The organism is Streptomyces sp. PL-29, assembly GCF_058344425.1.
The window spans coordinates 3,478,485-3,589,670 of record NZ_CP136996.1 but is presented as its reverse complement, the minus strand read 5'-3'; the positions used below and the strand labels follow the sequence as shown (position 1 = coordinate 3,589,670).

108 protein-coding genes, 1 tRNA gene and 1 pseudogene (1 of these 110 cut by a window edge) are annotated in these 111,186 nt (G+C 71.7%); 59 read left to right on the top strand and 51 right to left on the bottom strand.

Annotated elements, in window-relative coordinates; genetic code table 11:
- Positions 1–12 precede the first annotated feature (12 nt).
- Positions 13–576, top strand: a complete 564-nt coding sequence (locus tag R4Z63_RS16490) for a potassium channel family protein (RefSeq protein ID WP_384452580.1) — start codon at positions 13–15, stop codon at positions 574–576.
- 111 nt (positions 577–687) lie between these two features.
- Here R4Z63_RS16490 and R4Z63_RS16485 read toward each other — a convergent pair whose 3' ends face one another.
- The 3 genes from R4Z63_RS16485 to R4Z63_RS16475 form a co-directional block, all read right to left on the bottom strand.
- A complete protein-coding gene (locus R4Z63_RS16485; RefSeq protein WP_384452583.1) occupies positions 688–1,116 on the bottom strand; it encodes a hypothetical protein in 429 nt (142 codons plus the stop codon).
- Between the two features lie 97 nt (positions 1,117–1,213).
- The gene (locus tag R4Z63_RS16480; RefSeq protein ID WP_037921386.1) at positions 1,214–2,590 is read right to left on the bottom strand and encodes an FAD-binding oxidoreductase; all 1,377 of its coding nucleotides are present in this window, start codon (positions 2,588–2,590) and stop codon (positions 1,214–1,216) included.
- A 69-nt stretch (positions 2,591–2,659) separates the two neighbouring features.
- Positions 2,660–2,959, bottom strand: a complete 300-nt coding sequence (locus R4Z63_RS16475; RefSeq protein WP_037921385.1) for a hypothetical protein — start codon at positions 2,957–2,959, stop codon at positions 2,660–2,662.
- Positions 2,960–3,113: 154 nt separating this feature from the next.
- Here R4Z63_RS16475 and R4Z63_RS16470 point away from each other — a divergent pair, with 154 nt between their 5' ends.
- The 5 genes from R4Z63_RS16470 to pucL all read left to right on the top strand — a co-directional run bounded on the left by R4Z63_RS16470 (position 3,114) and on the right by pucL (position 7,487).
- Positions 3,114–3,854, top strand: a complete 741-nt coding sequence (locus R4Z63_RS16470; protein WP_384452587.1) for a PP2C family protein-serine/threonine phosphatase — start codon at positions 3,114–3,116, stop codon at positions 3,852–3,854.
- A gap of 280 nt (positions 3,855–4,134) precedes the next feature.
- The gene (locus tag R4Z63_RS16465) at positions 4,135–4,338 is read left to right on the top strand and encodes a cold-shock protein (protein WP_030030412.1); all 204 of its coding nucleotides are present in this window, start codon (positions 4,135–4,137) and stop codon (positions 4,336–4,338) included.
- Between the two features lie 201 nt (positions 4,339–4,539).
- Positions 4,540–4,911 carry a GvpU-like protein gene (locus tag R4Z63_RS16460; RefSeq protein ID WP_384452591.1) on the top strand — a complete coding sequence of 124 codons (372 nt, stop codon included), beginning with the start codon at positions 4,540–4,542 and terminating at the stop codon, positions 4,909–4,911.
- Positions 4,912–4,958: 47 nt separating this feature from the next.
- The gene (locus R4Z63_RS16455) at positions 4,959–6,308 is read left to right on the top strand and encodes an aspartate aminotransferase family protein (RefSeq protein ID WP_384452594.1); all 1,350 of its coding nucleotides are present in this window, start codon (positions 4,959–4,961) and stop codon (positions 6,306–6,308) included.
- A gap of 261 nt (positions 6,309–6,569) precedes the next feature.
- Positions 6,570–7,487 carry a factor-independent urate hydroxylase gene (gene pucL / locus R4Z63_RS16450; RefSeq protein ID WP_384452597.1) on the top strand — a complete coding sequence of 306 codons (918 nt, stop codon included), beginning with the start codon at positions 6,570–6,572 and terminating at the stop codon, positions 7,485–7,487.
- A 63-nt stretch (positions 7,488–7,550) separates the two neighbouring features.
- Here the strand turns inward: pucL and R4Z63_RS16445 are convergent, their stop codons facing one another.
- Complete coding sequence (locus R4Z63_RS16445) at positions 7,551–8,015, bottom strand: histidine phosphatase family protein (protein WP_384452600.1); 465 nt, start codon at positions 8,013–8,015, stop codon at positions 7,551–7,553.
- Between the two features lie 188 nt (positions 8,016–8,203).
- Between R4Z63_RS16445 and R4Z63_RS16440 the strand changes: the two genes are divergently transcribed.
- From R4Z63_RS16440 to R4Z63_RS16415, 6 genes are all read left to right on the top strand, one after another.
- The gene (locus R4Z63_RS16440; RefSeq protein WP_037920665.1) at positions 8,204–8,419 is read left to right on the top strand and encodes a CbtB domain-containing protein; all 216 of its coding nucleotides are present in this window, start codon (positions 8,204–8,206) and stop codon (positions 8,417–8,419) included.
- Between the two features lie 62 nt (positions 8,420–8,481).
- Entirely contained in the window at positions 8,482–9,231 is a 750-nt protein-coding gene (locus R4Z63_RS16435; protein WP_384452603.1) for a CbtA family protein, read from the top strand.
- A gap of 20 nt (positions 9,232–9,251) precedes the next feature.
- On the top strand, positions 9,252–9,494 hold the full coding sequence (locus R4Z63_RS16430) for a hypothetical protein (RefSeq protein WP_037920661.1): 243 nt from the start codon (positions 9,252–9,254) through the stop codon (positions 9,492–9,494).
- A 231-nt stretch (positions 9,495–9,725) separates the two neighbouring features.
- Entirely contained in the window at positions 9,726–10,325 is a 600-nt protein-coding gene (locus tag R4Z63_RS16425; protein ID WP_384452608.1) for a class F sortase, read from the top strand.
- A gap of 103 nt (positions 10,326–10,428) precedes the next feature.
- Positions 10,429–10,806: a hypothetical protein gene (locus R4Z63_RS16420; RefSeq protein ID WP_384452611.1), complete on the top strand. Its 378-nt coding sequence runs from the start codon at positions 10,429–10,431 to the stop codon at positions 10,804–10,806.
- A gap of 55 nt (positions 10,807–10,861) precedes the next feature.
- Positions 10,862–11,092 carry a hypothetical protein gene (locus R4Z63_RS16415; protein WP_037920656.1) on the top strand — a complete coding sequence of 77 codons (231 nt, stop codon included), beginning with the start codon at positions 10,862–10,864 and terminating at the stop codon, positions 11,090–11,092.
- A 41-nt stretch (positions 11,093–11,133) separates the two neighbouring features.
- Here R4Z63_RS16415 and R4Z63_RS16410 read toward each other — a convergent pair whose 3' ends face one another.
- The 3 genes from R4Z63_RS16410 to R4Z63_RS16400 form a co-directional block, all read right to left on the bottom strand.
- Positions 11,134–11,538, bottom strand: a complete 405-nt coding sequence (locus R4Z63_RS16410) for a hypothetical protein (RefSeq protein WP_384448247.1) — start codon at positions 11,536–11,538, stop codon at positions 11,134–11,136.
- Between the two features lie 66 nt (positions 11,539–11,604).
- Positions 11,605–12,003, bottom strand: coding sequence for a RidA family protein (locus R4Z63_RS16405; RefSeq protein ID WP_384448244.1), 399 nt, complete (start codon positions 12,001–12,003; stop codon positions 11,605–11,607).
- A 43-nt stretch (positions 12,004–12,046) separates the two neighbouring features.
- Positions 12,047–12,529, bottom strand: a complete 483-nt coding sequence (locus R4Z63_RS16400) for an RrF2 family transcriptional regulator (RefSeq protein ID WP_172671308.1) — start codon at positions 12,527–12,529, stop codon at positions 12,047–12,049.
- A gap of 125 nt (positions 12,530–12,654) precedes the next feature.
- Here R4Z63_RS16400 and R4Z63_RS16395 point away from each other — a divergent pair, with 125 nt between their 5' ends.
- The 4 genes from R4Z63_RS16395 to R4Z63_RS16380 all read left to right on the top strand — a co-directional run bounded on the left by R4Z63_RS16395 (position 12,655) and on the right by R4Z63_RS16380 (position 17,543).
- Positions 12,655–13,482 carry a hypothetical protein gene (locus tag R4Z63_RS16395; protein ID WP_037920647.1) on the top strand — a complete coding sequence of 276 codons (828 nt, stop codon included), beginning with the start codon at positions 12,655–12,657 and terminating at the stop codon, positions 13,480–13,482.
- Between the two features lie 80 nt (positions 13,483–13,562).
- Positions 13,563–15,557, top strand: coding sequence for an FUSC family protein (locus R4Z63_RS16390; RefSeq protein ID WP_384448240.1), 1,995 nt, complete (start codon positions 13,563–13,565; stop codon positions 15,555–15,557).
- A gap of 37 nt (positions 15,558–15,594) precedes the next feature.
- Positions 15,595–16,287, top strand: coding sequence for a hypothetical protein (locus R4Z63_RS16385; RefSeq protein ID WP_384448237.1), 693 nt, complete (start codon positions 15,595–15,597; stop codon positions 16,285–16,287).
- Positions 16,275–17,543 (top strand): sensor histidine kinase, encoded by a 1,269-nt coding sequence (locus tag R4Z63_RS16380; protein WP_037920642.1) that lies wholly within the window; start codon positions 16,275–16,277, stop codon positions 17,541–17,543. Before R4Z63_RS16385 ends, R4Z63_RS16380 begins: the two co-directional genes overlap by 13 nt.
- Positions 17,544–17,598: 55 nt before the next feature.
- Here R4Z63_RS16380 and R4Z63_RS16375 read toward each other — a convergent pair whose 3' ends face one another.
- Complete coding sequence (locus R4Z63_RS16375; RefSeq protein WP_384448234.1) at positions 17,599–19,686, bottom strand: PhoX family protein; 2,088 nt, start codon at positions 19,684–19,686, stop codon at positions 17,599–17,601.
- Between the two features lie 294 nt (positions 19,687–19,980).
- On the opposite strand from R4Z63_RS16375, the gene R4Z63_RS16370 reads away from it, so the two are divergent.
- Complete coding sequence (locus R4Z63_RS16370) at positions 19,981–21,363, top strand: VWA domain-containing protein (RefSeq protein ID WP_384448231.1); 1,383 nt, start codon at positions 19,981–19,983, stop codon at positions 21,361–21,363.
- Between the two features lie 69 nt (positions 21,364–21,432).
- On the opposite strand, the gene aspS is transcribed toward R4Z63_RS16370, so the two are convergent.
- Positions 21,433–23,250, bottom strand: coding sequence for an aspartate--tRNA ligase (gene aspS, locus R4Z63_RS16365; protein WP_037920636.1), 1,818 nt, complete (start codon positions 23,248–23,250; stop codon positions 21,433–21,435).
- A 156-nt stretch (positions 23,251–23,406) separates the two neighbouring features.
- Here aspS and R4Z63_RS16360 point away from each other — a divergent pair, with 156 nt between their 5' ends.
- Positions 23,407–25,572: an ATP-binding SpoIIE family protein phosphatase gene (locus tag R4Z63_RS16360; RefSeq protein WP_384448228.1), complete on the top strand. Its 2,166-nt coding sequence runs from the start codon at positions 23,407–23,409 to the stop codon at positions 25,570–25,572.
- Between the two features lie 129 nt (positions 25,573–25,701).
- Positions 25,702–26,787, top strand: a complete 1,086-nt coding sequence (locus R4Z63_RS16355) for an AI-2E family transporter (protein ID WP_384448225.1) — start codon at positions 25,702–25,704, stop codon at positions 26,785–26,787.
- Between the two features lie 78 nt (positions 26,788–26,865).
- Here the strand turns inward: R4Z63_RS16355 and R4Z63_RS16350 are convergent, their stop codons facing one another.
- Positions 26,866–27,861, bottom strand: a complete 996-nt coding sequence (locus R4Z63_RS16350) for a pirin family protein (protein ID WP_384448222.1) — start codon at positions 27,859–27,861, stop codon at positions 26,866–26,868.
- A 261-nt stretch (positions 27,862–28,122) separates the two neighbouring features.
- Between R4Z63_RS16350 and R4Z63_RS16345 the strand changes: the two genes are divergently transcribed.
- From R4Z63_RS16345 to R4Z63_RS16330, 4 genes are all read left to right on the top strand, one after another.
- Positions 28,123–28,581 (top strand): hypothetical protein, encoded by a 459-nt coding sequence (locus R4Z63_RS16345; RefSeq protein ID WP_384448219.1) that lies wholly within the window; start codon positions 28,123–28,125, stop codon positions 28,579–28,581.
- Between the two features lie 17 nt (positions 28,582–28,598).
- Complete coding sequence (locus R4Z63_RS16340) at positions 28,599–30,986, top strand: hypothetical protein (protein ID WP_384448216.1); 2,388 nt, start codon at positions 28,599–28,601, stop codon at positions 30,984–30,986.
- A 35-nt stretch (positions 30,987–31,021) separates the two neighbouring features.
- On the top strand, positions 31,022–32,089 hold the full coding sequence (locus tag R4Z63_RS16335) for a hypothetical protein (RefSeq protein WP_384448213.1): 1,068 nt from the start codon (positions 31,022–31,024) through the stop codon (positions 32,087–32,089).
- A 97-nt stretch (positions 32,090–32,186) separates the two neighbouring features.
- Entirely contained in the window at positions 32,187–32,570 is a 384-nt protein-coding gene (locus R4Z63_RS16330; protein ID WP_384448210.1) for a hypothetical protein, read from the top strand.
- A 41-nt stretch (positions 32,571–32,611) separates the two neighbouring features.
- On the opposite strand, the gene R4Z63_RS16325 is transcribed toward R4Z63_RS16330, so the two are convergent.
- The 4 genes from R4Z63_RS16325 to R4Z63_RS16310 form a co-directional block, all read right to left on the bottom strand.
- Entirely contained in the window at positions 32,612–33,076 is a 465-nt protein-coding gene (locus R4Z63_RS16325) for a hypothetical protein (protein ID WP_384448207.1), read from the bottom strand.
- A gap of 176 nt (positions 33,077–33,252) precedes the next feature.
- Positions 33,253–33,720 carry an SseB family protein gene (locus R4Z63_RS16320; protein ID WP_037920618.1) on the bottom strand — a complete coding sequence of 156 codons (468 nt, stop codon included), beginning with the start codon at positions 33,718–33,720 and terminating at the stop codon, positions 33,253–33,255.
- Between the two features lie 68 nt (positions 33,721–33,788).
- The gene (locus tag R4Z63_RS16315; protein WP_037920616.1) at positions 33,789–34,004 is read right to left on the bottom strand and encodes a DUF397 domain-containing protein; all 216 of its coding nucleotides are present in this window, start codon (positions 34,002–34,004) and stop codon (positions 33,789–33,791) included.
- A complete protein-coding gene (locus tag R4Z63_RS16310; protein ID WP_384448204.1) occupies positions 33,985–34,836 on the bottom strand; it encodes a helix-turn-helix domain-containing protein in 852 nt (283 codons plus the stop codon). Before R4Z63_RS16310 ends, R4Z63_RS16315 begins: the two co-directional genes overlap by 20 nt.
- A gap of 115 nt (positions 34,837–34,951) precedes the next feature.
- Between R4Z63_RS16310 and R4Z63_RS16305 the strand changes: the two genes are divergently transcribed.
- The 5 genes from R4Z63_RS16305 (at position 34,952) to R4Z63_RS16285 (ending at position 40,094) form a co-directional block, all read left to right on the top strand.
- Complete coding sequence (locus R4Z63_RS16305; protein WP_384448201.1) at positions 34,952–35,158, top strand: hypothetical protein; 207 nt, start codon at positions 34,952–34,954, stop codon at positions 35,156–35,158.
- Positions 35,155–35,562 (top strand): ATP-binding protein, encoded by a 408-nt coding sequence (locus R4Z63_RS16300; RefSeq protein WP_384448198.1) that lies wholly within the window; start codon positions 35,155–35,157, stop codon positions 35,560–35,562. Before R4Z63_RS16305 ends, R4Z63_RS16300 begins: the two co-directional genes overlap by 4 nt.
- 67 nt (positions 35,563–35,629) lie before the next feature.
- On the top strand, positions 35,630–37,456 hold the full coding sequence (locus tag R4Z63_RS16295; RefSeq protein WP_384448259.1) for an acyl-CoA dehydrogenase: 1,827 nt from the start codon (positions 35,630–35,632) through the stop codon (positions 37,454–37,456).
- A 165-nt stretch (positions 37,457–37,621) separates the two neighbouring features.
- On the top strand, positions 37,622–38,350 hold the full coding sequence (locus R4Z63_RS16290; RefSeq protein ID WP_384448195.1) for a hypothetical protein: 729 nt from the start codon (positions 37,622–37,624) through the stop codon (positions 38,348–38,350).
- A 451-nt stretch (positions 38,351–38,801) separates the two neighbouring features.
- Positions 38,802–40,094 carry a M18 family aminopeptidase gene (locus R4Z63_RS16285; RefSeq protein ID WP_037920604.1) on the top strand — a complete coding sequence of 431 codons (1,293 nt, stop codon included), beginning with the start codon at positions 38,802–38,804 and terminating at the stop codon, positions 40,092–40,094.
- A gap of 50 nt (positions 40,095–40,144) precedes the next feature.
- Here R4Z63_RS16285 and R4Z63_RS16280 read toward each other — a convergent pair whose 3' ends face one another.
- The 9 genes from R4Z63_RS16280 to R4Z63_RS16240 all read right to left on the bottom strand — a co-directional run bounded on the left by R4Z63_RS16280 (position 40,145) and on the right by R4Z63_RS16240 (position 48,079).
- Entirely contained in the window at positions 40,145–41,989 is a 1,845-nt protein-coding gene (locus R4Z63_RS16280) for an NHL domain-containing thioredoxin family protein (RefSeq protein ID WP_384448192.1), read from the bottom strand.
- A gap of 66 nt (positions 41,990–42,055) precedes the next feature.
- Positions 42,056–42,490 carry a DUF7848 domain-containing protein gene (locus R4Z63_RS16275; RefSeq protein WP_384448188.1) on the bottom strand — a complete coding sequence of 145 codons (435 nt, stop codon included), beginning with the start codon at positions 42,488–42,490 and terminating at the stop codon, positions 42,056–42,058.
- A gap of 87 nt (positions 42,491–42,577) precedes the next feature.
- A complete protein-coding gene (locus R4Z63_RS16270; protein WP_384448185.1) occupies positions 42,578–43,426 on the bottom strand; it encodes a helix-turn-helix domain-containing protein in 849 nt (282 codons plus the stop codon).
- Between the two features lie 12 nt (positions 43,427–43,438).
- Positions 43,439–43,957, bottom strand: coding sequence for a DUF6879 family protein (locus R4Z63_RS16265; RefSeq protein WP_384448182.1), 519 nt, complete (start codon positions 43,955–43,957; stop codon positions 43,439–43,441).
- Between the two features lie 10 nt (positions 43,958–43,967).
- On the bottom strand, positions 43,968–44,210 hold the full coding sequence (locus tag R4Z63_RS16260; RefSeq protein ID WP_223766064.1) for a hypothetical protein: 243 nt from the start codon (positions 44,208–44,210) through the stop codon (positions 43,968–43,970).
- 467 nt (positions 44,211–44,677) lie between these two features.
- On the bottom strand, positions 44,678–46,243 hold the full coding sequence (locus R4Z63_RS16255; RefSeq protein WP_384448179.1) for a recombinase family protein: 1,566 nt from the start codon (positions 46,241–46,243) through the stop codon (positions 44,678–44,680).
- A 34-nt stretch (positions 46,244–46,277) separates the two neighbouring features.
- Positions 46,278–46,445, bottom strand: a complete 168-nt coding sequence (locus R4Z63_RS16250) for a thioredoxin domain-containing protein (protein WP_384448262.1) — start codon at positions 46,443–46,445, stop codon at positions 46,278–46,280.
- 246 nt (positions 46,446–46,691) lie between these two features.
- Positions 46,692–47,249 carry a DUF4240 domain-containing protein gene (locus R4Z63_RS16245; RefSeq protein ID WP_037920592.1) on the bottom strand — a complete coding sequence of 186 codons (558 nt, stop codon included), beginning with the start codon at positions 47,247–47,249 and terminating at the stop codon, positions 46,692–46,694.
- A gap of 29 nt (positions 47,250–47,278) precedes the next feature.
- The gene (locus R4Z63_RS16240) at positions 47,279–48,079 is read right to left on the bottom strand and encodes an ATP-grasp domain-containing protein (RefSeq protein ID WP_037920590.1); all 801 of its coding nucleotides are present in this window, start codon (positions 48,077–48,079) and stop codon (positions 47,279–47,281) included.
- A gap of 32 nt (positions 48,080–48,111) precedes the next feature.
- Between R4Z63_RS16240 and R4Z63_RS16235 the strand changes: the two genes are divergently transcribed.
- Together R4Z63_RS16235 and R4Z63_RS16230 are read left to right on the top strand one after the other, a co-directional pair.
- The gene (locus R4Z63_RS16235) at positions 48,112–48,615 is read left to right on the top strand and encodes an LURP-one-related/scramblase family protein (protein ID WP_384448174.1); all 504 of its coding nucleotides are present in this window, start codon (positions 48,112–48,114) and stop codon (positions 48,613–48,615) included.
- A gap of 114 nt (positions 48,616–48,729) precedes the next feature.
- Positions 48,730–49,104, top strand: coding sequence for a hypothetical protein (locus R4Z63_RS16230; RefSeq protein ID WP_384448171.1), 375 nt, complete (start codon positions 48,730–48,732; stop codon positions 49,102–49,104).
- Positions 49,105–49,120: 16 nt separating this feature from the next.
- Here R4Z63_RS16230 and R4Z63_RS16225 read toward each other — a convergent pair whose 3' ends face one another.
- Positions 49,121–49,900, bottom strand: coding sequence for a carbon-nitrogen family hydrolase (locus tag R4Z63_RS16225; protein WP_037920586.1), 780 nt, complete (start codon positions 49,898–49,900; stop codon positions 49,121–49,123).
- 162 nt (positions 49,901–50,062) lie between these two features.
- On the opposite strand from R4Z63_RS16225, the gene R4Z63_RS16220 reads away from it, so the two are divergent.
- Complete coding sequence (locus R4Z63_RS16220) at positions 50,063–50,893, top strand: maleylpyruvate isomerase family mycothiol-dependent enzyme (protein ID WP_384448168.1); 831 nt, start codon at positions 50,063–50,065, stop codon at positions 50,891–50,893.
- An 85-nt stretch (positions 50,894–50,978) separates the two neighbouring features.
- On the opposite strand, the gene R4Z63_RS16215 is transcribed toward R4Z63_RS16220, so the two are convergent.
- Positions 50,979–52,400 (bottom strand): MFS transporter, encoded by a 1,422-nt coding sequence (locus R4Z63_RS16215; protein ID WP_384448165.1) that lies wholly within the window; start codon positions 52,398–52,400, stop codon positions 50,979–50,981.
- Positions 52,397–53,047, bottom strand: coding sequence for a GntR family transcriptional regulator (locus tag R4Z63_RS16210; protein ID WP_384448163.1), 651 nt, complete (start codon positions 53,045–53,047; stop codon positions 52,397–52,399). The genes R4Z63_RS16215 and R4Z63_RS16210 overlap by 4 nt, the downstream gene beginning before the upstream one ends.
- A 211-nt stretch (positions 53,048–53,258) precedes the next feature.
- Between R4Z63_RS16210 and R4Z63_RS16205 the strand changes: the two genes are divergently transcribed.
- Complete coding sequence (locus R4Z63_RS16205; RefSeq protein ID WP_384448160.1) at positions 53,259–54,449, top strand: DUF418 domain-containing protein; 1,191 nt, start codon at positions 53,259–53,261, stop codon at positions 54,447–54,449.
- Here the strand turns inward: R4Z63_RS16205 and R4Z63_RS16200 are convergent.
- The 3 genes from R4Z63_RS16200 to R4Z63_RS16190 form a co-directional block, all read right to left on the bottom strand.
- Positions 54,421–54,744 carry a hypothetical protein gene (locus tag R4Z63_RS16200; RefSeq protein ID WP_384448158.1) on the bottom strand — a complete coding sequence of 108 codons (324 nt, stop codon included), beginning with the start codon at positions 54,742–54,744 and terminating at the stop codon, positions 54,421–54,423. The two genes, R4Z63_RS16205 and R4Z63_RS16200, sit on opposite strands and share 29 nt — an antisense overlap.
- A 15-nt stretch (positions 54,745–54,759) precedes the next feature.
- Complete coding sequence (locus R4Z63_RS16195; protein ID WP_236647596.1) at positions 54,760–56,637, bottom strand: C1 family peptidase; 1,878 nt, start codon at positions 56,635–56,637, stop codon at positions 54,760–54,762.
- 158 nt (positions 56,638–56,795) lie between these two features.
- Positions 56,796–57,068, bottom strand: coding sequence for a glutaredoxin domain-containing protein (locus R4Z63_RS16190; protein ID WP_052030360.1), 273 nt, complete (start codon positions 57,066–57,068; stop codon positions 56,796–56,798).
- A 104-nt stretch (positions 57,069–57,172) separates the two neighbouring features.
- Between R4Z63_RS16190 and R4Z63_RS16185 the strand changes: the two genes are divergently transcribed.
- Both R4Z63_RS16185 and R4Z63_RS16180 read left to right on the top strand, forming a co-directional pair.
- Positions 57,173–58,378 (top strand): DUF1266 domain-containing protein, encoded by a 1,206-nt coding sequence (locus R4Z63_RS16185; RefSeq protein WP_037920574.1) that lies wholly within the window; start codon positions 57,173–57,175, stop codon positions 58,376–58,378.
- Between the two features lie 73 nt (positions 58,379–58,451).
- The gene (locus R4Z63_RS16180) at positions 58,452–58,868 is read left to right on the top strand and encodes a PPOX class F420-dependent oxidoreductase (protein ID WP_384448153.1); all 417 of its coding nucleotides are present in this window, start codon (positions 58,452–58,454) and stop codon (positions 58,866–58,868) included.
- A gap of 59 nt (positions 58,869–58,927) precedes the next feature.
- On the opposite strand, the gene R4Z63_RS16175 is transcribed toward R4Z63_RS16180, so the two are convergent.
- The 5 genes from R4Z63_RS16175 to pdhA (R4Z63_RS16155) form a co-directional block, all read right to left on the bottom strand.
- On the bottom strand, positions 58,928–59,692 hold the full coding sequence (locus tag R4Z63_RS16175) for a hypothetical protein (RefSeq protein ID WP_384448150.1): 765 nt from the start codon (positions 59,690–59,692) through the stop codon (positions 58,928–58,930).
- Positions 59,693–59,783: 91 nt separating this feature from the next.
- Entirely contained in the window at positions 59,784–60,719 is a 936-nt protein-coding gene (locus tag R4Z63_RS16170; protein ID WP_384448147.1) for a GNAT family N-acetyltransferase, read from the bottom strand.
- A gap of 125 nt (positions 60,720–60,844) precedes the next feature.
- Positions 60,845–62,290 (bottom strand): dihydrolipoamide acetyltransferase family protein, encoded by a 1,446-nt coding sequence (locus tag R4Z63_RS16165; protein ID WP_384448144.1) that lies wholly within the window; start codon positions 62,288–62,290, stop codon positions 60,845–60,847.
- A gap of 13 nt (positions 62,291–62,303) precedes the next feature.
- Positions 62,304–63,284 carry an alpha-ketoacid dehydrogenase subunit beta gene (locus R4Z63_RS16160; protein WP_037920564.1) on the bottom strand — a complete coding sequence of 327 codons (981 nt, stop codon included), beginning with the start codon at positions 63,282–63,284 and terminating at the stop codon, positions 62,304–62,306.
- Positions 63,284–64,492, bottom strand: a complete 1,209-nt coding sequence (pdhA, locus tag R4Z63_RS16155; RefSeq protein ID WP_037920562.1) for a pyruvate dehydrogenase (acetyl-transferring) E1 component subunit alpha — start codon at positions 64,490–64,492, stop codon at positions 63,284–63,286. Before pdhA (R4Z63_RS16155) ends, R4Z63_RS16160 begins: the two co-directional genes overlap by 1 nt.
- A 326-nt stretch (positions 64,493–64,818) precedes the next feature.
- Between pdhA (R4Z63_RS16155) and R4Z63_RS16150 the strand changes: the two genes are divergently transcribed.
- A complete protein-coding gene (locus R4Z63_RS16150) occupies positions 64,819–65,478 on the top strand; it encodes a response regulator (RefSeq protein WP_037920560.1) in 660 nt (219 codons plus the stop codon).
- 245 nt (positions 65,479–65,723) lie between these two features.
- On the opposite strand, the gene R4Z63_RS16145 is transcribed toward R4Z63_RS16150, so the two are convergent.
- Complete coding sequence (locus R4Z63_RS16145) at positions 65,724–67,322, bottom strand: protein kinase domain-containing protein (RefSeq protein WP_384448140.1); 1,599 nt, start codon at positions 67,320–67,322, stop codon at positions 65,724–65,726.
- 231 nt (positions 67,323–67,553) lie between these two features.
- Here R4Z63_RS16145 and R4Z63_RS16140 point away from each other — a divergent pair, with 231 nt between their 5' ends.
- The 10 genes from R4Z63_RS16140 (at position 67,554) to R4Z63_RS16095 (ending at position 79,455) form a co-directional block, all read left to right on the top strand.
- A complete protein-coding gene (locus R4Z63_RS16140) occupies positions 67,554–69,293 on the top strand; it encodes a Stk1 family PASTA domain-containing Ser/Thr kinase (protein ID WP_491522556.1) in 1,740 nt (579 codons plus the stop codon).
- A 174-nt stretch (positions 69,294–69,467) separates the two neighbouring features.
- Positions 69,468–70,028, top strand: a complete 561-nt coding sequence (locus tag R4Z63_RS16135) for a hypothetical protein (protein WP_384448134.1) — start codon at positions 69,468–69,470, stop codon at positions 70,026–70,028.
- 85 nt (positions 70,029–70,113) lie between these two features.
- Complete coding sequence (locus R4Z63_RS16130; protein WP_384448131.1) at positions 70,114–70,761, top strand: PadR family transcriptional regulator; 648 nt, start codon at positions 70,114–70,116, stop codon at positions 70,759–70,761.
- 25 nt (positions 70,762–70,786) lie between these two features.
- The gene (locus tag R4Z63_RS16125; RefSeq protein WP_384448128.1) at positions 70,787–71,533 is read left to right on the top strand and encodes an ABC transporter ATP-binding protein; all 747 of its coding nucleotides are present in this window, start codon (positions 70,787–70,789) and stop codon (positions 71,531–71,533) included.
- A gap of 101 nt (positions 71,534–71,634) precedes the next feature.
- Entirely contained in the window at positions 71,635–74,391 is a 2,757-nt protein-coding gene (locus tag R4Z63_RS16120; RefSeq protein ID WP_384448256.1) for an ABC transporter permease, read from the top strand.
- A 103-nt stretch (positions 74,392–74,494) separates the two neighbouring features.
- Complete coding sequence (locus tag R4Z63_RS16115) at positions 74,495–75,034, top strand: bacterial proteasome activator family protein (protein ID WP_037920550.1); 540 nt, start codon at positions 74,495–74,497, stop codon at positions 75,032–75,034.
- Between the two features lie 158 nt (positions 75,035–75,192).
- Complete coding sequence (locus tag R4Z63_RS16110; protein WP_037921366.1) at positions 75,193–76,071, top strand: NTP transferase domain-containing protein; 879 nt, start codon at positions 75,193–75,195, stop codon at positions 76,069–76,071.
- Positions 76,068–77,363 (top strand): molybdopterin molybdotransferase MoeA, encoded by a 1,296-nt coding sequence (locus R4Z63_RS16105; protein WP_078556293.1) that lies wholly within the window; start codon positions 76,068–76,070, stop codon positions 77,361–77,363. The genes R4Z63_RS16110 and R4Z63_RS16105 overlap by 4 nt, the downstream gene beginning before the upstream one ends.
- Positions 77,351–78,451 carry a potassium channel family protein gene (locus R4Z63_RS16100; RefSeq protein ID WP_037921362.1) on the top strand — a complete coding sequence of 367 codons (1,101 nt, stop codon included), beginning with the start codon at positions 77,351–77,353 and terminating at the stop codon, positions 78,449–78,451. Before R4Z63_RS16105 ends, R4Z63_RS16100 begins: the two co-directional genes overlap by 13 nt.
- A gap of 26 nt (positions 78,452–78,477) precedes the next feature.
- Positions 78,478–79,455 (top strand): NAD(P)H-quinone oxidoreductase, encoded by a 978-nt coding sequence (locus R4Z63_RS16095; RefSeq protein ID WP_384448123.1) that lies wholly within the window; start codon positions 78,478–78,480, stop codon positions 79,453–79,455.
- Between the two features lie 139 nt (positions 79,456–79,594).
- On the opposite strand, the gene R4Z63_RS16090 is transcribed toward R4Z63_RS16095, so the two are convergent.
- From R4Z63_RS16090 to pdhA (R4Z63_RS16080), 3 genes are read right to left on the bottom strand one after another with little or no spacing between them, the layout of a single operon-like run.
- Positions 79,595–80,971 (bottom strand): dihydrolipoamide acetyltransferase family protein, encoded by a 1,377-nt coding sequence (locus tag R4Z63_RS16090; protein WP_384448120.1) that lies wholly within the window; start codon positions 80,969–80,971, stop codon positions 79,595–79,597.
- Entirely contained in the window at positions 80,971–81,939 is a 969-nt protein-coding gene (locus R4Z63_RS16085; RefSeq protein WP_172671323.1) for an alpha-ketoacid dehydrogenase subunit beta, read from the bottom strand. Before R4Z63_RS16085 ends, R4Z63_RS16090 begins: the two co-directional genes overlap by 1 nt.
- Positions 81,940–81,986: 47 nt before the next feature.
- A complete protein-coding gene (gene pdhA, locus R4Z63_RS16080) occupies positions 81,987–83,123 on the bottom strand; it encodes a pyruvate dehydrogenase (acetyl-transferring) E1 component subunit alpha (RefSeq protein ID WP_037921358.1) in 1,137 nt (378 codons plus the stop codon).
- A gap of 178 nt (positions 83,124–83,301) precedes the next feature.
- Here pdhA (R4Z63_RS16080) and R4Z63_RS16075 point away from each other — a divergent pair, with 178 nt between their 5' ends.
- The gene (locus R4Z63_RS16075) at positions 83,302–83,871 is read left to right on the top strand and encodes an Lrp/AsnC family transcriptional regulator (RefSeq protein WP_370466495.1); all 570 of its coding nucleotides are present in this window, start codon (positions 83,302–83,304) and stop codon (positions 83,869–83,871) included.
- 110 nt (positions 83,872–83,981) lie between these two features.
- Here R4Z63_RS16075 and R4Z63_RS16070 read toward each other — a convergent pair whose 3' ends face one another.
- Together R4Z63_RS16070 and R4Z63_RS16065 are read right to left on the bottom strand one after the other, a co-directional pair.
- Entirely contained in the window at positions 83,982–84,569 is a 588-nt protein-coding gene (locus R4Z63_RS16070) for a TetR/AcrR family transcriptional regulator (protein WP_037920540.1), read from the bottom strand.
- Positions 84,566–86,077, bottom strand: coding sequence for a 3-hydroxyacyl-CoA dehydrogenase (locus R4Z63_RS16065; protein WP_384448116.1), 1,512 nt, complete (start codon positions 86,075–86,077; stop codon positions 84,566–84,568). The genes R4Z63_RS16070 and R4Z63_RS16065 overlap by 4 nt, the downstream gene beginning before the upstream one ends.
- Before the next feature lie 124 nt (positions 86,078–86,201).
- Between R4Z63_RS16065 and paaN the strand changes: the two genes are divergently transcribed.
- Positions 86,202–87,884, top strand: a complete 1,683-nt coding sequence (paaN, locus tag R4Z63_RS16060) for a phenylacetic acid degradation protein PaaN (RefSeq protein ID WP_384448113.1) — start codon at positions 86,202–86,204, stop codon at positions 87,882–87,884.
- 108 nt (positions 87,885–87,992) lie between these two features.
- Here paaN and R4Z63_RS16055 read toward each other — a convergent pair whose 3' ends face one another.
- The 3 genes from R4Z63_RS16055 to R4Z63_RS16045 form a co-directional block, all read right to left on the bottom strand.
- The gene (locus tag R4Z63_RS16055; protein WP_384448110.1) at positions 87,993–88,778 is read right to left on the bottom strand and encodes a TrmH family RNA methyltransferase; all 786 of its coding nucleotides are present in this window, start codon (positions 88,776–88,778) and stop codon (positions 87,993–87,995) included.
- Between the two features lie 93 nt (positions 88,779–88,871).
- Entirely contained in the window at positions 88,872–90,080 is a 1,209-nt protein-coding gene (locus tag R4Z63_RS16050) for an HTTM domain-containing protein (protein ID WP_384448107.1), read from the bottom strand.
- Positions 90,077–90,739 carry a DUF5819 family protein gene (locus tag R4Z63_RS16045; RefSeq protein ID WP_384448104.1) on the bottom strand — a complete coding sequence of 221 codons (663 nt, stop codon included), beginning with the start codon at positions 90,737–90,739 and terminating at the stop codon, positions 90,077–90,079. Before R4Z63_RS16045 ends, R4Z63_RS16050 begins: the two co-directional genes overlap by 4 nt.
- Before the next feature lie 205 nt (positions 90,740–90,944).
- Between R4Z63_RS16045 and paaA the strand changes: the two genes are divergently transcribed.
- The 6 genes from paaA to R4Z63_RS16015 all read left to right on the top strand — a co-directional run bounded on the left by paaA (position 90,945) and on the right by R4Z63_RS16015 (position 95,815).
- Entirely contained in the window at positions 90,945–91,925 is a 981-nt protein-coding gene (gene paaA / locus R4Z63_RS16040; RefSeq protein ID WP_384448102.1) for a 1,2-phenylacetyl-CoA epoxidase subunit PaaA, read from the top strand.
- Complete coding sequence (paaB, locus tag R4Z63_RS16035) at positions 91,922–92,206, top strand: 1,2-phenylacetyl-CoA epoxidase subunit PaaB (protein ID WP_030026914.1); 285 nt, start codon at positions 91,922–91,924, stop codon at positions 92,204–92,206. Before paaA ends, paaB begins: the two co-directional genes overlap by 4 nt.
- Positions 92,203–92,934 carry a 1,2-phenylacetyl-CoA epoxidase subunit PaaC gene (paaC, locus tag R4Z63_RS16030; protein ID WP_384448099.1) on the top strand — a complete coding sequence of 244 codons (732 nt, stop codon included), beginning with the start codon at positions 92,203–92,205 and terminating at the stop codon, positions 92,932–92,934. The genes paaB and paaC overlap by 4 nt, the downstream gene beginning before the upstream one ends.
- The gene (gene paaD, locus R4Z63_RS16025; RefSeq protein ID WP_037920531.1) at positions 92,928–93,434 is read left to right on the top strand and encodes a 1,2-phenylacetyl-CoA epoxidase subunit PaaD; all 507 of its coding nucleotides are present in this window, start codon (positions 92,928–92,930) and stop codon (positions 93,432–93,434) included. Before paaC ends, paaD begins: the two co-directional genes overlap by 7 nt.
- Positions 93,435–94,541 (top strand): 2Fe-2S iron-sulfur cluster-binding protein, encoded by a 1,107-nt coding sequence (locus R4Z63_RS16020; RefSeq protein ID WP_384448096.1) that lies wholly within the window; start codon positions 93,435–93,437, stop codon positions 94,539–94,541. It abuts the gene before it with no gap.
- A 131-nt stretch (positions 94,542–94,672) separates the two neighbouring features.
- Entirely contained in the window at positions 94,673–95,815 is a 1,143-nt protein-coding gene (locus tag R4Z63_RS16015) for an acyl-CoA dehydrogenase family protein (protein WP_384448093.1), read from the top strand.
- A 40-nt stretch (positions 95,816–95,855) separates the two neighbouring features.
- Here R4Z63_RS16015 and R4Z63_RS16010 read toward each other — a convergent pair whose 3' ends face one another.
- The 6 genes from R4Z63_RS16010 to R4Z63_RS15985 all read right to left on the bottom strand — a co-directional run bounded on the left by R4Z63_RS16010 (position 95,856) and on the right by R4Z63_RS15985 (position 101,483).
- Positions 95,856–96,200, bottom strand: coding sequence for a rhodanese-like domain-containing protein (locus R4Z63_RS16010; protein ID WP_037920524.1), 345 nt, complete (start codon positions 96,198–96,200; stop codon positions 95,856–95,858).
- A gap of 84 nt (positions 96,201–96,284) precedes the next feature.
- A complete protein-coding gene (locus R4Z63_RS16005) occupies positions 96,285–97,148 on the bottom strand; it encodes a hypothetical protein (RefSeq protein WP_384448090.1) in 864 nt (287 codons plus the stop codon).
- A 76-nt stretch (positions 97,149–97,224) separates the two neighbouring features.
- Positions 97,225–98,652 (bottom strand): DUF2252 domain-containing protein, encoded by a 1,428-nt coding sequence (locus R4Z63_RS16000; RefSeq protein WP_384448087.1) that lies wholly within the window; start codon positions 98,650–98,652, stop codon positions 97,225–97,227.
- 57 nt (positions 98,653–98,709) lie between these two features.
- Positions 98,710–99,369 (bottom strand): response regulator, encoded by a 660-nt coding sequence (locus tag R4Z63_RS15995; protein ID WP_384448084.1) that lies wholly within the window; start codon positions 99,367–99,369, stop codon positions 98,710–98,712.
- Between the two features lie 9 nt (positions 99,370–99,378).
- Positions 99,379–101,076: a sensor histidine kinase gene (locus tag R4Z63_RS15990; protein WP_384448081.1), complete on the bottom strand. Its 1,698-nt coding sequence runs from the start codon at positions 101,074–101,076 to the stop codon at positions 99,379–99,381.
- Positions 101,077–101,400: 324 nt separating this feature from the next.
- Positions 101,401–101,483 (bottom strand) — tRNA-Leu (locus R4Z63_RS15985).
- Between the two features lie 292 nt (positions 101,484–101,775).
- Between R4Z63_RS15985 and R4Z63_RS15980 the strand changes: the two genes are divergently transcribed.
- The 6 genes from R4Z63_RS15980 to pknB all read left to right on the top strand — a co-directional run bounded on the left by R4Z63_RS15980 (position 101,776) and on the right by pknB (position 109,848).
- Positions 101,776–102,594, top strand: a complete 819-nt coding sequence (locus tag R4Z63_RS15980) for an FHA domain-containing protein (protein WP_384448079.1) — start codon at positions 101,776–101,778, stop codon at positions 102,592–102,594.
- Positions 102,595–102,604: 10 nt separating this feature from the next.
- Complete coding sequence (locus tag R4Z63_RS15975; RefSeq protein ID WP_030647603.1) at positions 102,605–103,105, top strand: FHA domain-containing protein FhaB/FipA; 501 nt, start codon at positions 102,605–102,607, stop codon at positions 103,103–103,105.
- Positions 103,106–103,252: 147 nt separating this feature from the next.
- On the top strand, positions 103,253–104,707 hold the full coding sequence (locus tag R4Z63_RS15970; protein ID WP_384448076.1) for a PP2C family protein-serine/threonine phosphatase: 1,455 nt from the start codon (positions 103,253–103,255) through the stop codon (positions 104,705–104,707).
- A gap of 28 nt (positions 104,708–104,735) precedes the next feature.
- Entirely contained in the window at positions 104,736–106,160 is a 1,425-nt protein-coding gene (locus tag R4Z63_RS15965; protein ID WP_037920508.1) for an FtsW/RodA/SpoVE family cell cycle protein, read from the top strand.
- Positions 106,157–107,623, top strand: coding sequence for a peptidoglycan D,D-transpeptidase FtsI family protein (locus R4Z63_RS15960; protein ID WP_037920506.1), 1,467 nt, complete (start codon positions 106,157–106,159; stop codon positions 107,621–107,623). Before R4Z63_RS15965 ends, R4Z63_RS15960 begins: the two co-directional genes overlap by 4 nt.
- Positions 107,624–107,817: 194 nt before the next feature.
- Positions 107,818–109,848 (top strand): Stk1 family PASTA domain-containing Ser/Thr kinase, encoded by a 2,031-nt coding sequence (gene pknB / locus R4Z63_RS15955; RefSeq protein ID WP_037920504.1) that lies wholly within the window; start codon positions 107,818–107,820, stop codon positions 109,846–109,848.
- A 223-nt stretch (positions 109,849–110,071) separates the two neighbouring features.
- On the opposite strand, the gene R4Z63_RS15950 is transcribed toward pknB, so the two are convergent.
- Both R4Z63_RS15950 and R4Z63_RS15945 read right to left on the bottom strand, forming a co-directional pair.
- The gene (locus R4Z63_RS15950; RefSeq protein WP_384448071.1) at positions 110,072–110,797 is read right to left on the bottom strand and encodes a class E sortase; all 726 of its coding nucleotides are present in this window, start codon (positions 110,795–110,797) and stop codon (positions 110,072–110,074) included.
- 14 nt (positions 110,798–110,811) lie between these two features.
- Positions 110,812–111,186: pseudogene (locus tag R4Z63_RS15945) on the bottom strand (class E sortase) (its annotated part continues 504 nt past the right edge of the window); the annotation flags it as partial.

Below are 111,186 nucleotides of genomic sequence, written 5' to 3'. Positions count from 1 at the left end.
TCTCCTGAAGGCATGGAACGCAATGCAGCCCGCCGCCGGCGGCGCGCCCTGCTGGGCCACTGCCTGCGCGGGACCGGCTCGGTGGTCGTGCTCACCGGGCTGTACTACCTGGCGCCGATGGAGGGCGGGTTCGGCGCCCTGACCGTCCTCACCCTCGTGCTGGGCCTGCTCGCCTTCACCCTGCTGACGGTCTGGCAGGTCAATGCCATCACCCGGTCGGAGTATCCGAGGCTGAGCGCTCTTGAGGCCATGGCGACCGCCGTACCGCTCTTCCTGATGATCTTCTCAGCGACGTATTTCATGCTGTCCGAGAACGTCCCGGCGAGCTTCACCGAGCCCCTGGACCGGACGGACGCCCTCTACTTCACGGTCACGGTGTTCGCGACCGTGGGCTTCGGCGACATCGTCGCCACGACCGGGACCGGGCGGGTGCTGGTCACCGTGCAGATGATCGCCGACCTGATCGTGGTGGGCGTGATCGCCAAGGCCCTCTTCGGTGCGATGAAGATCGGAATGCGCAGGCGGGCCGGCGGGGATCACGGGGAACCGCCGGGCACGGACGACGAGGAGCTCTGAGCCACCGCCCTGGGTCCGCGCGCCCGCGCCGTACGCAGAAAGGACCCCGCCCGGGAACCGGACGGGGTCCTTTCCGCACAGAGGGAGGGGATCCGGGCGGTCACCCGGCCGTCAGCACTTCAGACCGGAGGCGGCGGCCGTCGTGGCCTGCTCCAGCGACTGGATCTGCGGCTGCAGTTGGGTGAGCGCGGCCTGGCCGGTCGTGTCGCCCGGCAGGTCCTGATAGCCCTTCTTGAGGTTCTCGGCGGCGGACTGCACCGCCTCGCGCTCCGCGTCCTTCAGCTTGTTCGCGTTCTCCTTGACGTTCTCCCAGTCCTGCTGGACGGCGTCGTAGGCGTCCTTGACCTGGTCCTTGGTGGCGACGGCCGGATCCAGGGCCTTCAGCTTGGCGTTGTCGGCCTTGAGGGCGTTCAGGTCCGTGCACAGGGCGGCCGCGGCCTCGGTGGCCTCCTCGGCGGGGGAGGGACTGTCGTCGGAACACGCGCTGAGGCCGAACACCGCGCTCAGGCAGAGCACACCGACCACCGGGAAACGCTTCATGGAGGGGCCTTCCTCGATCAGGCAAACCAGGCGTACGGGATCTTCCGGTACTACGACAAACTATGCATAACCGGACACGCTCCGCATCCGCACGCCCTCAGGCGGCGGGCTGGATGTTCTGGTTCAGGTGGAAGAGGTTGCCCGGGTCGTAGGTCCGCTTGACCTCGGCCAGACGGTCGTAGTTCCCCTTGTAGTTGGCCCTGATGCGGCTCTGGTCGTCCTCGGCCATGAAGTTGATGTAGCCGCCCTCCTCCGAGTGCGGTGCGGTGGCCTCGTAGTAGTCGCGGACCCAGGCGGTGTTCGCCTCGTTGTCCGCGGGGTCCGGCCACATCCCGGCGATGACGGTGGCGAAGTTGGCGTCGCGGTAGGCGAAGGCCGTCTCGTCCGGTCCGACGCGGTGGCAGGCGCCGTTGATCGGGTAGATGTGCACCGTCGAGTTCACGACGGGCACCTTCGGGCCGTGCACCAGGTGCGCCTCGATCGCGGAGTCGGTCAGCTCCGTCACGAAGTTGGCCTTCCAGTAGTGCTGGAGACCGGGCGGAACGAGCGCGTCGAACGCGCTGTTGAGGGCCGGGTACGGCATGGGGCCGACGTGCTCCGCGACCACCGGCGCGATGTCGCGGAAGGGCCGCAGGGCCCGCTCACCCTCGTCCAGCGGCCCGGTCCAGCACGCCACGATCAGGGCGAAGGGGTCGCCGTGCCGGTCTTCCGGGATGAACGGCAGCGGAGGGGCCAGTTGGAAGGCCGGGAAGCCGCCGAGCTGCTCCGGGGCGTCGGCGATGTAGTCGGCGAAGGAGCGCAGCACCGTGGCGGCGTCGTCCAACTCGAAGAGCATCGGTCCGCCGTAGATGTCCTTGACCGGGCTCAGCCGGTACTCGAACGAGGTCACCGCGCCGAAGTTCCCGCTGCCGCCGCGCAGCGCCCAGAAGAGGTCCGGATTCTCCTCCTCGCTCGCGACCACGACGCGGCCGTCCGCCGTCACCACATCGGCCGAGATCAGGTTGTCGCAGCTCAGGCCCAGTCCGCGGGACAGGTAGCCGATGCCGCCGCCGAGGGTGAGTCCGCCGATGCCGGTGGTCGAGATGATCCCTCCGGTGGTGGCCAGCCCGTAGGCGTAGGTCGCCGCGTTGAAGTCGCCCCAGGTCGCGCCGCCCTCCGCACGGGCCGTGCGGCGCGCGGCGTCGACGCGCACCCCGCGCATGCCGGACAGGTCGGCGACCACGCCGTCGTCACAGGTGCCGAAGCCGGGCACGCTGTGGCCGCCGCCGCGCACCGCGAGGTCCAGCCCGTTCTCCCGCGCGAAGTCCACCACCGCCATGACGTCCCCGGTGTTGGCGCACCGCACGACGGCGGCCGGCCTCCGGTCGATCATGGCGTTGTGGACGGCCCGCGCCTCCTCGTAGGCGTCGTCGCCGGGTGTGACGACCGCTCCGCGTACGCGTTCCCGCAGCTGGTCGATCGAGAGCTTGCCCATGACCATCGCTCCTCGTCCTTCGTACGTCGCTCTCACGCCGCGCCGAGACGCGTGCGCCGGGTGCTGCCGCTACGGCCCCAGATGGCTGAAGCCCACCTCGAAGTGCTCGACCCTGACGACCTGCTGCCCCTCCCGTCGGGCGGTCTCCTCGCGGATCCGGTCGGCGAGTTCCTCGCTGTCCCGCATGCTCCGCTCGTCCTCCCACAGGGTCAGCGACCTGGCCTGACCGGTGGCCCGGTCGACCAGGTAGTAGACGCCCCGGAAGCCGGGCGCGTCCCGCACCTGCCGGACGATCTCCTCCGAATGCGCTTCCAGGTCTCCCTCCGCGGGGACGGGGGAACCCTGGTAGGTGCTCAGCCTCGCGAACATCTGCGGCAGTCCTTCCTGGCCCGGCCGCCGTCGGGAGACAGGCAGCTCCAGGACCAGCGTCCTCCGGCAGACCGCGCCCCGCATGCCGGAGCGGCGCGACAATGGTGGCGAAGGACGCGTCTTCCGGTGCCGTTGCGGAGAGGCGGGACGTCGAGTGGCGTACATAGCTGTGACCGCCCTGAGCCATGTCGGGCTGGTCCGCGAGCACAACGAGGACAGCCTCGTGATCGGGCCGTGGACCCTGTGCGGGACCGTGACCCAGAACCCCCAGACGCTGGTGTTCCCGTTCGGCAGACCGCTGGTCGTCGCGGTCGCCGACGGGCTCGGCGGGCAGCCGGCGGGGGAGGTGGCCAGCGAGCTCGTGGTCCGCCAGCTCTCCTCGCTCGGCCCCGCACTGAACTGCGCCGAGGCCGTCGGTGACGCGCTGGACCTGTGCAACGACGCCGTGTACTCGGCCGCCGACGGCCGGCCCGACCTGACCGCGATGGGGACCACCGTCGCGGGTGCGCTCGTGCTGACCGAGTCGCTGCTGTCCTTCAACGTCGGCGACAGCAAGGTGTTCCACGCGGCCCGCGACGGACTGCACCAGGTGAGCGTGGACGACAGCCCGCCCCCGGCGCCCGGCCACCGCACCACCTCGGCCGTCACGCAGGTGCTCGGGGGAAGCCGCGGCCGCCGTGCGATCACCCCGCACATCGAGACCTTCGCGCTGGCGGAGGGCGACCGCTACCTGGTGTGCAGCGACGGGCTGACCGACCCGGTGCCGGACGACACGATCGAGGAACTGCTGCGGGTGCACGACGATGGCAGAGCGGCCTTCGAACTGTGGAAGGCCGCGATCGACGCGGGAGGCCCGGACAACATCACCCTCGCACTGCTGCGCATCGGGGCCTGACCATATGACCGTACGACCTTTCATTGGATTTCAGGACCGTATATCGGGAGGCGCGGCGCCGAATATCCAAACGGAAAGGCTTTCCCGGCTCTCCGGTAATCACTGTGCTACGGTGACGCCAGTTGCGGTTGTGGTCCCCAAAAAACTTACAAGTGCTCTCACCCTATCTTCCGGTGGGCGCACTTTTCATTTCCGGTTCACATGTCCGGTCGGGGCAATCATCTCGGCGACGCCGGGTCCGCACAGTGCGGCCCGGGCAAGGCCCCAAAGGAGAATTCGCATGGCATCCGGCACCGTGAAGTGGTTCAACGCGGAAAAGGGTTTCGGTTTCATCGAGCAGGAGGGCGGCGGGGCGGACGTCTTCGCCCACTACTCGAACATCGCCACTTCCGGCTTCCGTGAGCTCCAGGAGGGCCAGAAGGTCACCTTCGACGTCACGCAGGGCCAGAAGGGACCGCAGGCCGAGAACATCGTTCCCGCCTGACGCCGAAGCGGAGACCGAAGCCGAGGCCGACGGCGAGACCGAAGCCGACGTCCGGGCGGACGGGCCCGCGGCCCGCACCTCTGCGTGCGGGCCGCGGCCATGCCCGCCCCGCGCCCGCCCGCCCCGCGCCCGCCGGGAATCGGCCGCCGTCGCGGCGGAAGCGCCGGCCGCGGCCGGCGCCGCTTGCTAGAGTCCCTGCCCATGTCGATCCCTGACGACCTGCTCCGCGACATCGCCGCCATGGTCGAGTCGGAGCAGACCAATCAGATGTCCCTGACGGTCGTCGTGAACGGCGCCGTCATCACCGGCCGCCTCGCCCCCGAGCACGTCTGGCGCCAGCGCGTGGCCGAGGTCCTGCGGGACTCCGACCAGCTGGGCCCGTTCGCCGAGATCTTCAGCTCGCCCGGAACCCCGGCCAGACGTCCCGCCGGACCGCCCTCCCACCTGCACTTCCACGTGGCCCGCATCCTCCAGGGCCCGGTGGGCATCCCCGAGACGGGCGGCATGTACCGGATCGCCGTGGCCGACGTCAGTGCCTGGACCGTCGGAGATTTCAGCTACTCCGACAAGTGACCGGCGACCCACCCCGTGTCCACATCCTGGACGACTACTCTCGTTTTATGAACGCAGAAGCCGACGCCCTCACGACCGTGAAAGACGCTGACCGGAAGCACGTCTTCCACTCCTGGTCGGCGCAGGAGCTCATCGACCCGCTCGCCGTCGCCGGCGCGGAGGGCTCGTACTTCTGGGACTACCAGGGCAACCGCTACCTCGACTTCTCCAGCGCCCTGGTCTACACGAACATCGGCTACCAGCACCCCAAGGTCACCGCGGCCATCCAGGAGCAGGCGGCCAGGCTGTGCACCGTCGCACCCGGCTTCGCCGTCGACGTGCGCTCCGAGGCGGCCCGGCTGATCGCCGAGCGCACCCCGGGCGACCTCGACAAGGTCTTCTTCACCAACGCCGGGGCCGAGGCAGTGGAGAACGCCGTCCGCATGGCCCGGCTGCACACCGGGCGCCCGAAGGTGCTGTCGGCCTACCGGTCGTACCACGGCGCCACCTCCACCGCGATCAACCTGACCGGTGACGCCCGCCGCTTCGGCAACGACTCCGCGACCGCCGGCGTCGTGCACTTCTGGGGCCCCTTCGCCTACCGCTCGCCCTTCTACGCGACGACGGAGGCCGAGGAGTGCGAGCGGGCCCTGCGCCACCTTGAGGACACCATCGTCTTCGAGGGTCCCCAGTCCATCGCCGCGATCATCCTGGAGACCGTCGGCGGCGCCCCCGGCGTGCTCGTGCACCCCGACGGCTACCTTCCCGGAGTGCGGGCGCTCTGCGACCGCTACGGCATCGTCTTCATCCTCGACGAGATCATGGTCGGCTTCGGGCGCACGGGGAAGTGGTTCGCCTCCGAGCACGGGGACGTCACCCCCGACCTGCTCTGCTTCGCCAAGGGCGTGACCAGCGGCTACGTGCCGCTCGGCGGGGTCGCCATCTCGGCGGCGATCGCCGAGACCTTCGCCCGCCGGCCCTACCCGGGCGGGCTGACCTACTCCGGGCACGTGCTGGCCTGCGCGGCCGCCGTGGCCACGATCGGCGTGATGGAGGAGGAGGGCATCGTCGAGCAGTCCGCGCGCACCGGCGCCGAGCTCCTCGGACCCGGCCTGCGCGCGCTCGCCGAGCGCCACCCCTCGGTCGGGGAGGTTCGGGGCCTCGGCACGTTCTGGGCCCTCGAACTCGTCCGCAGCAAGCGGACGCGCGAGCCGCTGGTCCCGTACAACGCCGCCGGGGCGGACAACGCGCCGATGGCGGAGCTCGCGGCCGCGTGCAAGAAAGGCGGGCTCTGGCCGCTCGTCGCGGGCAACCGGATCCACATCGCACCGGCCTGCAACATTGCGCCCCAGGACGTGGAGAAGGGGCTGCGCATTCTCGACGAGGCGCTGACGGTGGCCGACGCACACACCGTCTGACCTGTGCGTCTGTGGGGTCGCCCAATCCTGCGGTGCCGGTGTTCGGAGGATCCGTACGGTGGTCAACCCGCCGCACACGTGCTGCAATCCGTGCAGGCCGCGAACGCAAAACAGGCCAAGCACCTACGGACCGGGATGCACGTCAGTCCCGGGGCGGCCCCTCGGGGCCGAACGGCGGGGAGCGGGAAGACCGCTGGACGCCGGGCGTACGGGTCCCAGTAGTACGGACTCCGTGTTCCCGAGTACCCGAAGGAAGACAGCATGAGCAAGCACGTCCTGGCGCAGAACCAGTACGGCAAGGCCGAGAACCGCATCGTGAAGGTCACCCGCAAGGGCAATGACGGTTCCTGGCACGAGATCCGCGACCTCAACGTCTCGGTCGCGCTCCGCGGTGAGTTCCGCGACGTCCACCTCACCGGCGACAACGCCAACTGCCTGCCGACCGACACCACCAAGAACACGGTGTACGCCTTCGGCAAGGAGCACGGCATCGAGTCCCCGGAGGCCTTCGGCATCCTGCTCGCCAAGCACTTCGTGTCCTCGCAGGCGCCGATCCGCGAGGCCCAGATCCGCATCGAGGAATTCGCCTGGGAGCGCATCCCGGTCCCGACGCGGAAGGAGCAGCACTCCTTCGCGCTCAAGGGCCAGGAGGTGCGCACCGCGCAGATCACCTACAGCGAGACCACGGGTCTCCAGGTCATCTCGGGCCTGAAGGACCTCACGGTGATGAATTCGACGAACTCCGAGTTCCACGGGTACATCAAGGACAAGTACACGACGCTCAAGGAGGCGTACGACCGGATCCTGGCGACCAAGGTCACCGCGCGCTGGGCGCACTCGGCGCTGGCCGCCGACGACCCCGGCCACGACTGGGACCAGGCGTACAAGAAGGTCCGCAAGAACATGCTGGAGGCCTTCGCAGAGACCTACTCGTACTCCCTGCAGCAGACCCTGAACCAGATGGCCGAGCGGGTGCTCGACAACTGCCCCAGGGTCAACGAGGTGCGGCTCAACCTCCCCAACAAGCACCACTTCCTGGTCGACCTGGAGCCCTTCGGCCTCAAGAACGACAACGAGGTCTACTTCGCGGCGGACCGCATGTACGGCCTGATCGAGGGCACCGTCCACCGTGACGGGGTGCAGCCGGTGATCGCGACGTCCGACTGGATCGTGGCGTAGCCGGCCCGCACGGCCCGTGAGCCGGGCCCGGACCGCGTCGCGGGGTCCGGGCCCGGTCTTCCGCTACGTGTGCGGCAGTTCGTCCTCGGGCCGGCCGACGAGGAGGTTCCAGCGACCGGCGCGCCCGGTCAGGGTGGTCACCCACTGCGGCCGTACGTCGAGCCGCCAGAAGGCCGCCGTCGGGAGCTCCAGGGCGTACACCACGGCCGCCCGTACGACCGCCTGCTCGACCTCGGCCCGGTGTGTGCCCGGGGCCAGGCCGGCCAGCTCGGCGCCGACACGGGCGATCAGCGCGTCCACGGACTCGCCGCCCGGGGGTGCGTACCCGGGGTCCGTCAGCCAGGCGTGCAGGTCCTCCGGAGTCTCGGCCGCGACCTCCTCCAGGGTGCGTCCGGCCCACTGACCGACGTCCGGCCCGCGCAGTCCCTCGTAGCCGGGACATGGCCGCGCGTGACCGAAACGGCCCTGACGGGCCGCAGTGTCCAAAGGGGGGCGCGCGAGGTGAACACGCACCAACTGACTCTTCATAAGGGGAGCGTAAGCGCGGTACCGTCACGAACGAGACAAGTCCATGACGACGGTACGACGGAAGCACCGGTGAGAATCCGGCACGGTCGCGCCACTGTGAAACCTCCCCGCGGGGAGGCAAGTCAGACCCGCCACCGTCGTCGAGCGCACCACTGACCGGGACGCGTGTTCCCTCTGGAGGTTCTGCAATGGCCAACTCCGCCGTGCCCACGACGAACGCCCCCGCCATCGCCCCCATCTCGCTCTCCGCGCTCGCCCCCTGGGCGGTGTTCGTCGGCGTCCTGATGCTGGTCCTGCTCTACTTCGTCGGCGCCGAGCAGGGTGCCACCGCCCTCTTCGAGGGCGAAACCATCCACGAGTGGCTGCACGACGGCCGCCACCTGCTGGGATTCCCCTGCCACTGACCCGTTTCCCCTGCCACCGACCACCCCTCGGCAAGGGATCCGTCTCAGCAAGGGAATCGAACATGAACTCCGCATCACCCCGCACCCTGCTCGTCCGCGGCATGCTCGCCGGCCTGCTGGCCGGCACGGCCGCCTTCCTCGTCGCGTACCTCCTGGGTGAGTCCGCGGTGGACGCGGCCATCGCCGTCGAAGAGGCCGCGGCCGGACACGACCACGGCGGGGAGGCTCCCGTCAGCCGGGCCCTCCAGGCCACAGCCGGTCTCGGTACCGGCGTCGTGCTCTACGGCGTCGCGCTCGGCGGTCTCGCCGCGCTCGTGTACTGCTTCGCGCTCGGCCGCATCGGCCGCTTCGGCCCGCGGGCCACGGCGGCCCTGGTCACCGCGGCTCTGTTCGTCGTCGTAACCCTGGTCCCCTTCTTCAAGTACCCCGCCAACCCCCCGGCCGTCGGAGACCCCGCCACCGCTGCCCGGCGGACCGCCCTCTACCTCCTGATGATCGTCCTGAGCGCGTTGCTGGCGGCGGCAGCGGTCATCCTCGGGCGCCGGCTCGCGCCCGGGCTCGGGAACGGGAACGCGTCGGTCGCCGCCGGTGCGGCCTTCGCCCTGCTCATCGGCATCTCGTACGCCGTCCTGCCCGGCGTGAGCGAGGTCCCGGCCGGGTTCCCCGCCGCACTGCTCTGGGAGTTCCGCCTCGCGTCCCTGGCCGTCCAGAGCACGTTGTGGACGACTTTCGGCCTGGCCTTCGGTTTTCTAGCCGACCGAGCCCTTGTGCCCGCTTCCGCACCCAAGGAGGCTGTGCAGCCGACGAATTGACGATGAAAGGCCGATAGTCCATGGCGACGGCGATCAGGGAGTGGCGGGGCTGGACGGGTGCCGCACCCTTCTGGCTGAACTCCTTCCTGCTGCTCCTGGCCCCCTGCTGCGCCGTCACCCTGTTCGGCCAGATCGGCATCATCGCCGCCCTGGCCGCGCTCGGCGGCCTGGCTCGCCACCTCTGGTACGGCGACTACGGCCATCCGGCCGTGCACCTGGCCGCCGCGTTCATGGGGGCGGGCACGGCGGCCGTCGTCATGTGACACCCCGGGCGTCACCTCCGGCCACCTCGCCCCTCACCCGTTGGGACGAATCCGCGCCACCCCCGGCCGACGGTGGACCGAACCGGCGCGAGCTGCGCAAACTCCCCGTTCGCGCGACGACACGCCCGTGACTCCGCGTCAGTCCCTCGTGTTTCACGGTGTGCCGATGGGCAGAGGAAGTGTCCACTGCTCACATGACCCGGCCGCACGAGCCGGACAGGAGGGAATGCCATGCCCCGCGCCAAGTGGGTCGTCGCGTCTCTGACGGTGGCTCTGCTGTGTACCACCGTGGTGGTGTTGCAGCGGACCGAGGGCGCCGCGCCCGCGGCCGCGGTCACCGACGACGCACTGCCCTCGCGGGCGCTGGGACTGTCCGGCCACCGCCGCCTGGTGCGGGAGCTGGAACAGTCCGGCGAGAGCAACCGCGCGAGGGCGCCCCGACCGCAAGGGGCCGCGGCTGGGCCGCTGAGGACGGTCTCCGGCCCGCTGCGCGCGGCCCGCCCCCTGCGGCTGCGCATCCCGAGTCTGGGCGTCGACGTGCCGTTGGGCGACGACGGCGAGGAGGCGTCCTGGGACTCCTCCGGTCCGGCGCCGGGTGCCGCCGGGACCGCCGTGGTCACCGGAGCCGGTCTGCGGCTGGGGGAGTTGCGCCGGGGCCGGACGATCGAGATCCCGCGCGCGGACCGCCGTACGGCCGTGTTCACCGTCGTACGGATCTCACCCGGCAGGGCGTCCGGGCCGCCGGAGACTCCCGACCGTGCCCAACTGCGGCTGATCGGCGGGGAGACCGCCGTACTGGCCCGGCTGACCGGTCACCGCAGCAGCAGCTGAGGTCTGGCGGACTGTCAGCCGAGGGAGGTGTCTTCGTCCTCCGGTCGGGCGCTTATCGGGGTCCGTCCGGGAGTCTTCCGGCGCGGCGGGGCACACCCCTCGCATGACCTGGAGGCGACACGCACACACGGGGCTGACGAGGGCGCTCACCGCGGCCTGCGTCGTGCTGCTGTGCGTGTTCGGTGCGGGTCCGGCCGGCGCGGACCCGGCGGAACACCGCTCCGCGTCATCGGCCCCCGTGGAACCAGCGGCTCCCGGCGAGCCCGGCGAACCCGTGGAGGGTCCGTCCGATCCCGCAGCGGATCCGGAGGTACGCGCCGCCGTACGGTCGGCAGCGCGCGGGGCCGCCTGCGCCCAGCGGATCCCGCTCGCGGTGTTTCACGTGAAACAGGGCGGCCTCCCGGGGCGCGGCCCCCGCACGGGGGTGGCCGAACCGGACCTGTCCCTGCGGACCGTGCGGAGTGTGGTGCTGCGCTGCTGAGCGGGCCGAGCCCCCAGCGCGTCCCCCCACCCTCCGAGCACCGCGAGGTTCCGCCATGCCCATCGACCCGTACGCCGCACTGAACGCCATGCTCCGCGCCGAGGTCTCGCGCTTCGCGCCCGTCCGCCAGCCCGAGACGACCGCTCCGCCGAAGACCCCGGCCCCGTCCGTCGAGGACGAGGGCGATCCGCAGCGGGGCACCGCCGCGCAGGCGGCCGTCACCCCGCGGACCGTCACCCCGCGGTCGGCGGGCATCAGGACGGCGGCCGGCGACTCGGCCGCGTAGCGGCCGCGCCCGGACGTGCAGGGGCGGCGGTGCGGGCGCGCTCAGTCCTCGTGCGTGTAGTAGCGGTAGAAGGCGGTGGCGCCGACGCCCACGGCGACCGCCAGGCCTATCACCACGGAGCTGAGGATGGACTCGTTGGTGAGGCTGTGCAGGTAGCCCACCGCGATGCCGCCGAAGGCTCCGTAGGCGGCGGCGTGGAGCTCGCGCATCATCCGCGGGCCGACCCTGGCCAGGACGAACATGATGCCCGCGAAGATCAGGCCGCAGAGGATGCCGTAGAGGACGTTGGCCGCGGTGACCGGGCCCTGGTGACGGTCGATGAACGCGCACCAGACCCCGTAGACCGTTCCGAGGAGCAGCGGCCTCACGTAGGCGCCCTTGCTCAGGTGGGTCATGTCCGCCATCTGCCGGTGCTGCCGGGGGGCAGCGGGTGCCGCATGTGCCATGACGGGCTCCTCTCTCCCATCATCCAGGGCACACCCGCCGTCTCCGACCGGCAAGTGGATCAGTGGTCAGGGCGTGCGCACCGCCACGGCGTCGATCTCGAAGAGCATGCCGGGCAGGGCCAGGGCGGCGACCCCGATGAGGGTCTGCGCGGGAAGCTCGGTGCCCCAGGTCGCGTGCAGGTGCTTCAGGAGCACCTCCAGCTTCCGCTGGTCGTGGTCGACGACGTAGGTGCCGATGCGGACCACGTCGGCAGGACCGAGGCCGACCGCGGCGAGGGCGGTGCGGAGGTGGGCGAAGGCCCGTTCCACCTGCTCGGCGAAGTCGTCGGAGACGACGTGGCCGCTCTCGTCGGAGCCGTACTGGCCGGCTATGAAGACCTGCTCGCCGGGGGCGGAGACGATGTGGCTGTAGCCGAAGCCGGTCGGGGTGTGAAGTCCCGCCGGGTTGATGATGCTGCGCGTCATGCCGAGCTCCCTGCTTCCGTGTCCGTACGTGCTGCGCCTGCTGTCACTGCGCGGCGAGCCAGGCGCGGAGCCGCTGAGGGGCCTCGGGGGCCTGCCGCTCGGCCTGCTGCCGGATCTCGTCGAGGTTCTGGGCCGCGAGGGCCTTGCGCCAGGCCAGTTCGGCCCGGGTCATGGCGTGCGCGATGGCGCAGTCGGCGGCGGCCGCGCCCTCCGGCGCCGGTTCGCCCGCGCCGGGTCCCTGCCTACGGATCTCCGCGCACCGGAAGGCCTCCTCGGGCCCCTCGACTGCGGCGACCACGTCCATGAGCGAGACGGCGGCCAGCGGGCGGGCCAATTGGAAGCCGCCGCGCGGACCGGGGCTGGAGGTGAGGATGCCCGCCCGGACCAGCGCCTGCAGCTGCTTGTTGAGGTAGGCCGTGGGCAGGTCGTGCCAGGCGGCGAGGCGCGCCGCCGAGACCGCGCGGTCCGGTCCGCTCCAGGCCAGGTTGACGCAGCTGTGCAGCGCCCACTCGACGCCCTCGCTCATCCTCATATTCTGGATACTAGATATCCAGAATAGTGAAGGCAAGGGTCCCGCGCCGTCCGGTGGCCCACCACCCGCCCGCAGCAACACCACTCGCGCCGCCGCCCGTCCCCGTTTTCCCTGGTGACGTGCGCACCATCCTGTCGGCGGTCCTCATCGTGCTCGTGGCACTCCTCGTGCCCGCGAGCGCCGTGGCGTACTGGGCCGACCGTGAGCTGGGCGACGCGGACCGCTACACCGCGGCCATGTCCCCCCTCGCGGAGAATCCGGCCGTACAGGAGGTCGTCGTCACGCACACCGCCCGTGCCCTCACCGGGCAGATCGACGCCGGCCCCTTCCAGGCCGGCGTCGATGCCCTGCTCGACGAAGCCCTGCACTCCTTCGCCGACACCCCCGCCTACCGGACGGCCTGGGACGCGGCCAACCGCGCCGCACACGCCGCCTTCCTCCACGCCCTCACCACGGGCCGCGGCAACGCCGTCACCATCGACCTCGCGCCGGTCGTCGAGCGGATCAAGAGCGAGCTCGTGGCCGACCAGGTGCCCTTCGCGGACCGCATCCCGGTGACGCGGCTGTCCGTGGAAGTCATGGAGTACGACAACCTCGGCGCACTCCGGAAGGGGTTCCGCATGCTCCAGATCGCCGGCGTCTGGCTCCCGGCACTGACCCTGGTCCTGGCCGTGTCGGCCGTGGCGGTCGCCGTCCGGCGGCGGCGCGCCGTCATCGCCACCGGACTGGGCCTGGCCGTCGGGGCCGGCCTGCTGTGGCTCACGGTGGACGTGTGCCGCCGCCTCACCCTCGACGATCTGCCCGCCGACATCGACCGCGCCGCGGCCGGCGCGGTGTACGACGCCCTCACCGCGTTCCTGCGGACCACCGCCTGGGTCGTGCTGCTGATCGGACTGGCGGCGGCGCTGTCCGCCTGGGTGACGGGCCGACTGCGCCGCACCCCATAAGCTCGGAAGGTACAACACGCGCAGAACACCTCAGAAGAACACAGAAGAACCGATTCGCGAGCGGCGGCACGGAAACGGGAATGAGCACCGAACCCACCGAACACATAGCGCCGCGGCGGGCCCGGCACCATCCGCTGGCGCCACCCGACTGGCTGCTCCAGGGGCTGAAGCCGACCACCGCACCCGTCCCCTGGCCCGCCACCGTACGAGCGGCGGTGGCCCTGTCCGTCCCGCTCGCCGTCGGCTTCGCGCTGAACGAGCCCGAATACGGCGCGCTCGCCTCCATGGGCGCCCTCTCCGGAGTGATCGGCGACACCGCCGACGCCTACCGGATGCGCGTCCTGAACATCGCCGTCCCACAGGTCTTCGGCGCCGTCGGCGTGGCCCTGGGCACCCTCGTCTACGGCCACGGCTGGGTGGCCGTCGGCGCACTCACCCTCATCGCCCTGCTCTCCGGGATGATCTCCTCCATCGGCACGGTCGCCTCCGTGTCCGGTCTGCTGCTCCTGCTCAACGCCGTGGTCGGGGCCGGTCTCCCGATGCCACGGCCCTGGTGGATCGCCCCGCTGCTGCTGAGCGCGGGCGGGCTCTTCGTCCTCGTCCTGACCCTGCTGGGCTGGCCGCTGCACGGCCGCCGACCGGAACGGACCGCGGTCGCCGCCACCTACCGGGCCCTGGCGGACACTCTGGAAGCCGCCGGCGGCCCCGGCGACATCTACGACGAGCGGCGCCGCCGGGTCACCCGGGAACTCAACCAGGCCTATGACCTGATCCTGGGCCGCCGGGCCCGCGTGCACGGGCGCAGCCCGTCGCTCGTCCGCATGCTCGCGCAGCTCAACGTGGTGATCCCGCTGGTGGAGGCCGCGCCCGCCGCCCACCTGCGCGGGCGGCCGCTGCCTGCCGAGATCCCCGCGGCCGTACGGGAGCTCGCGGCGGCCGTCGAGGAGGGCCGCACCACAGCACCCGCGCTCGACCTGCCCGAAGCCCGTACTCCCGCCGAACGGGCCGTGGACGCCGCACTGCGGCACGCCGCGTCGGTCGTCCACCTCGCCGAACCGGACCCGCACAACGTGGACGACCGCCTCGGCCGCCCCGCCGCGCTGACCGTGCGCACCCGGCGGGCGGTGCGCGACATGATGCTGTCCGAGGCTTCCTGGCGCTACGGGCTGCGGCTCGCACTGTGCATCGGCCTCGCGCAGTCCCTCGTGTCGGTGGTCGAGCTCGAACGGTCCTACTGGATCGCGCTGACCGTCACCTTCGTCCTCAAACCGGACTTCGGCTCGGTGTTCTCCCGGGCCCTGCTGCGCGCCCTCGGCACCGCGATCGGGCTGGTCGTCGCCGCCGCCGTGCTCGCCGAAGTACCGCGCGGCTGGTGGGACGTACCGGTCATGATGGTGCTCGGCGCGCTGATCCCGGTCTTCTCCGCCAAGGGCTACGCCTTCCAGACCGCCGCGATCACCCCGGTGATCCTGCTGCTCTCGGACCTGCTCAACCACCAGGGCTTCGACCTGATCCGCCCCCGGCTGCTGGACAGCCTGATCGGCTGCGCCATCACCCTGACCGCCGGATACCTGCTGTGGCCGGAGAGCTGGCACACCCGCATCGGGGACCGGCTCGCCGACACCGTGGACGACGCCGCCCGTTACGTGGAACGGGCCTTCGCACCGGCCGCGGACGACGCGGCCCTCGCGGCGGCCAGGACCACCCGCCTCCAGGCCCGGCGGCGGCTGTACCGCGACCTGTCAGGCGTACGCAGCGAGTTCCAGCGGGCGCTGACCGAGCCCCCGCCGACCGGCACCCGGGCCGCCGCCTGGTGGCCGCTGGTGGTCGCCGTCGAGCGGATCGTGGACGCGTCCACCGCCGCCCGGGTCCGCGTCAACCACGGCGCCCCGCCGCCCGCGGCCGAGGAGGTGGCGGCCGTCGCGCGACAGCTGCGGGAACTGGCCGGCCGGGTGCGCAGCAGCACCGTCCCGGTCCGGGTCGAGGGCGAACCGGAGGGCGACCAGTCGGGCGTCCTGGCCCCCGTCCACCAAGAGCTCGCGGCCGCCCGCGCCATCACCCGGCCGGAGCGCTGACCGGGCCGGGGGAAGGCGGACGGGGGAGCATCGGACCATGTACCGCGCCCCGGCCGTCCTGGCCCTCGCTCTGGCCCTGGCGGGGTGCGCCGACGTGGAGGGGCTGCACAGCGAGGGCGACCTGGGCACGGTGCACGCCCCGCAGAGCCTGTGGAAGGACATCCGCCCCGACCCGCCCCCGAAGCCGGGCACGTCCTCCGTGGTCCCGGGCCTGCCCGTGGTGCCGGGCCTCAGCATGCGCGCGGTGAACCCGGTGGGCGTCGTACGCGCCGACGTCACCTCCGCCACCGAGGAGGACGGCGGCACGGGCCGGCTGGTCGACCAGCGGGCCGCCCAGCGGCTCGCGCTCTGCACACAGGCTGTGGACGGCGGCCCCGACTGCCCGGTGCGCCCCGCGGTCTTCCACGATCTGACGGGCAACGGCCGGGAGGAGCTGATCACCGCCCTGGACATCGACGGCCGGCTCAGCGAGCTGCGCGTCTACACCGTCCGGGACGACGGGAGGATCGCCCGGATCCTGTCCCGGCGAGCGGTGCTGGAGGGGGTGGAGGTGGCCGCCGGACACCTGGCCGTCCGCGAGCCGACCTCGAACCCCGCCTACGTCGCCGTCGCCGACTACGTCTGGGACCCGAAGGGCGGGCTCATGAACCTCAGCCAGCTCACCCTCGACGACTGCCCCGCCCCCACCGGCGTGCCGCTCGGCACGGACGAGCAGCGATGCACGCGCTGAGCAGCCTCCGCTGGAAGATCGCCCTGACCACCACGGCGGTGTGCTGCGCGGTCGCCGCCGTGCTCGGGGTGCTGGTGCACAACGTGGTCGCGGCGCAGATCGTCGGCGAGGTCCGCAAGGACGCGGACACGGCCCTGGAGCACGCCCTCAGCCACTACGAGTACGGCACCACGCACGGCGACGTGAACATCGTCCTCGACCCGCCCCAGCTCCCCCGCCCGCTGCGCGAGCTGGTCGCCGGCGGCGACACCGGCAGCATGGTCGGCGCGTACGGGGGCAAGCCCGTCATGTGGGCCGCCGCGCCCGCCGACCAGCAGGCCCTCGCCGTGTGGATCCCCTTCGGGGACACCCGCGAACGGTTGCGGGACATCGACGCCGCGATCCTCGCCTCGGCCGCACTAGCCGCCGGAGTGGTGGCACTGGCCGGCCTCTTCCTCGCCGACCGGATCAGCCGGCGGCTCTCGAAGACCGCCGCCGTGGCCCGCCGGATCAGCGCCGGGGACCTGGACGCCCGGGTGGGGTTCCCCACCCGCGCGGACGACCGGCGGCCGGGCCGCCGCTCCCGGGACCGGGACGAGGTACGGGACGTGGCGCAGGCACTGGACCTGATGGCCGGGTCGCTCCAAGAACGGCTGGAGGCCGAGAAGCGCTTCACGGCGGACGTGGCGCACGAGCTGAGGACCCCGCTCACCGGCTCGCTGGCCGCGGCGGCCCTGCTGCCGGAGGGCCGCCCCAAGGAGATGATCAACGACCGACTGAAAGCGCTGCACCTGCTGACCGAGGACCTGCTGGAGATCTCCCGGCTCGAATCGGGCGTGGAACGGGCCGACCTCGCGCGGGTGGAACTCGGCAGGGCGGTGGGACGGGCCGTGGCGGGAGCCGGACCCGCCGTCTCGGTACGGGTGATCCGCGACGCGGCGGTGCTCACCGACCGGCGGCGCCTCGATCGGATCCTGGCCAACCTGCTGGCCAACGCCCACAAGCACGGCAGGCCGCCGATCGAGGTGACCGTGGACGGCCCGGTGGTCACGGTCCGCGACCACGGGCCCGGCTACCCGCCGGAGCTGATCGAGCAGGGCCCCCAGCGCTTCCGCACGGGAGACCCGGGGCGCGGGCGCGGCCACGGTCTGGGGCTGACGATCGTGGCGGGGCAGGCGGCGGTCCTGGAGATCACGCTGAGCTTCGCCAACGCCCCGGACGGGGGCGCGTTGACGACGCTCAGGTTCCCCGTCGGACGCCTGCCGGGCGGGGATTGATCGCGCGGGCCCGGTGTTTCACGTGAAACACCGGGCCCCACACGGGCGATGCCGATCAGACGCCGATGTTCTTGCCGTCCTTGCGCCAGACCGAGACGACGGCCGGGCGGACGATCTTGCCGGGACCGTCGGGCCACACCGACTGCGGCTTCTCGACGGACGCGCCGTCGATCTCGCCCGGGTGCTGGACGGCCACCAGGACGCGCTTGTCCTGGATCAGCGGGCCGCAGGTCTCGGCACCGCGCGGCACGGTCAGGAACTGCTTCAGCTCGCCGCGGCGTTCACCGCTGGTGGCGACGCCGAACAGGCCGTCGTGGGAGCCGAGCTGGTTGCCGTCGGTGGAGATCCACAGGTTGCCGTGCGGGTCGAAGGCCACGTTGTCGGGGCAGGAAATCGGGCTGACCTTGTCCTTCGGGAAGCCGGCGAAGTAGGTCGCCGGATCGTTCGGGTCGCCGGCGACCAGGAAGAGCCGCCAGGCGAAGCCGTCGCCGGCCGGGTCGTCGAAGTTCTCGGCGAGCTCCAGGATCTGGCCGTGCTTGTTCAGGTTGCGCGGGTTGGCCTCGGTGGCGCCTTCCTTGCCGGGCTTGCCGCGGTCGGTGTTGTTGGTGAGCGCGATGTAGACGCGGCCGGTGCGCGGCGAGGGCTCGACGTCCTCGGGGCGGTCCATCTTGGTGGCGCCCACCTTGTCGGCGGCCTGGCGCGTGAAGACGTACACCTCCTCGGCGGTCATGCCCTCGACGTGCGAGACGTTGCCGGTGGCCAGCTTGATCCAGACGCCGGAGCCGTCGAACTCGCCGTCGGAGGGGATCGTGCCGGTGCCGTCGATCTCAGCGGCCGGGCTGTCACCGGTGAGCTTGGCGACGTAGAGCGTGCCCTCGTCGAGCAGCGTGAGGTTGTGCTCCTTCGCCGCGCGCGAATTGCCCTTCTTCATCTGCTTCGACGAAACGAACTTGTAGAAGTAGTCGAAGCGCTCGTCGTCGCCCATGTAGACGACCGGGCGGCCGTCCTCGGTCAAACGCGGCTGCGCGGCCTCGTGCTTGAAGCGGCCCAGCGCGGTGCGCTTGCGCGGGACGGAGTTCGGGTCGTACGGGTCCAGCTCGACGACCCAGCCGAAGCGGTGCGACTCGTGGGGCTCCTGGGCCACGTCGAAGCGCTTGTCGAAGCGCTCCCACTTGCGCTCGGTGGCGCCGGAGGTCACGCCGTAGCGCTTCAGGCGGGCGGCGGCAGCAGGGTCGGTGACCTGGCCGGCGTTGCCGAAGTACTGGTTGAAGTTCTCCTCACCGTGGAGCGTGGTGCCCCACGGGGTGGTGCCGCCGGCGCAGTTGTTGAGGGTGCCGAGCACCTTGGTGCCGGTCGGGTCGACGGAGGTCTTGAGCAGGGCGCTGCCCGCGGCCGGACCGGTCATCCGGAACTCGCTGGTGGCCGTCAGGCGGCGGTTCAGCTGGTGGCGGGAGACGGCGGTCAGCTTGCCGCTGCGGTGGTCCTCCTGGACGACGACCACCGACAGGCCGTGCGCGGCCCAGGCGATCTCGACCTGCTCGCGGGTCGGGTTGGCCGGGTCGTACGCCTTGAACATCAGGACTTCGTCCGTGTACTCGTGGTTGGCCACGAGCAGCTGCTGGCGCTCGTAGCCCCCGCCGAGCGGCAGAAGGCTCAGGAAGTCATTGTTGTAACCGAACTGGCCGGCCTGTGCGGCGGCGGTCTGCTTGTCGGCGTTGAAGCCCGGAGCGCCCTTGATGATCGGGTCGCCCCAGCGGATGACCACGTTCTGCTCATGGCCCTCGGGGACGGTGACCTTGTCGTCGGTGTTCGGCGCGACGGACGTGAAGCGCAGGCCGCGGGCGGCCTCGCCGCGCCGGCCCGCACGGGCGGCCGCGGCGTCGGCGACGGGAGCCGCGCTGGCGGTCTGGCCCGACGCACTGAGCGCGACGGCGGAACCGGCCGCGGTGGCGACCGTCACGACGGCGGCGGAGCGGAGCATCGCGCGGCGGGAGTAGGCGCGGGCTATCACATCGCCCGCGTACTCGTTGTCGCTCGTGTTCGGCACCTCGTGGAAGCAGGCGTCACCACAGCGGTAACGACAGGTGAGAGCGGAACGGCCGCTCCCATGCGGGTTGCCGATGAACGGCAGGAGCTTGCGCACGAGTGTCCTCCGAGTGGCTGCGTGGGCGCCGACAACGTGTCGGAACAATCCAGCCGCGACGGTAGGCCCGGGTTGCGCCGAAGCGGCGGCGTGGGGATGAACGATGGGTGAACCCGGCACGTCGGAGCGGCAGTTCAGGAGCGGCATGATCACCTCAGGGAGCCGGGCGCCACGAAGGGCGCCCCTGCCGAAGATCCAGCCGGGCGGCCGATAACCTTACGTGTCCACTCTGGGCAGGGATCAACCGCGCAGCACGGACAAATGACGCACGCACTCATGCGAAAGGCCTGGCCCATGGGTATTCGGAGCTTGTTGCGCAAGGTGTTCGGACGGTCTGCGGAACCGGTTCCGGAAACCACCGACGCCACCTCGGCCGCTGTCCCGAACCAGGCGGAACGCACCCCTCTGGATGCGGCCGCCGACCTCGTGGCGGCGTCCTTCGACAATCCGACGGTTCCCCCGCAGTCCTCGCCGCGGGACCCGGAGCCCGGTACGGTCCTGACGGTCCCCGCCACGGCAGCGGACCCCACGGTCCCGGAGGCCCGCCGCCCGTCTTCCTCCTCGAAGCCCGACCAGGAACCCCCCGCCCCGGCGGAGCCGGCGACCGCCGAAGCCGATGGCGATGCCGCCGCCGCGCAGGCACAGGCCCCCGCCACGGCAGAACCCCAGGACGAGCAGCCCGAGGCGCCCGAGCCGCAGGCGGAACCCGCCGAGGCGCAGGCCGCAACAGAGGCGCCCGCGCCGCAGGCCGAAGCCGAAGCCGAAGCCGAAGCCGAAGCTCACAACGAGCAGCCCGCAGCCGAAGCCCCGGCCCCCCTCACCGAACAACCCGACACCACCGCCCCCGCGGAGCCGGCGACCGCCGAAGCCGATGGCGATGCCGCCGCCACGCAGGCGCAGGCCCCCGCCACGGCAGAACCCCAGGACGAGCAGCCCGAGGCCCCCGCGCCGCAGGCGGAACCCGCCGAGGCACAGGCCGCAACAGAGGTGCCCGCGCCGCAGGCCGAACCGCAGGCGGGGCCCGCGTATGCGGCGGCCGTCGTGCGGAAGCGGGCGCCCGGGGTGTCCGCCGCCTACAAGGCCGCCGGAACGGTGCTCCGCGGCAAGGGGAAGGCCGGCGCCCGCGCCACGGTCTACCTCGTCCTCGACCGCTCCGGTTCGATGCGCGGCTTCTACAAGGACGGCAGCGCCCAGCACCTCGCCGACCACGCCCTCGCCCTCGCCGCGCACCTCGACGACGAGGCGACCGTGCACACCGTGTTCTTCTCCACGGAGGTGGACGGCACCGCCGACCTGACCCTCGACAGCCACTACGGCTCCTGGGTCGAGGGCCGCCACGCCGAGCTCGGCCGGATGGGCCGCACCAGCTACCACGTGGCCGTGGAGGCCGTCGTGGAGCACTACCTCAAGGGCGGCGGCGAGGGCCCGGCCCTGGTCGTCTTCCAGACGGACGGCGCCCCCGACAACCGCCAGCCCGCCCGGCAGGCGCTGGCCGAGGCCGCCACCCGGGCTCCCGGCATCCACTGGCAGTTCGTGGCCTTCGGCGACCACGACTCCAAGGCCTTCGACTTCCTGCGCAAGCTGGACGCCGAGAACGCCGGCTTCTTCCACGCCGGTCCCGCCCCCGCCGAACTGACCTCCTCGGCCCTCCTCAAGGGCGTCCTGGAAAAGTTCTGAGCACAACGGAAGGGCCCGGGGGCTGACCCCGGGCCCTTCCGCACAGCTACACCGCTACCCGGCTACCGCTCAGCGCGCGGCGTCGGGGTGCACCGACTCCGCGATCGGCTTGGCGTCGGACGCCTTCGTCTCGACCGGCTTGCGCAGCGCGATGTTCAGCTCGCGCAGACGGGCCTCCTCCAGGACCGTCGGCGCGCCCATCATCAGGTCCTGCGCGTTGCCGTTGAGCGGGAAGGCGATGGTCTCGCGGATGTTCGGCTCGTCGGCCAGCAGCATCACGATGCGGTCCACGCCCGGGGCGATGCCGCCGTGCGGCGGGGCGCCGAGGCGGAAGGCGCGCAGCATGCCCGCGAACTCGCGCTCGACGGTCTCGGCCTCGTAGCCCGCGATCTCGAAGGCCTTCAGCATGACCTCGGGCTCGTGGTTGCGGATGGCGCCGGAGGACAGCTCGATGCCGTTGCAGACGATGTCGTACTGCCACGCCAGGATGTCGAGCGGGTCCTTCTCCTCCAGGTCCTTCATGCCACCCTGCGGCATGGAGAACGGGTTGTGGGAGAAGTCGATCTTGCCGGTCTCCTCGTCCTTCTCGTACATCGGGAAGTCGACGATCCAGCAGAAGCGGAAGACGTTGTCCTCGAAGTGGCCGGCGCGCTTGGCCGCCTCGACCCGGACCGGCCCCATGATCTTGGAGACCTCGTCGAACTCGCCGGCGCCGAAGAACACGGCGTGGCCGGGGACCAGGCCCAGGCGCTCGGTGAGGACCTTGACGTTCTCCTCGGTGAGGAACTTGGCGATCGGGCCGGACAGCGAACCGTCCTCGCCCACGCGCACCCAGGCCAGGCCCTTCGCGCCCAGCGAGACCGCGTAGTCGCCGAGGCCGTCGAAGAACTTGCGCGGCTGGGCGGCGGTGTCCGGGACGGCCAGGGCACGCACGTGCTTGCCGGCGAACGCCTTGAACTCCGAGCCCTCGAACACGTCGGTGATGTCGACGAGCTCCAGCTTGGCGCGCAGGTCGGGCTTGTCGTTGCCGTACTTCAGCATCGACTCGCGGAACGGGATCCGCGGGAACGGCGAGGTGACCTCGCGGCCGCCGCCGAACTCGGTGAAGAGCTCGGTCATCAGGCGCTCGATCGGCTGGAAGACGTCCTCCTGCTCGACGAACGACATCTCGACGTCGAGCTGGTAGAACTCGCCCGGCGAGCGGTCGGCGCGGGCGTCCTCGTCGCGGAAGCAGGGTGCGATCTGGAAGTACCGGTCGAAGCCGGAGATCATCAGCAGCTGCTTGAACTGCTGCGGGGCCTGCGGCAGGGCGTAGAACTTGCCCGGGTTCAGGCGGGACGGCACCACGAAGTCACGGGCGCCCTCGGGGGAGGTCGCGGTGAGGATCGGGGTCGCCATCTCGTTGAAGCCGAGGGCCACCATCTTCGACCGGATCGAGGCGATGACCGCCGAGCGCAGCATGATGTTGCGGTGCATGCGCTCGCGGCGCAGGTCGAGGAAGCGGTACTCCAGACGCCGCTCCTCGTTCACGCCGTCGTCGGTGTTGATGGTGAACGGCAGCGGGGCGGCGGCGCCGAGCACCTCGACCTCGGCGACCTCGATCTCGATCTCGCCGGTCGGCAGGTCCGGGTTCACGTTGTCCGCGCCGCGGGAGACGACCTTGCCGTCGATGCGGACCACGGTCTCCTTGGACACGCTGCTGAGGGCCTCGTTCGCCGCGGTGCCAGGGCGGGCGACCAGCTGCGTGATGCCGTAGTGGTCACGCAGATCGATGAAGAGGATGCCGCCCAGGTCTCGACGGTTGTGCAGCCAGCCGCTCAGTCGGACGTCGGCGGCGACGTCAGAGGCGCGGAGCTCGCCGCAGGTGTGGGACCTGTACCGATGCATCAGTCATCCAGTTCTACGCGATACCAGGGTGGATTCAACCGTCCCAAGGTTACCGTCCGGGGCGACGGCGGGGCTGGCAGTATCGCTCGCCTGCGCAAATGCGCGCGACAGGCACCGAAGAGGCACGTAACGGATATGACCTGTCAAGATGACCGAGTGCGTACCGAGGATGTCCTGGCCGCCGTCGCGACGGGTCTGTGGCGATGGGACAACGCCTCCGGGACGGTCTCCCTGGACGGGGAGGCCGCCCGGCTGCTCGGGCTGCCCGCCGAACCGGTGGAGCTGCCGGAGGCCGCCGTACGGTCCCGCTTCCACCCCGTGGACTGGAACGAGGTCAACGGGATCGTGAACCTGGCCGTCGCCGAAGGCACCCTCGCCGAGGCTCGGCTGCGGATCATGGACGTGGACGGACGGGTCATGCGGACCGTGCGCAGCCGCTCCAAACCGCTGGAGAGGTGGTCGGCCGACGGCAGCCTGGACTACGAGCTGATCGGCACCATCCAGGAGGTCGCCGAGCCGCAGCCGGGCACCACCGCCGTGCACACGCCCATCACCGGCGACTGGCGGCGTTCCCGCGAGGCCTTCCTGCTGGACGCCGGCCGGGCGCTGGCGGAGGCCCGGTCCACGGCGGAGGTGCTGCGGGTCGCGGCCTCGCTGTCCATGCCGGGCTTCAACCCCGACGGGCTGGCCGTCTTCGGCGTGGCCGGGGACCGGCTGTCGGTCATCGGGCACCACGGGCACGACGCCGGGGACGAGGGGCCCTTCACGGACATGGCGCTGGAGACGGACTACCCGGCCGCGGAGGTCGTCCGTACGGGCCGGGCGATCTACCTGCCGACCCCGGAGGACTACAAACGGCGCTTCCCGGCCACCTGGCCGCTCGCGCAGCGCTTCGACCGGGTGTCCTGGGCCTTCCTGCCGCTGATCGTGGCCGGGCGGACCATGGGCGCGTGGATGGCCGCCTTCAGGCAGCCCGCCTCCTTCTCGCCCGACGAGCGGTCCGTCCTGACGACCGTCGCCCGGATGCTCGCCCAGGCCCTCCAGCGGGCCGGGGTGGCCGAATCCGAGCGGGAACTCACCACCGGCCTGCAACGGTCGATGATGCCCCAGCTCGGCCCGGAGATCCCCGGCATGCGGATCGCCGCCCGCTACGTCCCCACAGGCGGCGGTCTCCAGGTCGGCGGCGACTGGTACGACATGATCCCGCTGCCGTCGGGCCGCTTCGCGCTGGTCATCGGTGACGTCCAGGGCCACGACGTCCGGGCGGCCGGGCTGATGGGCCAGCTGCGGATCGCCGTACGGGCGTACGCGTCCGAGGGACACCGGCCGGACGCGGTGCTCTCGCGCGCCTCCCGCTTCCTCGCCGGGCTGTGCGCCTCGCAGGACCCCCACACCGGGGACGGCGCCGACGCCCGGAGCCCGCGGTTCGCGACCTGCCTCTACGTGGAGTGCGACCCTCGGACCGGAACGCTGGAGGTGGCCCGCGCCGGCCATCCCGACCCCGCGGTCCGGATGACCGACGGCACCGTCCTGACGCGGCCCACCGCCGGCGGGCTGCCCCTCGGGATCGTCCCCGACACCGACTACCCGACCACCCGATTCACCCTGGAGCCCGGCGAGACGATGATGCTCTGCACCGACGGGCTCATCGAAACCGGCGGCCACGACCTGGACACCGGCTGGGCCCGGCTGCGCGCCGTCCTGGAGGCCGACACGCACGAGGCCGGGGGCCATGAGGGCGGGCATCTCGAAGTGCTCGCCGACCTGCTGGTCCGGGCCGTGCACGGACCGTCCTCGCACCACACCACCGGCCCGCTGGCCGACCGCCGCGAGGACGACATAGCCGTGGTGCTGCTGTGCCGCGAGGGCGGCGGCTGCGGCTGCGGCACTCCGGTGGCACACCCGGCCCGCCCCGTCCGCCGCACGATGCTGACCGTGGCCCAGGCGGAACCGGAACGCATCGCCGGCGCCCGCCGGCAGGTCCGGGAGCTACTGCACGACTGGGCCGACGAGGAGCAGCTCGACGCGGTGGTGCTGATGGTCTCCGAGATGGTGACCAACGTCCTGGTGCACACCGACGGCGACGCCCTGCTGGTGGCGGAGGCCGCCGGCGAGCTGGGCGAGCGCCGGCTGCGCGTGGAGGTCACCGACTCCAGCGACGAGCTCCCGCACAAGCGGCACCCCGGCGAGATGGCCTCCAGCGGGCGCGGCGTGCTGCTGATGGAGATGCTGGCCGACGCGTGGGGCGTGGACCCGCGCGGCGAGGGCAAGTCGATCTGGTTCGAGCTGTACGAACAGTCGAAGCAGCCGGACACCCCCTAGAGCTGACCCCCGAGCCGGACACCGCCTGGAGCCGCGGCCGGAGCCGGAGCCGGGACACCCCTTGGTGCCGGACGGCTCCGGGCCGACGCGGCCGGGGGGCTCCTCAGGGCCCCGTGGTTGGATGACGGCGTGCCGAACTCCCTGCTCCCCGAACCGGTGCGGCGGCTCGCCGCCTGGTGCGCCGTCGCCCTGCTGGCCGCTGCCGTCCTCGCCGTCGGCGTATGGCTGTGCACCGTCCTCCAGACCGTCGTCACGCCCGTCCTGCTGGCCGTGCTGGGCACGGCCCTGCTCGGGCCGATGCACCGGCGCCTGGTGGGCATGGGGGCGAACCGCTCACTGGCCGCGGCGCTGACCTGCCTCGCCGTGGTCGCCGTCGTCGGCGGAGCCTCCTACATCGTGGTCCTCGCGCTCATCGAGACCGGCGACCAGATCGTCGACTCGCTGCGGCGGGCCGGCCGGATGCTCGCCGAGCACTTCGGGGCGGTGGGCACCTCGCTGGAGGACATCACCGCGAACTCCAAGGACCTGCTGGCGAAGTTCGGCGGCACAGCCGCGTCCGGCGTGGTCGCCGGGCTCAGCGTGGTGGGTTCGATGCTGGCGATGGTCCTGCTCGCGATGGTGCTGATCTTCTTCTTCCTGCGCGACTCCGACCGGGCCGTCGACACGCTGCGCTCGATCGTGCCGAGCCGTTCCGGCGACCTGATGGAGGCGATGGGGCGGCGCGCCTTCGAGGCCGTGGAGGGCTTCATGCGCGGCACCACCTTCGTGGCCCTGATCGACGGCGTGCTGATCGGCGCGGGTCTGCTGATCCTCGACGTGCCAGGGGCACTGGGCCTGGCCGCCCTGGTCTTCGTGACCGCCTACATCCCCTACCTCGGCGCGATCCTCTCGGGCGCCGTCGCGGTCCTGGTCGCCTTCGCCGACCGCGGGTGGGTGATCGGCCTGTGGGCGCTCGGCCTGGTGCTGCTGGTCCAGATGATCGAGGGGTACGTGCTGCAGCCCGTGGTGCAGAGCCGCACGGTGCAGATGCACCCGGCCGTGGTCATGCTGGCCATCACCGCCGGGGCCAGCGTCGCCGGGATCCTCGGCATGCTCCTCGCGGTGCCGCTGACCGCGGCGGTCTTCGGCGTCGCGTCGGAGCTCCGCGCCCGCTATGCCGCGGCGGAGCCGGAGCCCGAGCCGGAGGCACAGCCGCAGCCCGCGGGCCCCGCCTGACCGGACTCCGGTACGACGACCGCGGGCCGCGCCCCCTTCCCGGGGCGCGGCCCGCAGTCGTGTCGCTGCCTCACGCCGTCAGTCCTCCTCCGCCCGTCCCGCCCCGCGGTGGCCGAGACCGGTGCGGGCGGTGGTGGGGATACGGCCCAGCCGGCCCGCCTGGAAGTCGTCGAAGGCCTGCTGGAGCTCGTGCTTGCTGTTCATGACGAACGGCCCGTAGTGCGCCATCGGCTCCCGGATCGGACGCCCGCCGAGGAGGACGATCTCCAGGTCGGGTGCGTGGGAGTCCTGCGACTCGTCCGCCCGCACCGTGAGCGATCCGCCCTCGCCGAAGACCGCCGTCTGCCCGGTGTGGACGGGCCTGCGGTCCTCACCGACCGACCCGCGGCCGGCCATCACGTACGCCAGGGCGTTGAAGTCCTCGCGCCACGGCAGGGTGATCTGCCCACCCGGCGCGACGGTCGCGTGGATCATCGTGATGGGCGTGTGGGTGATCCCCGGGCCCTCGTGGCCGTCCAGCTCACCGGCGATCACCCGGAGCAGGGAGCCGCCGTCCGGGGTGGACAGCAGGGTGACCTTGCCGCCGCCGATGTCCTGGTAGCGCGGGGGCATCATCTTGTCCGAGGCCGGCAGGTTCACCCACAGCTGGAGGCCGTGGAAGAGCCCGCCGCTGACGACGAGCGACTCCGGCGGGGCCTCGATGTGCAGCAGGCCCGAGCCGGCGGTCATCCACTGGGTGTCGCCGCCGTTGATGACTCCGCCGCCGCCGTTGCTGTCCTGGTGGACGAAGGTGCCGTCGATCAGGTACGTGACGGTCTCGAAGCCGCGGTGCGGGTGCCACGGGGTGCCCTTCGGCTCGCCCGGCGCGTACTCCACCTCGCCCATCTGGTCCATCATGATGAACGGGTCCAGGTACTGGTAGTTGATCCCGGCGAACGCGCGGCGCACCGGGAATCCCTCACCCTCGAACCCACTCGGTGCGGTGACGACGGCCAGCACCTTGCGCGGGACGGCGGCCTGGGGCTGGGCCACGCGCGGAAGCGTCAACGGGTTCTCAACAGTCACTGCGGGCATGGTCAGGACCTCCTTCTGATCCGAGTTTAGTTGAAACTCGAACTTTCTGCCACCGGTCAGAACGCGGACCCCCCGTCCTCCATTCCCGGAGCGGCAACCCGCCCCGGCGACACACGGTCCGTGACACGCAACCGACACAGGGTGGCTTGAAGATCACGATCCACTTCCGGCACCCGATGCCTCGCCCTTCACACCCGCACACCTTGATAGAACTGACGTCCACGGCGACACGACGATCTCGAAGACACCACGGGGGAGACGATGGGTTTCGACGAGGAATGGGCCCAACTGCGCGCGGAGGCGACGGAGCGTCAGAACCCCGCCATGCGCCTGAACCAGCTCGCCGCACCGGACGGCGGCGGCGGAGGCGGAGGCGGCGGCTCGGCCGACTTCGGCAGCGACGAGTCGAAGAAGAAGATCGCATCCGGAAAGCTCGGCGGCGAGGTCAGGACGCAGACGGAGACCGCCGCCAAGAAGGCCGACGAGGAGACGGCGTCCGCCATCACCGCCTTCTCGGGCTGGGACACGGCGGCGGGCCTGAAGACGGTCGAGACGACCTGGGACAACCAGGTCAAGAACCTGCTGAGCCGCCTGGCCACGGAGTCCCACAACCTGGCCGTCACACGGCGGATGTTCCTGGGTCAGGACAACGAGATCTACAACGGCTTCCGCCCGCTGCTGAAGCCCGCGCCCGAGCCGGGCGTCGAGGCATACCGCTGAGAGGGGAGCAGTAGACCATGGGACTCACCTACAAGAAGGTCATGTCGACCCAGTACGACAAGCTCACCGCCGCGGCGAAGGCCTGGGACGACATGGCGAGCGACTTCAAGAAGGCGGAATCGGCCTACGCGGCGGCCACCCAGGGGCTGGCGCAGGGCAACACCACCTGGCAGGGCATAGCCCAGGGTGCCGCCTACACGAACTTCGCGGGCACGCAGTACGAGTACGGGGCCGCGCAGACGCAGGCGAAGGCCGTCGCAAACCTGCTGCGGGACGCGCACGGGCAGTTCACGGAGCTGAAGCAGCGACTGGAGTCGGTGGTCGCGGACGCCCGCAAGGCGAAGATGGCCGTCGACGACGAGGGCAACGTCCGCCCCGACCTGACCGCCCAGGAACGCTACGCGTACGTCCACGACCCCGACGGCCAGAAGCTGCTCGGGGAGTGGAACAAGGCGGCCAACGACTGGGCCGACCAGATCAAGAAGTACGTCAAGGCCTTCGAGGACGCCGACGCCGGCGTGAAGCTGGCCCTCGCGGGCGCCGTGAAGGACAGCAACAAGGACGCCATCACGGGCAAGGACGCCACGCGGAACGGCTTCAACGCGGACGCCAAGAGCGACATCGAGGAATACGAGCTGGAGTACGTCAAGGACGTCGCCACCCGGCTCAACAGCGGCGCGCCCGTACCGAACGCCGAGGTCGAGGCGTTCAACCGCATCATGCGCGACAACAGCAACCCGGCTTTCAAGCATCACACGGAGTTCGGCCGGGACTTCGTGGGCGTGCTGGGCGCCGAAGGCACGATCAAGCTGGCCAACACGCTCAACAACGTCGCGCACTCGGGTGATTCCGGCCGCAAGGGCCTCTACGGCGACACCAACAAGTCACTGGCCAACACCCTCGCCAACGCCACACAGATGGTCTTCGTCGCAGGGCAGAAGAACCCTGCCTACGGCACCAAGGAGTACCAGCAGGCGTTCGAGAAGTGGTCGAAGACCCCGGACGCGAAGTTCTACAACGACTTCATGGCCGACCTGAAGAAGGCGGGCCTCGACAGGTTCGACCTGGACGTAGCGGCCGACAAGGCCCCCATGACCCGCGGCCAGGGCCAGGAGATCCGCGGCTACCAGGGCCTGGTCACCCTCATGCAGCAGGGCGACGGCTACTCGCCCCAGTTCCTCGGCGACCTCACGGACCAGATGATCGACGCCGAGAAGAAGGACAAGGACGTCTGGGACCTGCACGGCAAGTTCGAGGGCAGCAAGGACGGCTGGTTCAAGAACGATCCGGTCGACGCAACGCTGGGAATCATGAGCCGCGACCCCGCGACGGCGACCGGATACCTCGACCCGAACGCCGACGGCGACAAGAACCGCCTGGAACACCTGCTGACGGAGCGCGACTGGAACATCGTCAACACCGTCGACTGGCGCGGCAACACCGAGATTTCCGGCTCCGACACCTTCGACAAGGACGTCCGGGCCGGCCTGGGCCTCGCCCTCGAAGCCGCCACCACCGGACGCCCGCCGGGATCGCCGGGCGAGGAACTCGGCCGCCACAGCGAGGCCGAGGCCCGCATCATGCACGACACGATCAACCTGCTCGACTACGGCGACGCGGAGGGCAAGGAGGGCAAGTCGGACCGCACCGGCAAAGCGGACGAGCTGCTCAAGAAGGAGGAGTTCGCCAACATGCGGGATCCCTTGGCACGGGCGTTGGTCACCTACACGCAGGACACCGGGGACATCCTCGCGGGCGACGGTACCGGTGGCCGAGTCGGAAAGAACGACGAATATGCGCACGGGGACGAGTCGCAGATCCAGAACAGCCGAACCAGCGTTCTGCGTTTCATGCGAGGAGTTTCCGACGTCCCCGAGGGCGAGGAGCCCAAGAACTTCAACATGCTGTATCAGGCTCAACTCGGCTACATGGCAGAGCAGCTCGCGTCCGAGACGTATCCCAACGGCGACGCGATCACGCCTCGCGCGCAGAAGATCGGCGAGGTCTACGGCAGCATGACCGCGCTGGGCGGAGACCTCCGCATCGGGCAGCTCGAAGCTCAGGTCTCAGATGCCAGCAACAAGCGATTCTACGGCTACCACGTCGGAGGCGGTCTGATCACCGGGATCCCCGTCATCGGCGATATGGCACAGCGCACGGTCGATATCGGACTCAACGAATGGCTTTCCGCAGTCACAGCGGAGAAGGGATTGGTGGCCAGGGAGGACCGGGCTACGCGGAACGACGCCGCCCAGGACGCACTCGACACCTTCTTCGAGAACTGGCACACGCAGCAGCCCGGCGGTGCTTCCGAAGGTGTGACCAACGTGGCGAAGGGTGAGGCTCAGCAGAGCTACAACGCCGGTCGCAGCAACACCATCGATGCTCTCAAGGCACGCGTCTAAAGCAGACAGAACCAGCCCGGAAGCAGGATCAAGGCATGAAGAACAAGAAGGCGATCGCCGCCGTCGCGAGCTGCACGGGTCTGTCAGTCCTCGCCGGGCTGTTCCTGTGGTGGGACACGAATGTGTTCGCCACCGCTGAACTGTGCGCGGGGAAGGTGGACGGCGGGCAGGCCGAGTCGGTCCTCGACACGCGCGGCCGTATCGCGGACGACGGGAAGAAACGCTCCGGAGAGAACACACGGTTCTCCTGCACAGTGAGCCGTACCAGCGGGATCACGGGGGCCGAGGAGCTGGAGATGGTGGTGAGCACCGACGTGGACACATCGGATTTCCAGTTCAATACGCACGTCTGGAAGAACGCTTCCAGCATGTCCTTCCTGTCGGGAGAATTCACCGGGGCGGTCTCCGGGACCCGGGGCTGGGTACTGCTGCCCGAGCAGTGCCGGAAGGAGGTCGCGGCCGTCGTGTGGGGCATACCCGAGGATTCCGACCAGGTTCCCTTTGTCCAGGCAGAACTCAAACAGGGAACAGTGGATCCCCAGAAGCTCGCGAGCATGCTTGCGGACACCGCGCGGAGGGTCGCATCCACTGCCGGATGCACCACCGACGCACCGGAGCAGATCCCGGAAGTGCAGCGGCCGACCGGCCCGGAGGCGATCACAGCCGATTCGGTTTGCCGAATCCCCGACTTCCGGCTGCCCGACAGTGCCGTGGCCAAGGACGCCGCACAGCTCGAACAGCAACGCACCAGCGGAGCGCATAAAGGCTCCTGGGCCTGCAACCTGTACCTGCCCGGTGAGGCCGCAGCCCAGCTGTCATTCGCTTCCAGCCTCGACCCGGGCATCGTCAGCGAGGGTTTGAAGGCAGGCCGCGAGTTCACCGCGCTGCCTGACGGCACGGGTGTGGCTGACGGGTCGCGTCGGGCCATCCTGAAGTGCGGAACCAAGGACGTTTACTTCGGCGTGCGCTGGGACTACGTCTACGCCAAGACGCTCAAGGACACGTATCGGTCGGGCCAGGCCGCCCAGGACGTCTTCCAGGCCTTCGTCGACGCCGCCGGAAAGCAGCACGGCTGCCCTGCCGTGAAGTTCCCGCGCGGCTGACCGGCCCCGCAGGACCCACCGACGACGGTTCGGCACGGGTCCCGCCCGTGCGGTGCGATGATCTTCCGTCCTTTCAATGCCAGCCAGAAGGAGAGACATGACCACCGACGCAGCGGACCGGCCAACGCCCGATCCCGCGGCCGCCTCACCGGCGCGCTCCGAGGAGCCGCGGCGGGCAGGACGCATCGAGGGGTGGTCGATCGTTTGGATGCTCCTGGCCATGGCCGTCTGGGGATGGTTCCTCTTCCTGATGCTCGCCGACTACGGCCCCGAGTACGGCAGCAGACCCGAGTGCCGGGGCCCGCTGGTCGGCCCGCTGTCCGAGGACCGCTCGTGCCGCGACGCGCTGCGCGAGTGGCCCGCGCTGCTGGGGATCCTCGCGCTGGCCTCCATAGCGACCGTCGTCGCGGCGGCGACCACGGTGTACGCCAAGGTCCTCGACCGCCTCGAAGGCCGCGACTGGACCATCGGACGGCCGTAGGACTGGGACCCGCAGCACTATGCGGTGCTCCGTCGCCGCAGTCAGCGGCGGCGGCGCGCCGCCGGCCAGGAGCCAGCCCGGATCGGCGGGGGCCGCAGGGTCCGCAGGGCGACCGTGCCCAGCGCGACCAGACTCGCGGTCACGGCCAGGAGCAGGACCGCGTCGAGCGCGTCCTCCTTCTGGTGGACGCCCAGCACGGTCGTCCGTACGTGCTTCGTCGCACCCTCCGTGCCGCGCGGCCAGTCGACGCTCACCGCCTCGGGGAGCACGTGCCGGTCGTCCGGGACGAACGTGCTGTAGCAGCTCGTGGTCACTCCCTTGCCCGTGGCCCGCTCGTGACAGCTCACGGCGGTCAGCAGGCCGGGGGTCCCCGTCCAGCCCAGGGCGGCGGTGGCCAGTACGCCGGTGAGGGGCGCCGTCAAGAAGGACACCAGGGCGCAGACGACGCACAGTACGCGCCCCTGCCACGGCCACTCCGCTGCCGTACGGCTGCCCAATCCGGCCATCGCCCACCTCCGCCGATCCCGCCCGCAGCCGGATCCTCGCAGGGCGGCGGGTACGGAGGCGCTGCCGGGTACCGGCAGTCTTCGGCGTCCGTGGCGGCCACGCGGGCCTACGTGCGGGTGCGGACCGGGCGGCCGGCCGGACGGACGGCTCCCGGCCGTCGGCGCAGCCAGGGCGTCTAGCCGTACATGCGGCGCATCGCGAAGTCGACCATCTGCTCGACCGCCTTCGCGTCGAAGACCATCCGGTGGTCGCCCTCCATGTCGAGGACGAAGCCGTACCCGGTCGGCAGCAGGTCGATCACCTCGGCGCCGGTGATCACGAAGTACTTGGACTCCTTGCCGGCGTACCGGCGCAGCTCCTTCAGCGTGGAGAACATGGGGATGACTGGGTGCTGCGTGTTGTGCAACGCCAGGAAGCCCGGGGTTTCACCGCGCGGGCAGTAGACCTTCGACGTCGCGAAGATCTGCTGGAAGTCCTCGGCGGCGAGCTGACCGGTGGTGAAGGCACGTACGGCGTCCGTGAGTGACGGCGGGGACGGCTCCGGGTACAGCGGCGGCGTCTGCTGCGCGTAGCCCTGCTGCGGCGGAGGCTGCTGCGCGTAGCCCTGCTGCTGGGCGCCCGGGTTCTGGTCGTAGCCGTACATGCGGCCCACCCTACCGAGCGGCCGAAGCCGTACCGGCCGGTACCGGCCACGGCTTCCCGGCGGGGGCCTCAGCCGGGCAGGTCCCCCGCCTTCAGCGCCCGTACAAACGGGGCCCAGGCCGATGCCGCGACGGTGACGACCGCGCCGTCGCGCCGCTTCGAGTCACGCACGGGGACGACCCCGGCGAGACCGTCGGCCACTTCGACGCAGTCGCCGCCGGTGCCGTTGCTGTAGCTGCTCTTGCGCCAGGTCGCGGCGCTCAGGTCAGTTCCGCTGCTTGCCATGTCGGTAATCCTCTGCCGCGGCGTCGAGGAGGGCCAGGGACGCCTCCGGCGGCAAAGCGGCGGCCCTCAACAGATCGTAGGACCTGCGGTACTCCTTCACGAGGGCCGGAAAGTCGATGAGTTGGCCGCTGTGCAGGCTCTCCACGTAGACCACGGGCGGCGCGTCCGGGAAGGTCATCAGCTTCGCCATCCCCATCATGAGGGCGTGGGCGGCGGTCGTTTCCGGGACGACTTGCAGAATGGACCTGGTACGGCGGACCACGGCCGCGATGTGCTCCAGCAACTCCGCCATCTGCGCGGATGGCAGGGCCGGGCGGCGGATCACCGACTCGTCCAGCACGGCCCAGAAGTCGGGCGGGCACTCTCCGCCGAAGAGCTTCGCCCGCCCCATCCGGGCGGCCACCAGCTTCTCGATCGTCTCGTCGGCCGCCCGGGGCATGGCGGCACGGCTGATCGCCCGTGCGTAGGCGGGGGTCTGGAGCAGCCCCGGTACGAGCATCGGGGCCCACTCCTCGATGGTCTCGGCGAACGGCTCCATCTCCGCCACGTCCGCGAAGTACTCGGCGTGGCCCGACTGCCTCGCGCGGCGCGCGTCCTCACAGCGGCGCTCGAAGAACCCGTCCGTCCCCAGCCGCGCGTCCACGTGCCGGGCCAGGTCCAGCGGCATCCGCCGCTCCCCGCGCTCGATCTGGCTCAGGAACGGCACACCCCGGAAGCTGCCCTCGGCCAGCTGTTCGAGGGTGAGCCCGGCCGCTTCCCGCTTGTAGCGGAGCTCCGCGCCGTAGAACGACGGCACGTTCGCCGACGCATCGGGGTCCTTGCGAGCCGGCACAACCCACCACCGCCATTTGCCACTTGTCCAGCGCAACCGGAATCCCTTCCCACCGTACCCAGCGGCACGCCAGCCTGTGAGCGTTTCGTCACACTCCGCACAGGAACGGCACCCCATGAGCGACCACCCCCACGACCGCGAGGCCTTCGTGGCCCTCGACGCACTGCGCGGCGCGCTCGCCGCGCACGCGATCACCCTGCCCTCCCTCGACCTGCACCTGCCCTCCTACGCCGGGACCTACGACACCCCACCCCTGATCACCCTCGGCAACTGCAACGCCGCCACGGCTCAGCGACTGGCCGCGGCGCTGGCGAAGCCGTGAGCGGCCTCACCGTCCGGCTGCTCGCCACCCCCCAAGCGGCCCCGGCGCTGCGGCACGCCGTGCGCGCGCACCTCGGGCCCGACGGCCACCCCGACGCCGAGCTGTGCGTCACCGAGCTGCTGGCCAACGTCGTCCGCCACCTCGGCGAGGGCACGCCCGTCACCCTGCGGATCAGCGGAAGGGCAACCCGTACGCGGGTCGAGCTCACCGATCCCGCGCCGGGGGTCCGGCCCGTACGACGGGAGGCTGCCGGGGACGAGGAGTCCGGGCGCGGGCTCGCCCTGCTCGACGCCCTGGCCGCGCGATGGGGGGTCACACAGGGGCACGGCACCAAGACGGTGTGGTGCGAGCTTGACCCTGGTCACAGTCGGCACGGAAGGGTTGCCGTTATTACCGACGGGTAGCATCATGTTGTTACCGATTGGTATGTACGAGGAACCTGTCTCCCCGAGCCTTAACGGAGCCGTCGCCATGGGGCACTACAAGTCGAATCTCCGCGACATCGAGTTCAACCTCTTCGAGGTGCTCGGCCGCGACCAGCACTACGGCACCGGTCCGTTCGAGGAGATGGACACCGAGACCGCCAAGAGCGTCCTGTCCGAGATAGCCCGCCTCGCCGAGAACGAGCTGGCCGAGTCCTTCGCGGACGCCGACCGCAACCCGCCCGTCTTCGACCCGGAGACCAACACGGCGCCGGTCCCGGCCTCCTTCAAGAAGAGCTACAAGGCCTTCATGGACTCCGAGTACTGGCGTCTGGGCATCCCGGAGGAGATCGGCGGCACCGTCTCCCCGCGCTCCCTCGTCTGGGCCTACGCGGAGCTCCTGCTCGGCTCGAACCCGGCCGTGTGGATGTACTCCTCCGGCCCGGCCTTCGCCGGCGTCCTCCACGAGGAGGGCAACGAGGCGCAGAAGAAGATCGCCCAGATAGCCGTCGAGAAGCGCTGGGGCTCCACCATGGTCCTCACCGAGCCGGACGCCGGTTCGGACGTGGGCGCCGGCCGCACCAAGGCCATCCAGCAGGAGGACGGCTCCTGGCACATCGAGGGCGTGAAGCGCTTCATCACCTCCGGTGAGCACGACATGGAGGAGAACATCCTCCACTACGTCCTCGCCCGCCCCGAGGGCCACGGCCCGGGCACCAAGGGCCTGTCCCTCTTCCTCGTCCCGAAGTTCCACTTCGACTGGGAGACCGGCGAGCTGGGCGAGCGCAACGGCGTCTACGCCACGAACGTCGAGCACAAGATGGGCCTCAAGGCCTCCAACACGTGCGAGATGACCTTCGGCGACCAGCACCCCGCCAAGGGCTGGCTGATCGGCGACAAGCACGACGGCATCCGCCAGATGTTCATGATCATCGAGTTCGCCCGCATGATGGTCGGCACGAAGGCCATCGCGACGCTCTCGACGGGCTACCTGAACGCGCTGGAGTACGCCAAGGAGCGCGTGCAGGGCCCGGACCTGGCGAACTTCATGGACAAGACCGCGCCCAAGGTCACCATCACCCACCACCCCGACGTGCGCCGCTCGCTGATGACGCAGAAGGCGTACGCCGAGGGCATGCGCGCCCTCGTCCTCTACACCGCGACCGTCCAGGACGAGATCCAGGTCAAGCAGGCCGCGGGCGAGGACGCCTCCTCCCTCGTCGGCCTGAACGACCTGCTCCTGCCGATCGTCAAGGGCTACGGCTCGGAGAAGTCCTACGAGCAGCTCGCGCAGTCCCTGCAGACCTTCGGCGGCTCCGGCTACCTGCAGGAGTACCCGATCGAGCAGTACATCCGCGACGCCAAGATCGACACCCTGTACGAGGGCACCACGGCCATCCAGGGCCAGGACTTCTTCTTCCGGAAGATCGTCCGCGACCAGGGCGCCTCGCTGAACATCCTCTCCGAGACGATCAAGAAGTTCCTGGCCGAGGCCGTCGGGGGCGAGGAGCTGGCCGGCGCCCGCGACGCGCTCGCCAAGGCCGCCGTGGACCTGGAGGCCATCGTCGGCCAGATGATCGTCGACCTCACCGCCACCGGCGAGGACGTCAAGAACATCTACAAGGTCGGCCAGAACACCACCCGCCTGCTGATGGCCTCCGGCGATGTGGTCGTCGGATACCTCCTGCTCAAGGGCGCCGCCGTGGCCGCCGAGAAGCTCGCGACGGCCTCCGCCAAGGACGTCCCCTTCTACACCGGCAAGATCGCCGCCGCGAAGTTCTTCGCCGCCGAGGTCCTCCCGGGCGTCTCCGTCCAGCGCCAGCTGGCCGAGGCCGTCGACAACTCCCTCATGGAGCTCGACGAGGCCGCCTTCTAAGGCACCCCGCCCCGCCCGCAGCACCGCAGCACCACTGCGCCGCACCCGCACAGCGGCCGGGTCCCCGCACGGGGACCCGGCCGCTGCCGCGTGCACGGGCACCACCACAGGGGCCCTGTACTGCGGCTTTCCCCGATGTCAGTCGTTCATGGGACGCTCGTAGGCATGAGTCCACAGGATCAGCACGGCAGCAGGGGGTACTCCGTCCCCACCGGGCGGCCGTACGCCCTCAAGGAGCTGCAGGCGAGCCTGGGCAGCCTCGGCGACCACCTGCGCGAGCTCTACGACGGCGCCCACCCCGCCGAGTACGACACCATCGCCGACGCGCTGTACGTGGCCTTCCAGACGGCCGCCGGACTCGCCCCCGCCAAGAGCTACACCGGCTGCCCCGAACACCCCAACGGCGCCCTCGACCCCGAGGCCCCCGAGGGTTGGGGCCGCTGCCTCATCTGCAACGACCGCCGGCGCCTCGGACAGCGCCACCGCGGCGGACCCGGCGCCGCCCCCGCCGCCGAGCAGCGCCGCCTGGGCTACCCCGTACCGGACGGCCCGTACACGCTGCACGCCCTGCGCACCCACCTGCGCACCGTCGAGGACCAGCGGTTCCACCTGGGCCTGTCCTCACCCGCCGAGGACTTCGTCCGCATCGCCGACGACCTCCACCGCGCTTTCATCGTCGCCCGCGAGCTGTCCCGCCCCCGCAACGCCTCCGGCTGCTCCGAACACCCCGGCGCACCGATCGACCCCGACGCACCTCCCGGCGAAGCCTGTATCTTCTGCGCCGGACGCCGAAGGCGCGCGCAGCGCTCCCCGCAGACCCCGGAGATGCTCCCGCGCATCCGCCGGGGCGAGCGCAGGCAGCTGCAGCGCAGATTCGACCGTCCGCCGGGCTGAGCACGCACGGGAACGCGGACCCCCGCGGACACGGAACCGTTCCCCCGGCGACCCGCCCGGTCCGGCCATGACGAACAGGAACCCGACCCTCGTTAAGGTGAACCACCTGGTTTCCTCCCCTCCCCGGCGGGAGGGGCTGCCCACACTCACGCGTGGGCCTGTTTCGCCACGGACCGCCCCGACCGAGAGGAGGACCTCCCGTGGACCGTTCGCACACACCCGGACGCCCAGGACCGCTCCCCGGCCTGCGCGTCCGTCGGATAGAAACGGTAGGTGAACGACCGCTTCGCGGAAGGGAACCCCGCACCGCGGAGGGCGCGGTCGGTCATGATCCGAACACAAGCACAGGTCACAGCCTGACGCTGCGGCGCTCCGCCGCAACGAGGCTCCGAGCCGGAACTGCGTTTCCTCACCCGGCTGAAGCCGGGGGCTTCCACACAAGGGAAATACGATGAGCTCTCCCGCCCGCTTCGACCGCGGCCACACCGACGATCTGATGACCTTCCTGACGGCCAGTCCGACGCCGTACCACGCCGTGGCCAACGCGGCCGAGCGGCTGGAGAAGGCCGGCTTCAGGCAGCTGTCGGAGACGGACGCATGGGACTCGGGCAGCGGAGGCAGGTTCGTGCTCCGCGGCGGCGCGCTCATCGCCTGGTACGTCCCCGAAGGCGCCTCGGCACACACCCCGTTCCGCATCGTCGGCGCCCACACCGACTCACCGAACCTGCGGGTCAAGCCCCTCCCCGACATGGGCTCGCAGGGCTGGCGGCAGATCGCGGTCGAGATCTACGGCGGCACCCTGCTCAACACCTGGCTGGACCGGGACCTGGGCCTGGCCGGACGGCTGACACTGCACGACGGCACCGAGCGACTCGTGAACATCGACCGGGCGCTGCTGCGCGTGCCCCAACTGGCCGTGCACCTGGACCGATCGGTGAACAGCGACGGCCTCAAGCTCGACAAGCAGCGGCACATGCAGCCGATCTGGGGTCTGGGCGATCCGCACGAGGGCGACCTCATCGCCTTCCTGGAGGAGGAAGAGGGCCTGGAACACGGCTCGGTGGCCGGCTGGGACCTGATGGTCCACTCGATCGAGCCGCCCGCCTACCTGGGCCGGGACCGCGAACTCGTGGCCGGCCCCCGGATGGACAACCTGCTGTCCGTGCACGCCGGGGTCGCCGCGCTCGCCGCCGTCTCCGGTGCGCAGAAGCTCGACCACATCCCCGTGCTGGCCGCCTTCGACCACGAGGAGAACGGCTCGCAGTCGGACACCGGCGCGGACGGCCCGCTGCTGGGGAACGTGCTGGAACGTTCAGTCTTCGCCCGCGGGGGTACCTACGAGGACCGCGCCCGAGCCTTCGCCGGCACCATCTGCCTGTCCTCCGACACCGGGCACGCCGTGCACCCCAACTACGGTGAGCGACACGACCCGACGCACCACCCGCGTGCCAATGCCGGCCCGATCCTGAAGGTCAACGTCAACCAGCGGTACGCCACCGACGGCAGCGGGCGCGCGGTGTTCGCCGCCGCGTGCCAGCGCGCCGGCGTCCCGTGGCAGACCTTCGTCTCCAACAACGCGATGCCGTGCGGCACGACGATCGGCCCGATCACGGCCGCCCGCCACGGCATCCAGACCGTGGACATCGGCGTCGCGATCCTCTCGATGCACAGCGCGCGCGAACTGTGCGGCGCGGACGACCCCTACCTCCTGGCCAACGCCCTGGTCGCCTTCCTGGAGAGCTGAGCCCGCGGGCCGGGCCCGAAGGCCGCCCCCAAGGAAGGCGGGGAGCGGCCTCAGCCCTCCTCGTCCATCCCGGCCAGGACGAGGGGGAGCCGGGCGGCGCCGTCGGCCGTGACCCGGACGGGCACGCCCCAGTCCTGCTGGTGGACGTGGCAGGCCGGGTACTCGTTGGCCGGGTCGTCGTCGCAGGACGCCGCCATCGCCGAGACGTGCAGCACGCCCTCGGTGAGGTCGGGGTTCAGCTCCAGTTCCCGAAACAGGTCGGTCCCCGCGCCCTCCCCCGACGTCAGCAGCTCGGGCGGGGTCGAGGAGACCAGCAGGCGGGTGGAGGGCCCGTAGCGGGTATCGAGCTTCTGCCCGCTCGGGGCCCGGAAGACCACATCGAGGCGCAGCGTGCCGGGCGCCACCTCGGTGGCGGCCCGCTGGGTGCGGTGGGCGACCGCGTCCACCCGTACCGCCTCCTCCGGGAGCCGCAGCCGGGTCAGGCGGTGCCGCGCGGACTCGACGACCACGATGTCCTCTCCGACCAGGACGGCATCGCTGGGCTCGCGCAGGTCGGTCGCCAGGGTCGAGACCTGCCCGGTAGCCGGGTCGTAGCGGCGCAGCGCGTGGTTGTAGGTGTCGCACACCGCGACCGAGCCGTCCGGCAGGGCCGTCACCCCGAGCGGGTGCTGGAGCAGGGCCTGGGCCGCGTCCCCGTCCCGGTGCCCGAAGTCGAACAGGCCGGTGCCGACGGCGGACGTGACGGCGTAGCCGGAGTCGGTGGCGTGCACATAGCGCAGGGCGCTGGTCTCGGAGTCGGCGATCCACAGCCGGTCCCCGGCGGCGGCGAGCCCGGACGGCTGGGCGAACCAGGCCTCCGCGGCCGACCCGTCGTGCAGCCCCTCGTTGGTGGTGCCGGCGGCCACCTCGACGGTCCCCTCCGCCGGGTCCCAGGTCCACAACTGGTGGACACCGGCCATGGCGATCCACACCTTGCCCTGCCACCAGGCCACGTCCCACGGCGAGGACAGGTCCACCTCAAGGGCCGGGCCGGAGGTCGGCAAGCCCTGCCACCACTGCCGTCCGGTGCCGGCGACCGTCTCGACCGCCCCGGTCTCCAGGTCGAGGACGCGCAGCGCGTGGTTGACGGTGTCGGCGACGACCACCCGCCGCCCGTCGGGCAGCAGCGCCAGCCCCTGCGGCTCGCTGAAGCTGTCCCCGGTGAAGCCGCGCTCGCCGCTGCCGATGCGGCGTACGACGCTCTCCCCGTCGGCGGCCAACTCGACCAGCTGGTGCCGCGTCGAGTCCGAGACCAGCAGGTTCCCGCTGGGCAGGAGCAGCGCCTTCCCGGGGAAGCGCAGGTCGCTCGCGACGGGCTCGGGCGCCACGTACGGCCCGTCCCCGCGCCGCAGGGTGCCCTTGGCCTCGTGCTCGGCCTCCAGCTCCTCGACCAGCTTCGCGATGGCGTGCGCATGCCCCTCGCCGGCGTGCTGGGCGACGATGTACCCCTCGGGGTCGATCACGACGAGCGTGGGCCACGCACGCACGGCGTACTGCTTCCAGGTGGCGAGCTCGGGGTCGTCCAGGACGGGGTGGTGCACCTCGTAGCGCTCGACGGCGTCGACGACGGCCGCGTGGTCGGCCTCGTGCACGAACTTCGGCGAGTGCACGCCGACGATCACGACGGTGTCGCGGTGCTTCTCCTCCAGCTCGCGCAGCTCGTCGAGGACGTGCAGGCAGTTGATGCAGCAGAAGGTCCAAAAATCCAAGATCAATGTGCGACCTCGAAAGTCGGCGAGCTTCAGGTCCTTCCCGCCGGTGTTGATCCATCCGCCCTTGCCGATCAGCTCGGGAGCACGGACACGGGCACGGCGGGGCGCGGGCGCGGGGGTGGGCGCCGGGGCAGCATCGTTCATGTTTCAAGCTTGCCATTGGCCCATGAACACCGGATCACGGACGTACGACGCCGTTGCCCTGCGCAGCTACGGGATCCGCTCCACCACAGCGACCTCCGAGAATTCTCGGAGGTAGGTCATATGCCCGGTCCGGCCAGTGTGCTGTATGCACATGTCGGTGCACACGTCCGCGTTCCCGGTCGGTTCGGAGATCCACCGGCAGTCCGGGTTCAGGCACCGCGCGGTTGCCGTGGTCTCGGCCGACGGATGGCGGCGCATGACGTAGCTCACGTACCGCAGCACGGCTTTCACGCTCACGCCGACATCCCCCCCCCCGGTGTGCGGGTGGTTCCGGAGCTCCACGTTGCAGTCGCTGACCGTGGAGCCATCGCCTTCAAAGCGGGCCTCCCGGCGCTGTGCGGCCAGGGCGGCGCAGACTCCGCAGCCGGCTGCCGGTACGGGCTCCGGATCTGTTCGCAGCGGCAGCTCTACCGGGGGCTGCGCATAGGTGATCGGCTTCACGGCCCGATCTCGTGTCGTCCGCATGGTGACCACGCTAGGAACGCCGAGGTCGCACTTCCCATGAGATTGCATGAGGTTGCACGGCTATCACCGCAGGGTCTGAATGACCCTCGTGATCAGCGCTCGGGCCTTCGCCCCGTAGAGCGCCATGTCGGCCAGCTCCCTGAACGTGTCCGCGTACGCGGCAACCTCACTGGGCTGGGTCAGCGTGAGGTAGCCCGAGACCAACTCGACGTTGACCTGCGCTGTATCGAAGATCCAGAAGCCCTCCACCGGCATCCGCGATCGCTCGGTACGGGTGGGGACCACGCCCAGGCTGACGCTGGGCAGCGAGCCGACCGTGAGGAGGTGGCGGAGCTGTTCCTCCTGCACCTCCGCCCCTCCGAGCCCGTTCCGCAAGACCGATTCCTCAACCAGGAACGCGAACCGCCGATCACCCTTGTAGAGCACGCGCTGACGCTCCATGCGGACGGCGACCGCATCGGCAACGTCGTCCACTTCGACCCGTCTGCGCTGGACCGCGCGCAAGACGGCTTCCGTGTAGCCGTAGGTCTGGATCAGGCCCGGAACGAACCACGAGGAGTACGCGCGAAACCGACGGGTTCGTTCGAAGAGCGGGAGACGGGCCTCTTGGGCCTGCTTGAGCCCGGCGCGCTCCATTCGCCGCCACCCGACCCACATGCCTTCGGCGGTACGCAGCGAGGCCAACAGGTCTTCCGTCTGATCTTCCGAGCCACATGCCCGGCACCACGCCCGGATGTCATCAGCGGACGGAGGCGTACGGGCGTTCATGATCCGTGACGACTTGGACGGATGCCAGGAGCACAAACGGGCGATGTCCCGTCCGGTGAGGCCGGCATCCCGGCACAGCTCAGCGAGTCGATTCGCCAGAGCCTGCCGGGCCTGCTGTGCGCTTGATGAGGGTGAGACGGCCATGGTGGTGACAGCTCAGCGCGGTCGGTACTCCTCGTGCGGAACGGCCCGTTGCCAGGCTGCTTCGAAGGCGACGGCGCACAGCTTCACCCGCTCGGGCTCCTCCGTGTACTCCCGCCCGTCCTGGTCGAGCTGCCCGTTCCCGGTGAAGTGGTGGAACAGCGCCTGCGCGCTGTCGAACAGCCAGAAATCGGTACCCGGCAAGGCCAAGTCCGTGGTCTGCCGCCGGGGCAGCCACCGGACCAGCTCACCCGCCGCGATGTTCGTGAAGGTGCAGTCGTACTCGTACCGCACGTAATCGCTGATCGGCTCCGACACGATCCGGACCCGACGGACCACGACCCCGCGGGTCGTCGCCTCCTTCACCGCGTCGTGCCAGCCGCCCCACCACGAAGACCGATCAGCGGGGTCGAGGCGCTTCCCCCGCTGCCACGCGATGAACTCGGGGTCATCGAGCATGTAGCTGTCACGCAACTCAAGGTGCACCGCCGAGTGCTGTGCTCGTGCCAGTGCATGACGGGCAGGTGGCTGCACTTGCTGCCTCTCAGTTGTCGTCCGGGCGGGGGATGTACTTCAGCATCACTGCGGGCAGCCGGATGATCGTCTCGTGGTCCGGCACGTCCGTGGAGTGACCCGGGATCGAACCGATCTCCTGGCACGCCCTCACTTCGTCCTCGGTCGCCTTGTACGACTGGATCAGAAGGTCGCCGGTCTCCTCGTGGAGCCAGATCGTCGGGGACTCGTCAGTCGGCGTGTTGGGGATGATGCCGAGGAACTTTAGGGTCATGGTCGCTCCCGCCGTCGAGTGGGTTGCACCGGCGTGCACGAGCCTCACCCTTGCGGCTGAGTCGCGCAAGAGGGCCTTTGCACAGGGCGGTTGGGCTGCCATCGAACGAACCAAAGCCCCCGCACCCACCGCACCCATCGGGGCCGACGAGCACGGGGGCTCATGGTGTTCCACGGCCCACCGGGCGGCTCCGTGGGGCCTTCGGCGGGCTTCGCAGGGCGTTAACTGTGCCGCTCTCGCGCCTTCGGCGGTCGATATGCGCTGGTCAGAGCCACGATAGGCCCGAAAAACGGAGTCACACCCAGCGTGCGCCTTCCGAGCTGGGGCCGGGGCCGGGATGGTGACCACAGCGCAACTTCGCGCCGACCCTCGGGCCGCCCCAGTGACGAAGTGACGGAATGACGTTTAGTTCTATTCCATCCATAGAGACTCAGAACATCTCTTAAGGAGGTAATGGACTCCGACCGTCATTCCGTCACTTCGTCACCCGCTGACTCCTCCCCAGCACCGCTTCTCGTCGCCCAGACGATCCGGCAGCGCTCGTCGCCATCGAACCTCACGCCCACCCTGCCTCGCCGGACTTCCACGCGATCGATTGCGAGGCCAAGACGTTCACGCCTTCCGGCCGCATCGTCGGCTTCCCAAGCCTCACGTAGCAGGCCCGCATCCAGGAGAGGAGAGATGTCCACGGAAGGGGTCGGCATCCGCAGTAGATCCGCGCGCAGCCCCTCGATCCGGGTACTGAGTCGTCCGGCGAGCCGGTTGTACCGGTCGATCGCGTCTGCGCCGGTGAATTCTCCACGGACGTACCTGGCCTCCTCCAGGTCAGCCAGACGGGCCCCCTCGTCCGCGATCTCCGCCTCGATCGCGTCCCGCTTCGCGAAAACCTCTGGGTCCTCCCTCTGTACCCAGCGATCGGCGATCACGGCGAGCAGCGGGTCCTGGGGCTCCAGGGACGGCAGGCGTGTGAGAAACGCCCGGGTCACGTAGTCGTCGATGCTCTCCACCCGAGCCGATACGCCCGAGCATCCTCGCCCCATCCGGTGGCTGGAGCACTGGTACGACGTGCCGGCCTTGCTCATCCGAGCTCCACAGAGCCCACAACGCGCTATGCCAGTGAGCAGTGACTTGCCCTGCTTGTGGCCGTGCCGCTTCCCCGCCAGAGGAAACGTGCGCGCTTCGAGCTGGCGGAGGATGAGCTCACGCTCCCCGACCGTGATGATCCCCTCACCGATGCTCACGGTCTCCAGCGTCTCCGGGTCTCGGTAGGGAGAGACCCGGTTCATGTACTTGCGTGTCCCGTCCGGCTGCTCCTCGTACTCGGTCTGCGGCATGAGACCGGCGAAGGCCGGTGAACGAAGGAGTTGCATGACGCTGGACGAGTTCCACTCGCCTCCACGGGCGGACTCCACCCCGTGCTCGTTCAGCAGCCGGGCGATGTGGACGAGCGCCTTCCCGGACAGCGCTTCGTCGGCGATCAGGCGGGCGTAGACGGCGGTCTCGGGGTCGTGGACGAGCTTCTTCGCCTCCGGGTCCACCAGCAGCCCGTAAGGCGGCTGTCCCCCGATCCACTGGCCCCGCTGGCGTAGGTACCGCTTGGCGTTGCCGACGCGCATCCCAAGGTTGCGGGACTCGTTGCGCGCCAGTTCCGCCAGCATCGCGATGGTGACGCGGGCGCTGTCGTTCTTCGTGTCGAGGCCGTCCATGACGGAGACCAGCCGTCCGCCGACCCGGCCTATGTCGTCCAGCGCCTTGCCGACCTCGCCGATGCCCTTGCGGGACAGGCGGTCGAGCTTCCAGACGATCAGAACGCCCACGACGCCGGCCGTGGCTGCTGTGATCGCTGCATCGAACCCCTTGCGGCTGACGTTCTTGTAACCGGAACGTCCACGGTCGATGTGGACCTTGCGGACGGTCAGTCCGTTGCGCTCCGCCCATGCGCGGCAGTCGGCTTCCTGGCGGTCGATCGCCGTCTTGCCCTCCCGGTCCAGAGACAGGCGCAAGTACAGGTCAGCAGTGGTGTGTTGGTGCACCTTCCCAACGCTAGCGAGAAGTGCTCACATTGGTTCAGGAAATCCAGAAATCCACAACAACGCACTTACCTCGCAGGTCGGCGAGGGTGAGCTCTTTGCCTCCGGTATTGAGCCAGCCGCCCTTGCCGATCAGCTCGGGAGCGCGGACACGGGCACGGCGGGGCGCGGGCGCAGGGGTGGGCGCCGGGGCAGCATCGTTCATCCTCACAGCTTGCCATCCGCCCGTGGACGACCCATCACGCCCGTACGAAGCGCCTGCTCAGGGCATGCGCTCCAGCACGGCGACTTCCGAAAACTCCCGGAGGAAGGTCATGTGACCGGTCCGGCCGGTGTGCGGGATGCACAGGGCGGTGCACGCGTCCGCGTTCCCGGTCGGGACCGGTCCCGACGCCGACGGGCTCCGGCCGCCCGCTGCGAAGGCCGGGGAACGCGAGGCGCCGCCGTATGGCTACGCCGGCCCGAACAGGGCGCTCAGGCGCGGCAGCCTGGTTGCCAGTTCGGCATCGTCGTCGAAGTCGAAGTCCCAGGCGGGATCCAGAGGCGGGTAGCCGATCGTGAAGGACTCCGCCGGGAGCTCGCGGCCCGTGGCGCTCTCGTACGCGGTCCACGCGATGGAGAGGGCCTCCTCGTCCCACAGCTCCAGGCCCTCCGCCGCCGCCTCCCGGACCGCCGGGTGCTCCGCGAGGGAGTCCGGGTCGGCCACGGCGGCGTCGAAGACCGCCCGGCCCTGCGTGAGGAGCCAGCCGCGGAAGTAGTCGAAACCGTCGTCCGAGCAGCCGCCGTTGATCATGTAGGCCGCTGCCCAGAGCGGGCTGCGGTAGGACTCCGCGAGCAGGTCCCACAGCACCTGCTGGGCCGCGGCCACCTCCGCCTGCGGGCGCGCCGCGAGCAGCTCCGCGGCGCGCCGCGCCACCGCGCTCTCCGCTTCGCCCGTGCCCGCCGTCGGCGCCGCCGCCGCGTCCGCGCGGGCCGTCTCGATCAACTGCCAGAACGTCTGCTGGTCCATGGGGAGAAGCCTGGCACCCGGCACTGACATCAGCCCAGGAACGAGCGCAGGGATGCCGTGAGCGAGGTGACGAAGGCGTCCTGGACCTCCGCCGGGAGCAGGCCGAGGGACAGGTACGGGTTGAGGTCCTCCAGTTCGACGAGGAGCAGTTCGCCGGAGGGCGCGCGGCAGGCGTCCACGCGCTGGATGCCGTGGGAGAGGGTGTTCCACTCGACGAAGGCGCGGGCGAACGCCAGGTCCTCGCCGGTCGGTTCGTACCGGCGCAGCTCCCAGCGGCGGGCCGGGTCCGGGGCGTGGAGCGCGTACTGGAAGGTGTCGTCGACGAAGTAGAAGGAGACCTCGTACGCGAAGTCGATGCGCGGCTGGATCAGCACGGCCCCGGCCTCACCGCCCGGTGTCGCGGTGAAGGTGAGGCCGATGGAGTCGGCGCCCTGCTTCGGCTTGACCACGTACTCGGGCACCTGCGGCAGCTCGGCGAGCCGGGCCGGGTCGTCGATCGTGGGGATGACCGGGTGGCCGGCGGCCGTGAGGTCGAGGAGGTACTGCTTGCCGGCCATGTCGGCGCGGCCGGTGAGGGGGTTGTAGACGGGCGTGCCGGCGGCGAGGGCGGCGGCCCGGAAGGCGTCGTACTCCTCCTGGTAGTGCAGGACCGGGCCGCTGTTGCGGACGATCACCGCGTCGAAGCCGGGCATCAGGGTGCGGGCGTCGGCGGGATGGCACAGGGCCAGGTCGAAGTGCTCGCGCAGGCGCGAGGTGAGGAATATGTCCTCGTCGCAGTAGCGGCGGCCGCGTGCGGGGTACGCCAGGTCGGTCACGTAGAGCAGGGGCATGAGGGCAACCTATCGCGGGCACTGATGAGGGCATGAAATACCTCGTTCGGGACAAAATGCTTGCCATTGGGGACGACTACTGGATCGAGGACGAAGACGGGCGGCACGCCTTCCTCGTCGACGGGAAGGCACTGCGGTTCCGGGACACGCTGGAGCTGAAGGACCCGGACGGTCGGATCCTGATCACGCTGCGGGAAAAGCTCTTCGGGTTCCGCGACGCGATGACCCTGGAGCGGGACGAGCAGCGGCTCGCGGTGATCCGCAGGAAGCGCTTCTCGCTGCTGCGCAACCACTTCCGGGTGACGCTGGTCGAGGGCACGGAGCTCGACGTGAGCGGGCGGATCCTGGACCGGGAGTTCAAGGTCGAGTACGAGGGCGAGCTGCTCGCGCTGGTCTCCCGGCAGTGGTACCGGGTGCGGGAGACGTACGCGGTGGACGTGGTCCGGGAGGACGCGGACGCGGCGCTGCTGGTCGCGGTCGCGGTGTGCGTGATCCGGATGGCGGAGAAGGAGCGGGAGGACTCCCCGCAGGACTGAGCGGACGTGAGTACGCGACCCATCGGAGACTGAGCATCCGCGCTCATGCCGGGGCGGCAGCCGGCGGCGAGGATCGTGGGCGTCCCCCTCGGCAACCACGGAAGGAACCCCACGGTGCGCCCTGACGCCTACGCGGCCCTCTACGGGCGGTGGCAGCCCGCGCAGCAGGTCCACGTCCCCGTCGGCAGGGATCGGCCCGGCGTCGTCGCGCTCGCGGCCCTGGTGTGGGCGGTCACCGTCCTGTCGGTCGCCTGGGTGGGCGGCCTGCTGTCGGTCGCGCTGGTCTGGGGGGCGGCGGCGGGGCAGCCGATCGGCGAGCTGCTCCTGTGGTTCCTTCCCCTCCCGGCGGGCGCCCTCGGGCTCACCGCGCTGGCCCGCGCGCCCGGTGTCCGCAGGCTGACCGGGTCCGCGCGGGTGCTCCTGCTCGGTGCGCTGGCCTGCCCCGTCCCCACCGTCCTCGCGGTGTGGCTCTGGTTCCTCACCGGCTGACCCGCCGGGGCGACCGTCAGCGGCCCAGGCGGCGGTCCTTGAGCGCAGGGAACTGCGCGCGGGTGTCGGCGACCCTGGCCGGGTCCAGGTCCACCGTGAGGACCTCCTCGCCGGGGCCGGCCTCCGCCAGGACCTCGCCCCACGGGTCCACGACCAGGCTGTGTCCGGCCTGCTCGACACCCGCGTGGGTGCCGGCCAGCCCGCAGGCCAGGACGTAGGACTGGTCCTCGACGGCGCGCGCCCGGTTCAGCAGCGTCCAGTGCGAGCGCCGGCGGGCGGGCCAGCCGGCGGCGACGACCATCGTGGTGGCCCCGGCGTCGACCAGGCCGCGGAACAGTTCCGGGAAGCGCAGGTCGTAGCAGGTGGCGATGCCGAGGGTCTGTTCCGGCAGCTCCACCGTGGTCAGGGAGTCCCCGGCGGACATGAGGACCGCCTCGCCCTGGTCGAAGCCGAATCGGTGGATCTTGCGGTAGGTGGCGGCCAGCTCGCCGGCCGGGGAGAGGACCAGGGCGGTGTTGTAGAGGGAGCCGTCGCCCGCGCGCTCCACGAGCGAGCCCGCGTGCAGCCAGACCCCGGCATCGTGCGCGGCCTTGGACAGGGCCTCGAAGGTCGGCCCGTCCAGTGGTTCGGCCTCGGTCTCGAACTGCTCGTACGCGAAGGCGCCGACCGTCCACAGCTCGGGCAGCACGACGAGGTCCGACTCCTCCTGCTCCCGTACGAGATCGGCCACGCGGGCGCGTCGGGAAGACACCGACTCGCCCTCGTTCACTGCGATTTGGATCAGCGAGGCGCGCACACTACCACCGTCCTGGTGTTCAAGCCGTCAACTCGGCCTATGAATCGTCACACGAAAGCACTGCCGGGGTGCTCACGGGCAGCGTAGTTTTGGAAACTGAGTCCACCGCTTCCGAAACGCGCCACTGAACGACGCCACTGAACAGCACCGCGAGGGGTCCCGTTGACCGTCCATCCGCATCCCAGTCTTCAGCCCTATACCGACGCGTGGACGCACTCGATCGAGGCGATATCCGAGCTGGTCCTCCCCCTGGCGGAGGGCGAGTGGAACCGGGCGACCCCGTGCCCCGGATGGTCGGTCCGTGACGTCGTCTCCCACATCATCGGCATCGAGTGCGAGCAGCTCGGGGACCCCCGGCCGATCCACACCGTGGCGCGGGACCTGCGGCACGTGGTGGACGAGTTCAGCCGGTACATGGAGGTCCAGGTCGACGTACGGCGCCACCACACCGCGCCGGAGATGACCTCGGAGCTGGAGTACACGGTCATCCGCCGCGCGCGGCAACTGCGCAACGAGAAGCGGGATCCCGGCACGATGGTGCGGGGGCCGTTGGGCGACCAGGTGACGCTGGAGCAGGCTCTGCGGCTGCGGGCCTTCGACGTGTGGATCCACGAGCAGGACCTGCGCTGGGCGCTGGGTGCGCCGGGGAACTGGGACTCGCCGGGCGCGTACGTGGCGCAGGACCTCCTGCTGGCCGGGCTGCCGAAGGTGGTGGCGAAGCGTGCGGGTGCCCCGGCCGGCTCGGCCGTGGTGATCGACGTGCACGGTCAGCTGGAGTTCATGCGGACCGTTCGGGTGGACGCGGACGGCCGCGGCACGGTGGACAAGTCCCCCTCGCTCGGCCCGGCGGTGACGCTGGCCCTGGACTGGGAGACCTACGTCCGGCTCGCGGCGGGCCGGGTGCGGGCGCACGCGGTCGCCGACCGGGTGAAAGTGGAGGGCGACGCTCAGTTGGCGGAGGCCATCCTGACCCAGTTCGCCGTGACCCCGTGAGCCGGGCCCCACTGCCCCTGCGAACCCCTGCCCCCCTGATCCCCTGACTCCCCGACCCCCTGACTCCCCGACCCCCGGAAGCGGCCTACGACGTCTCGCGCGCCGTCGTCCCCGGCAGCGGACACACGGCGGACCACGGCCGCGGGTCCGCCTCCGGCCCGCTCGCCTGCGCGGGAACGGCGACGCGGCCGCGGGCCGCTTCCCGGGAGAGCGCGCGCCTGCGCAGGCTCAGGATCCGGGTGACGCCGATCGCTTCGAGCACGAAGACCGTGGAGAAGGCGATGCGGTAGTCGTCACCGGTGGCGTCCAGCAGGACGCCCACCGTCAGCAGGGTCGTCATCGAGGCGATGAAGCCGCCCATGTTGGTGATCCCGGAGGCGGTGCCCTGGCGTTCGGCCGGGTTGGCCGGGCGGGCGAAGTCGAAGCCGATCATCGATGCCGGGCCACAGCCGCCCAGCACCACGCACAGGGTGATCAGCAGCCACATCGGCGCGTGCCCGCCCGGATACGCGAGGACCGCCCCCCACATGAGGGCCGTCAGGCCCACCGTCCCCAGGGCGAGCGGTATCCGCGCGGCCTGGCGGCGGCCGATGATCTGGCCGTAGACCAGCCCGAGCGCCATGTTCGAGGCGACGACCAGGGTCAGCAGCCCGCCCGCCGTGCTCCGCGTCAGCCCCTGCGCCTCGATGAGGAAGGGCATGCCCCACAGCAGCAGGAAGACCATCGCCGGGAACTGCGTGGTGAAGTGAACCCACAGCCCGAGCCGGGTGCCCGGTTCGCTCCAGGAGGCCTTGATCTGGCGGCGCACGAAGCCCGCGCCGCCGCTGCGGGCCGCCGCCGGTGGCGGCTCGTGCCCCTCGGGGTGGTCGCGCAGGAACAGCACCAGCGGCAGCAGGACCACCAGCCCGGCCGCCGCGCTGCCGGCGAAGGCCGCGGTCCAGCCGACCCCGTGCAGCACGGGGGCGAGCACGAGGGTGGAGACGAGGTTGCCCGCCATGCCGACCAGACCCGCGAGCTGCGCCATCAACGGCGCGCGCCGGGCCGGGAACCAGCGGGTGCCGAGCCGCAGCACGGAGATGAAGGTCATCGCGTCGCCGCAGCCGAGCAGCGCCCGGGCGGCGAGGGCCGTCTCGTACGAGGGGGAGAGCGCGAAGCCGAGCTGCCCCGCGGTGAAGAGCACCGCGCCCAGCGTCAGCACCTTCTTGGTGCCGAGCCGGTCCACCATCAGGCCGACGGGGACCTGCATGCCCGCGTAGACGAGGAGTTGGAGCAGGGAGAAGGTGGCGAGGGCCGAGGCGTTGACGTGGAAGCGGTCCGCCGCCTCCAGACCGGCCACGCCCAGGCTGGTGCGGAAGATCACGGCCACGAAGTAGACGGCGACGCCGATGCCCCAGACGGCGACGGCCCTCCCGCCGCCCCGCGGGTCCCCGGGCCCGGCGCTCCGGGCCCCCGCCGCCCCGGTGGCCCCCGCCGCCCCCGACGTCGTGCTCGGCGGGCCGGCGCTCACCGGCCCGGCCCCCGCACCAGTGACTCGACGCGGCCGATGTGCCCGCGCACCGCGGCTGCGGCTGCGGCTGCGTCCCCGACCCGCAGCGCGTCCAGGATCTCGGCGTGCTCGGCCAGCGTCCGCTCCAGCCGGTCGGGGTGGGCGTGCAGCAGAGCCACGCCCATCCTCAGCTGCCGGTCGCGGAGTTGGTCGTAGAGCCGGCTCAGGATCTGGTTGCCGGCATTGCGCACGATCTCGGCGTGGAAGCCCCGGTCGGCCGCCATCACCGCGGCGAGATCGCCTGCGGCGGCGTGCCGGCGCTGTTCGCCGAGCAGCGCCTCCAGCCGGTCCAGCAGGCCGGGGGGCGCGGGCACGGCCCTGCGCACGGTGAACTCCTCGACGAGCAGGCGGGTTTCGAGGACGTCGCTGATCTCCTGCGCGGAGACCGCCAGGACCAGCGCACCCTTCTTCGGGTACAGCTTCAGCAGCCCCTCGGTCTCCAGGCGCAGCAGCGCCTCGCGGACCGGGGTCCGGGACACCCCCACCGCCTCGGCGAGTTCGCCCTCGGTGAGGAGGGTGCCTCCTTCGTAGTGCCGGTCGAGCACACCGTGCTTGACGTGCCGGTAGACGCGTTCGGCGGCGGTCGCGGTGCTGGTGACGGCAGGCATGCGCACAGCATAGATACAACAGGGGTGCAACCGGCGGACCGGTCCGGGATGTGGACCTCCCGAGGAGGGCCGCTGCGGGACATCCGCCCCGGGCAGGAGGCCGCAGCGGCCCGTCTCCGACCCCGCCCGGTACCGCCTGCACCGAAGGATGTACGGCGTCTTCCTCCGGCCGCAGGACGTACCCGGTCCGCCGCGCCGGAAGCCTGGAGTCATGGCCGACACCCTCGCCCCGGTGGTCCGCACGACCACCCGGCTCCCCCTGCTCGACATCCTGCGCGGCGCCGCCATCCTCGGCACGCTGATGACCAACGTCTGGATCTTCGCCTCCCCCGGCTCGGAGTGGAGCGTGCTCCAGGGCGGCATGAAGGCGCCCGACGCCCTCGCCGACCCCTCCGCCGCCACCCTCGCCGAGGCCGTCTTCCGCTTCCTCGCGGACGGCAAGTTCCTGGCTCTGCTCACGGTCCTGTTCGGGGTCGGCCTGGCCATCCAGTTCGATGCCGCCGCCCGGCGCGGCGAGCGGTGGCCCGGCCGCTACCCGAAGCGCGCCGCCTTCCTCTTCGTCGAGGGAACCGTCCACTTCGTCCTCGTCTTCGCCTGGGACGTGCTGATGGGGTACGCCGTGACCGCCCTGCTCGTCGCCTGGCTGCTGGCTCGCTCGGAGAAGGTCCGGCGGGCGGCCCTGTGGACGGCGGCCGGGATGCACCTGGCGCTCGTCGGCCTGCTGACCCTCGACGCGTTGAGCCGGCCGGACGGCGCGCCGAAGGCCCCGGACCCGGCGGCCGTCGATCTGTACGCCCACGGGAGCTGGCCGGCGCAGGCCGCCTTCCGCCTGGAGCACGTCGCCGCCCTGCGCATCGAGCCCGTCATCTCCTTCGGGCTGCTGGTCTTCCTCTTCCTCCTCGGTGTACGGCTCCACCGCACGGGCGCCTTCACCGCCACCGCCGAGGGCCGCCGCATCAGGATCCGGCTGGCCGGCTGGGGCCTGGGCCTCGGACTGCCGCTGAACTGCGCGACCACCCTCGGCGGCGGCGACTTCTACCTCCTGGGCCGCTACGGAGCGGCGCCGCTGCTCGCCCTCGGCTACATCGGCCTGATCGGCATCGCCCTGGACCGGCTGTGGGTCCCCGCACCCGTGACCCGCGCCCTCGGCCGCATCGGCCGCACCGCCCTGTCCTGCTACGTCGCCCAGAACCTCCTCTGCGTGCTGCTCTGCTACGGCTTCGGGCTCGGCCTGGCCGCCCGGCTCGGCGGCAGCGGCCCCTGGTGGGTGATGGGCCTGTGGGCGGGCGTGAGCCTGACGCTGGCCGCCGGGTCGTGGCTGTGGCTGCGCCGCTTCGACCGCGGCCCCCTGGAGGGCTTGCAGCACGCGGTACTCAGCCCGCCCCGCCGCTCCCCGGCGTGACCTCGACCTCCAGCAGGAATTCGTCGTACGGCGCCTCGTCCGGGTAGGGCGGCCTGACCTGGGCGAAGCGGATCCCCGCCCGGCCGCCGCCCGGGGGCAGGGCCCTGACGACGTAGCTCAGCTCCACCGCCGCCCCGGGCATCGCGGCGCCCGCGACGGTCGGCCCCGGCGCCACCGACACCGCGTCCGTGTCGCCCGTGACCTGCCAGGTCCACACGTATCCGCGCGCCCCTCGCCCGGTGAGCCGCAGCTCGTAGCGCTCACCGGGGCCCAGCACGACCCTGCGTACCTCCACGCCCGCCCGGTCCTCTCAGACGGGGCCGATCACCGGCCCTTCGTGCCAGCCCGCGCCGTCGCGCCAGTAGTGCTGCAAGCGGCGGTCGGTGCGCAGGACGACGACTTCCAGGTTGAACCCGAAGCTGCCCTGGAGCATCCCGGTGACCGCGGTGACGTCGTGGCCGAAGACCGCGCTGCGCCGCCAGGGGGAACCGCCCGCGTTGCCGCGCCACCAGTGCTCCACCTGCCCGCCGGCCACGGCCACGCACAGTTCGTAGTTCCCGGCGGTGTCCTCGTCCGCGGCTCCGTACTGCCCCTCGATCAGGCAGGGCGCGGACGTGGCCGGCGCACCGCTGCCGAAGACCTCCCCGGCCCGCCAGACGAAGCCGTTGGGGTCGTCGCGCCACCACAGCTGCATGCGGCCGTCGGTACGGGCGGCGACCAGGTCGAGGTGACGGGAGCGGGTCTGGACGAGGGCCGGGCCGTAGTGGGCGATGCCGGAGGCGAAGCGGCCGCCGTCGTTCCAGGTCCAGGGGGCGCCGTTGATCCGCCACCAGTGGTTGAGCCGGCCGTCGGCGGTGCGGACGACCACCTCGAAGTTGCCGGGCTTGCCGTAGTCGCTCTGGATGAACGCCGGGGTCGAGCCGACGGCCGCGTCCCCCGGCCCGAAGACGCCGCCGTCGCGCCACACCCCGGCCGACTGCTCGTAGTACCAGTGGCGCAGCCTGCCGCCCGTGGTCACGTGCAGGGATTCCATGTTCCGGTTGTAGGTGGTCCCGGTGAACGCCGGCTGGCCCGAGGCGTCGCCCGCGAACGTGCCCGCGCGGGCCCAGGCGAAGGGCGCGTCGCCCTCGCGCCACCAGTGCTGGAGGCGGGCGCCCGTGGTCGTCGCGAGGAGCTCGAAGTTGCGGTGGGCGCGGCCGTTGCCGCTCTCGTAGACGTTGCCGGTGTGCAGGCGGCGCTTGGTCCACGGATCGGGGTTGGTGCCGCGCAGTCCGCACTTGGCCCAGTGGTCGACGTTCACCTCGCCGTAGGCGATCCGGCCGTAGCCGCCGACGTGGTAGCCGGTGCCCCAGGAGTTCTTGAACAGCCAGCAGCCCGCCGCGTCGTCGTAGCCGACGACCAGGACGCAGTGGCCGCCCGCGAGGCGGTCGCTGGTGCGGTGGTAGACCCCGGCGCCGAGGCCGAAGAAGTCGTCGTACACGTCGAAACAGGCGGTCAGCGGGCCGACCGTGTCCAGCCACACCTTCTGCTGCTCCACGTCGCCGAGCCGGACGTAGTCGGAGATCCGGACGGTCCGGCCGGACCGGTCCCAGCTGGGCCTGTACTCGGCGCGCCAGGCGTCCCGGCGGGCGGCCGGCAGCCCGGCGGGCGGGGTGCTGTACGGCCAGCAGTCCGGGTCGGCGAGCCCGCCGTTGGCCTTGATCCAGTCGAGGGCGGTCTCCGGATTGCTGCCCTGGCCGCAGGTGAAGCGCAGGCCGTCGTGGACGTCCCCTTCGGAGCGCTCCGCCCACACGTCGTGCTCGATGCGGGTCATGGACTCCACCAGGCCGGTGGCGCCGAAGGCCCAGCAGGAACCGCACGGGTTCTGGTCCTTGACCTTGGTGATCCAGGGCAGGCCCCAGCGGTTGCGCCAGTCCACGGCGGCCGGCCTCGCCCGGCGGGCCGGTTCCCCTGCCGGGGCCCCGGCCAGCAGTCCGTGGGCGGCCCGGCGCCGGGTCAGGTGCGGGTTGCCGCTGGGGTGTTCGATGATCCCCCGCAGGTCGATCGTGCCCACGTCCTCGGCGGGCGTCAGGTTCGCCCCCGGCTCCAGACCGAGTGCCGGCCGCGGCACCGGCTCCTCGTCGGCCAGGTCCTCCAGGACCGACCAGCGCGCCCCCTGCGCGATCAGCTGCGCTCGCAGCTCCCCCACCGTCTGAACGGACTCCTGCGGCATGGCGGCCCCCCGGCTGCACCCGTGCGGATCAGAGATCCGGGGAGCTTCCCTCCGCCGCCGGGGACCGTCAAGGGGGTCCGCACGGTCGCGCGGTGGCACGAGGGGGCGTTCCCACAGAGGTCGCCCCCTACCGGTCAGTCGTCGGCGAGGGCCGCTCTGATCCGGGCCAGCGACGGGTTCACCATCGGCGGGTGGTCCGCGACGACCACCGTCGGGACGGTCTCGTTGCCGTCGGCCACGCCGCGGACGAAGGCCGCCGCGTCCGGGTCCCGCCAGATGTCGACCTTCCGGTAGGGGATCCGCGCCAGCCGGAGCTGGGTGAAGAGCTTGATGCAGAAGACGCATCCGGGCCGCCAGTACACGGTGACGGCACCACGGCCGGACCCCTTCGAAACGAACCTCTCCATGTCACAACCCCTTTGACCGACCCCCGCCCGACCCGGACGACAGTACCCGCGGGAAGGCAGAACGGGCCGGCTCGCCCGCCGGGGGGTCCGTATAGGGTCCCCGTATGGGCACCTGGATCGCGCCGAGCGTCATCGAGAGAGAGCTGTACGAGGCCAAGGGCGCCGGGGACTGGACCGCGTACTTCGAGGTGCTCGCACGCTCCCAGCTCTACCTGGTGCAGCCCCGCGTGCAGTCCGACGCGCACCCCGATGCGGTCTTCTTCCACCCCACCGCGAACCGCATGCTCGTCGTCCTCACCGCCGGGATGCTGCCCGCGCCCAGCCCGGAGACGGTCTTCGAGTCCCGCAGCCTGGGCTGGTTCTCCAAGGTGTGGGCCGCCGACGACCCCGCCTTCCTCGCCGTGAACCCGGGCTCCCCCGCCGAGGCGTACCTCACCACCACCCCCGCCGACCTGGCCCGCTGGCGCGCGCACGCGGACGCCGCACCGCACTACGGCCTGCCCGAGGGACGGGTCCACGCCCTCTTCACCGGCGGGCCGCTGCACGGCGACATCGCCCACGGGCTCGCCGTCGGCGGGCATCTCGCCGTCACGAACGGCGAGTTCTGGAACGCCCTCGCCTACCACGGCAGCGGCTACCGGCACGAGCGCCGCCGCGTCGCGAAGAGCTGGGGCATCACCGACCGGGCCGACTGGCTCGCCGTCCTGGAAGAGCTGCTGAGCACCTCGGTCGTCAGCCCCGTCTGGGAATTCGCGCTCCGGGTCCGCCGCGTCCTCGCCTCCGACTTCGCGGGGCCCGTCGACGTCGAGCACTGGCGGCACGCCGCCGAGGCGAGCCTGCGCCGCAACGCCGAACGCTCCGCCGAACCGCAGCTCACCCCGGACGGCGTCACCGTCGCCCGGCCGCGCCCGAGCGCCGAGGTCGAGGGGGAGATAGCCGGCGTCAAGCGCCTCATAGGCCGGATCGCCCGCTACGAACAGCGCTTCCGGGCCGACGGCCTCCTCCCCGAGGACGGCTGGGTCCGCTCGGTCGAGGCCTGGGACCTCGGCCGCGCCTCCCAGATGGCCCGCTGGGGCATCGGCTGCCGCTACGGCACCCTGCACGAGGCGGAGAGGGCCGTGCTCCGCGCCGGGGAGGCCGCCCGCGAGACCTATCGCTCGTGGCAGGAGTTCTCCGCGGGGTACGTCCTCGGCCGGTGCCTGCACTTCGACGAGGAGGAGTTCGGCACCTGGTACACGGGCGCCCTCGCCGCCCACGTCACGCTGACCACCGACCCCGCCAGCCCCTGGCGCAACATCCCGTGGAAGTGAGCGACCTCGGGTAGTCGGCGGCCCGGCCGACATCCGCCCGCGGACCGCACCCGGCCGAACTAGCCTCGTTCCCATGACTGTCGAGATGAACGAAACCGTGCGCGGGCTGCTCGACGCACCGCACCCCGCCGTCCTGTCGACCATCAACCCGGACGGGAGCCCGCAGAGTTCCGTGATCTGGGTGACCCGTGACGGCGGCGACCTGCTGATCTCCACCGAGCAGGGCCGCCGCAAGGAGCGCAACATCGTCCGCGACGGCCGGGTCGGGCTGACCGTCTTCGACCTGGCCAACCCCTTCCTGTACGCGGAGATCCGCGGCACCGCCACGGTCACCGAGGACGTCGGCCGCGCGGTGGCCGTCCGCATCGCCGAGGAGTACATGGGACCGGGCGCCGGCAAGGAGTACCAGGACGCCCCGCCCGAGAACGTCCGCGTGGTCGTCCGCATCACCCCGACCAGGGTCCTCGGCAACGCCGCCCGCCAGGGCTGACCGCCGGCGTACGGAAGGCCGCGCCGGCCCGCGATGCGTGCGGGCCGGGGCTGCGCCGCCTAAGGAAGCAGGGGCCTGACCCGGGTCCAGGCGTCGACCGCGGTCGCCGCGGGGGTGCCGTCCGGCAGGTGGCGGCGCAGGGACGTCAGCCACGGGATCAGCGCCTTGATACGGCGCAGGTGGCGGATGCGGTGGTGCGGGAGGTCGCGCCAGACGCGGCCCTGGGCCGCCGCCTGCTCCGGGGTCAGGTCGATCAGCGCGAACAGGTCCCGGCACAGGGCGGCCGGGTCACCGCCGCGGTCCGGGCCGAACTGTTCGATCAAGTAGGCCCGCACACAGGCCAGTTCGGGGGCACGGACCAGCTCCGCCGTGCCTTCGGCCGCCGCGCAGCGGTAGGTGGCGGCCAGTGCCACCCGGCCCCAGCGCAGCCGGATCCCGTCCGGCAGCCGTTCGTCGCGCATCCGCACCCCGGCCAGGACGCGCAGCGTCCGCGGATGGGGTTCGTCCCGCAGCGGCGGGTCAGCGGCCAGCCAGGCCTCCAGATCCTCCAGCGCGTGCCCGCCGGGCGGCACGGAGGTCAGCACCTGTCCGCGGGAGAGCAGTGCGACGATGGCGCCGCTGAAGTGGACCTTCGCCGTGTGACCGGCGTCGAAGGAGCCGACGGTCCGTCCGTACCGCTCGATGTGGCGCAGGCCCATCCGCGACGCCCCGACGGCGTAGACCTGCCCCGCGCGGGCCACCCCGCCGATGCAGCGGACCACGCACACGCCACCGGTGACGTCGGCCTCCTCGACGGAGTAGACCTGCAGTTCGGCGATGGACACCCCGGCCCCCTTCCCCGGGCGGCAGGTTACCCCTCGGGGAAGGGAGCCGTACCGACCCCGGCGCGCCCCGGTGCTCGCGGGCCGGCCCGGTTCACCGCCCCGGCGCTTCCAGAACGAGGCGGATCTCGGTGACCTCGTAGCCGGCGCGGTCGAAGGCCGCGGCCATCGGCTTGTTCACGGTGTCCGTGGTCGCGGTGATCCGCTCGGCGCCCTGCGAGGCGTGGAAGCGGGTGATCTCGGCGAGGATCTCGTCGATCAGCCCCCGGCCGCGCTGTTCCGGTACGACGCCCAAGTAGCCGACGTTGCGGTGGTACGGGGTCGCCGAGGGCACGGCCAGACCGGCGAGGCGGCCGTCCGGCAGATGGGCGAGGCGCCACCAGGAGCGCTCGCCGGGGCAGTCGAAGTAGAAGTCGAAGTCCTCGCGGGCCAGCTGCTCGGCGTCCATCACCTCCAGTTCGTGCCGGGTGGCGAGGTCGAGGCTGCCCCGGGACAGCCGGGCGAAGGCGTCCAGCATTTCCTCGTCGGTGCCCTCGCGGAAGACGAGCCGGTCGGTGGGCGCGGGCGTCCCGGCGGCCGGGGTCCACTCGTAGCGCAGGCGCTCGATCTCGCGGGTCAGTCCCGTGCGGTACGCGGCCTCCTGGCGCCAGCCGACCGCCGCGGCCAGCTCCGGGGCGTCCCGCCAGCCCCGGGGCAGGGAGATGGTGTAGCCGGGGAGCCCGCCGAAGGCCTTGTGTCCGGCGTCCAGCAGCCCGGCGGCGACCCCGGCCGGGTCGGCCACGCCGGCGGCCACCTGGAGGCAGTCGAGCGCGATGGGCCGCTCGCTGTCGGCCCGCCCCCACCACAGGGCGCGGGCCAGGATCCGCCCGCCCTCATCCTCGGCGGTCCAGATCCACTCGGGGCGGATGCGGTTCCCGGCGAGCTCCTCGCGGATCCTTCCGGCGGTGAGGGCGGGGACGGGGCCGGCCGCAGGGTGGGCGACGGCACGGGCCAGGTCTGCGGGACCTGCGGTGGCGGCACGGAAAAGCATGCGCAGATGATCACACGGGGCGCACGGCACGGCCAGGGGTTTGCCGCCCGTGGAGGCGGGCGCGCAGAAGGCCGACGGCCGGCCTCCTCGGGGGAGACCGGCCGTCGGCTTCGTCCTCGTGTCCGCTACGACCAGGTGATCAGCCGGCGGGGGTGCTCCAGCACCGCCGCGATGTCGGCGAGGAACTTCGAGCCGAGCTCACCGTCGATGAGGCGGTGGTCGAAGGACAGCGCCAGCGTGGTGACCTGGCGCGGCTTGACCTTGCCCTTGTGGACCCACGGCTGGAGCTTGATCGCGCCGACCGCGAGGATCGCGGACTCGCCCGGGTTCAGGATGGGCGTACCGGTGTCGACGCCGAAGACGCCGACGTTGGTGATGGTGATGGTGCCGTTCTGCATGTCGGCCGGGGAGGTCTTGCCGTCGCGGGCCGTGGCGACCAGCGAGGACAGGGACTCCGACAGCTCGCCCAGGGTCTTGGCGTGGGCGTCCTTGATGTTCGGGACGATCAGCCCGCGGGGGGTGGCCGCCGCGATGCCCAGGTTGACGTAGTGCTTGAGCACGATCTCCTGGGCCGCCTCGTCCCAGGACGCGTTGACGTCCGGATTGCGACGGATGGCCACCAGGACGGCCTTCGCGATCAGGAGCAGCGGGTTGATCCGCAGACCGGCGAGGTCCGGGTCGTCCTTGAGCTCCTGGACCAGCTTCATGGTGCGCGTCACGTCGAGGGTGATGAACTCGGTGACGTGCGGCGCGGTGAAGGCCGAGCCGACCATGGCCTGGGCGGTGACCTTGCGGACGCCCTTGACCGGGATACGGGTCTCCCGCGCCGACGGCTCGGCCAGCGCGACGGTGGACACCGCCGCGACGGCCTCGGCCGCCGGGGCCTGGGCCGCGGCGGGGGCCGCGGCCGCGGGGGCGGCCTGCGGGGCGATCGCCGCGGCGGCCGCCGCGTGGACGTCCTCCCGGGTCACCACGCCGCCGTCACCGGTCGGCACCACGGAGGCCAGGTCGATACCCAGGTCCTTGGCGAGCTTGCGCACCGGCGGCTTGGCCAGCGGACGCTCACCGGTCGGCTGCGCCGGGACCGCGGGCTGCACCGGCGCGGCCGGAGCCGCGGGGGCGGCGGGCGCCGCCGCGGGCGCTGCGGTGCCGTTCTGCGCGGCGACGGCGGGAGCCGGCGCGGCCTTGCGGGGGCGCCGCTTGGTGGACGACTCGGCGACGCCGTAGCCCACCAGGACGGGCTGGCGGGCCGCCGGGGCGGCCTCCTCGGCGGCGGGGGCGGTGGCCGCGGGAGCGGCCTCGGCGGCGGCCGGGGCCTCGGCGCCGGCGTCACCGGTCTGCACCGAGATGATCACCTGGCCGACGTCGACGGTGGTGCCCTCGTCGAAGAGGAGGGCGTGCACGACACCGTCGAACGGGATCGGCAGCTCGACGGCGGCCTTGGCCGTCTCGACCTCGCAGACGACCTGACCGTCGGTGACGGTGTCACCCGGCTGGACGTACCACTTGAGGATCTCGGCCTCGGTGAGGCCCTCGCCCACATCGGGCATCTTGAATTCGCGGATGGTCATGGAACGTGGCTCCTCAGTACGCCAGCGAGCGGTCGACGGCGTCGAGCACCCGGTCCAGGCCCGGCAGGTACTCGTCCTCCAGGCGGGCCGGCGGGTACGGGGCGTGGAAGCCGCCCACGCGCAGTACCGGCGCCTCCAGGTGGTAGAAGCACCGCTCCGTGATGCGGGCGGCGATCTCCGATCCCACGCCGAGGAAGACCGGCGCCTCGTGGACGACGACGAGCCGGCGGGTCCGCTCCACGGACGCCTGGATCCCGTCGAAGTCGACCGGGGACATCGAGCGCAGGTCCAGGACCTCGACCGACTTGCCCTCCTCGGCGGCCGCGGCGGCCGCCTCCAGGCAGACCTTCACCATCGGGCCGTAGGCGGCCAGGGTGAGGTCGGTGCCCTCGCGCACCACGCGCGACGTGTGCAGCTCGCCGGGGATGGCCTCGGTGTCGACCTCGCCCTTGTCCCAGTAGCGGCGCTTCGGCTCGAAGAAGATCACCGGGTCGTCGCTGAGGATCGCCTGCTGGAGCATCCAGTAGGCGTCGGCGGCGTTCGACGGGGAGACCACCTTCAGGCCCGCGACGTGCGCGAACAGCGCCTCCGGGGACTCCGAGTGGTGCTCGACCGCGCCGATGGCACCGCCGTAGGGGATGCGCACGACGACCGGCAGCTTGATCTTGCCCAGGGCGCGCGCGTGCATCTTCGCGAGCTGCGTGACGATCTGGTCGTACGCGGGGAAGACGAAACCGTCGAACTGGATCTCCACGACCGGCCGGTAGCCGCGCAGGGCCAGGCCGATGGCGGTGCCGACGATGCCCGACTCGGCCAGCGGGGTGTCGATGACCCGCTCCTCGCCGAAGTCCTTCTGCAGGCCGTCGGTGATCCGGAAGACACCGCCCAGCTTGCCGACGTCCTCGCCCATGATCAGGACCTTCGGGTCCTGCTCCAGGGCCTTGCGCAGCGACTCGTTGAGCGCCTTCGCGATCGACATCTTCTGGGCAGCCATCAGTGACCCTCCTCGGCCGACTCGAAGGACGCGAGGTAGGCGGCGAACTGGGCGCGCTCCTCGTCGACGAGCGCGTGCCCGTCCGCGTAGACGTTCTCGAAGATCGCCATGGTGTCCGGGTCGGGCATGGCGCGCACGGCCTCGCGCACGCGCTTGCCCATGGCCTCGCTCTCGGCCTCCAGCTCGGCGAAGAACGCCTCGTCGGCGCCGCCGGTGGCCAGCAGGTGGGCCTTCAGGCGCTGGATCGGGTCCTTGGACTCCCAGGCCGCCGTCTCCTCGTCCCGCCGGTACTTCGTCGGGTCGTCGGAGGTGGTGTGCGCGCCCATGCGGTACGTGTACGCCTCGACGAGGGTCGGGCCCTCGCCCCGGCGCGCCCGGTCCAGTGCCCAGCGGGTCACGGCCAGGCAGGCCAGGACGTCGTTGCCGTCGACGCGGACACCGGGGAAGCCGAAGCCCTGCGCGCGCTGGTAGAGCGGCACGCGCATCTGGCGCTCGGTCGGCTCGGAGATCGCCCACTGGTTGTTCTGGCAGAAGAACACCACGGGGGAGTTGTAGACGGCGGAGAAGTTGAAGGCCTCCATCACGTCGCCCTGGCTCGACGCGCCGTCGCCGAAGTAGGCGATCACGGCCGCGTCCGCGCCGTCCTTGGCCACACCCATCGCGTACCCGGTCGCGTGGAGCGTCTGCGAGCCGATGACGATCGTGTAGAGGTGGAAGTTGTTGAGGTTGGGGTCCCAGCCGCCGTGGTTCACACCGCGGAACATCCCGAGCAGGTTGGTCGGGTCGACCCCGCGGCACCAGGCGACGCCGTGCTCGCGGTAGGTCGGGAAGACGTAGTCCGCGTCGTTCAGCGCCCGGCCGGAGCCGATCTGCGCGGCCTCCTGGCCGAGGAGCGAGGCCCACAGCCCCAGCTCGCCCTGGCGCTGCAGGGCGGTCGCCTCACCGTCGAAGCGGCGGGTCATGACCATGTCGCGGTACAGGCCGCGCAGGTCCTCTGTGGTGATGTCTGCGACGAAGGGGGCGAACTCCGCGTTCTCCGCGTTGTCGACCCGCTCCCCTTGGGGCGTCAGCAGCTGTACGAGCTGAGGTTCAGCGTCCTGCGTCTGCGCGGTGGCAGCGGCGGGCTTGGCGGCGCTCGCCGCACCTGCCGCCCGCTTGGTGCCGCTGCTGCGTCGCGGCTTGCGCGCGGCAGTGCTCTCCACGGTCACTTGTGCTCCTCCGTCGGTCCGGCACCCGGGTTCTCCGGGGTCCAGTGCGGCTCACCTGCGTCCGTGACGAGCGCACGGGGTGGGTGCGCATCGCGTTCGGGATTCAGGCGTGACAGGCGTCCCGGCGAGTGCCCTGCGCAATGCACGTTACCCAGTGCGCCGCATAACTGCGAAACCCCGTTTGACCTGCGTTTTTGCTTGGATTTCCAAGTAAATCCGCAGGAGCGGGAACAACCACTGGTCACAGCCTTGCAGGGGCCGGGAACAACGGCACGTTATCCCGGGTAACTCCGGCAGGGAAGGGGTTGGTGTGTGAAACTGACTTCGTGCGCGAAGACGGAAAAATCAAGGTATTCCTCCTGGACGACCACGAAGTGGTCCGTCGGGGCGTCCACGAGCTGCTGTCGGTCGAAGAGGACATCGAGATCGTCGGCGAGGCCGGCACGGCCGCCGACGCACTGGTCCGGATCCCCGCGACCCGCCCCGACGTGGCCGTCCTGGACGTCCGGCTGCCGGACGGCAGCGGGGTGGAAGTGTGCCGCGAGGTCCGCTCGCAGACCGAGGACGTCAAGTGCCTGATGCTGACCTCGTTCGCCGACGACGAGGCCCTCTTCGACGCGATCATGGCCGGTGCCTCCGGCTACGTCCTGAAGGCGATCCGCGGGAACGAGCTGCTCAACGCCGTGCGTGACGTCGCCGCCGGCAAGTCGCTGCTGGACCCGGTGGCCACTGCCCGGGTGCTGGAGCGACTGCGCGACGGCAAGGGGGGCAGGGGCGACGACCGCCTCGCCAACCTGACCGAGCAGGAGCGCAAGATCCTCGACCTGATCGGCGAGGGCCTGACCAACCGGGTCATCGGCGAGCGCCTGCACCTGGCCGAGAAGACGATCAAGAACTACGTCTCCAGCCTGCTGTCCAAGCTGGGCATGGAGCGCCGCTCCCAGGCCGCCGCCTACGTCGCCCGCCTCCAGGCCGAGAAGCGCTAGGGCGGGCGGGCCGGCAATTTCAATTCCCCTTATGCCCGGGTCCGGTCGGTTCGCTTCGGTTCGCCACAGCGGGGCGTTCGACTCCGCCCCCACGCGAATCGAACTCCCGGCTCAGAACGGTTAGCCCGCTCGCCGAGAACCCGAATCCCGACCGCCCCCGCCGGCCCGCCCGCTGACGGGGCATCCATGCGAAAGGGCCCGGCGGAAGTCGCTTCCGCCGGGCCCGTTGCGTCTTCGTCCCGCGCTCACTCCGCGCTGTCGGGGCCCGGCGGCGGCGCGGACTTGGTCGCCGTCGCGGTCGCCGTGGCCGTCTTCGTCGCCGTGGCGGTGGCGGTGGCGGTGGCGCTCTTGGTCGCCGTGGGAGTCGGCGACTGCGTCGCCGTCGCCGTGGGGGACTGGCTGGCGGTCTGTGTGCGGGTACGGACCGGCTGCGGCTGGGTCTCGTTGCTCGTCGGCGTGTTGTCCGTGGGCTGGCGCGAGTGCGTCGGGTCCGGCGAGTCGGACGCGCTCGGCTGGTCGCTGGGGACGGTCTGGGTCGTTCCCGGGTCCTGCTTCTCGCCGCCCTTGCCACCGCCCACGCCGTTGACCGCGTAGGCCACGCCGCCCGCGATCGCGACGATGGCGAGGACCGCGAACAGCCACATCTTCCAGCGGCCGCCGCCGTTGCCGCGCCGGTCGTCGTAGACCTCGTAGCCGCCGCTGTGACCGCCGGAGTGGCCTCCCGGGGCGCCGGGGAAGGCCGCGCCGTCGTCCGGGTTCAGCGGCGGCACCATCGGCTGCTGGAACTGCGAGGTCGAGGCGTTCGAGCCGTAGCGCGGCCCGCCGCCGTTTCCGCCCACCGGCGGCATGGCCGTGGTGGCGGCGACGCCGCCGCGACCGTGCGGCAGCGACATGGTGATCGGGCCGGTGTTCCAGGTACCGGTGTTCGGGCCCTGGTCGTGCAGCATCTGCAGTGCGTACTGGACCAGCCCGCGCATCTCCTCGGCGCTCTGGAACCGGTCGTCCGGGTCCTTGGCGAGGGAGCGCATGACGAGCCCGTCGAGCTCCTGCGGGATGTGGTGGCCCTCCGGCAGCTGCGAGGGCGGCACGGGCGCGTCCTGGACGTGCTGGTAGACCACGGAGAGCGGGGTCTCGCCGGTGAACGGAGGTCGCAGCGCGAGGAGTTCGTAGAGCAGGCAGCCGGTCGCGTACAGGTCACTGCGGTGGTCCACCGCCTTGCCGAGGGCCTGTTCGGGCGACAGGTACTGCGGGGTGCCCATGACCATGCCGGTCTGGGTCATCGTCGCCTGACCGCCGTGCAGGGCGCGGGCGATGCCGAAGTCCATCACCTTCACCGCGCCGGCGTCGGTGATGATGACGTTCGCCGGCTTGATGTCGCGGTGGACGATGCCGTGCTGGTGCGAGTACGCGAGGGCCTCCAGCACGCCCGAGACGATGATGAGCGCCTGCTCGGGGCCCGGGGCCTCGGCACTGATCAGCAGGTCCCGGATGGTGCGGCCCTCGACCAGCTCCATGACGATGTACGGGACGGTGTTCGGGCCGACCCGGTCCTCGCCCGAGTCGTACACGGCCACGACGGCGTGGTGGTTGAGCCCGGCGACGGACTGCGCCTCGCGGGTGAAGCGGGCTTTGGACACCGGGTCCTCGGCGAGGTCCGCGCGCAGCAGCTTCACCGCGACGGTGCGGCCCAGCCGCACGTCCTCGGCGGCGAACACCTCCGCCATGCCGCCGCGGCCCAGCCGGTGCGTCAGCCGGTAACGGCCGTCGCCCACCAGGCCGCCGTCGCCCCAGTGCTCAGGACCGTCGGTCATCCCGGCGCCGTTTCCCTCGGGTTCGGGTGCCATCAGTCCTCGCCGTCGTCTCTCTCGGCCGCCGCTCAGCGGTAGTCCTCTTTATTGGTGCTCCGGTGAACGCTACAGCCTCGGAACCGGTCACCGTTCGGACAAGGCCACCCTGTGCACGTGTGGTCACGGAACGGGCACCCGGCTTGACGTGTGCTTGCCCTGGGGCAGACTGGGCGCCACATGCGCCCGGCCGGAGGCGTGGACGGCACATTCCGAGGGGAAGCAACAGTCATGAGCCAGGACGGCACTCAGGGCCAGTACGCGGGCGGCTCTCTGGCCGGTGGCCGTTACCAGCTAAGGGACTTGCTGGGTGCCGGCGGCATGGCCTCCGTGTACCTCGCGTACGACTCCGCCCTCGACCGGCAGGTGGCCATCAAGACCCTGCACAGCGACCTCGGCCGGGAACAGTCCTTCCGCGAGCGTTTCCGCCGCGAGGCCCAGGCTGTAGCGAAACTGTCGCACACGAACATCGTCTCGGTCTTCGACACCGGTGAGGGCGAGGTGACGTTCGGCGGCGGCCGCCCGGACGACGGTGCCGTGATGCCGTACATCGTCATGGAGTACGTGGAGGGCAAGCCGCTCGGCTCGGTGCTGGACGCGGACATCCGGCAGTACGGCGCGATGCCCGCGGAGAAGGCGCTGAAGGTGACGGCCGACGTACTGGCCGCCCTGGAGACCAGCCACGAGATGGGCCTGGTCCACCGCGACATCAAGCCCGGCAACGTGATGGTGAACAAGCGCGGCGTGGTCAAGGTGATGGACTTCGGCATCGCCCGCGCCATGCAGTCGGGGGTCACCTCGATGACCCAGACCGGCATGGTCGTCGGCACCCCGCAGTACCTCTCGCCCGAACAGGCCCTCGGGCGCGGCGTCGACGCCCGCTCCGACCTGTACTCCGTGGGCATCATGCTGTTCCAGCTGCTGACGGGACGGCTGCCGTTCGACGCGGACTCGCCGCTCGCCATCGCGTACGCCCACGTGCAGGAGGAGCCGGTCGCGCCGTCCTCCATCAACCGGTCGGTGACCCCGGCGATGGACGCGCTGGTGGCGCGGGCGCTGAAGAAGAACCCGAACGAGCGCTTCCCCACGGCAGCGGCCATGGGCGACGAGGTCGCGCGGGTGCTGGGCTCCGGGCAGACCGGGGCTCCGGTCATCGTGCCGGGCCAGGGGCCGCTGAGCAGCGGCGCGGGGGTGTCCTCCGCCGTGTTCCCGCCGGTGGAGTCCGGTTTCCAGGCCCCGCCGCAGTCGCTGCAGCAGCCGTACCAGGCTCCGCACGCCCCGACGCCCGCCCCGCACGCCCCGACGCCCGCCCCGCACGCCCCGACGCCCGCCCCGCACGCCCCGACGCCCGCCCCGCACGCCCCGACGCCGGCCCCGTACGCCCCGACGCCGGCCCCGCAGCCGCACGCGCAGGGCGGCTACGCCTACCCGCACGCGGCCCCGCCGCAGCAGGGCTACGCGCCGCAGACGCCGCCCCCGTACACGATCTCCCCGGCGGGCGGGGCGGGCACGTCCGGCTCCGGTGGCGGCGGCAAGCGGAACACGCCCGTGGTCGTGGGGGCGATCGCGGTGGCGGTGCTGGCCGTCGGCGGCCTGATCGCGGCGATCTCGATGAACGGGGACGACAAGGGCGACACCACCGCCGATCCGGGCAGCTCGGCGTCCGCGTCCGCGAAGGCCGGCTACAAGGGCCCCGACGTCACCCGCACGATCGACCCGAAGAAGTGCTCGGAGCCCACGAAGCACTACAGCGAGGCCGGCAAGTACCAGGCGCCGGACCTCAAGTACAAGAACGTGTTGTCCGTGAAGGCCTGCATCCAGGCCTCGGGTGGCAAGTACACGATCGTCGAGAAGGACGAGGCCGTGTACGGCAAGGACACGGTGCTCAGCCAGTCCCCGGCCGCCGGCGACAAGATCGACAAGGAGGGCACGGAGTACACGCTCACCGTGTCCACCGGCAATCCGGAGTAGGCCCGCGGCAACCGCGGGACAACCGGCCCGCACGACGACCACCCGCACGACACACCGGCATCCCGAGCACCCACCAGGGCGCCCGGGATGCCGTTTTTGCCCCACTATGTAAATCTGAGCGCGTATCGCTGACCCCAGCGAGCACGCCGGCGCTCGGGACGGGAGGGGCTCCCCGTGATCCAAGGCTTCCGTCCTTCGCGCTGGCTGGCGTGCGCCGCGCTGGCCGCCGCCGCCCTCGCGCCCGCCGCCTCCGCGTACGCAGGCCCGCCCGCCCCGGCCCACCCCGACCGCACCCCCGCCCACCGCACGCCCGTCCACCGCGTCGCACCGTCCACGGACCGGGCGGCGCACCTCGCGGCCGCCCGGACCGAGGAGGCCGACGGGGGCGACGACGCCCGCGAGGAGCTTGCGGGGAGCGCCGCCGGGGTCGGCCGCGAACGGCCCGGCCGGCCGGCCGGAGAGCCCGCCGACCCGGAGCTGCTGATCGCCTCCCGGCCACTGCCGGTGCACCCCCGCACCGAGCCCACGCCGCCGGCGCCGCCCCCGCCCTCGCCGCCCGTGCCGCCACGCCCCACCGCCGCCCCGACAGCGCGTGACGCCGTCACCGTCCTCGGCACCGAACCCAACGACCGCGCCGCCGACCTGGCCGCGCACATACTGCCGCTGGGCACCGGATTCGCCCTGATGGGGCTGGGGCTGGGATATCTGGGCGTGCGGCTGCGGCGGGGAGCGTAGCGCCGTCCTCCTTCCTCCGTCCCCCTTCCGGCGTACGCCCCGGGATGGTTGCCCACCGTGAACATACTCGGTATACATACCGAGTATGTCGATCCGTCACGGGCTGCTCGCCCTCCTGGAACGGGGCCCTCGGTACGGCTCCCAGCTGCGCACCGAGTTCGAATCCCGGACCGGCTCCACCTGGCCCCTCAACGTCGGGCAGGTCTACACGACCCTGGCCCGGCTCGAACGCGACGGCCTCGTCGCACCCGACGGCGAGGACGCCGCGGGGCACACGCTCTACGCCATCACCGACACCGGGCGCACCGAACTGCGCCAGTGGTACGAACGCCCCGTCGACCGCGCCAACCCGCCCCGGGACGAACTGTCCATCAAGCTCGCCATGGCCGTGGGCGCCCCGGGCGTGGACATCCGCGCCGTCATCCAGTCCCAGCGGCACGCCACCATCCGCGCGATGCAGGACTACACCCGGCTCAAGGCCACCGCCCTGGCGGCGGTCGAGAGCGGCCGGTCCGGCGAACGCGACGACGTCGCCTGGCTGCTCGTCCTGGAACAGCTCATCTTCCAGACCGAGGCCGAGGCGCGCTGGCTCGACCACTGCGAGGCCCGGCTCGTCCGGCTCTCCCTGCCGGCCGACCGGAGAGCCGCCGCGCCCGAACCGCCCCAGGCCGCAGCCGAGAACCCGGCCCCGACCACCGCCCGTTCCCGCACCGCCCGCACGCGGCGCGCCTGAACCGCCTTCCCAGGGGGGATCCTCCATGCCCGACCAGCGCCAACCCCGGCAACCCGTCCTGCAGTTGGAGCGGCTCGTCCGCACCCACGGCAGCGGCGCCACCGAAGTGCACGCCCTGCGCGGCATCGACCTCGCCGTCCACCCCGGCGAACTCGTCGCCGTCATGGGCCCCTCCGGCTCCGGCAAGTCCACGCTGCTCACCCTCGCCGGCGGCCTCGACGTCCCCACCAGCGGCCGAGTACTGGTCGAGGGCACCGACATCACCACGGCGAGCCGCACACAGCTCGCCGCGCTGCGCCGCCGCAGCATCGGCTACGTCTTCCAGGACTACAACCTGATCCCGGCCCTCACCGCCGCGGAGAACGTCGCCCTGCCGCTCGAACTCGACGGGACCTCCGCCCGCAAGGCCCGCGGGGCGGCCCTCGCGGCGCTCGCGGAGATGAACCTGGGCGTCCTCGCCGACCGCTTCCCCGACGAGATGTCCGGCGGCCAGCAGCAACGCGTGGCCATCGCCCGCGCCCTCGTGGGCGACCGCCGCCTCGTCCTGGCCGACGAGCCCACCGGCGCCCTCGACTCCGAGACCGGCGAGTCCGTCCTCGGCCTGCTGCGCTCCCGCTGCGACGCGGGCGCGGCCGGGGTCCTCGTCACCCACGAGCCGCGCTTCGCCGCGTGGGCCGACCGCGTGGTCTTCCTCCGCGACGGCACCGTGGTCGACGAGACCACGCGCAGCCACGCCGACTCCCTCCTGTCCGGGCAGGCGGGCGGCCAGTGATCTCCTCGCTCCAAGGCTGGTACCACTCCTGGGTCGCCGCCGTGCGCATCGCGCGCCGCGACGCCTGGCGCGCCAAGGGCCGCAGTTCCCTGGTCCTCGCGATGATCGCCCTGCCGATCGTCGGCGTCAGCGCCGCCGACCTCACCCTGCGCAGCGCCGAGCTCTCCCCCGACCAGGCCGTCAGCCGCGTGGTCGGAGCCTCCGACGCCCGGGTCAGCACCTCGTACGCGGGCAAGGCCATCTACCAACTGCCCGACGGGTCACGCTACGTACCGGTCGGCGGCTACGACAGCGCCGACGTTCCGACGGAACCCGAGAAGAAGTCCCCGGAGCAGGTGGCCGCCGGGTTCCCGCCCGGAAGCAGGATCCTGAAGGACTCGGCCGGCTACGGCAAGGTCCGCACCCGGCACGGGCTGCTCGACACCGACCTGCGCGAGATCGACCTGCACGACCCGCTGGCGAAGGGCCTGGTCACGCTCGACCGCGGCCGGCTGCCCGAGCGGGCGGGCGAGGTCGTCGCGACGAACGCCTTCCTGGACAACTCCGGCCTGTTCGTCGGCTCCTCGGTCACCCCGCGCGGCGCCACCTCCGCCTACAAGATCGTCGGTGCGTACGAGTTGCCGAGCGAACTCGGCAAGGTGCAGGTCATCGGCCCGCCCGGGAGCCTGATCGCCCCCCTCGACCAGGCACTCCAGGCCTCCGGGGGCACCGGGTTGCACCCGGATGATTCCTATCTGGTCACCGTGGGCGGTGAAGGTTTCACGTGGAACATGGTCCAGGCGGCCAACGCCAGGTCCCTGGTCGTCGTCTCCCGTGCCGTCGCCAACCACCCGCCCGCCGACGCCGACGTACCGCTCTACCGCCAGGAACCCAAGGAGCAGTTCGAGCGCGGCTCCGGCAGCGCCACCGAAATGGCCATCCTGGCCACGGTCGTGGGCCTCGCCATGCTGGAGATCTGCCTGCTCGCCGGACCGGCCTTCGCCGTCGGTGCCCGCCGCTCGCGCCGCCAGCTCGGCCTGGTGGGGGCCAATGGCGGGGACCGCCGTCACGTCCGTTCCATCGTGCTCTCCGGCGGTCTGGTCATCGGCGCCGCGGCCGCCGTCTCCGGTACCGCGATCGGCATCGCCCTGACCGTCGCCCTCCAGCCGGTGCTGGAGGAGCAGCTCGGCAACCGCTTCGGCGACCTGGACTTCCGCCCGCTCGAACTGGCCGGCATCGCCCTGCTCGCGGTGGTGACCGGACTGCTGTCCGCGATCGTCCCCGCGGTCACCGCCTCCCGGCAGACGGTGTTGGCCTCACTGACCGGCCGCCGCGGTGTGCGCAGGTCCAACCGGGTGCTGCCGGTGGTCGGCCTGGTCGCCGTCGCCGCCGGTGCCGGGATCGCCCTCTACGGCAGCGTGTCGGACCTGGGCTCCACCGTCGTGGCGGGCGGCAGCGCGCTCGCCGAGCTCGGCATCGTCGCCCTCACCCCGGTCCTGGTCGGCGTCTTCGGACGGCTCGGCCGCCGGCTGCCGCTCTCCCCGCGGCTCGCGCTGCGCGACGCCGTGCGCAACCGGGGCCGTACGGCGCCCGCCGTGGCAGCGGTGCTGGCCGCCGTCGCCGGCACCGTGGCGGTGGCCACGTACCAGCACAGCAGCGACATCCAGAGCCGGCACGAGTACGTCGCCGACCTCCCGCACGGCACCGGCTCGCTGCTGACCTCCGAGAACGGCGCCTACCGGGACGTGCCCGCCCTGCGCGAGTCCCTCACCAAGCAGCTCCCGGTCGCCCGCCGGGCGGACGTCGACCGGCTGGTCGTCGGCAAGCCGGGCTGCGAGCCGTTCTCCCGGGACCCGGCCTGCGGCCGCGCCGAGATCATCACCCCCAAGGACCAGCGGTGCCCGCTCTACGAAAGCCCCGACCCCGAGGCCTTCAGCGCGGAGGAGGCCCGCCGACTGCGCCAGGACTGGCGCTGCCAGGGCGCCACGCGGGGCACCCAGTACTCCACGGTCGTCGCTGACGAGAAGCTGCTGAGCGTGCTCGCGGTCACCGACCCGGGCTCCGTGTCCGCTCTCCGGCAGGGCCGGGCGGTCGCCTTCGACAAGAGGCAGGTCAAGGACGGCACACTCACCCTGCGGATCGTCACCGGGCCGGACGAGGCCGAGGGCATCGCCGGTCCGGCGAGGGAACCGGTCGGCGTGGACAAGGTCATCCCCGTCCACCTGGTCCCGGAGGGCACCGAGGGATGGGGCATCGAACTGGTCCTGCCCCCGGCTGCGGTGCAGGCCACGGGGCTGACCACGGCCCCGGTCGGCTCCTACTTCGCCCTCGACGGGACGCCGGCCTCCGAGCAGCTGCAGAGGATCGCCGCGGACATCGACCGGATGGGTGTGGACGCCTCCCTGCGGATCGAAGCGGGCTACCAGGGCAACGACAGCCTGGCCCTGCTCGCCCTATCCGTGTTCGCCGGCCTGGTCACCATCGGCGCGGCCGGCATCGCCACCGGACTGTCCCAGGCCGACGCCGAAGCCGACCTGAAGACGCTGGCAGCGGTGGGCGCCCCGCCGCGGGTGCGCCGGACGCTGAGCGGCTTCCAGTGCGGGGTGGTGGCCCTGATGGGCGTCGTCCTGGGCTCGGCCGCCGGGATCCTGCCCGCGATCGGCCTGCGTCTGACGCAGCGACGGGAACTGGAGGCGCTCGCCCAGCGCGCCGTCGAGGAGGGCTACTCCGCGGCGGGCGAGTCCGTGCCGTTCGTGCCGATCGCCGTGCCGTGGGAGACCCTCGCCGGACTGCTCGTCATCGTCCCGCTGGGCGCGGCCCTCCTGGCGGCGCTGGTCACCCGCTCCAGCGGCGCGCTGGCCCGCCGGGCCGCGGGCTGAGCAGGGGGGGGGATTTCCCCGGTCCGGTGCCCCCGTACAGGGTGGATCACGACGGTACGGGGGCACACCGTGTGAGAACGAAGGTGTGCGAGAGAATGACGGCATGGAGATGCCGAGGAGTGAACGGTCGCAGGACAGTCCCCCGCACGTCCTGATCGTGGGACAGGACGGGTCGGCGGTCGGCGACGCCGATGACGAGTCGCGCGAGGTCCCGGTGACGGAAATGGTCGAACAGCCCGCCAAGGTCATGCGGATCGGCAGCATGATCAAGCAACTCCTTGAAGAGGTACGCGCCGCGCCCCTCGACGAGGCGAGCCGGGTCCGGCTCAAGGACATCCACGCAGCCTCCGTGAAGGAGCTGGAGGACGGCCTGGCCCCGGAGCTCGTGGAGGAACTGGAGCGCCTGTCCCTGCCGTTCACCGAGGAGACCATCCCCTCCGAGGCGGAACTGCGGATCGCACAAGCCCAGTTGGTGGGCTGGCTTGAGGGCCTCTTCCACGGCATCCAGACCGCACTGTTCGCGCAGCAGATGGCAGCGCGGGCCCAGTTGGAGCAGATGCGCCGCGCCCTCCCTGCGGGGGGTCCGCACGACGACGACGATGACGGCGGCCACGGCGCGATCCGTTCGGGCCCCTACCTCTAGCCTCCGACCGTCCGCACGAACCACGGGTCCGGGCCCGCGCCCCCAGGGGCGCGGGCCCGCCCGTTTCCCCGGCGCCGCCAGGACGAAGCACCGGCGGAAACAAGCACCGGGCAAGGGCGGCTCCTCGCCGGAAACACCGTCCGCGCATACTCATGGGCATGAGCTACGACGCGATCGTGCTGGCCGGCGGCGCCGCGCGGCGACTCGGCGGGGCGGACAAGCCCGCGCTGAGCGTCGGCGGGCGAGCGCTCCTCGACCGCGTCCTCGACGCCTGCCCGGATGCCCTGCGCACCGTCGTGGTCGGTGGCAGGAGGCCCACCGCGCGTCCCGTGCAGTGGGCCCGCGAGGACCCGCCCGGGAGCGGCCCGGTGGCCGCGCTGGACGCCGGCCTGCGCGGGACCACCGCGGGGCTGGTCCTCGTACTCTCCGCGGACCTGCCGTTCCTGGACCGGGAGACCGTGGCGGCCCTGCTGGCCGCGCCCGACGAACACGGCACGGACGGGGCGATGCTGCGGGACCCCGGTGGGCGCGACCAGCCACTGGTCGCCGCCTACCGGGCCGAACCCCTGCGCCGCGAGGTCGCGCTACTCGCCGCCGAACACGGCGGCCTCGCCGGGCTCCCGCTGCGCGCGCTCACTGCGGAACTGCGGCTGGCTCCCGTCGCGGCCCAGCCACTCGCCGCGTTCGACTGCGACACCTGGGAGGATCTCGCCGCCGCCCGCGCCCGGATCAGGGAGCATGGAACCGTGCTGGACCAATGGATCACCGCAGTCAAGAACGAGCTGGGCATCGACCTTGCCGTCGACACCACGACCCTGCTCGACCTCGCCCGGGACGCGGCCCACGGCGTCGCCCGGCCCGCCGCGCCCCTGACCACCTTCCTGGTCGGGTACGCCGCCGCCCACGCGGCCGCCACCGGCGCCGACCCCGCGCAGGCCGTGGCCGAGGCCTCCCGCAGGGCCGCGGACCTGGCGCTGCGCTGGGCAGCCGAGGCGGAGGCCGATGGCGCCGCCCCCCGAGAGAACGGCTCGGCATGACCCCCGCGAACTCCGCCGAACAGGCCCTGGAGGAGGCCCTGGCCCTGGTCAGCCGCGCCCCCGGGGGCGGCGCCGGCGGCAGCCACCGGGCCGCCGCCTGGCCGCGCGCCCGGGACACCGCCGCCCACGCCGGGGCCGAGATGCGCGCCCGCAGCCATGACGTCCCCCTCGCGGACGCCCTCGGCGAGGTCCTCACCGCCTCCCTGGAGGCGCTGACCGACCTGCCGTCCTTCGACACCTCCGCCATGGACGGCTGGGCCGTGGCCGGCCCCGGCCCGTGGCACGTCAGCGAGGGCGACGGCGTACTGGCCGGCTCCGGCCTTCCAGAGCCCCTCGCCGACGGCGAGGCCGTCCGGATCGCCACCGGTGCCCGGATCCCCGCCGACACCACCGCCGTCATCCGCAGCGAGCACTGCCGCGAGGCGGGCGGACAGCTCTTCGCCGGCCGGCCCGTCGTCACCGGCCAGGACATCCGCCCGCGCGGGCAGGAGTGCCGCTCGGGTGACCTGCTGCTGCCCGCCGGCTCGCTGGTCACGCCCGCGGTGCTCGGACTCGCCGCGGCCGCGGGCTACGACGAGCTGACCACTCGGCCCCGCCCCCGCGTGGAGATCCTGGTACTCGGCGACGAACTGCTCACCGAGGGCCGCCCGCACGACGGGCTGATCCGTGACGCCCTGAGCCCGATGCTGGCCCCCTGGCTCACGCGCCTGGGGGCCGAGGTCATCGGCACCCGGACGCTCGGCGACGACCCGGCCGGTGCGGCCGCCCTGCTGAAGGCCGTCACCACCACCACCGCCGACGTCCTGGTCACCACCGGCGGTACCGCATCCGGACCCGTCGACCACGTCCGCCCCGTACTGGAGAAGGCCGGAGCCCGGCTGCTCGTCGACGGGGTGGCGGTGCGGCCCGGGCACCCCATGCTGCTGGCACGGATCGGCGACCGGGCGGACGGGCGGCACGTGGTCGGGCTGCCCGGAAACCCCCTCGCCGCCGTATCCGGGCTGCTGACCCTCGCCGAGCCGCTGCTGCGCGCCCTCGCGGGGCGCCGCCCGCGCCCGCGCTACACGGCGACCGTGCAGGGCGCCGTACAGGGGCACCCCTACGACACCCGGCTGGTCCCCGTCCGGCTCGACGACGAGCAGGCCGTACCGCTGCGCTACCACGGCCCCGCGATGCTGCGCGGCGTGGCGGCCGCGGACGCGCTGGCCGTCGTACCACCGGGGGGCGCCCGGTCCGGACAGGAGCTTGAGGTCCTCGATCTGCCGTGGGCCTCTGGAGGATGTTTCACGTGAAACTGCCCGGACAGGACGCCATGGCCCGCGGCGCGGACGAGAAGCTCGTCTCGCGGCGCATCAAGCTGCCCAAACGCATCGTCGAGCATCCGCTGCGGCAGGTCGCCAAGCGTCTCCTGATGGCCTTGTTCGTGCTCTTCCTCACGGTCTTCATCGTGTGGCTGGACCGCGACGGCTACCACGACAACGCCAACGAGACGGTCGATCTCCTCGACTGCTTCTACTACGCGACGGTGACGCTGTCGACGACCGGCTATGGCGACATCGTCCCCTACAGCGACAGCGCGCGGCTGATCAACATCCTGCTGATCACACCGCTGCGCGTGCTGTTCCTGATCATCCTCGTCGGTACCACCCTCGAAGTCCTGACGGAACGGACGAGGGAAGAGTGGCGGCTGAAGCGCTGGAGGAAGAACTTGCGCGAACACACGGTCGTCGTCGGCTTCGGCACGAAGGGCCGCTCGGCCCTCCAGACACTGCTGGCCACCGGCGTCTCCAGGGAGCAGGTGGTCATCGTCGACCCCAGCGCCAAGGTCATCGACATGGCCAACGCCGAGGGGTTCACGGGCGTGGTCGGCGACGCCACCCGCTCGGACGTACTGCTCCGTGCCGAGCTCCAGAAGGCCCGTCAGGTCGTCATCGCCACCCAGCGCGACGACACGGCGGTCCTGGTCACTCTGACGGCCCGGCAGCTCAACCGCGGAGCGAAGATCGTCGCCGCGGTGCGCGAGGAGGAGAACGCCCCGCTGCTGCGCCAGTCCGGGGCGGATGCGGTCATCACGAGCGCCAGCGCGGCCGGCCGGCTGCTGGGCCTGTCGGTGCTCAGCCCGAGCGCGGGCACCGTGATGGAGGACCTGATCCAGCAGGGCAGCGGCCTGGACCTGATCGAACGGCCCGTCCGCAAGTCGGAGGTCGGCAAGTCGGTGCGCGACACCGACGACCTCGTCGTGAACGTGCTGCGCGGCCACCGGCTGCTCCCGTACGACGATCCGCACGCGAGCCCGCTCCAGCTGACGGACCGTCTCATCACCATCGTGCGAGCGATTCCGCCCACCGCTCCGAAGTCGACGTTGGGTCCTGCCGAGTAGCCGCGCCGTGGCGTAGCCTCCGGGCCATGCATGCGATCACCATCGAGCAGCCCGGCGGCCCCGAGGCCCTCGTCTGGGCCGACGTCCCCGATCCGGTACCGGGCGAGGGCGAGGTCCTCGTCGAGGTCGCGGCGAGCGCCGTGAACCGCGCCGACGTGCTCCAGCGGCAGGGCTTCTACGATCCGCCGCCCGGCGCCTCACGTCATCCGGGCCTGGAGTGCTCCGGGCGGATCGCCGCGCTCGGGGCAGGGGTGTCCGGCTGGTCGGTGGGCGACGAGGTCTGCGCCCTGCTGGCCGGCGGCGGATATGCGCAGCGGGTCGCCGTACCGGCCGGCCAGCTGCTGCCGGTTCCGGCCGGAGTGGACCTGGTGACGGCGGCCGCGCTGCCGGAGGTCGTCACGACGGTGTGGTCCAACGTGTTCATGGTGGCCGGACTGCGCCCCGGCGAAACCCTGCTGGTGCACGGCGGGTCCAGCGGCATCGGAACCATGGCGATCCAGCTCGGCAAGGCCGTCGGCGCGACGGTCGCCGTCACGGCCGGTGGCCCGGAAAAGCTGGCCCGCTGCAAGGAGCTGGGCGCGGACATCCTCATCGACTACCGCGAGCAGGACTTCGTGGAGGCGCTGCGGGCCGCCACGGGCGGGGCCGGGGCGGACGTGATCCTCGACATCATGGGCGCCAAGTACCTCGCCCGGAACGTGGACGCCCTGGCCGTCAACGGCCGGCTCGCGGTGATCGGCCTGCAGGGCGGGATCAAGGCCGAACTGAACCTCGCCGCACTGCTGGCGAAGCGGGGCGCGATCACCGCCACCTCGCTGCGGGCGCGGCCACTGGAGGAGAAGGCGGCGATCGTCGCCGCCGTCCGGGAGCACGTGTGGCCGCTGGTGGCTGCGGGGCGCGTCCGGCCGGTGGTGCACGCGTCGTTCCCGATGGCGCAGGCCGCCGAGGCTCACCGGGTCATGGAATCCAGCGCCCACGTGGGCAAGCTGTTGCTCACGGTGTGAACCCCGCGCGCCGCGAACGCCGGCGGGCCCGTCTCCCGGCCCCTCCGGGGTTCGCGGACCGGGGCCGGGGGGCGGGAGGCCGGGGGCGGGGACGCGGGGGCCGGATCCCCGATCTTCGAGCCCGCCCCCGGCACGCTCCCTACAGGCTGCGCAGCAGCACCGCCGGGGCTTCCACGCAGTCGGCGACGTAGCGCAGGAAGCCGCCCGCCGTACCGCCGTCGCAGACCCGGTGGTCGAAGGTCAGCGACAGCTGGACCACCTTGCGGACCGCCAACTGGCCTTCGTGGACCCACGGCTTGTCGATGATCCGGCCGACACCGAGCATCGCCGCCTCGGGGTGGTTGATGATCGGCGTGGAGCCGTCGACCCCGAACACCCCGTAGTTGTTCAGGGTGAAGGTGCCGCCCGTCAGGTCGGCCGGGGCCAGCCTGCCCGCGCGGGCGAGCTCGGTCAGCCGCGCGAACTCCGCCGACAGGGACTCCGGGTTGCGGTCCTGCGCGTCCCGGACGACCGGAACCACCAGGCCCCGTTCGGTCTGTGCGGCGAAGCCCAGGTGCACCGCCGGCAGCCGGACGATCTCCCTGGCCGCGAGGTCCACGGTGGAGTTCAGCTCCGGGTACCTGGCCAGCGCTGCCGTGCAGATCCGCGCCAGCAGCGCGAGCACGGAGATCTTGGGTCCGCCCACGGCGTTCATCGCGGCCCGGGCGGCCATCAGCTCGGTGGCGTCGGCGTCGACCCAGCAGGTGGCGTCCGGGATCTCGGCGCGGCTGCGCGACAGCTTCTCGGCGACCGCACCGCGCAGCCCCTTCAGCGGGATCCGCTCGCCCTGCGCCGCCACCGGAGCCGTCGCGGGGGCGGCAGCCGGGGCGGGCGCCCGCAGCGCCGCGAGGGCCGCCTCGACGTCGGCCCGCAGGATCAGGCCCTCCGGCCCCGAACCGTGCAGCGCGCGCAGGTCCACCCCGCCGTCCCTGGCCAGCTTGCGCACCAGCGGCGAGATGACCGGCACCGGCCCGGCGGGGGCCGCGGGAGCGGCCGGAGCCACCGCGACCGGAGCCGGGGCAGAGGCCGGAGCCGGGGCGGGGGCGGGGGCCGGGGCGGGGGCGGGGGCCGGGGCGGGCGCCGACACCGCGGCGGTGACGGGTCGCACCCGCCGCCGACGCGCCGGGCGCGAGTGGTCCGAGCCGTAGCCGATCAGCGGCCGGGGCGCCTCGCCGGAACCCTCGGCCTCCGCTCCCTCCGCACCCTCCGCGGCCCCGGCGGGCAGCGACTGCGCGCCCACCGCGACGGTGATCAGCGGGGCGCCGACCGGCAGCTCCTCGCCCTCCTCGCCGAAGCGGGCGGTGACCACACCGCCGTACGGGCAGGGCACCTCCACCATCGCCTTGGCCGTCTCGACCTCGACGACCGGCTGGTCGATGGCGACGACGTCGCCCACCGCCACCAGCCACCGCACGATCTCGGCCTCGGTCAGGCCCTCGCCGAGGTCGGGCAGCTTGAATTCCATTACCTGCGCCATCAGTTCTCCCACTGCAGGCGGGCCACGGCGTCCAGGATCCGTTCCACTCCGGGCAGGTGGTGCTTCTCCAGCATCGGCGGCGGATAGGGGATGTCGAAGCCCGTGACCCGGAGCACCGGGGCCTCCAGGTGGTGGAAGCACCGCTCCGTGACGCGGGCGGCGATCTCCGCACCCGGCCCGCCGAAGCCGCCGGCCTCGTGGACGACGACCGCTCGACCGGTGCGGCGTACGGATTCCACGACCGTCTCCTCGTCGAAGGGGACCAGGGAGCGCAGGTCCACGACCTCCAGGTCCCAGCCCTCCTCGCGGGCCGCCTCGGCCGCCTCCAGGCAGACCGGCAGCGAAGGCCCGTAGGTGATCAGGGTGGCGCTCGTGCCCGTGCGCCGGACCAGAGCCTTCCCGATGCCCGGGACGGTGGCCGGCGCCTCGGGCGACCAGTCCGCCTTCGACCAGTACAGCCGCTTCGGCTCCAGGAAGACCACCGGGTCGTCGCTCGCGATCGACGCGCGCAGCAGCCCGTACGCGTCCTCGACGGTCGCCGGAGTGACCACCGTCAGGCCCGGGGTGGCCACGTAGTAGGCCTCCGAGGAGTCGCAGTGGTGCTCCACACCGCCGATCCCGCCGCCGTAGGGCACGCGGATGGTGATCGGCAGCGGCATGGCGCCGCGGGTGCGGTTGCGCATCTTCGCCACGTGCGAGATCAGCTGCTCGAAGGCCGGGTAGGCGAAGGCGTCGAACTGCATCTCCACGACGGGCCGCAGCCCGTACATGGCCATGCCGACGGCCGTGCCCAGGATCCCGGCCTCCGCGAGCGGGGTGTCCGTGCAGCGGTCCTCGCCGAACTCCTTCGCGAGGCCGTCCGTGATCCGGAAGACACCGCCGAGCGTCCCGACGTCCTCGCCCATCACGTGGACCGTCGGGTCCTCCGCCATCGCGTCGCGCATCGCCCGGGTCAGGGCCTGCGCCATCGTCGCGGGCTTGGCCCCCGTCTTCGCGGACTTCGCCGCCACCGTCGTCACGCCTGGTCCTCGGCTTCCAGCTCGGCACGGAGCATCTCCGCCTGCTCGCGCAGGCGGCCGGTCTGCTCCGCGTAGACGTGCGCGAACAGGTCCATCGGGTCCACCACCGGATCGGCGTTCATCCCGTCGCGCAGGGACGCCGCCATCGCCTCGGCCTCGTCGCGCGCGGCCGTGATGCCCGCCTCGTCGAGGATCCCGCGCGCGGTCAGCTCGCGCTCCAGCAGGTCGATCGGGTCGTGCGCCTTCCACGCCTCGACCTCGGCGTCACCGCGGTAGCGCGTCGCGTCGTCGGCGTTGGTGTGCGCCTCCATGCGGTAGGTGACGGCCTCGATCAGGGTCGGGCCGCCGCCGGCCCGGGCCCGCCGGACGGCCTCGGCCAGCACCTCGTGCATCGCCGCGATGTCGTTGCCGTCGACCAGCCGACCCGGGATGCCGTACCCGACGCCCTTGTGGGCCAGCGTCGGGGCGGCGGTCTGCTTGGCGAGCGGGACGGAGATCGCGAAGCCGTTGTTCTGCACGAGGAAGACCACCGGGGCCTGCCAGACGGCGGCGAAGTTCAGCGCCTCGTGGAAGTCGCCCTCACTGGTGCCGCCGTCACCGACCATGGCGAGTGCGACGACGTCGTCGCCGCGCAGCCGCGCCGCGTGCGCCAGGCCCACCGCGTGCGGCAGCTGGGTGGCGAGCGGGGTCGAGAGCGGGGCTATCCGGTGCTCACGCGGGTCGTAGCCGGTGTGCCAATCGCCGCGCAGCAGGGTGAGCGCCTGTACGGGGTCCAGTCCGCGCGCCACTGCCGCCAGGGTGTCGCGGTAGCTCGGGAAGAGCCAGTCCTGCTCCTCAAGGACCATGGCCGCCGCGATCTCGCAGGCCTCCTGGCCGACAGTGGAGGGGTAGACGGCGAGCCGGCCCTGCTTGGTGAGCGCCGTGGCCTGGGCGTTGTAGCGACGTCCGCGCACCAGTTCGGCGTAGCACCGCAGCATCAGCGCGGGGTCGAGCCGGTCGGCCGCCTCGGTGCCCAGCACCCGGTAGGGCTCGGCGTCCGGGAGCAGCGGCGCGGCGTCCGTGCGGGGCCTCCAGGCGGGCGGCGGGGTGGAACGGTGGGACGCACCGGCACCGGGCAGCTCTTGGACCGTCATGGCGGCGTACACCTCCTCGTGGGAAGCGGGCAGGGGGTGCCCCGGGTGTGAGGCCCCTCACCTACCGATTGTTCGGTTGTCCGCGCAATTTGGCTACATGCGACTCCAGGCTGTGGACAAACTGGCGCCGGGGACCTGGGATGGACGCAGGACGTCCAGGAGAGGGAGGCATCGGGCCATGCCAGATGAACAAATGGCCGCAGCGGGTTCCGCACCGGTCCCACCGGGTGCCGCACCGGGAGCCCCCGCGGTCCCGCCCGTCGCACCGCGCCCCCTGGACCCGATCGACCGGTCGATCATGCGGCTGCTCCAGGCGGACGGCCGGGCGTCCGTGCGGTCGGTGGCCGAGCAGGTGCACGTCTCGCGCGCGAACGCGTACGCGCGGATCAACCGGCTCATCGACGACGGGGTGATCCGCGGGTTCACGGCCCGCGTCAACCACGAGCGGGCGGGCCAGGGCGCCTCGGCCTACATCACCCTGAAGATCGTCCAGAACTCCTGGCGCACGGTCCGCGAGCAGCTGCGCGAACTCCCCGGCGCCGCGCACATCGCCCTGGTCAGCGGAGACTTCGACGTGCTGCTCCTGGTGCACACCCCGGACAACCGGACCCTGCGTGAACTGGTCCTCACCCGCCTGCAGGCCATCCCGGAAGTCCTCTCCACGCGCACCCTGCTGGTCTTCGAGGAGACGGACCTGCTCGACCCGGGCCCCGGCCCGGCCGGGGGCCCCGCGATCGCGGAGGAGTAGGCCCTACGGGTGAGCGGGGTGCCCGGTGACGCGACGGCGCCCCGGGGAGCCCGTGCGGACCGTCCCGGGGCGCCGGCACCGCGCCCGGCGCTCGGTGGGCCGGTGTCGGGTCAGCGGGCCGTGCGCAGGCCGTCGAAGGCCATGTGGACGACGGCGTCGGCCAGTTGCCCGGGACCCGTGCCCGAGTGCGGCCGGTACCACTCGACCAACGAGTTCACCATGCCGAACAGGAGTCGGGTGGCGAGCCGGATGTCCACGTCCGCCCGCAGGTCGCCGTCCTCGGCGGCGGCCTTGAGCAGGTCCGCGACCTGGTGGTCGAACTCGCGGCGGCGCTCCAGTGCCCAGCGCTCGGTGCGGGTGTTGCCCCGCACCCGCAGCAGCAGCGTCACGTAGGGCAGCTCGGACACCAGGACCTCGACGGTGCGTCGCGTGACGTACTCGACGCGTTCGACGGCCCGGCCGCGGGTCGCCCCCGGCTCCTCCAGCACCGCGAAGAGACCGTCGAGGGCGCGGCTGACCGCCCGCCGCAGGAGCTCCTCCTTGCCCGTGACGTGGTGGTAGATCGAGGACTTCGAGATGCCGGCCGCCTTGGAGAGGTGCTCCATCGAGGTGCCGTCGTAGCCGCGCTCGTTGAAGACCTGGACGGCCACGGACAGCAGGGTCTCGGGGGTGTAGGTGTCACGTTTGGCCGTGGTCACCGCGCGCCCTCCTGGTCGCCCGCCGCGTATCCCAGCTTGAACAGCGCCAGCGAGGGCGCGTACCGGCCGCCGGGGCAGCGCTCGTCGAGGTGGTGCAGCAGGTCGTAGGCCCAGTCCGGGCCGAGTCGGCCGTGCCATTCGGAAGGGCCCAGCGGGTAGTTGACGCCGAGCCGCATCGCGGTGTCGATGTCCTCGGCGGAGGCCACGCCGCGGGCGACGGCGTCGGCGGTGAGGTCGATCAGCATGGCGACGGTCCGGGCGACGATCATGCCGGGGACGTCACCGATCACGGAGACCTGCTTGCCCAGCTTCTGGAAGAGGCCGATCGCCTCGGCGAGGGTGCGCTCGCTGGTGTCCGCGCTGGCGGACAGGGCGATCCGGGTGGCGCCCCGGTAGTCGAGCGCGAGGTCGAAGTAGACGACGTCCGTGAACTCGACGGAGGTCTTGCCGTCGGCGAGGACCAGCTGGCCCTCGCCGGGCAACTGGAGGTACGGGCCGCCGTGCTCGGTGGCCGTGACCGCGATCCCGGCCTCCTCCAGCAGGTCGGCGAGCTCGGCGGCCGGACCGAGGTCACCGACGACGGTCACCTTGTCCGGGGCCTCCTCGGGCCCGGCGGTGTGCGGCTGAGCGACGGGCGCGTCCGGGCCGTACGGGTACCAGCCGTGCCCCGACTTGCGGCCCAGCCGGCCCGACTGCACCAGCCGCCGCTGCGCCAGGGACGGCGTGAACTTGGGGCTGCGGAAGAAGGACTCCCACACCGAGCGGGTCACGGCCTCGTTGACGTCCTGGCCGATCAGGTCGGTCAGGGCGAAGGGGCCCATCTTGAAGCCGCCGCTCTCGCGGAGCACGGCGTCGATGGTGGCCGGGTCGGCGCCCTGCTCCTCGTACACCGCGAAGGCCTCGGCGTAGAAGGGGCGGGCGATCCGGTTGACGATGAAACCCGGGGTGTCGGCGCACCGGACGGGCGTCTTCCCCCAGCCGAGGACCGTACGGTGGGCGCGCTCGGCGGCATCCGGGTCGGTCGCGGAGCCACTGACCACCTCGACGAGCGGGAGCAGCGGGGCCGGGTTGAAGAAGTGCAGGCCGAGGAAGCGGCCGGGGTGCGCGAGCCCGGCGGCGAGCTCGGTGACGGAGAGGGAGGAGGTGTTCGTGGCGAGCAGCGCGTCCGGCCCGACCACCTCTTCGAGGGCGGCGAAGAGCGTCTGCTTGATCCCGACGTTCTCCACGACCGCCTCGATGACGAGGGCGGCCCCAGCGAGGTCCGCGAGGGCGCCCGCGGCCGTGATCCGGCCAACCGTCTCCTCGGCCTCGGCCGGAGCCAGACGGCCCTTCGCGGCCATCCGCTCGACACGGTCCTGCACCATGCCGACGCCGTCGGCGGCGAGTGCGGCGTCGATGTCGTAGATCAGCACGCGGTGACCTGCGAGAAGGGCGACCTGGGCGATGCCCTGGCCCATGGTGCCCGCGCCGACGACCGCCACAGTGCGGGACCGCTCGATTGCTGTCATGTCCTGATCCTCCCGCACCGACTTGTCCACAGGTCCGCCGGGCCCTCTTGTCCCGACCGATCGTTCGGTTACTCTAACTCCAGTCTGCTCTCCTTCGCCCGGCTCAACGAGGAGTTGGTCCCTGATGGCCGCCGAGCTCACCGTCCCCCAGCTGTCCGCCAAGCACCGGCCCACCTTGGACCAGGCCCTGTCGGCGATCCGCAGCCGTGCCTACTGGTCCCCGCATCCCGAGCACCCCAAGGCGTACGGCGAGACCGCCCCGGCCGACGGGCTCGCCGCCTTCGAGGCGCTCCGCGGTACCCGTATCGACCTCGGCCAGCCCGGCACCGACGGCTGGACGGGCGCCGAAAAGTCCCCGTACGGCCCGGAGCTGGGCGTGGAGTACCCGCATGTGGACCCGGACGTGCTGCTGCCCGCGATGAAGGCCGGCATGGCCGCCTGGCGCGACGCCGGGCCGGAGGCGCGCGCCCTGGTCTGCATCGAGATCCTGGCCCGCATCTCGGCCCGCACCCACGAGTTCGCGCACGCGGTCATGCACACCAGCGGCCAGGCCTTCATGATGGCCTTCCAGGCGGGCGGCCCCCACGCGCAGGACCGCGGCCTGGAGGCCGTGGCCTACGCCTACGAGGAGCAGACCCGCGTCCCGGGGCAGGCCGACTGGTCGAAGCCGCAGGGCAAGAAGGACCCGCTGGAGCTCGGCAAGACCTTCACCGCGGTCCCGCGGGGCATCGCCCTCATGATCGGCTGCAACACCTTCCCGACCTGGAACGGCTACCCGGGCCTGTTCGCCTCGCTGGCCACCGGCAACCCGGTGCTGGTCAAGCCGCACCCGCGGGCCGTCCTGCCGCTCGCCCTGACCGTGCAGGTCGCGCGGGAGGTCCTCGCCGAGACCGGCTTCGACCCGAACCTGGTCGCGCTCGCGGTCGAGCGTCCGGGCGAGGGCATCGCCAAGGACCTCGCCGTCCGCCCCGAGATCAAGCTGATCGACTACACCGGCTCCACTGAATTCGGAGACTGGCTGGAGGCCAACGCCCGGCAGGCGCAGGTCTACACGGAGAAGGCGGGCGTCAACACCGTCGTCCTGGACTCCACCGACAACTACAAGGGGATGCTGGCCAACCTGGCCTTCTCCCTGTCGCTCTACAGCGGCCAGATGTGCACCACCCCGCAGAACCTGCTGATCCCGCGTGACGGCATCGCCACGGACGCCGGCCACAAGTCCTACGACGAGGTCGTCGCCGACCTCGCGGCCTCGGTCGGCGGCCTGCTGGGCGACGACGCCCGGGCCAATGCGCTGCTGGGCGCGCTGGTCAACCCGGACGTCAAGGCCCGCCTGGAGGCGGCGGCCGGGCTCGGCGAGGTCGCGCTGGCCTCCCGCGAAGTCACCAACCCCGAGTTCCCCGACGCGGTCGTCCGTACGCCGGTGATGGTCAAGTTGGACGCCGCCAAGCCGGACCCGGAGGCGCCGTTCCTCTCGGAGTGCTTCGGCCCGGTCTCCTTCGCGGTGGCCGTGGACTCCACCGCGGACGGGCTGGAGCTGCTGCGCCGGACCGTGCGCGAGAAGGGCGCCATGACCGTAGGCGCCTACACCACCTCCGCGGACACCGAGCGGGCCGTCGAGGAGGTCTGCCTGGAGGAGTCCGCGCAGCTCTCCCTGAACCTGACCGGCGGGGTCTACGTCAACCAGACGGCGGCCTTCTCCGACTTCCACGGCTCCGGTGGCAACCCCGCGGCCAACGCCGCGCTGTGCGACGGCGCCTTCGTCTCGAACCGCTTCCGCGTGGTGGAGGTCCGCCGCCAGGCGTAGTCGCCGTGCGTGGCCGCCGGGCGTCGTCACCCGGCGGCGTCCGCGCGAGCCGTCCGCGCAGGACGTCAAGACCACGTCGGCCGGGGCCGGGCCGTCACGGCGCAACCGCTAAGGCGTGGCGCCGTCCTGTCCGGGGGCGACCGCCCGGGGGCCGCCCCAGTGGAAGAGGGCCATGGCCACGCTGGTGGCGAGGTTGTAGCTGGAGACCTGGGGGCGCATCGGCAGCGACACCAGGTGGTCGGCCCGCGCGCGCAGCTCGGGAGAGATCCCGTGCCGCTCCGAGCCGAAGGCCAGCAGTGCGTCGTCCGGGAGGGTGAGGCCGCGGATGTCCTCGCCCTCCGGGTCGAGCGCGTAGAGCGGCCCCGGCGGCAGTTCTTCCAGCGCGAGGCGCTCGACGGTGGTGGCGTAGTGCAGCCCGGCCCCGGCCCGGACCACGTTCGGGTGCCAGGGGTCGAGGTCGCCGCGGGTCACCACGCCGGTGGCGCCGAAGCCGGCCGCGAGGCGGACGACGGCTCCGACGTTGCCGAGGTTGCGGGGGTTGTCGAGGACGACGACGGGCGCGGGCCTGGGCAGCCGGCCGAGGTCCGCCAGGCCCGCCGCCCGGTCGGGCCGTACCGCCAGCGCTGCGACGCCGGTGGGGTGGACGCGGGGCAGCAGATCCCTGAGCACGGCCGGCCGCGCCAGGCGGACCACGTCGGCCTCGACGTCGGGAGCCAGTTCGTGGGCCAGTTCCCGTACGGCGCCGGGGTCGTCGGCGACCACCCTGCGCACATCGGCCCCGAAGCGCAGCGCGTGCTTCAGCGCGTGGAACCCGTCGAGGAGCACCAGGCCCTCTCGCCCGGCGTCCTCCCGCCACTGCCGCACCGTCTCGTCCGCACCTGCCCACTCGTCCATCCCCCGACCCTACGGCCCGCGACGCCCGGTCCCGGCCCCGCCGGGGTCCGGGGTGCGGGGGCCGGTGCACGGAGGCGGTGCCGCACGGCACGCTCAGCGCGGCGCCGCACCAGCTTCCGGCTCCGGCTCAGCCCGCGGCTCCGGCTCGGCGCGGGCTCCCGGCACCGCACCGGGCGGGCGGACCCCGAGGCCGCGCCCGGCAGCGCGGCTCCGGGAGGCAACCCGCGCGCCGAGCCACACCAGGAACCCGGTCGGCAGGAAGACGGCATCGGCGGCGATCATCGCCAGCGAGAAGAACGGCAGCCCCAGCAGCACCGCGATCCCCGCGTGCTCCACCATCATCACGGCCAGCAGCACGTTCTTGATCCGCCGGTTGAAGAGCGTGAACGGAAAGGCCACCTGTACCGCCACCGTGCCGTACGACAGCAGCATCACCAGCGTCCCGCTGCCCGCCAGCAGCTCGGACAGCGCAGGCCAGGGAGTGAAGTAGTCCAGCCCCAGGGGGTAGTAGAGCGCCGTCCCGTCCTGCCACCGCGAGCCCTGGATCTTGTACCAGCCGGCGGTCGCGTAGATCAGGCAGACCTCCGCCATGATCACCACCATGGTGGCGTTGTGCACGAGGTTCGCCAGGACGTCCAGGACCGCCCGCCCCTCGCCCCCGGGCAGGTATCGGTCGGCCAGCCACCACAGACCGCAGCACACCCACAGCGCGGCGAACGCTGCGAGCCAGCCGTCGCTGAACCGCCCGGCGGCCGCCCCGTAGCCGAAGACCGCCCCGAGCGCCCCCCACAGCAGGGGCCCGGCCGCTCCCGCCGTCGCGGTGCCCCGCCTGCGCGCCCGGCGGGCGTCCAGCGACCACACCTGCGCGCACCGGGTGAGCACCAGGTAGATCGCGACCAGGTGGATGACGTTGTCCCCGCCGTCCCCCATGAACACGCTGCGGTTCTGCAGGGACAACACGCCGATCATGAACACCACGGACGTCGCCCGGGTCCGCCAGCCCAGCAGCAGGCCGGCGCTCGCCAGCACGGCCACGGCGTAGACGGTCTCGAACCACAGGGCCGACCCGGACCACGTCAGGACGGTGAACGCGCCGTTGGAGTCGATCAGCCGCTGTGCCAGCTCCTGGCTCCACGGCCCGTCCGGACCGTAGAGCTCGGCGCGGTGGGGGAACTCTCGCAGCAGGAAGAAGAGCCAGGTGCCGGCGAAGCCGATGCGCACGACGGCGCTCTGGTAGGGGCCCAGTGCCTGCCCGCTGACCGCGGCGACGGCCCGGGCCAGCGCGGCGCGGACCCGTCTCACACCTTCCACCACGGCAGCTCCCGGTAGTAGGTCTGGGTGTCGGTGGTCTCGGTGCTCCACTTCGGCGCCGGCACGGCGGTCGTTGCCGAGCGCAGCTGGATCCGCAGGATGCGCCCGCCCGCGTGGTGCGGGGCGATCCGGTTCACGGTGATCCGCCGCAGGTACTCCTCGGAGAGCTCGCCACGCTCGCCGACGGGCTGTTCGTTCTCGTCGTGGGAGCCCGTGTAGAAGTCCCAGGCCCGGCGCAGCTCGTTCTGGGCCGTGTGGCTCGGCAGCAGGCTGTGCCGGATCGCGGCGGCGTCCTCGGCGCTCAGGTCCCGCCATCCGGTGGTGATCAGCTCGTCGCCGGCGGTCCGCACCTCGGCGCGCGCCTCCACGGCGATGTTCTGTTGGAGCGGGTTGGGCGCGAAGAGCTTCCAGTTCTGTTCGAATTCGGGGTAAATCCAGCCGTCGACCGTCCGGGCGTGCTGCTTGCTCAGCGTGTTGGAGGGGGCCACGTGCAGGAAGACCAGCGCGAGGTGCGTGCACGCGGCAAGACCGGCGGCGCCCAGCGCCAGGGCGGTCACGACCCGATACGGGGTGGACAGACCGGCGATTCCGGGCGGCCTCGGGAGTGGCGGAGCGGCCTCTTCGGCGAGCTCGTGCCCGTTCGAATCCATCCCGCCCCGATCGTCCGGCGTCCACAGGGTTGACCACAGAGGTTGACACCCTACGGGCCGCAGTCTCACCATTGAAGCGACAGAACCGAACGATCGGTCGGTCGGGCGGACGGCAGACTCTCACAAGGGGCCGTACATGGTGGCAGTGACCCCGGAGACGGGCCCGGACACGGCCCTGGGGACAGACGGGACGGGCGGAACGGGCATGACGGCTGACCTGGGCGCACAGCTCGCGGCTGCGTTCGATGCCGCGGTGGCGGCGGACGAGCGCGTGGAGCCGCGCGACTGGATGCCCGAGCAGTACCGCGCCTCCCTGGTCCGGCAGATGGCGCAGCACGCCCACTCGGAGATCATCGGCATGCAGCCCGAGGCGAACTGGATCACCCGTGCGCCCTCGCTGCGCCGCAAGGCGATCCTGATGGCCAAGGTGCAGGACGAGGCGGGTCACGGCCTGTACCTCTACAGCGCGGCCGAGACCCTCGGCACCAGCCGCGACGAGCTCCTCGACAAGCTCCACTCGGGGAAGCAGAAGTACTCCTCGATCTTCAACTACCCCACCCTGACCTGGGCGGACGTCGGCGCCATCGGCTGGCTCGTGGACGGCGCGGCGATCACCAACCAGGTGCCGATCTGCCGCTGCTCCTACGGCCCCTACGCCCGCGCCATGGTACGGATCTGCAAGGAGGAGTCCTTCCACCAGCGGCAGGGCTTCGAGCTCCTCATGGCCCTCTCCCAGGGCACTGAGGCCCAGCACGCCATGGCGCAGGACGCGGTCGACCGGTGGTGGTGGCCTTCGCTGATGATGTTCGGCCCGCCGGATGACGAGTCGGCGCACTCGGCGCAGTCCATGGCCTGGCGCATCAAGCGCCACTCGAACGACGAGCTGCGCCAGCGGTTCGTGGACATCGCCGTCCCTCAGGCCGAGTCCCTCGGCCTGACCCTGCCCGACCCGGACCTGAAGTGGAACGAGGAGCGCGGCCACCACGACTTCGGCGCCATCGACTGGGCTGAGTTCTGGGACGTGCTCAAGGGCAACGGCCCCTGCAACGAGCAGCGGATCGGCCAGCGGCGCCGGGCCCACGAGGAAGGCGCCTGGGTGCGCGACGCGGCCGCCGCGTACGCGGGGAAGCAGGCGGCACAGCAATCGGCGAAGTCCGCCGGACAGGAAGAGGAGGCACGGGTATGACGCAGAACTGGCCCCTGTGGGAGGTGTTCGTGCGCTCACGCCGCGGCCTCTCGCACACGCACGCGGGAAGCCTGCACGCCCCCGACGCGGAGATGGCCCTGCGCAACGCCCGCGACCTCTACACCCGGCGCAACGAGGGCATCTCGATCTGGGTGGTCCCCTCCACCGCGATCACCGCTTCCTCGCCGGACGAGCGGGACCCCTTCTTCGCACCGTCCGCCGACAAGCCGTACCGGCACCCCACCTTCTACGACATCCCGGAGGGAGTGAGCCACCTGTGACCGGCACCGACACCGCCACCGTCAACGCGGCGGCCCTCGCCCTCGGCGACGACGCACTGATCCTCTCCCACCGCCTCGGCGAATGGGCGGGACACGCCCCCGTCCTGGAGGAGGAGGTCGCCCTCGCCAACATCGCGCTCGACCTGCTCGGCCAGGCCCGCGTCCTGCTCTCCATGGTCGGAGACGAGGACGAGCTGGCCTTCCTGCGCGAGGAGCGGTCCTTCCGCAACCTCCAGCTGGTCGAGCAGCCGAACGGCGACTTCGCCCACACCATCGCCCGCCAGCTCTACTTCTCCGTCCACCAGCACGAGCTCTACGCGGAACTCGCCCGCGGGGACGGCCCGTTCGCACCGCTCGCGGCCAAGGCCGTCAAGGAGACGGCGTATCACCGCGACCACGCCGAGCAGTGGACGCTGCGGCTCGGCGACGGCACCGAGGAGAGCGGCGCCCGCATGCAGGCCGCGCTGACGGCCCTGTGGAAGTACACCGGGGAGCTCTTCCAGCCGGTGGAGGGACTCGACGGTGTGGACTGGGCCGCCCTGGAGGAGCGGTGGCTGGCCGCGCTGGCCGACGTCGTCGGGCGGGCCGGGCTGACCCTGCCCGAAGGGCCGCGCACCGGGGCCTGGGCAGCCGGAGCCGGCCGCCAGGGCCTGCACACCGAGTCCTTCGGCCGGATGCTGGCCGAGATGCAGCACCTGCACCGCAGCCATCCGGGGGCGTCATGGTGACCGCCGACGTCACGACGACCCGGCTGGAGGCGGAGCTGGCCGAGCTGGCCGGATCCGTCCCGGACCCCGAGCTGCCGGTGCTCACCCTCGGCGAGCTCGGCGTGGTGCGCGGGGTACGGGTGCACGAGGACGGCCACGCCGAGGTCACCCTCACCCCGACCTACACCGGCTGCCCCGCGATCGAGGCCATGTCCGCTGACATCGAACGGGTCTTGAGCGGCCACGGCATCCCCGAGGTGCGGGTGACCACCGTGCTGGCGCCTGCCTGGTCCACGGACGACATCAGTGCCGAGGGCCGCCGCAAGCTGGCCGAGTTCGGCATCGCCCCGCCCCGGCCGCACGCGGCCGGCGGTCCCGTCCCGGTGACGCTGTCCGTCCGCTGCCCGAACTGCGGATCGACCGAGACGGAGCTGCTGAGCCGCTTCTCCTCCACCGCGTGCAAGGCGCTGCGCCGCTGCACCGCCTGCCGCGAACCGTTCGACCACTTCAAGGAGCTGTAGATGGCCGCCCCCCGCCACGGCGCGTTCCACCCGCTGACGGTGGCGGAAGTCGACCGGCTCACCGACGACTCGGTGGCGCTGACCCTGCGCGTTCCCCATGAGCTGCGCGAGGACTACCGGCACGCCCCCGGCCAGCACCTGACACTGCGCCGCACCGCCCGCGAGGGCGGCACCGAGGTCCGCCGCACCTACTCGATCTGCTCGCCCGCGCCTGCGGCCGACGGACCGGGCCCCGCCCTGCTGCGGGTCGGCGTGCGGCTGGTGGAGGGAGGCGAGTTCTCCACCTTCGCGCACAAGGAGATCGCGGCCGGTGACGTGCTGGACGTCATGGTCCCGGCCGGGCGCTTCGTGCTGGACCCCGCCACGGCCCCCGCCTCCGGGCACTACGCCGCGATCGTCGGCGGGAGCGGGATCACCCCCGTCCTGTCCATCGCGGCGAGCCTGCTGGCCGCGCGGGCCGACGCCCGCTTCTGCCTCGTGCGCAGCGACCGTACGGCCGCCTCCACGATGTTCCTGGAGGAGGTCGCCGACCTCAAGGACCGCTACCCGTCGCGGTTCCAGCTGGTCACCGTCCTCTCCCGGGAGGAGCAGGAGGCGGGTCTGCCCTCCGGCCGGCTGGACGAGGAGCGGCTGTCCTCCCTGCTGCCCGCGCTGCTGCCGGTGGCGGAGGTCACGGGCTGGTTCCTGTGCGGGCCCTACGGCCTGGTGCAGGGGGCGGAGCGCGCGCTGGGCTCGCTCGGCGTCGCCCGCACCCGGGTCCACGAGGAGATCTTCCACGTCGAGGACAGCACCCCCGCACCGGCCCGCACGGCGGCGTCGGCGGCGGCCGCGCACAGCCGGGTCACCGCACGGCTCGACGGCCGCTCCGGCACCTGGCCCGTCCAGGACGGCGAGTCGCTGCTGGACGCGGTGCTCCGCAACCGTGCGGACGCCCCGTACGCCTGCAAGGGCGGCGTGTGCGGCACCTGCCGGGCGTTCGTGGTGTCGGGCGAGGTCCGGATGGACCGCAACTTCGCCCTGGAGGCCGAGGAGACCGACGCCGGTTTCGTCCTGGCCTGCCAGTCGCACCCGGTCACCGAGGAAGTGGAGATCGACTTCGACCGCTGAGGGATGCCCCTCGACGCCGAGGGGTACCCCCGAGCCCGCCGACCACACGACCGCCCTGCCGCCCTCCCTGTCCATTTCCAGGAACGTGTTCTATCTTGACGCCCCGTCAGGAAAGAACGGGAGGACAGGCAGTGGACTTCACCTTCACCGAGGAGCAGCGCGCCGTCGTCGAGGCGGCCCGGGCCGCGTTCGCGGATGTCGCGCCCGACAGCGTGCCCAGCCCCGCCCTCACCCCGGGCTCCGTCGCCGACGACTTCGACCGTCCGCTGTGGGCCAGGCTCGCCGGCTCCGACCTGCTCGGCCTCGTCCTCGCCGAGGAGCACGGGGGCGCGGGCCTGGACGCCATCGCCCTGTGTCTCGTGCTGCGCGAGGCCGCCCGGGTACTGGCCCGGGTCCCGCTCCTGGAGCACTGCGCCACCGCCATGGCCGTCCAGGCCCACGGCAGCCCCGAACTGACCGCCGCCCTGCTGCCCGGCGCCGGGCGTGGCACGCTGGTCCTCACCGCGGCCGCACACGGCCGCTCCGGCCATGATCCGGCCGAACTCGCCGTCACCGCACGGCCCGACGGCGATGCCTGGCTCCTGGAGGGCACCCAGACCGCCGTCCCCTGGGCGCACACCGCCGACTGGATCGCCGTACCGGCCCACACCGGTGAGGGCGAGGCCGTCCTCGCGGTGATCCCGCGCACCGCCGGGGGACTCGCCCTCGCCGAGCAGGTCTCCACCAGCGGGGAGCGGTTCGCCGAACTCGCCCTGGATGGCGTCCGGGTGGAGCCGACCCACTTGATCGACGATCCGCAGGCCTGGGAGCGGCTCCGCCAGCTCCTCACCACCGGCACCTGCGCCCTGGCCCTCGGGCTGGGCGAGCGCGTCCTCGGCATGACGAGCCAATACACCGGAAAGCGCGAGCAGTTCGGTTTCCCGGTGGCCACCTTCCAGGCGGTCGCCGTCCAGGCCGCCGACCGCTACATCGACCTGCGCGCCATGGAGGTCACCCTGTGGCAGGCCGCCTGGCGGCTCGATGCCGCCACGGGCGCCGCCGGCGGTCCGCTGCCGAGCGCAGGTGACGTGGCGGTCGCCAAGATCTGGGCCTCGGAGGGCGTGCGCAGGGTCGTCCAGACGGCCCAGCACCTGCACGGCGGCTTCGGAGCCGACACCGACTACCCGCTGCACCGCTATCACGCCTGGGCCAAGCAGCTGGAGCTCCAGCTGGGCCCGGCTGCCGCACACGAGGAGGCCCTCGGCGATCTGCTCGCCGCATACCCCCTCGCCTGAAACCCCGGCCCCGGACTCCCGCCCGGCTCCCGCGCGGGTCTCAGAGAACGAAGGCCGGGCTTCCGCTGTCCGTCACCAGCGGGCGCCCGGCACCGTCCCAGGCCTGCATCCCGCCGTCGACGTTCACGGCGTCGATGTCCTGACGCACCAGATACTGGGTCACCTGCGCGGAACGCCCGCCGACCCGGCACATCACGTACACGCGGCGGCCGTCCTCGACGGCCTCCGTCAACTCGCCGAAGCGGGCCACGAAGTCGCTCATCGGGATGTGCAGAGCGCCCTCGACGTGCCCGGCCGCCCATTCGTCGTCCTCACGGACGTCGAGGACAAAGCCTTCGGAGGGCACCGCGGCGGCATCCACCGAGGGAAGCGGTCCGAAGTTCATAACTGTCGCCTTCTCTCTTCACCGGTCTGCTGCCAACCTATCCGACCCGCGGCCCCGGCCACGTCCGTGCGGCGAGCCCAGCCCTCACCCGGCGGCGCGTTCGGCCGCCAGCTGTGCCTCGCGCTCCGAGACCTGCGCCAGCAGCTGCTCCGCGATCTCCTCCAGCAACCGGTCCGGGTCGTCGGGAGCCATGCGCAGCATCGACCCGATCGCGCTCTCCTCCAGTTCCTTCGCCACGAGCGACAGCAGTTCCTTGCGGCGCGCCAGCCACTCCAGCCGGGCGTACAGCTCCTCGCTCTCGCCGGGCGCGGCCGCCTCGGGCGCCGGCCCGGCCGCCCACTCCTCGGCCAGCTCGCGCAGCAGCCCTTCGTCGCTCCGGCCGTACGCGGCGTTGACCCGCGCGATGAAGGCGTCGCGGCGCTCCCGCTCCCCCTCCTCCTGGGCCAGGTCGGGATGGGCCTGGCGGACCAGCTCGCGGTAGAGGCGGCGGACCTCCTCGGAGGGCCGCACCCGCTCCGGCGGCCGCACGGGCCGGTCGGTGAGCATGGCAGCTGCATCGTCGGAGATGCCCTCGGATCCCATCCAGTCGTGGAACAGCTCGTCCACCCCGGGCATCGGCATGACCAGCGAGCGCGCGTCCTGGGCCCGCCGGAGGTCCTCGGCATCACCGGTGCGCGCCGCCCTCGCCTCGGCGATCAGCGCGTCCAGCTCGTCGAGCCGGGTGTACATGGGGCCGAGCTTCTGGTGGTGCAGGCGGGAGAAGTTCTCCACCTCCACGCGGAAGGTCTCCACCGCGATCTCGAACTCGATCAGCGCCTGTTCGGCGGCCCGCACGGCCCGCTCCAGGCGCGCCTCGGGGCGCTCCTCGGCGCTCTCCCCACCGGTGGCGGAGGAGTCGCCGGATCCACCGGGGACTGTCTGCTCAGGCTGCTCGGTCTGCTCGCTCACCCGGCCAGGGTACGGCCCGTCCGCGCGGGCGATGTTTCACGTGAAACATCGCCCGTTGCGCAGCGTCCCGCGCGCCCTACACTCCGCTCTCCGCGGCGATCCGGCCGGTTCGCACCGCGGCGACCAGATCGGCGTGATCGGCCTCGGTCCGGTCGGCGTAGGCCACGGCGAAGTCCGCCATCGCCTCGTCCAGTTCCTCGTTCTTCCCGCAATACCCCGCCAGCAGCCGGGGATCGACGCTGTGCGCGTGCGCCCGGGCCAGCAGGGCACCGGTCATCCGCCCGTAGTCGTCGATCTGGTCGGGGGCCAGCGCCGCCGGGTCCACGCTGCCCTTGCGGTTGCGGAACTGACGGACCTGGTACGGGCGCCCCTCCACCGTGGTCCAGCCCAGCATGATGTCGGAGACCACCTGCATCCGCTTCTGCCCCGTCACCACCCGGCGGCCCTCGTGCGCCTCCGGGGGCGAGGTGAAGCCCAGTCCCGGCAGGTGCGGGAGCAACACCGAGGGCCGGGCCTCTTTCACCTGGAGGACCAGCGGCTCTCCCCGGTGGTCCAGCAGCAGGACCACGTAGGAGCGGGTGCCGACGCTCCCGGTGCCCACCACGCGGAAGGCCACGTCCTGGATCGCGTACCGGGCCAGCAGCGGCAGCCGGTCGCCCTGAAGGGTCTGCAGGTACGGACCGAGCGAGGCCGCCACGGCCGCCGCCTCCCCGTCCGTGACCCGGCGCAGCACGGGCAGCGCGTCGACAAAGCGGCGTCCGCCGTCCGGTCCTATCTCGGTCGACTTGGTGGCGAACCGCGCGGAGGTGTTCTTACGGGCCTTCTCCGATACCCGCTCCAGCGTGCCGAGCAGATCGTGCGCGTCGGCGTGCGAAACCAGTTCCTCGTCCGCGATGGCGTTCCACGCGTCGAGCGCGGGCAGCTTGGCCAACAGCCGCATGGTCCGCCGATAGGCGCCCACGGAGTCCAGCGCGGCCTCGCGGCAGGTCGTCTCGTCCGCCCCGGCCACCCGGCCGGCCAGCACCAGCGAGGCCGCCAGGCGCTTCACGTCCCACTCCCACGGACCGAACACGGTCTCGTCGAAGTCGTTCAGGTCGATCACGAGCCGGCCGCGCGCGTCCCCGTAGAGACCGAAGTTCGCCGCGTGCGCGTCGCCGCAGATCTGCGCCCCGACGCCCGTCACCGGACCGCCGGACAGGTCGTGCGCCATCAGCCCGGCCGCCCCGCGCAGGAACGCGAAGGGGTTCGCAGCCATCCGGCCGACCCGTATGGGCGTCAGCTCGGCCACCCGCCCCGCGTTGGACTCCTCCACCGCCCGCACCGCGTCCGGCCGCCCGGCCGGCATCGTGAAGCCCGCCTGCGCCGCCCGCGGCACGCGCGCCCGCAGCGCCTTGCCCGCCTCCTTCGGCGAGTCCGCCGCCCTGCGCGGCGCGAACCCCGCCACGTCCGGAATCCGCTGTCCCGCTGTCGCCGCCATCGGCGCCGCCCCCGCCCGTTCGTTCATGTGATCGCTTCGAGAACGGGCTGACCGTACCGACAGCCCGGCGTCCCTGGCCAGCGGCTACAGCCCGGCGTCCCTGGCCAGCAGGGCCGCCTGGACCCGGTTCTCGCAGCCCAGCTTCGCCAGGATCCGGCTCACGTACGTCTTCACGGTGGCCTCGCTCATGTGCAGGCGCCGACCTGCGTCCGCGTTGGACAGGCCTTCCCCGAGCAGCGCCAGCACGCACCGCTCCCGCTCGCTCAGCTCGGCGACCTGTCGGCGGGCCTCCGCACCCCGCGCGGCGGTTTTCCCGGACGCCAGCTGGTCCACCACATGCCGGGTGGCCCCGGGCGAGAGGTAGGCATCCCCCGCCGCGGCCGCCCGGACCGCCCCGATCAACTCACCCGGCGCCGAGTCCTTCAGCAGGAATCCCGCCCCGCCCTGGCCCAGCGCCCGCAGGACGTTCTCCTTCTCGCCGAAGGTGGTCAGGATCAGGGCCCGTACCTCCGGAACGGCCCGGCGCAGCTCGCCCAGCGCAGTCAGGCCGTCCATCACCGGCATCTGGATGTCGAGCAGCAGCACCTGGGGGGCGTGCGAGCGGGCCAGTTCCACGGCCTCCCGGCCGTTCGCCGCCTCCGCGACGACCTCGATGTCCGGCGCCGAGGTGAGGATCATCCTGATCCCGGCCCTGATCAGCGGCTCGTCGTCGGCGATCACCACTCTGATCACTTCGGCTGTCACACCGTGCTCCTACTGCTTGACCTCGTACGTCTGCTTGTCCACGAGCTTGCCGTCCTGGAAGCAGAACCGGAACACCAGGTCCGTGGTCAGCGACTTGGGCTCCTGATCGGCCAGCAGCACCAGGCACTGCGCGCCCTCCGGCCGGGGCGGCCCCTTCCGGTCAGCGCCCGCGGTCAGGAAGCTCTCGCCGCTCGGCAGCCGGTCGCGGACCGACGTCTCGCTCTCGCCCACGTGCACGGCGTCGTACTCGTCCCGGCTGATCATCGAGTCACTCGCCGTGTCTATCAGCATCACCATCGCGGCGACCAGCACGATCACCAGCACCACCACCGCCGCGAAGGCGATCCCGCAGCCCACCGCGACGGCGCCGGTGCGGCTGGGCACCCGTACGGCCAGCTCCCGGTCCACCGCCGCCCAGTCCATGGGCGGCTGCTCGCCGCGCCGCCCCCGGGCCTGGGGCTGCGTGCCCTTCCGCGCCTGCGCCCACTGTCCGAAGTCGTCGGCCACGTCCTGGGCGCCGGCCGGCTCAGCGCCGTAGGGCAGCACCCCGGCCACCCGGAAGCCGCCGCCCTCGGCGGGACCCGCGTGCACCATGCCGCCGACCAGCCGGGCCCGCTCTCGCAGCCCCGTCAGGCCCTGCCCACCCGACACCACGTCCTCGCCCGGCCCGGCTGACGGCCCGTTGGCGATCTCCACCACCAGCGAATCGTCCTCGTACCGCAGCTCCACCGTGATCGGCGCCCCCGGAGCATGCTTGTACGCGTTCGTCAGGGCCTCCTGCACGATCCTGTACGCGGCGTGGTCGCAGGCCGCGACCAGCGGCCTCGGCCGCCCCGCGGTGGTCAGCCGCACCTCGGTCCCGGCGCCCCGCGCCGCCTCGACGACGCCCGCGATCCCGGCCACCCCGCGGGCCGCGGGCTGGGCCTCGTCCACCGGCGCGGGCGCCTCCACGCCGTCGCGCAGGATGCCGACGACCTCGCGCAGTTCGTGCATCGCGGACACCGAGGCCTGCCGCAGTACGCCCACAGCGTCCCGCTGACGGTCAGTGAGCTCGGGATCGACCTCCAGCGCACCCGTGTGCACGGAGATCAAGGCCAGTTGGTGTCCGAGGCTGTCGTGCATGTCCTGGGCGATGCGCTGCCGTTCGCGCAGCCGCGCCTGCCCGGCGACCATGGCCCGCTCCCGCAGCAGCTGGCCGTTGCGCTCGTGCAGCGCCGCGAGCAGGGTGCGGCGCTGCGACCAGTACCGGCTGGCCAGCCCCGGCATCACCGTGACGGCCAGGAACATCAGCGTAGAGAACACGATCACCAGCAGTGGGCGCATCAGCGACCACTGGTCCAGGACACTGAGGGCGATCGACGCGACGAAGGCCAGTGTGAAGGCGCCCAGCGCCCGGCCCACGCCGACGATCCGCCGCCCGGCCGACCAGCCCAGCAGCGGAAGGACGAAGACCAGCCCCGGGAGGACGGCGCTGAGCGCCGACCCCGCCACGAGCGTCGCCGCCGGCAGCCGACGGCGCAGCAGGGCCAGCGCCAGCACGACGACGGCGCCCAGCAGCATCCGCTGCCCGGGGCCCTCGTCGAGTTCCTCGACGCCCAGTCCGAGGATGGCCAGCACACCGGCCAGGGCGAGGTCCCCCGCCAGCATCCGCCGTGTCCACGGCTCGGGGCCCCGCAGCCAGTCCCAGCCCGCACGTGTCTTCGCCATCGCATCCACGTGGCCGACCCTAGACATCCGCCGAGCGCCCCGGCCGTCCTCTTTCGTCTCGTCCGCCATGACGAAGGTCGGAAATCGGCGCCCGCGGCCGGGTCGGTACGCCCCCTCGGGAGGAGTCTTCGTGACCGACGCCACAGCCCGTGCCGTGAATCCCGAACGCTGAACCCGAACGCTGGATCCCGAACCCCGGCCGTCGGCCGTCGGCACACCGCGTCACGTGTACCCGGCCGCGAACGAGCGGGAACAACCGGGAGTGACCGGGAACAAAGCGAGACGGCCGCCACCGCTCTCGCGGTGACGACCGTCTCGTCGAAGTGGGCGAGGGGGGATTTGAACCCCCACGTCCCGAAGGACACTGGCACCTGAAGCCAGCGCGTCTGCCGTTCCGCCACTCGCCCGAGTAGCGTCCCAGTGGCCTTCCCTTTCGGGCCGTTCCCCTGGCGACGTCGAAACATTAGCACGTAGAACGGGGTGAGTTCACATCGCTTTCCCCGGGGGCATACGCACCCGTGCGGACAGCCCCTCCCGCACTCCGCTCCCCGTGCGGGACACTGTTCCCCGAGCGCCCCTACGATCCCTTGTGAGGACCAACACTCGTCCTCACAGGAGCGATGGGGAACCACCCGAATCCGCCACGCGTGGATACGATCAGTAAGCAGTACAGGGCCACAACGACGGAGGAGGTGCCCCATGGGAGTTCTGAAGCGGTTCGAGCAGCGACTCGAAGGTCTGGTGAACGGCACCTTCGCCAAGGTCTTCAAGTCCGAGGTCCAGCCGGTGGAGATCGCCGGAGCCCTCCAGCGGGAGTGCGACAACAACGCCACGATCTGGAACCGTGAGCGGACCGTCGTCCCCAACGACTTCATCGTGGAGCTCAGCGCCGGCGACTACGACCGCCTGAGCCCCTATTCCGGACAGCTCGGCGACGAGCTCGCCGGCCTCGTCCGCGACTACGCCAAGCAGCAGCGGTACAGCTTCATGGGCCCCATCAAGGTCCACCTGGAGAAGGCCGAGGACCTCGACACCGGGCTCTACCGGGTCCGCAGTCGCACCCTCGCCTCCAGCACCTCGCAGCCGCAGGGCGCGGCCCCGTCCCCGGCGAGCGGCTACGGCTACCCGCCGGTCGCCGCACCGCCCATGCCCGCCGGCCCGCCCCCGGGCGGACCCGGTGCCCACCGGCCCGCCCCGGGCGGTCCCGGCGGCGCGGCCCCGGTGGGATCCGGCGGGCCCCGGCGGCACTGGATCGAGATCAACGGCACCCGCCACCAGATCTCGCGCCCCACGCTCGTACTCGGCCGAAGCACCGAAGCCGACGTGCGGATCGACGACCCCGGCGTATCGCGCCGGCACTGTGAGATCCGGACCGGAACGCCCTCGACGATCCAGGATCTCGGGTCCACCAACGGCATCGTGGTGGACGGGCAGCACACCACCCGCGCTACGCTCCGCGACGGCTCGCGGATCGTCGTGGGCAGCACCACCATCATTTACCGGCAAGCCGAAGGGTGAAGCGGGGGCAATGTCAGAGCTGACCCTGACGGTCATGCGGTTGGGTTTCCTGGCCGTTCTGTGGCTGTTCGTCATCGTGGCCGTCCAGGTCATCCGCAGTGATCTCTTCGGTACGAGAGTGACCCAGCGCGGCTCCTCCCGCCGCGGCGGCGCCGGCGGCGCCCCGCAGCAGGGCGGCCGCCAGGCCGCGCCTCCGCAGCAGCGCCAGCGTCGCGGTGCGCCCACCAAGCTCGTCGTCTCCGAGGGCATCCTCACGGGTACCACCGTGGCCCTCGCCGGGCAGACGATCACCCTGGGCCGCGCCCACGACTCCACGATCGTGCTGGACGACGACTACGCGTCCAGCCGCCATGCCAGGATCTACCCCGACCGTGACGGCCAGTGGATCGTCGAGGATCTCGGGTCCACCAACGGCACCTATCTCGACCGGACCCGGCTGACCACCCCGACGCCCATTCCGCCGGGCGCGCCGATCCGCATCGGCAAGACCGTCATCGAGCTGCGGAAGTAGTACGAGAATGAGCGAGCGGAGCGAGCGCGCGGCGGTGATCCGTGCCACCGAGGACACGGACACGGGCGCGCTCCCGACCGGAGGGTGGGCAGTGTGGCTCGAGACCGGTTGTACCCGGAGGAAGCTTCGTCGACAGGGCAGGTGCACATGAGTCTGTCCCTGCGGTTCGCAGCCGGATCCCACAAGGGCATGATCCGCGAGGGGAACGAGGACTCCGGTTACGCCGGCCCGCGTCTCCTGGCGATCGCCGACGGCATGGGTGGGCAGGCCGCCGGCGAGGTGGCGAGCTCCGAGGTGATCTCCACCCTCGTGCAGCTCGACGACGACGTCCCGGGCTCCGACATCCTCACCTCGCTCGCCACCGCCGTGCAGCGTGCCAACGACCAGCTGCGCGTCATGGTCGAGGAGGACCCCCAGCTGGAGGGCATGGGCACCACCCTCACCGCCCTGCTGTGGACCGGCCAGCGCCTCGGCCTCGTACATGTCGGCGACTCCCGCGCCTACCTGCTGCGCGACGGCGTTCTCACGCAGATCACCCAGGACCACACCTGGGTGCAGCGCCTGGTCGACGAGGGCCGCATCACGGAGGAGGAGGCGACGACCCACCCGCAGCGCTCCCTCCTGATGCGCGCGCTGGGCAGCGGCGACATCGTCGAGCCCGACCTCTCCATCCGCGAGGTCCGCGCCGGCGACCGCTACCTCATCTGTTCCGACGGGCTCTCCGGCGTGGTCTCCCACCAGACGCTGGAGGAGACCCTCGCCGACTACCACGGCCCCCGCGAGACCGTGCAGTCGCTGATCCAGCTCGCGCTGCGCGGCGGCGGGCCCGACAACATCACCTGCATCGTCGCCGACGTCCTCGACACCGACAGCGGCGACACCCTCGCCGCCCAGGTCAGCGACACCCCCGTGGTCGTCGGCGCGGTAGCCGAGAACCAGCACCAGCTCTTCGACAACAACAACGCCATGCAGACCCCGGCCGGCCGCGCCTCCGGGCTCGGCCGTCAGGCCCCGCCGCCCGCGGGCTCCTTCGGCCCCCCCGGCAGCGGCGACGCCGCCTACGGCTACGGCGACCCCGGCCAGGGCGGCGGCTACGGATCCTTCGGCGAGGCCGAGGGATACGACGGCGGCTCCGGCTACGACGACACCTACGACCACCCCCGCAGGCGCCGCAGCAAAGGGCGCAAGTGGACCACCCGCACACTGACCCTGCTCGTCGTCGCCGGTGTCATCGGCGGCGGCCTCTACGCCGGCTGGCGCTGGACCCAGACCCAGTTCTACGTCGGTGTGAAGGGCGAGCACGTCGCACTCTTCCGCGGCATCAGCCCGAAGCTCGGCCCGCTGGAGCTCTCCAAGGTGGAGATCGACCGCCCCGACATCGAACTGAAGTACCTGCCGCCCTTCAAGCGCAAGCTGGTCGAGGCCACCATCAGCGAGGGAAGCCTCGATGGTGCCCGCAAGAAGCTGGACGACCTCGGCGTCCAGGTCTCCGCGTGCAAGAAGGACGAGGAGCGCAGAGGCGCCGAGGCGCAGAACAGCCAGACACCCGGCCCCAGCCTGACTCCCGAGGAGCAGCAGCTGGTCGGCCTGTGCGGAAAGTAGCCCGCGGGCGCAGGGGGCCTGCCACACCATGAGCGTTGTCACCAATACGACCACCATCGGCGCCATCGAGCTGCCGAGCCGGCGGAACACCGAGCTCCTGCTGCTCGCCTTCGCCGTGGTCATCCCGATCTTCGCCTACGCCAACGTGGGTCTGGCGATCCACGGCGAGCTGCCGCCCGGCATGGTCGTGTACGGGGGCGGCTTCGCCGTGCTCGCCGGCATAGCGCACTTCGTCGTACGCCGGTACGCGAAGTACGCCGACCCGCTGCTGCTGCCGCTCGCCACGCTGCTCAACGGCCTCGGTGTCGTCCTGATCTGGCGGCTGGACCAGTCCGAGCGGCTGCAGAACCTCGCCAAGCGCAGCTACGGCGCCTTCTCGCCCTCCGCACCCCGCCAGATGATGTACACGGCCCTGGCGATCGCCCTGTTCGCCGCCGTCCTGCTGATCCTCAAGGACCACCGCGTCCTGCAGCGGTTCACGTACATCTCCATGGCCGGCGCGCTGGTGCTGCTGATCCTGCCCGTCGTCCCGGGCCTGGGCGCCGACGTCTTCGGCGCCAAGATCTGGATCAGCGTCGGCGGCTTCTCGATCCAGCCCGGTGAGTTCGCGAAGATCGTCATCGCGATCTTCTTCGCCGGCTACCTGATGGTGAAGCGCGATGCGCTCGCGCTGGCCAGCCGCCGCTTCATGGGCCTGTACCTGCCGCGCGGCCGCGACCTCGGTCCGATCCTGATGATCTGGGCGATGAGCCTGCTGGTCCTGGTCTTCGAGAACGACCTGGGTACCTCGCTGCTCTTCTTTGGCATGTTCGTGATCATGCTGTACGTGGCCACCGAGCGCACCAGCTGGATCGTCATCGGCTTGCTGATGTCGGTCGGCGGCGCGGTCGTCGTGGCCTCCTTCGCGAGCCACGTCCAGGCCCGTGTCAACGCCTGGCTCGACCCCTTCGGCTGCTACGCCACCTCGGGTGCCTGCGAGCAGGTCGGCCAGTCGATCATGAGCTTCGGCTCCGGCGGGGTCCTCGGTGCCGGATGGGGCCAGGGCAACTCCGACCTCATCGGCTTCGCCGCCAACTCCGACTTCATCTTCTCCACCGTCGGCGAAGAGCTCGGTCTCTCCGGCGTGATGGCCTTCCTGCTGGTCTACGGGCTCATCATCGAGCGGGGCGTCCGCACGGCCCTGGCCGCGCGCGACCCCTTCGGCAAGCTCTTCGCCATCGGCCTGTCCGGCGCCTTCGCGCTCCAGATCTTCGTCGTCGCCGGCGGAGTCATGGGGCTCATCCCCCTCACCGGCATGACGATGCCCTTCCTGGCGTCCGGTGGCTCCTCCGTCCTCGCGAACTGGATCCTCATCGCCGTCCTCATCCGGATCAGCGACACCGCCCGCCGACCGGCCCCGGCCCCGGCTCCGTCCCCCGACTCCGAGATGACCCAGGTGGTCCGCCCGTCATGAACAAGCCCCTGCGCCGCATCTCGCTGTTCTGCGGGCTGCTCGTCCTCGCGCTGCTGATCCGGACCAACTGGCTGCAGTACGTCCAGGCCGAGGAACTCAGCACGCGCAAGGAGAACCGACGGGTCCAGATCGCCCAGTACGCGACCGAGCGCGGCAACATCATCGTCCAGGGCGAGCCCATCACCGGCTCCACGGTCACCGACGGCAGCGACTACAAGTACAAGCGCACCTACCAGGACGGGGAGCTCTGGTCCCCGGTCACCGGGTATGCCTCGCAGGCCTTCGGCGCCACCCAGCTCGAATCGCTCGAGGACGGCATCCTCACCGGCAACGACGACCGGCTGTTCTTCGACCGCACCATCGGCATGTTCACCGGCGAGAAGAAGCAGGGCGGCAACGTCGTCACCACGCTCAACCGCGCCGCGCAGAAGGCTGCCTTCGACAAGCTCGGCAGCAAGAAGGGCGCGGTCGCTGCGATCGACCCGCGCACCGGTGCCATCCTCGCCCTGGTCTCCACGCCCTCGTACGACCCCTCGCGCTTCGCCGGCAACTCCAAGAACGACGAGAAGGCCTGGGTCGAGCTGAAGGACAGCGAGGACAAGAAGCTCGTCAACCGCGCCCTGCGCGAGACCTACCCGCCCGGCTCCACCTTCAAGGTGGTCACCGCCGCGGCCGCCCTGGAGCACGGGGTGGTCAAGGAGGTCAACGACCCGACGGACACCCCCGAGCCGTACATCCTGCCGGGCACCCAGACCCAGCTGCCCAACTCCCACACCGGGTGCGAGAAGGCCAGCCTGAACGAGGCGCTGCGCATCTCCTGCAACTCCGTCTTCGCGAACCTCGGCGACAAGGTCACCCGCGACAAGATGGTGGAGACCGCCGAGAAGTTCGGCTTCAACAACGACAAGATCGACACCCCGGTCCGCGCCTTCGCCAGCGTCTACGACAAGAAGATGGGTCGGGACGGCAACGCCCAGAGCGCGATCGGGCAGTTCAACACCGCCGCCACCCCGCTGCAGATGGCCATGGTCACCGCGGCGATCGCCAACGACGGCAAGCTGATGAAGCCCTACATGGTCGACAACCTCACGGCCCCCAACCTGGACATCATCGAGAAGCACGAGCCGCAGGAGATGAGCCGGCCGCTGTCCGCGGGCAACGCGCAGAAGGTCCAGCAGATGATGGTCAACGTCGTCGAGCAGGGCACCGGCCAGAAGGCCAAGATCAAGGGTGTGACGGTCGGCGGCAAGACCGGTACCGCCCAGCACGGCGAGGGCAACAAGAAGCGCCCGTACGCCTGGTTCATCTCCTACGCCGAGAACGCCGACGGCACTTCGCCCGTCGCCGTCGCCGTCGTCATCGAGGACAGCGAAGGCACCGCCCGTGACGACATCAGCGGTGGCGGTCTCGCCGCCCCCGTCGCCAAGGCGGTCATGGAAGCGGTGCTCAACAGCCAAGGGTGACCAGGGGGATCACGGGCCGGAGACGTGACGCACATCACTGAACCGGCCCTGGATCCGAGCGTACGGTACCGGTCCAGTATCAGCCTGTGGCCACGAACCGATCACGGACGATCGGCCGGTAGCCTTTGCGCGAACAGCACACCGCCGGACCACACACAGGTGCGGTCGGGACTGACGGAGAGGGCTGCAACGTTATGGAAGAGCCGCGTCGCCTCGGCGGCCGGTACGAGCTGAGCCACGTGCTCGGCCGCGGTGGCATGGCAGAGGTCTACCTCGCCCACGACACCCGGCTCGGCCGTACCGTCGCCGTCAAGACCCTGCGTGCCGACCTCGCCCGCGACCCGTCCTTCCAGGCCCGGTTCCGGCGCGAGGCCCAGTCGGCCGCGTCGCTGAACCACCCGGCGATCGTCGCCGTGTACGACACCGGCGAGGACTACGTCGACAACATCTCCATCCCGTACATCGTGATGGAGTACGTCGACGGTTCCACGCTGCGCGAGCTGCTGCATTCGGGCCGCAAGCTGCTTCCCGAGCGCACGCTGGAGATGTGCATCGGCATCCTCCAGGCCCTGGAGTACTCGCACCGCGCCGGCATCGTGCACCGCGACATCAAGCCCGCCAACGTGATGCTGACCCGCACCGGCCAGGTCAAGGTCATGGACTTCGGCATCGCCCGCGCCATGGGCGACTCGGGCATGACCATGACACAGACGGCGGCCGTGATCGGCACCGCCCAGTACCTCTCCCCGGAGCAGGCCAAGGGCGAGCAGGTCGACGCGCGCTCCGACCTGTACTCCGCGGGCTGCCTCCTCTACGAGCTGCTCTGCGTGCGGCCCCCGTTCGTCGGCGACTCCCCGGTGGCCGTCGCCTACCAGCACGTGCGGGAGGAACCGCAGCCCCCGTCGAACTTCGACCCCGAGATCACGCCCGAGATGGACGCCATCGTCCTCAAGGCACTGGTCAAGGACCCCGACTACCGCTACCAGTCGGCCGACGAGATGCGGGCCGACATCGAGGCCTGCCTCGACGGCCAGCCCGTCGCCGCCACCGCCGCCATGGGCGCGGCCGGCTACGGCTACCCGCACGACCAGGGCCACGGCTACGGCCCGCAGGGCTACGACCAGCCCACCACCGCCCTGCGCACCGCCGACCCCGGCGCCCAGACGTCGATGATGCCGCCCATGCCACCGGGTGACGGCGGCTACGGCTATGGCGACCAGGGCTACGACCAGGGTCCGAACCGCCGCCAGAGCCAGAAGAAGAGCAGGGCGTCCACCGTCCTGCTCGTGGCGGCCGGCATCCTCGTCCTGGTCGGCGCGATCCTCATCGGCCGCTCCCTGTTCGGGGACACCGCCGACAACCGGCCCAACGTGCCCAAGCTCATCGGCCAGACCCTGGAACAGGCGACCAAGAGCGGCGAGAACTCCAAGCTCAAGGTGGTCAAGGGCGGCGAAGCGCCCTGCGAGGACCAGCCCAAGGGCAACGTCTGCAAGCAGGACCCGGAGCCCGCCACCAAGGTCGAAGAGGGCTCCACGGTCACGGTGACCATCTCCTCGGGCGCCCCGAAGATCTCCGTCCTCGACGTGCTCAACATGAAGTACGAGGAGGCCGAGAAGGCGCTGAAGGACAAGGGCTTCCAGGTCGACCGCAAGACGCAGGAGTCCAACCGCACCCCGGGGACCGTCCTGGAGCAGAACCCGAAGGCCGGTTCCGAGGCCGAGAAGAACAGCGTGATCACGCTGACGGTGGCCAAGGAGCCGTCCAAGTCCGAGGTCCCCGACCTCACGGGCAAGACCAAGGACGAGGCGGAGAAGGCCCTCAAGGCGGTCAACCTGCGGCTCGGCAGCGTCACGGAGTCCGACCAGCCGGGAGCCGCTCCGGGCACGGTCATCGGCCAGCAGTTCGCGGCGGGCCAGGAGCTCGAACAGAACAAGGCCGTGGGCATCACCATCGCCAAGGCCTCGCAGGCGACGGTCGTCCCGAACTTCTCCGGCCGGACCCTGGGCCAGTACAAGAACGACCTGCAGCGAGCCAACCTGCGGCTTGGCATCGTCGCCGGCCCGTCGGACGACAACGCGCTCGTGGTAAGCACCAGCCCGGAGCCCGGTACCCCCGGCGCGTCGGGACAGGCCGTCAACGTGGCCACGATCGCCGGACAGCAGGACGGCGGGAACAACAACGGCGGTCTCTTCGGAGGCCTGACCGGTGGCGGAGGCCGCCGCTAGGCGCGGCCCCTCGGCCGCCGGTCCGGCGACCAGGTCCGTGTGAAAAGGTCCGGCTCCTCTCGGATGCGAGAGGGGCCGGACCTTTCACACGCCCACACCCACGGCGGCGACAGACGGGCGTCTGCGGGCCTGTCCGGGGCCTCTGGGATTCCTGGGACTCCCTGGAACTCCCGGGGCTCCCGCGGGGCCCTCCAGACCCTCTGGGGGCCGCGCAGGCCCCGGCTCAGCGCAGCTCCGCCGGGGGCGTGCGCCGGGCGTCGACCTTCTCCGTCCGGACCAGCTCGCCCCACACGATGTACCGGTACTTCGAGGTGTAGACCGGGGTGCAGGTGGTGAGCGTGATGTACCGGCCCGGAGCGGTCTTGCCGGACTCCTTGGGGACCGCGTTGATCACGTCGGTGTTGTACTTCGAGGTCTGGCGCAGCTCTGCGAAGACCCGGTAGACGTACCAGGTGTCCCGGGTCTCGAAGACGACCGCGTCGCCGTTCTTCACCTTGTCGATGTTGTGGAACTTCGCCCCGTGCCCGTCGCGGTGCGCGGCCAGCGAGAAGTTCCCCTTCTCGTCCCACGGCAGCGCCGACTTCACGGGCTCCGTGTAGTACCCGGCCACGCCGTCGTCGAGGATGTCCGGCGCCGTGCCCGCCTTGACGAGCACCTCGCCGTTCCGCATCGCCGGCACGTGCAGGAAGCCGACTCCGCCCCGGGTGTCGAGCGCACCCGGTCCGGCCTGCTCGGGGGCCGGGTTCAGCCACTGCTGCCGGATCTCGTTCCCGCGCGCGGCGGCCTGCCGGTCCGCGAGGACGTTCGTCCACCACAGCGAGTAGGCCACGAACAGCCCCAGCACCAGGCCCGCCGTGATGAGAACCTCGCCCAGCAGGCTCAGGAACCCGGCGAGCACACTGCGGCTGCCGGCGGGCGGGGCCGCGGCACGGCGGCTGGCACGAGACACTGCGTGATTCTTCCTTAGCTGGTCAGCGCGGGCGGCGGGCCCTGGCTGCGCGGTCGTTCGTCGGTCATCCTGCCCCATACGATCATCCGGTAGGTGCTGGTGAACTCCGGGGTGCAGGTGGTCAGCGTGATGTACCGGCCCTCGGAGGTGAAACCGGAGCCCTCCGGCACGGGTTTGATCACTCCGATGTTCGTCGGCGGTGTCTGCGCGAGCGACGAGGTCATCTCGTACGTGTAGTAGGCGTCCCGGGTCTCGACCACGACGGGGTCCCCGGGCACCAGCCGGTTGATGTAGCGGAACGGCTCGCCGTGGGTGTTGCGGTGTCCGGCCACCGCGAAGTTGCCCTGCTTGTCGGCCGGCATCGCGGTCTTCAGCGCGCCCTCGCCGTA

Excerpts from the sequence above, each read along its gene's own strand:
- R4Z63_RS16490 (WP_384452580.1), top strand. The coding sequence starts at position 13 with ATGGAACGCAATGCAGCCCGCCGCCGGCGGCGCGCCCTGCTGGGCCAC.
- R4Z63_RS16100 (WP_037921362.1), top strand. The coding sequence starts at position 77,351 with ATGTTTCACGTGAAACTGCCCGGACAGGACGCCATGGCCCGCGGCGCG.
- R4Z63_RS16435 (WP_384452603.1), top strand. The coding sequence starts at position 8,482 with ATGAACTCCGCATCACCCCGCACCCTGCTCGTCCGCGGCATGCTCGCC.
- R4Z63_RS16160 (WP_037920564.1), bottom strand. The coding sequence starts at position 63,284 with ATGGCTGCCCAGAAGATGTCGATCGCGAAGGCGCTCAACGAGTCGCTG.
- R4Z63_RS16180 (WP_384448153.1), top strand. The coding sequence starts at position 58,452 with ATGACTGTCGAGATGAACGAAACCGTGCGCGGGCTGCTCGACGCACCG.
- R4Z63_RS16020 (WP_384448096.1), top strand. The coding sequence starts at position 93,435 with ATGGCCGCCCCCCGCCACGGCGCGTTCCACCCGCTGACGGTGGCGGAA.
- R4Z63_RS16290 (WP_384448195.1), top strand. The coding sequence starts at position 37,622 with ATGAGTCCACAGGATCAGCACGGCAGCAGGGGGTACTCCGTCCCCACC.
- R4Z63_RS16335 (WP_384448213.1), top strand. The coding sequence starts at position 31,022 with ATGAAGAACAAGAAGGCGATCGCCGCCGTCGCGAGCTGCACGGGTCTG.
- R4Z63_RS16445 (WP_384452600.1), bottom strand. The coding sequence starts at position 8,015 with ATGAAGAGTCAGTTGGTGCGTGTTCACCTCGCGCGCCCCCCTTTGGAC.
- R4Z63_RS16400 (WP_172671308.1), bottom strand. The coding sequence starts at position 12,529 with ATGAGCGAGGGCGTCGAGTGGGCGCTGCACAGCTGCGTCAACCTGGCC.
- R4Z63_RS16340 (WP_384448216.1), top strand. The coding sequence starts at position 28,599 with ATGGGACTCACCTACAAGAAGGTCATGTCGACCCAGTACGACAAGCTC.
- R4Z63_RS16410 (WP_384448247.1), bottom strand. The coding sequence starts at position 11,538 with ATGGCACATGCGGCACCCGCTGCCCCCCGGCAGCACCGGCAGATGGCG.
- R4Z63_RS16010 (WP_037920524.1), bottom strand. The coding sequence starts at position 96,200 with ATGAACTTCGGACCGCTTCCCTCGGTGGATGCCGCCGCGGTGCCCTCC.
- R4Z63_RS16315 (WP_037920616.1), bottom strand. The coding sequence starts at position 34,004 with ATGGCAAGCAGCGGAACTGACCTGAGCGCCGCGACCTGGCGCAAGAGC.
- R4Z63_RS16415 (WP_037920656.1), top strand. The coding sequence starts at position 10,862 with ATGCCCATCGACCCGTACGCCGCACTGAACGCCATGCTCCGCGCCGAG.
- pdhA (WP_037921358.1), bottom strand. The coding sequence starts at position 83,123 with ATGACGGTCCAAGAGCTGCCCGGTGCCGGTGCGTCCCACCGTTCCACC.
- R4Z63_RS16250 (WP_384448262.1), bottom strand. The coding sequence starts at position 46,445 with ATGAACGATGCTGCCCCGGCGCCCACCCCTGCGCCCGCGCCCCGCCGT.
- R4Z63_RS16480 (WP_037921386.1), bottom strand. The coding sequence starts at position 2,590 with ATGGGCAAGCTCTCGATCGACCAGCTGCGGGAACGCGTACGCGGAGCG.
- paaB (WP_030026914.1), top strand. The coding sequence starts at position 91,922 with ATGACGCAGAACTGGCCCCTGTGGGAGGTGTTCGTGCGCTCACGCCGC.
- R4Z63_RS16105 (WP_078556293.1), top strand. The coding sequence starts at position 76,068 with ATGACCCCCGCGAACTCCGCCGAACAGGCCCTGGAGGAGGCCCTGGCC.
- R4Z63_RS16385 (WP_384448237.1), top strand. The coding sequence starts at position 15,595 with ATGTACCGCGCCCCGGCCGTCCTGGCCCTCGCTCTGGCCCTGGCGGGG.
- R4Z63_RS16210 (WP_384448163.1), bottom strand. The coding sequence starts at position 53,047 with ATGCCTGCCGTCACCAGCACCGCGACCGCCGCCGAACGCGTCTACCGG.
- R4Z63_RS16305 (WP_384448201.1), top strand. The coding sequence starts at position 34,952 with ATGAGCGACCACCCCCACGACCGCGAGGCCTTCGTGGCCCTCGACGCA.
- R4Z63_RS16245 (WP_037920592.1), bottom strand. The coding sequence starts at position 47,249 with ATGGACCAGCAGACGTTCTGGCAGTTGATCGAGACGGCCCGCGCGGAC.
- R4Z63_RS16330 (WP_384448210.1), top strand. The coding sequence starts at position 32,187 with ATGACCACCGACGCAGCGGACCGGCCAACGCCCGATCCCGCGGCCGCC.
- R4Z63_RS16485 (WP_384452583.1), bottom strand. The coding sequence starts at position 1,116 with ATGAAGCGTTTCCCGGTGGTCGGTGTGCTCTGCCTGAGCGCGGTGTTC.
- R4Z63_RS16280 (WP_384448192.1), bottom strand. The coding sequence starts at position 41,989 with ATGAACGATGCTGCCCCGGCGCCCACCCCCGCGCCCGCGCCCCGCCGT.
- R4Z63_RS16045 (WP_384448104.1), bottom strand. The coding sequence starts at position 90,739 with ATGGATTCGAACGGGCACGAGCTCGCCGAAGAGGCCGCTCCGCCACTC.
- R4Z63_RS16440 (WP_037920665.1), top strand. The coding sequence starts at position 8,204 with ATGGCCAACTCCGCCGTGCCCACGACGAACGCCCCCGCCATCGCCCCC.
- R4Z63_RS16465 (WP_030030412.1), top strand. The coding sequence starts at position 4,135 with ATGGCATCCGGCACCGTGAAGTGGTTCAACGCGGAAAAGGGTTTCGGT.
- R4Z63_RS16095 (WP_384448123.1), top strand. The coding sequence starts at position 78,478 with ATGCATGCGATCACCATCGAGCAGCCCGGCGGCCCCGAGGCCCTCGTC.
- R4Z63_RS16000 (WP_384448087.1), bottom strand. The coding sequence starts at position 98,652 with ATGAACGAACGGGCGGGGGCGGCGCCGATGGCGGCGACAGCGGGACAG.
- paaD (WP_037920531.1), top strand. The coding sequence starts at position 92,928 with ATGGTGACCGCCGACGTCACGACGACCCGGCTGGAGGCGGAGCTGGCC.
- R4Z63_RS16420 (WP_384452611.1), top strand. The coding sequence starts at position 10,429 with ATGACCTGGAGGCGACACGCACACACGGGGCTGACGAGGGCGCTCACC.
- R4Z63_RS16295 (WP_384448259.1), top strand. The coding sequence starts at position 35,630 with ATGGGGCACTACAAGTCGAATCTCCGCGACATCGAGTTCAACCTCTTC.
- R4Z63_RS16350 (WP_384448222.1), bottom strand. The coding sequence starts at position 27,861 with ATGCCCGCAGTGACTGTTGAGAACCCGTTGACGCTTCCGCGCGTGGCC.
- R4Z63_RS16185 (WP_037920574.1), top strand. The coding sequence starts at position 57,173 with ATGGGCACCTGGATCGCGCCGAGCGTCATCGAGAGAGAGCTGTACGAG.
- R4Z63_RS16235 (WP_384448174.1), top strand. The coding sequence starts at position 48,112 with ATGAAATACCTCGTTCGGGACAAAATGCTTGCCATTGGGGACGACTAC.
- R4Z63_RS16125 (WP_384448128.1), top strand. The coding sequence starts at position 70,787 with ATGCCCGACCAGCGCCAACCCCGGCAACCCGTCCTGCAGTTGGAGCGG.
- R4Z63_RS15960 (WP_037920506.1), top strand. The coding sequence starts at position 106,157 with ATGAACAAGCCCCTGCGCCGCATCTCGCTGTTCTGCGGGCTGCTCGTC.
- R4Z63_RS16130 (WP_384448131.1), top strand. The coding sequence starts at position 70,114 with ATGTCGATCCGTCACGGGCTGCTCGCCCTCCTGGAACGGGGCCCTCGG.
- R4Z63_RS16190 (WP_052030360.1), bottom strand. The coding sequence starts at position 57,068 with ATGGAGAGGTTCGTTTCGAAGGGGTCCGGCCGTGGTGCCGTCACCGTG.
- R4Z63_RS16170 (WP_384448147.1), bottom strand. The coding sequence starts at position 60,719 with ATGCTTTTCCGTGCCGCCACCGCAGGTCCCGCAGACCTGGCCCGTGCC.
- R4Z63_RS16115 (WP_037920550.1), top strand. The coding sequence starts at position 74,495 with ATGGAGATGCCGAGGAGTGAACGGTCGCAGGACAGTCCCCCGCACGTC.
- paaA (WP_384448102.1), top strand. The coding sequence starts at position 90,945 with ATGACGGCTGACCTGGGCGCACAGCTCGCGGCTGCGTTCGATGCCGCG.
- R4Z63_RS16140 (WP_491522556.1), top strand. The coding sequence starts at position 67,554 with ATGAGCCAGGACGGCACTCAGGGCCAGTACGCGGGCGGCTCTCTGGCC.
- R4Z63_RS15965 (WP_037920508.1), top strand. The coding sequence starts at position 104,736 with ATGAGCGTTGTCACCAATACGACCACCATCGGCGCCATCGAGCTGCCG.
- R4Z63_RS16405 (WP_384448244.1), bottom strand. The coding sequence starts at position 12,003 with ATGACGCGCAGCATCATCAACCCGGCGGGACTTCACACCCCGACCGGC.
- R4Z63_RS16460 (WP_384452591.1), top strand. The coding sequence starts at position 4,540 with ATGTCGATCCCTGACGACCTGCTCCGCGACATCGCCGCCATGGTCGAG.
- R4Z63_RS16320 (WP_037920618.1), bottom strand. The coding sequence starts at position 33,720 with ATGTACGGCTACGACCAGAACCCGGGCGCCCAGCAGCAGGGCTACGCG.
- R4Z63_RS16055 (WP_384448110.1), bottom strand. The coding sequence starts at position 88,778 with ATGGACGAGTGGGCAGGTGCGGACGAGACGGTGCGGCAGTGGCGGGAG.
- pucL (WP_384452597.1), top strand. The coding sequence starts at position 6,570 with ATGAGCAAGCACGTCCTGGCGCAGAACCAGTACGGCAAGGCCGAGAAC.
- R4Z63_RS16285 (WP_037920604.1), top strand. The coding sequence starts at position 38,802 with ATGAGCTCTCCCGCCCGCTTCGACCGCGGCCACACCGACGATCTGATG.
- R4Z63_RS16270 (WP_384448185.1), bottom strand. The coding sequence starts at position 43,426 with ATGGCCGTCTCACCCTCATCAAGCGCACAGCAGGCCCGGCAGGCTCTG.
- R4Z63_RS16345 (WP_384448219.1), top strand. The coding sequence starts at position 28,123 with ATGGGTTTCGACGAGGAATGGGCCCAACTGCGCGCGGAGGCGACGGAG.
- R4Z63_RS16370 (WP_384448231.1), top strand. The coding sequence starts at position 19,981 with ATGGGTATTCGGAGCTTGTTGCGCAAGGTGTTCGGACGGTCTGCGGAA.
- R4Z63_RS16325 (WP_384448207.1), bottom strand. The coding sequence starts at position 33,076 with ATGGCCGGATTGGGCAGCCGTACGGCAGCGGAGTGGCCGTGGCAGGGG.
- R4Z63_RS16145 (WP_384448140.1), bottom strand. The coding sequence starts at position 67,322 with ATGGCACCCGAACCCGAGGGAAACGGCGCCGGGATGACCGACGGTCCT.
- R4Z63_RS16205 (WP_384448160.1), top strand. The coding sequence starts at position 53,259 with ATGGCCGACACCCTCGCCCCGGTGGTCCGCACGACCACCCGGCTCCCC.
- R4Z63_RS15970 (WP_384448076.1), top strand. The coding sequence starts at position 103,253 with ATGAGTCTGTCCCTGCGGTTCGCAGCCGGATCCCACAAGGGCATGATC.
- R4Z63_RS16260 (WP_223766064.1), bottom strand. The coding sequence starts at position 44,210 with ATGACCCTAAAGTTCCTCGGCATCATCCCCAACACGCCGACTGACGAG.
- R4Z63_RS16430 (WP_037920661.1), top strand. The coding sequence starts at position 9,252 with ATGGCGACGGCGATCAGGGAGTGGCGGGGCTGGACGGGTGCCGCACCC.
- R4Z63_RS16110 (WP_037921366.1), top strand. The coding sequence starts at position 75,193 with ATGAGCTACGACGCGATCGTGCTGGCCGGCGGCGCCGCGCGGCGACTC.
- paaN (WP_384448113.1), top strand. The coding sequence starts at position 86,202 with ATGGCCGCCGAGCTCACCGTCCCCCAGCTGTCCGCCAAGCACCGGCCC.
- pknB (WP_037920504.1), top strand. The coding sequence starts at position 107,818 with ATGGAAGAGCCGCGTCGCCTCGGCGGCCGGTACGAGCTGAGCCACGTG.
- R4Z63_RS16065 (WP_384448116.1), bottom strand. The coding sequence starts at position 86,077 with ATGACAGCAATCGAGCGGTCCCGCACTGTGGCGGTCGTCGGCGCGGGC.
- R4Z63_RS16425 (WP_384452608.1), top strand. The coding sequence starts at position 9,726 with ATGCCCCGCGCCAAGTGGGTCGTCGCGTCTCTGACGGTGGCTCTGCTG.
- R4Z63_RS16240 (WP_037920590.1), bottom strand. The coding sequence starts at position 48,079 with ATGCCCCTGCTCTACGTGACCGACCTGGCGTACCCCGCACGCGGCCGC.
- R4Z63_RS16390 (WP_384448240.1), top strand. The coding sequence starts at position 13,563 with ATGAGCACCGAACCCACCGAACACATAGCGCCGCGGCGGGCCCGGCAC.
- R4Z63_RS15980 (WP_384448079.1), top strand. The coding sequence starts at position 101,776 with ATGGGAGTTCTGAAGCGGTTCGAGCAGCGACTCGAAGGTCTGGTGAAC.
- R4Z63_RS16475 (WP_037921385.1), bottom strand. The coding sequence starts at position 2,959 with ATGTTCGCGAGGCTGAGCACCTACCAGGGTTCCCCCGTCCCCGCGGAG.
- R4Z63_RS16085 (WP_172671323.1), bottom strand. The coding sequence starts at position 81,939 with ATGGCGCAGGCCCTGACCCGGGCGATGCGCGACGCGATGGCGGAGGAC.
- R4Z63_RS16380 (WP_037920642.1), top strand. The coding sequence starts at position 16,275 with ATGCACGCGCTGAGCAGCCTCCGCTGGAAGATCGCCCTGACCACCACG.
- R4Z63_RS16120 (WP_384448256.1), top strand. The coding sequence starts at position 71,635 with ATGATCGCCCTGCCGATCGTCGGCGTCAGCGCCGCCGACCTCACCCTG.
- R4Z63_RS15990 (WP_384448081.1), bottom strand. The coding sequence starts at position 101,076 with ATGGCGAAGACACGTGCGGGCTGGGACTGGCTGCGGGGCCCCGAGCCG.
- R4Z63_RS16165 (WP_384448144.1), bottom strand. The coding sequence starts at position 62,290 with ATGACCATCCGCGAATTCAAGATGCCCGATGTGGGCGAGGGCCTCACC.
- R4Z63_RS16075 (WP_370466495.1), top strand. The coding sequence starts at position 83,302 with ATGCCAGATGAACAAATGGCCGCAGCGGGTTCCGCACCGGTCCCACCG.
- R4Z63_RS16455 (WP_384452594.1), top strand. The coding sequence starts at position 4,959 with ATGAACGCAGAAGCCGACGCCCTCACGACCGTGAAAGACGCTGACCGG.
- R4Z63_RS15975 (WP_030647603.1), top strand. The coding sequence starts at position 102,605 with ATGTCAGAGCTGACCCTGACGGTCATGCGGTTGGGTTTCCTGGCCGTT.
- aspS (WP_037920636.1), bottom strand. The coding sequence starts at position 23,250 with ATGCATCGGTACAGGTCCCACACCTGCGGCGAGCTCCGCGCCTCTGAC.
- R4Z63_RS16090 (WP_384448120.1), bottom strand. The coding sequence starts at position 80,971 with ATGGCGCAGGTAATGGAATTCAAGCTGCCCGACCTCGGCGAGGGCCTG.